At 63.2% G+C, this 114142-nt stretch carries 112 protein-coding genes and 1 riboswitch (2 of these 113 running past the window's edge); of the genes, 37 read left to right on the top strand and 75 right to left on the bottom strand.

The features are described 5' to 3' along the window. A protein-coding gene (locus NP503_RS03960; protein WP_127272710.1) for an autotransporter assembly complex family protein crosses the window boundary here: on the bottom strand, positions 1–70 show its 5' portion. 1859 nt of this gene lie to the left of the window's left edge; 70 of the gene's 1929 nt are visible here — the first part of the coding sequence; it begins with the start codon at positions 68–70; its stop codon lies beyond the left edge, outside the window. Positions 71–342: 272 nt separating this feature from the next. On the opposite strand from NP503_RS03960, the gene NP503_RS03955 reads away from it, so the two are divergent. From NP503_RS03955 to NP503_RS03925, 7 genes are all read left to right on the top strand, one after another. Then, entirely contained in the window at positions 343–5841 is a 5499-nt protein-coding gene (locus tag NP503_RS03955) for an alpha-2-macroglobulin family protein (RefSeq protein ID WP_127273177.1), read from the top strand. A 212-nt stretch (positions 5842–6053) separates the two neighbouring features. Further along, entirely contained in the window at positions 6054–8144 is a 2091-nt protein-coding gene (gene pbpC, locus NP503_RS03950; RefSeq protein ID WP_127271861.1) for a penicillin-binding protein 1C, read from the top strand. A gap of 64 nt (positions 8145–8208) precedes the next feature. Beyond that, on the top strand, positions 8209–8961 hold the full coding sequence (locus NP503_RS03945; RefSeq protein WP_127271863.1) for a M15 family metallopeptidase: 753 nt from the start codon (positions 8209–8211) through the stop codon (positions 8959–8961). Between the two features lie 220 nt (positions 8962–9181). Further along, on the top strand, positions 9182–10207 hold the full coding sequence (locus tag NP503_RS03940) for a sulfate ABC transporter substrate-binding protein (protein WP_127271865.1): 1026 nt from the start codon (positions 9182–9184) through the stop codon (positions 10205–10207). Between the two features lie 21 nt (positions 10208–10228). After that, entirely contained in the window at positions 10229–11080 is an 852-nt protein-coding gene (gene cysT / locus NP503_RS03935) for a sulfate ABC transporter permease subunit CysT (RefSeq protein WP_013530875.1), read from the top strand. Continuing rightward, positions 11073–11957 carry a sulfate ABC transporter permease subunit CysW gene (gene cysW / locus NP503_RS03930; RefSeq protein ID WP_127270916.1) on the top strand — a complete coding sequence of 295 codons (885 nt, stop codon included), beginning with the start codon at positions 11073–11075 and terminating at the stop codon, positions 11955–11957. Before cysT ends, cysW begins: the two co-directional genes overlap by 8 nt. A 13-nt stretch (positions 11958–11970) precedes the next feature. Then, positions 11971–13011 carry a sulfate/molybdate ABC transporter ATP-binding protein gene (locus tag NP503_RS03925; protein ID WP_127271867.1) on the top strand — a complete coding sequence of 347 codons (1041 nt, stop codon included), beginning with the start codon at positions 11971–11973 and terminating at the stop codon, positions 13009–13011. 15 nt (positions 13012–13026) lie between these two features. Here NP503_RS03925 and NP503_RS03920 read toward each other — a convergent pair whose 3' ends face one another. Continuing rightward, a complete protein-coding gene (locus NP503_RS03920; RefSeq protein WP_127271404.1) occupies positions 13027–13425 on the bottom strand; it encodes a type II toxin-antitoxin system VapC family toxin in 399 nt (132 codons plus the stop codon). Beyond that, on the bottom strand, positions 13426–13698 hold the full coding sequence (locus NP503_RS03915) for an antitoxin (protein WP_127271402.1): 273 nt from the start codon (positions 13696–13698) through the stop codon (positions 13426–13428). It abuts the gene before it with no gap. Positions 13699–13926: 228 nt separating this feature from the next. On the opposite strand from NP503_RS03915, the gene NP503_RS03910 reads away from it, so the two are divergent. Further along, positions 13927–14913: a sulfate ABC transporter substrate-binding protein gene (locus NP503_RS03910; RefSeq protein WP_127271870.1), complete on the top strand. Its 987-nt coding sequence runs from the start codon at positions 13927–13929 to the stop codon at positions 14911–14913. Positions 14914–15170: 257 nt separating this feature from the next. Beyond that, positions 15171–15620: an Rrf2 family transcriptional regulator gene (locus NP503_RS03905; protein WP_013530871.1), complete on the top strand. Its 450-nt coding sequence runs from the start codon at positions 15171–15173 to the stop codon at positions 15618–15620. Positions 15621–15724: 104 nt separating this feature from the next. Here NP503_RS03905 and NP503_RS03900 read toward each other — a convergent pair whose 3' ends face one another. Both NP503_RS03900 and NP503_RS03895 read right to left on the bottom strand, forming a co-directional pair. Then, entirely contained in the window at positions 15725–16594 is an 870-nt protein-coding gene (locus tag NP503_RS03900) for an NmrA family NAD(P)-binding protein (RefSeq protein ID WP_127270223.1), read from the bottom strand. A 43-nt stretch (positions 16595–16637) separates the two neighbouring features. Further along, positions 16638–17060, bottom strand: coding sequence for a DoxX family protein (locus tag NP503_RS03895; RefSeq protein ID WP_127270225.1), 423 nt, complete (start codon positions 17058–17060; stop codon positions 16638–16640). 119 nt (positions 17061–17179) lie between these two features. On the opposite strand from NP503_RS03895, the gene NP503_RS03890 reads away from it, so the two are divergent. Together NP503_RS03890 and NP503_RS03885 are read left to right on the top strand one after the other, a co-directional pair. Beyond that, complete coding sequence (locus NP503_RS03890) at positions 17180–18085, top strand: LysR family transcriptional regulator (protein WP_127270227.1); 906 nt, start codon at positions 17180–17182, stop codon at positions 18083–18085. A gap of 172 nt (positions 18086–18257) precedes the next feature. Further along, the gene (locus NP503_RS03885) at positions 18258–19409 is read left to right on the top strand and encodes a hypothetical protein (protein WP_127271873.1); all 1152 of its coding nucleotides are present in this window, start codon (positions 18258–18260) and stop codon (positions 19407–19409) included. Here NP503_RS03885 and NP503_RS03880 read toward each other — a convergent pair. The 7 genes from NP503_RS03880 to NP503_RS03850 all read right to left on the bottom strand — a co-directional run bounded on the left by NP503_RS03880 (position 19404) and on the right by NP503_RS03850 (position 27406). Beyond that, complete coding sequence (locus tag NP503_RS03880; protein ID WP_127271875.1) at positions 19404–19952, bottom strand: gluconokinase; 549 nt, start codon at positions 19950–19952, stop codon at positions 19404–19406. The two genes, NP503_RS03885 and NP503_RS03880, sit on opposite strands and share 6 nt — an antisense overlap. Before the next feature lie 2 nt (positions 19953–19954). Beyond that, the gene (locus NP503_RS03875; protein WP_127271876.1) at positions 19955–20941 is read right to left on the bottom strand and encodes an ABC transporter permease; all 987 of its coding nucleotides are present in this window, start codon (positions 20939–20941) and stop codon (positions 19955–19957) included. Next, positions 20938–21918, bottom strand: a complete 981-nt coding sequence (locus NP503_RS03870; RefSeq protein WP_127270185.1) for an ABC transporter permease — start codon at positions 21916–21918, stop codon at positions 20938–20940. The genes NP503_RS03875 and NP503_RS03870 overlap by 4 nt, the downstream gene beginning before the upstream one ends. After that, complete coding sequence (locus NP503_RS03865; protein ID WP_127270183.1) at positions 21915–23462, bottom strand: sugar ABC transporter ATP-binding protein; 1548 nt, start codon at positions 23460–23462, stop codon at positions 21915–21917. The genes NP503_RS03870 and NP503_RS03865 overlap by 4 nt, the downstream gene beginning before the upstream one ends. Before the next feature lie 79 nt (positions 23463–23541). Beyond that, positions 23542–24669 carry a sugar ABC transporter substrate-binding protein gene (locus tag NP503_RS03860; protein ID WP_127273383.1) on the bottom strand — a complete coding sequence of 376 codons (1128 nt, stop codon included), beginning with the start codon at positions 24667–24669 and terminating at the stop codon, positions 23542–23544. A gap of 301 nt (positions 24670–24970) precedes the next feature. Next, positions 24971–25999 (bottom strand): LacI family DNA-binding transcriptional regulator, encoded by a 1029-nt coding sequence (locus NP503_RS03855; protein WP_127271475.1) that lies wholly within the window; start codon positions 25997–25999, stop codon positions 24971–24973. Between the two features lie 177 nt (positions 26000–26176). Next, entirely contained in the window at positions 26177–27406 is a 1230-nt protein-coding gene (locus tag NP503_RS03850; protein ID WP_127270871.1) for an MFS transporter, read from the bottom strand. Between the two features lie 171 nt (positions 27407–27577). Between NP503_RS03850 and NP503_RS03845 the strand changes: the two genes are divergently transcribed. Next, a complete protein-coding gene (locus NP503_RS03845; RefSeq protein WP_127270870.1) occupies positions 27578–27868 on the top strand; it encodes a DUF3175 domain-containing protein in 291 nt (96 codons plus the stop codon). 12 nt (positions 27869–27880) lie between these two features. On the opposite strand, the gene NP503_RS03840 is transcribed toward NP503_RS03845, so the two are convergent. Together NP503_RS03840 and NP503_RS03835 are read right to left on the bottom strand one after the other, a co-directional pair. After that, positions 27881–28657: a FadR/GntR family transcriptional regulator gene (locus NP503_RS03840; RefSeq protein ID WP_127271478.1), complete on the bottom strand. Its 777-nt coding sequence runs from the start codon at positions 28655–28657 to the stop codon at positions 27881–27883. A gap of 102 nt (positions 28658–28759) precedes the next feature. Next, positions 28760–29656: an NAD(P)-dependent oxidoreductase gene (locus tag NP503_RS03835; RefSeq protein ID WP_127266785.1), complete on the bottom strand. Its 897-nt coding sequence runs from the start codon at positions 29654–29656 to the stop codon at positions 28760–28762. A 119-nt stretch (positions 29657–29775) separates the two neighbouring features. Between NP503_RS03835 and NP503_RS03830 the strand changes: the two genes are divergently transcribed. Next, positions 29776–30714 carry an NAD(P)-dependent oxidoreductase gene (locus NP503_RS03830; RefSeq protein ID WP_127266786.1) on the top strand — a complete coding sequence of 313 codons (939 nt, stop codon included), beginning with the start codon at positions 29776–29778 and terminating at the stop codon, positions 30712–30714. Between the two features lie 24 nt (positions 30715–30738). On the opposite strand, the gene NP503_RS03825 is transcribed toward NP503_RS03830, so the two are convergent. Continuing rightward, positions 30739–31521 carry a FadR/GntR family transcriptional regulator gene (locus NP503_RS03825; protein WP_127266787.1) on the bottom strand — a complete coding sequence of 261 codons (783 nt, stop codon included), beginning with the start codon at positions 31519–31521 and terminating at the stop codon, positions 30739–30741. A gap of 198 nt (positions 31522–31719) precedes the next feature. Continuing rightward, positions 31720–32709 carry a sugar-binding protein gene (locus tag NP503_RS03820; protein ID WP_127266788.1) on the bottom strand — a complete coding sequence of 330 codons (990 nt, stop codon included), beginning with the start codon at positions 32707–32709 and terminating at the stop codon, positions 31720–31722. Positions 32710–33173: 464 nt separating this feature from the next. Between NP503_RS03820 and NP503_RS03815 the strand changes: the two genes are divergently transcribed. The 12 genes from NP503_RS03815 (at position 33174) to NP503_RS03760 (ending at position 44233) form a co-directional block, all read left to right on the top strand. Further along, positions 33174–33914, top strand: coding sequence for an ATP-binding cassette domain-containing protein (locus NP503_RS03815; protein ID WP_013530854.1), 741 nt, complete (start codon positions 33174–33176; stop codon positions 33912–33914). Between the two features lie 39 nt (positions 33915–33953). Then, entirely contained in the window at positions 33954–34952 is a 999-nt protein-coding gene (locus NP503_RS03810; protein ID WP_127266789.1) for an ABC transporter permease, read from the top strand. Between the two features lie 87 nt (positions 34953–35039). Beyond that, positions 35040–35807 carry an SDR family oxidoreductase gene (locus tag NP503_RS03805; RefSeq protein ID WP_127266790.1) on the top strand — a complete coding sequence of 256 codons (768 nt, stop codon included), beginning with the start codon at positions 35040–35042 and terminating at the stop codon, positions 35805–35807. Positions 35808–35982: 175 nt separating this feature from the next. Then, positions 35983–36810, top strand: a complete 828-nt coding sequence (locus tag NP503_RS03800; protein WP_127266791.1) for an AraC family transcriptional regulator — start codon at positions 35983–35985, stop codon at positions 36808–36810. A gap of 130 nt (positions 36811–36940) precedes the next feature. Further along, a complete protein-coding gene (locus tag NP503_RS03795) occupies positions 36941–37384 on the top strand; it encodes an SRPBCC family protein (protein ID WP_127266792.1) in 444 nt (147 codons plus the stop codon). Positions 37385–37397: 13 nt separating this feature from the next. Next, on the top strand, positions 37398–38192 hold the full coding sequence (locus NP503_RS03790) for a xanthine dehydrogenase family protein subunit M (protein ID WP_127266793.1): 795 nt from the start codon (positions 37398–37400) through the stop codon (positions 38190–38192). Between the two features lie 58 nt (positions 38193–38250). Continuing rightward, positions 38251–38733 carry a (2Fe-2S)-binding protein gene (locus tag NP503_RS03785; protein ID WP_127266794.1) on the top strand — a complete coding sequence of 161 codons (483 nt, stop codon included), beginning with the start codon at positions 38251–38253 and terminating at the stop codon, positions 38731–38733. A 13-nt stretch (positions 38734–38746) separates the two neighbouring features. Continuing rightward, entirely contained in the window at positions 38747–40114 is a 1368-nt protein-coding gene (locus NP503_RS03780; RefSeq protein WP_127266795.1) for a xanthine dehydrogenase family protein molybdopterin-binding subunit, read from the top strand. 1 nt (position 40115) lies between these two features. Beyond that, a complete protein-coding gene (locus NP503_RS03775) occupies positions 40116–41120 on the top strand; it encodes a xanthine dehydrogenase family protein molybdopterin-binding subunit (RefSeq protein WP_023756899.1) in 1005 nt (334 codons plus the stop codon). Between the two features lie 8 nt (positions 41121–41128). Beyond that, entirely contained in the window at positions 41129–42010 is an 882-nt protein-coding gene (locus tag NP503_RS03770) for a MoxR family ATPase (protein WP_127266796.1), read from the top strand. A 199-nt stretch (positions 42011–42209) separates the two neighbouring features. Further along, complete coding sequence (locus tag NP503_RS03765; RefSeq protein WP_127271480.1) at positions 42210–43346, top strand: VWA domain-containing protein; 1137 nt, start codon at positions 42210–42212, stop codon at positions 43344–43346. Beyond that, positions 43346–44233 (top strand): amidohydrolase, encoded by an 888-nt coding sequence (locus NP503_RS03760; protein ID WP_164749096.1) that lies wholly within the window; start codon positions 43346–43348, stop codon positions 44231–44233. The genes NP503_RS03765 and NP503_RS03760 overlap by 1 nt, the downstream gene beginning before the upstream one ends. A gap of 4 nt (positions 44234–44237) precedes the next feature. On the opposite strand, the gene NP503_RS03755 is transcribed toward NP503_RS03760, so the two are convergent. The 7 genes from NP503_RS03755 to NP503_RS03725 all read right to left on the bottom strand — a co-directional run bounded on the left by NP503_RS03755 (position 44238) and on the right by NP503_RS03725 (position 53492). After that, positions 44238–44645, bottom strand: coding sequence for a carboxymuconolactone decarboxylase family protein (locus NP503_RS03755; RefSeq protein ID WP_127271484.1), 408 nt, complete (start codon positions 44643–44645; stop codon positions 44238–44240). 317 nt (positions 44646–44962) lie between these two features. Then, complete coding sequence (locus NP503_RS03750) at positions 44963–46459, bottom strand: sugar ABC transporter ATP-binding protein (RefSeq protein ID WP_127271485.1); 1497 nt, start codon at positions 46457–46459, stop codon at positions 44963–44965. Further along, the gene (locus NP503_RS03745; RefSeq protein WP_127270711.1) at positions 46459–47508 is read right to left on the bottom strand and encodes a hypothetical protein; all 1050 of its coding nucleotides are present in this window, start codon (positions 47506–47508) and stop codon (positions 46459–46461) included. The genes NP503_RS03750 and NP503_RS03745 overlap by 1 nt, the downstream gene beginning before the upstream one ends. After that, positions 47505–49628 (bottom strand): SMP-30/gluconolactonase/LRE family protein, encoded by a 2124-nt coding sequence (locus tag NP503_RS03740; RefSeq protein WP_127271488.1) that lies wholly within the window; start codon positions 49626–49628, stop codon positions 47505–47507. Before NP503_RS03740 ends, NP503_RS03745 begins: the two co-directional genes overlap by 4 nt. An 82-nt stretch (positions 49629–49710) precedes the next feature. Beyond that, positions 49711–50736: a sugar ABC transporter substrate-binding protein gene (locus tag NP503_RS03735; protein WP_127271251.1), complete on the bottom strand. Its 1026-nt coding sequence runs from the start codon at positions 50734–50736 to the stop codon at positions 49711–49713. A 65-nt stretch (positions 50737–50801) separates the two neighbouring features. Beyond that, complete coding sequence (locus tag NP503_RS03730; RefSeq protein ID WP_236382988.1) at positions 50802–51788, bottom strand: ABC transporter permease; 987 nt, start codon at positions 51786–51788, stop codon at positions 50802–50804. A 270-nt stretch (positions 51789–52058) separates the two neighbouring features. Further along, positions 52059–53492, bottom strand: a complete 1434-nt coding sequence (locus NP503_RS03725) for a DHA2 family efflux MFS transporter permease subunit (protein ID WP_127273597.1) — start codon at positions 53490–53492, stop codon at positions 52059–52061. A gap of 121 nt (positions 53493–53613) precedes the next feature. On the opposite strand from NP503_RS03725, the gene NP503_RS03720 reads away from it, so the two are divergent. Then, the gene (locus tag NP503_RS03720) at positions 53614–54615 is read left to right on the top strand and encodes an ornithine cyclodeaminase family protein (RefSeq protein ID WP_127270888.1); all 1002 of its coding nucleotides are present in this window, start codon (positions 53614–53616) and stop codon (positions 54613–54615) included. Continuing rightward, the gene (hutH, locus tag NP503_RS03715) at positions 54612–56093 is read left to right on the top strand and encodes a histidine ammonia-lyase (protein WP_127270890.1); all 1482 of its coding nucleotides are present in this window, start codon (positions 54612–54614) and stop codon (positions 56091–56093) included. The genes NP503_RS03720 and hutH overlap by 4 nt, the downstream gene beginning before the upstream one ends. Before the next feature lie 9 nt (positions 56094–56102). Here hutH and purU read toward each other — a convergent pair whose 3' ends face one another. From purU to NP503_RS03640, 15 genes are all read right to left on the bottom strand, one after another. After that, a complete protein-coding gene (gene purU, locus NP503_RS03710) occupies positions 56103–56984 on the bottom strand; it encodes a formyltetrahydrofolate deformylase (RefSeq protein ID WP_127270892.1) in 882 nt (293 codons plus the stop codon). Continuing rightward, positions 56981–57781, bottom strand: coding sequence for a 3-methyl-2-oxobutanoate hydroxymethyltransferase (locus NP503_RS03705; protein ID WP_127270894.1), 801 nt, complete (start codon positions 57779–57781; stop codon positions 56981–56983). Before NP503_RS03705 ends, purU begins: the two co-directional genes overlap by 4 nt. A 34-nt stretch (positions 57782–57815) precedes the next feature. After that, on the bottom strand, positions 57816–58130 hold the full coding sequence (locus tag NP503_RS03700; RefSeq protein WP_013530832.1) for a MocE family 2Fe-2S type ferredoxin: 315 nt from the start codon (positions 58128–58130) through the stop codon (positions 57816–57818). A gap of 11 nt (positions 58131–58141) precedes the next feature. Beyond that, the gene (locus NP503_RS03695; protein WP_236383000.1) at positions 58142–59224 is read right to left on the bottom strand and encodes a fatty acid desaturase family protein; all 1083 of its coding nucleotides are present in this window, start codon (positions 59222–59224) and stop codon (positions 58142–58144) included. Positions 59225–59273: 49 nt separating this feature from the next. Then, positions 59274–60455: an aldose 1-epimerase family protein gene (locus NP503_RS03690; RefSeq protein WP_127267573.1), complete on the bottom strand. Its 1182-nt coding sequence runs from the start codon at positions 60453–60455 to the stop codon at positions 59274–59276. 16 nt (positions 60456–60471) lie between these two features. Continuing rightward, a complete protein-coding gene (locus NP503_RS03685; RefSeq protein WP_024501560.1) occupies positions 60472–61254 on the bottom strand; it encodes an ATP-binding cassette domain-containing protein in 783 nt (260 codons plus the stop codon). Next, positions 61251–62252, bottom strand: a complete 1002-nt coding sequence (locus tag NP503_RS03680; protein ID WP_127267579.1) for an ABC transporter permease — start codon at positions 62250–62252, stop codon at positions 61251–61253. The genes NP503_RS03685 and NP503_RS03680 overlap by 4 nt, the downstream gene beginning before the upstream one ends. Positions 62253–62313: 61 nt before the next feature. After that, entirely contained in the window at positions 62314–63258 is a 945-nt protein-coding gene (locus NP503_RS03675) for a substrate-binding domain-containing protein (RefSeq protein ID WP_127267574.1), read from the bottom strand. A 67-nt stretch (positions 63259–63325) separates the two neighbouring features. Further along, positions 63326–64240: a sugar phosphate isomerase/epimerase gene (locus NP503_RS03670; protein ID WP_127267575.1), complete on the bottom strand. Its 915-nt coding sequence runs from the start codon at positions 64238–64240 to the stop codon at positions 63326–63328. 55 nt (positions 64241–64295) lie between these two features. Beyond that, a complete protein-coding gene (locus tag NP503_RS03665; RefSeq protein WP_127267576.1) occupies positions 64296–65381 on the bottom strand; it encodes a Gfo/Idh/MocA family protein in 1086 nt (361 codons plus the stop codon). Positions 65382–65413: 32 nt separating this feature from the next. Continuing rightward, on the bottom strand, positions 65414–66475 hold the full coding sequence (locus NP503_RS03660) for an ABC transporter ATP-binding protein (RefSeq protein WP_127267577.1): 1062 nt from the start codon (positions 66473–66475) through the stop codon (positions 65414–65416). Between the two features lie 202 nt (positions 66476–66677). Beyond that, entirely contained in the window at positions 66678–67772 is a 1095-nt protein-coding gene (locus tag NP503_RS03655; protein WP_127267578.1) for an ABC transporter ATP-binding protein, read from the bottom strand. Beyond that, complete coding sequence (locus NP503_RS03650; protein WP_127270896.1) at positions 67769–68728, bottom strand: carbohydrate ABC transporter permease; 960 nt, start codon at positions 68726–68728, stop codon at positions 67769–67771. Before NP503_RS03650 ends, NP503_RS03655 begins: the two co-directional genes overlap by 4 nt. After that, on the bottom strand, positions 68725–69585 hold the full coding sequence (locus NP503_RS03645) for a carbohydrate ABC transporter permease (RefSeq protein ID WP_127269508.1): 861 nt from the start codon (positions 69583–69585) through the stop codon (positions 68725–68727). The genes NP503_RS03650 and NP503_RS03645 overlap by 4 nt, the downstream gene beginning before the upstream one ends. Positions 69586–69666: 81 nt before the next feature. Next, positions 69667–71280: an extracellular solute-binding protein gene (locus NP503_RS03640; protein ID WP_127269507.1), complete on the bottom strand. Its 1614-nt coding sequence runs from the start codon at positions 71278–71280 to the stop codon at positions 69667–69669. A gap of 337 nt (positions 71281–71617) precedes the next feature. Between NP503_RS03640 and NP503_RS03635 the strand changes: the two genes are divergently transcribed. Continuing rightward, positions 71618–72646: a LacI family DNA-binding transcriptional regulator gene (locus NP503_RS03635; RefSeq protein ID WP_127269506.1), complete on the top strand. Its 1029-nt coding sequence runs from the start codon at positions 71618–71620 to the stop codon at positions 72644–72646. A 49-nt stretch (positions 72647–72695) separates the two neighbouring features. Here the strand turns inward: NP503_RS03635 and NP503_RS03630 are convergent, their stop codons facing one another. The 7 genes from NP503_RS03630 to NP503_RS03600 form a co-directional block, all read right to left on the bottom strand. Further along, complete coding sequence (locus NP503_RS03630; protein ID WP_127270899.1) at positions 72696–73715, bottom strand: aliphatic sulfonate ABC transporter substrate-binding protein; 1020 nt, start codon at positions 73713–73715, stop codon at positions 72696–72698. Positions 73716–73751: 36 nt separating this feature from the next. Beyond that, positions 73752–74648: an ABC transporter permease gene (locus tag NP503_RS03625; RefSeq protein ID WP_127270901.1), complete on the bottom strand. Its 897-nt coding sequence runs from the start codon at positions 74646–74648 to the stop codon at positions 73752–73754. A gap of 12 nt (positions 74649–74660) precedes the next feature. Beyond that, positions 74661–75497, bottom strand: a complete 837-nt coding sequence (locus NP503_RS03620) for an ABC transporter ATP-binding protein (RefSeq protein ID WP_127270530.1) — start codon at positions 75495–75497, stop codon at positions 74661–74663. A 32-nt stretch (positions 75498–75529) separates the two neighbouring features. Continuing rightward, complete coding sequence (locus tag NP503_RS03615; RefSeq protein WP_127270526.1) at positions 75530–75856, bottom strand: ferredoxin family protein; 327 nt, start codon at positions 75854–75856, stop codon at positions 75530–75532. Then, on the bottom strand, positions 75853–77478 hold the full coding sequence (locus NP503_RS03610) for an FAD-binding protein (RefSeq protein WP_127270525.1): 1626 nt from the start codon (positions 77476–77478) through the stop codon (positions 75853–75855). Before NP503_RS03610 ends, NP503_RS03615 begins: the two co-directional genes overlap by 4 nt. 36 nt (positions 77479–77514) lie before the next feature. Further along, a complete protein-coding gene (locus NP503_RS03605) occupies positions 77515–78111 on the bottom strand; it encodes a thioredoxin family protein (RefSeq protein WP_127270903.1) in 597 nt (198 codons plus the stop codon). 283 nt (positions 78112–78394) lie between these two features. After that, positions 78395–79339, bottom strand: a complete 945-nt coding sequence (locus NP503_RS03600) for a hemin ABC transporter substrate-binding protein (RefSeq protein ID WP_127268612.1) — start codon at positions 79337–79339, stop codon at positions 78395–78397. 186 nt (positions 79340–79525) lie between these two features. On the opposite strand from NP503_RS03600, the gene NP503_RS03595 reads away from it, so the two are divergent. Continuing rightward, positions 79526–81652 (top strand): TonB-dependent hemoglobin/transferrin/lactoferrin family receptor, encoded by a 2127-nt coding sequence (locus NP503_RS03595; protein WP_127268611.1) that lies wholly within the window; start codon positions 79526–79528, stop codon positions 81650–81652. Between the two features lie 2 nt (positions 81653–81654). Beyond that, entirely contained in the window at positions 81655–82740 is a 1086-nt protein-coding gene (locus NP503_RS03590) for a siderophore-interacting protein (RefSeq protein ID WP_127268610.1), read from the top strand. Here NP503_RS03590 and NP503_RS03585 read toward each other — a convergent pair. From NP503_RS03585 to NP503_RS03540, 10 genes are all read right to left on the bottom strand, one after another. Continuing rightward, positions 82701–83159: an aconitase X swivel domain-containing protein gene (locus tag NP503_RS03585; protein WP_127268609.1), complete on the bottom strand. Its 459-nt coding sequence runs from the start codon at positions 83157–83159 to the stop codon at positions 82701–82703. The two genes, NP503_RS03590 and NP503_RS03585, sit on opposite strands and share 40 nt — an antisense overlap. Then, positions 83156–84406, bottom strand: coding sequence for an aconitase X (locus NP503_RS03580; RefSeq protein ID WP_127268608.1), 1251 nt, complete (start codon positions 84404–84406; stop codon positions 83156–83158). The genes NP503_RS03585 and NP503_RS03580 overlap by 4 nt, the downstream gene beginning before the upstream one ends. Positions 84407–84615: 209 nt before the next feature. Then, entirely contained in the window at positions 84616–85680 is a 1065-nt protein-coding gene (locus tag NP503_RS03575; RefSeq protein ID WP_127270905.1) for an ABC transporter ATP-binding protein, read from the bottom strand. Further along, the gene (locus NP503_RS03570) at positions 85680–86468 is read right to left on the bottom strand and encodes an ABC transporter permease (protein WP_127270907.1); all 789 of its coding nucleotides are present in this window, start codon (positions 86466–86468) and stop codon (positions 85680–85682) included. The genes NP503_RS03575 and NP503_RS03570 overlap by 1 nt, the downstream gene beginning before the upstream one ends. Further along, complete coding sequence (locus NP503_RS03565) at positions 86468–87331, bottom strand: ABC transporter permease (protein ID WP_127270909.1); 864 nt, start codon at positions 87329–87331, stop codon at positions 86468–86470. Before NP503_RS03565 ends, NP503_RS03570 begins: the two co-directional genes overlap by 1 nt. Before the next feature lie 65 nt (positions 87332–87396). Further along, positions 87397–88458, bottom strand: a complete 1062-nt coding sequence (locus NP503_RS03560; RefSeq protein WP_127273265.1) for an ABC transporter substrate-binding protein — start codon at positions 88456–88458, stop codon at positions 87397–87399. Between the two features lie 58 nt (positions 88459–88516). Continuing rightward, on the bottom strand, positions 88517–89488 hold the full coding sequence (locus NP503_RS03555) for a PfkB family carbohydrate kinase (RefSeq protein WP_127272387.1): 972 nt from the start codon (positions 89486–89488) through the stop codon (positions 88517–88519). Beyond that, positions 89485–90525 carry an ADP-ribosylglycohydrolase family protein gene (locus tag NP503_RS03550; protein ID WP_127272386.1) on the bottom strand — a complete coding sequence of 347 codons (1041 nt, stop codon included), beginning with the start codon at positions 90523–90525 and terminating at the stop codon, positions 89485–89487. The genes NP503_RS03555 and NP503_RS03550 overlap by 4 nt, the downstream gene beginning before the upstream one ends. A 3-nt stretch (positions 90526–90528) precedes the next feature. Then, positions 90529–91254, bottom strand: coding sequence for a GntR family transcriptional regulator (locus tag NP503_RS03545; protein WP_127268782.1), 726 nt, complete (start codon positions 91252–91254; stop codon positions 90529–90531). A 229-nt stretch (positions 91255–91483) separates the two neighbouring features. Next, positions 91484–91777, bottom strand: a complete 294-nt coding sequence (locus NP503_RS03540) for a DUF982 domain-containing protein (protein WP_236382758.1) — start codon at positions 91775–91777, stop codon at positions 91484–91486. A gap of 60 nt (positions 91778–91837) precedes the next feature. Here NP503_RS03540 and NP503_RS03535 point away from each other — a divergent pair, with 60 nt between their 5' ends. Then, positions 91838–92095, top strand: a complete 258-nt coding sequence (locus tag NP503_RS03535; protein ID WP_127268781.1) for a hypothetical protein — start codon at positions 91838–91840, stop codon at positions 92093–92095. A 333-nt stretch (positions 92096–92428) separates the two neighbouring features. Here NP503_RS03535 and NP503_RS03530 read toward each other — a convergent pair whose 3' ends face one another. The 7 genes from NP503_RS03530 to NP503_RS03500 all read right to left on the bottom strand — a co-directional run bounded on the left by NP503_RS03530 (position 92429) and on the right by NP503_RS03500 (position 97980). Next, a complete protein-coding gene (locus tag NP503_RS03530; protein WP_127268780.1) occupies positions 92429–92593 on the bottom strand; it encodes a DUF3309 family protein in 165 nt (54 codons plus the stop codon). A gap of 272 nt (positions 92594–92865) precedes the next feature. Next, positions 92866–93486 (bottom strand): hypothetical protein, encoded by a 621-nt coding sequence (locus NP503_RS03525; protein ID WP_127268779.1) that lies wholly within the window; start codon positions 93484–93486, stop codon positions 92866–92868. A 385-nt stretch (positions 93487–93871) separates the two neighbouring features. Beyond that, the gene (locus NP503_RS03520) at positions 93872–94567 is read right to left on the bottom strand and encodes an isoprenylcysteine carboxylmethyltransferase family protein (RefSeq protein ID WP_127268778.1); all 696 of its coding nucleotides are present in this window, start codon (positions 94565–94567) and stop codon (positions 93872–93874) included. Positions 94568–94739: 172 nt separating this feature from the next. After that, entirely contained in the window at positions 94740–95759 is a 1020-nt protein-coding gene (locus NP503_RS03515; protein WP_127268777.1) for an ABC transporter substrate-binding protein, read from the bottom strand. Next, positions 95752–96519: an ABC transporter ATP-binding protein gene (locus tag NP503_RS03510; protein ID WP_127268776.1), complete on the bottom strand. Its 768-nt coding sequence runs from the start codon at positions 96517–96519 to the stop codon at positions 95752–95754. The genes NP503_RS03515 and NP503_RS03510 overlap by 8 nt, the downstream gene beginning before the upstream one ends. Further along, positions 96516–97277, bottom strand: a complete 762-nt coding sequence (locus tag NP503_RS03505) for an ABC transporter permease (protein ID WP_206517101.1) — start codon at positions 97275–97277, stop codon at positions 96516–96518. Before NP503_RS03505 ends, NP503_RS03510 begins: the two co-directional genes overlap by 4 nt. 94 nt (positions 97278–97371) lie before the next feature. Further along, positions 97372–97980, bottom strand: a complete 609-nt coding sequence (locus NP503_RS03500; RefSeq protein WP_127271736.1) for a YkoF family thiamine/hydroxymethylpyrimidine-binding protein — start codon at positions 97978–97980, stop codon at positions 97372–97374. Then, a riboswitch (TPP riboswitch) is annotated at positions 97971–98084 on the bottom strand. (Overlaps the previous gene by 10 nt.) Positions 98085–98279: 195 nt before the next feature. Between NP503_RS03500 and NP503_RS03495 the strand changes: the two genes are divergently transcribed. After that, positions 98280–98600, top strand: a complete 321-nt coding sequence (locus tag NP503_RS03495) for a hypothetical protein (RefSeq protein ID WP_127272385.1) — start codon at positions 98280–98282, stop codon at positions 98598–98600. 39 nt (positions 98601–98639) lie between these two features. Here NP503_RS03495 and NP503_RS03490 read toward each other — a convergent pair whose 3' ends face one another. The 3 genes from NP503_RS03490 to NP503_RS03480 form a co-directional block, all read right to left on the bottom strand. Continuing rightward, positions 98640–99671 (bottom strand): formyltransferase family protein, encoded by a 1032-nt coding sequence (locus tag NP503_RS03490; RefSeq protein ID WP_127272384.1) that lies wholly within the window; start codon positions 99669–99671, stop codon positions 98640–98642. Between the two features lie 381 nt (positions 99672–100052). Further along, a complete protein-coding gene (gene msrA, locus NP503_RS03485; protein ID WP_127272383.1) occupies positions 100053–100571 on the bottom strand; it encodes a peptide-methionine (S)-S-oxide reductase MsrA in 519 nt (172 codons plus the stop codon). 132 nt (positions 100572–100703) lie between these two features. Continuing rightward, entirely contained in the window at positions 100704–102269 is a 1566-nt protein-coding gene (locus tag NP503_RS03480; RefSeq protein ID WP_236382756.1) for a glycosyltransferase family 39 protein, read from the bottom strand. A gap of 68 nt (positions 102270–102337) precedes the next feature. Between NP503_RS03480 and NP503_RS03475 the strand changes: the two genes are divergently transcribed. Further along, a complete protein-coding gene (locus NP503_RS03475) occupies positions 102338–102508 on the top strand; it encodes a hypothetical protein (protein ID WP_164748724.1) in 171 nt (56 codons plus the stop codon). Between the two features lie 38 nt (positions 102509–102546). Then, the gene (locus tag NP503_RS03470) at positions 102547–103254 is read left to right on the top strand and encodes a hypothetical protein (protein WP_127270889.1); all 708 of its coding nucleotides are present in this window, start codon (positions 102547–102549) and stop codon (positions 103252–103254) included. 126 nt (positions 103255–103380) lie between these two features. Here the strand turns inward: NP503_RS03470 and NP503_RS03465 are convergent, their stop codons facing one another. The 9 genes from NP503_RS03465 to NP503_RS03425 all read right to left on the bottom strand — a co-directional run bounded on the left by NP503_RS03465 (position 103381) and on the right by NP503_RS03425 (position 112451). Continuing rightward, on the bottom strand, positions 103381–103704 hold the full coding sequence (locus NP503_RS03465; RefSeq protein WP_127271121.1) for a hypothetical protein: 324 nt from the start codon (positions 103702–103704) through the stop codon (positions 103381–103383). Continuing rightward, positions 103704–103889 (bottom strand): hypothetical protein, encoded by a 186-nt coding sequence (locus tag NP503_RS03460; protein WP_127271123.1) that lies wholly within the window; start codon positions 103887–103889, stop codon positions 103704–103706. Before NP503_RS03460 ends, NP503_RS03465 begins: the two co-directional genes overlap by 1 nt. Further along, positions 103874–104107 carry a hypothetical protein gene (locus tag NP503_RS03455; protein ID WP_127271125.1) on the bottom strand — a complete coding sequence of 78 codons (234 nt, stop codon included), beginning with the start codon at positions 104105–104107 and terminating at the stop codon, positions 103874–103876. The genes NP503_RS03460 and NP503_RS03455 overlap by 16 nt, the downstream gene beginning before the upstream one ends. Before the next feature lies 1 nt (position 104108). After that, positions 104109–104327, bottom strand: a complete 219-nt coding sequence (locus NP503_RS03450) for a hypothetical protein (RefSeq protein ID WP_027035106.1) — start codon at positions 104325–104327, stop codon at positions 104109–104111. Then, positions 104324–105034, bottom strand: coding sequence for a glycoside hydrolase family 108 protein (locus tag NP503_RS03445; protein ID WP_127271129.1), 711 nt, complete (start codon positions 105032–105034; stop codon positions 104324–104326). Before NP503_RS03445 ends, NP503_RS03450 begins: the two co-directional genes overlap by 4 nt. A 391-nt stretch (positions 105035–105425) precedes the next feature. After that, complete coding sequence (locus NP503_RS03440; protein ID WP_127270497.1) at positions 105426–106217, bottom strand: bifunctional 2-polyprenyl-6-hydroxyphenol methylase/3-demethylubiquinol 3-O-methyltransferase UbiG; 792 nt, start codon at positions 106215–106217, stop codon at positions 105426–105428. Between the two features lie 72 nt (positions 106218–106289). Beyond that, entirely contained in the window at positions 106290–107585 is a 1296-nt protein-coding gene (locus NP503_RS03435) for a hypothetical protein (protein ID WP_127270495.1), read from the bottom strand. A gap of 67 nt (positions 107586–107652) precedes the next feature. After that, complete coding sequence (locus NP503_RS03430) at positions 107653–110316, bottom strand: hypothetical protein (protein WP_164748725.1); 2664 nt, start codon at positions 110314–110316, stop codon at positions 107653–107655. Between the two features lie 128 nt (positions 110317–110444). Continuing rightward, the gene (locus tag NP503_RS03425) at positions 110445–112451 is read right to left on the bottom strand and encodes a hypothetical protein (RefSeq protein ID WP_164748726.1); all 2007 of its coding nucleotides are present in this window, start codon (positions 112449–112451) and stop codon (positions 110445–110447) included. Between the two features lie 214 nt (positions 112452–112665). On the opposite strand from NP503_RS03425, the gene NP503_RS03420 reads away from it, so the two are divergent. Both NP503_RS03420 and NP503_RS03415 read left to right on the top strand, forming a co-directional pair. Beyond that, a complete protein-coding gene (locus tag NP503_RS03420; RefSeq protein WP_127270778.1) occupies positions 112666–112935 on the top strand; it encodes a hypothetical protein in 270 nt (89 codons plus the stop codon). Between the two features lie 73 nt (positions 112936–113008). Beyond that, on the top strand, positions 113009–113314 hold the full coding sequence (locus NP503_RS03415; protein ID WP_023813813.1) for a hypothetical protein: 306 nt from the start codon (positions 113009–113011) through the stop codon (positions 113312–113314). 39 nt (positions 113315–113353) lie between these two features. Here NP503_RS03415 and NP503_RS03410 read toward each other — a convergent pair whose 3' ends face one another. Next, a complete protein-coding gene (locus tag NP503_RS03410; protein WP_127270776.1) occupies positions 113354–113782 on the bottom strand; it encodes a DoxX family protein in 429 nt (142 codons plus the stop codon). A 187-nt stretch (positions 113783–113969) separates the two neighbouring features. On the opposite strand from NP503_RS03410, the gene NP503_RS03405 reads away from it, so the two are divergent. Then, on the top strand, positions 113970–114142 hold the 5' portion of the coding sequence (locus NP503_RS03405) for a hypothetical protein (protein ID WP_127270775.1). The gene runs 19 nt beyond the window's last position; 173 of the gene's 192 nt are visible here — the first part of the coding sequence; it begins with the start codon at positions 113970–113972; its stop codon lies off the right edge, out of view.

Below are 114142 nucleotides of genomic sequence, written 5' to 3'. Positions count from 1 at the left end.
GCAGCAGGGCGCGCGGAAGCGCACGCCCTGGCGCGCGACCTCCTGACATCTGCTCTTCATGCGCCGGCATTAAGACAACCTAGATTACAAAACTAAAATTGGAATGAAGTTCTGAAGCGCTCGTAAAGGGGCCACAATCCAATTGTCTGAAATAGGGCGGGCTTGGAATTCACACCTTTTGCGTCGCCGCAAGAAAGCGTGATCCCCTGTCCTATGGAGGTACTACCGGTCATCGGCCGGAAAGGAAACCGTTGGCAGGCGGAACCCTGCCGCGTCCTTGTGTTGACAAGCCTGACTGAAGCTTGATCATGCCCGGACGTCAGCTGTGTCTGGAGGGGTGTTATGGCAATGCGCGCGGCTCGTGGTCTGTCTATCCTGATTCTTCTGTTTTTAGGCTGGGCCAGTGTCCTGGCCTGGAGCAGCGCCGCGCAAGCGGCCGAGGCCCGGCGGATCGCGACAACGGACAATTCCGATTATTTCGGCTTTGATCTCAGGTCCGACCAGAATGTGACAATCGACCAGTGCAAGACGACATGCCTGGGAGACCCGGCCTGCCGTGCCTTCACCTACAACAAAAAAGCCAAATGGTGCTTCCTCAAATCCGACTACAACCAGCTGAAAACCTTCAACGGCGCGGTCGCGGGCAAGGTCGTCAACATCGATGGCGATCCTGATATCGGCGCGCCGCCGGAACTCGCTTTCTTCCCCAACTGGATGGCCGATCAGGCCCAGCAATACCGCAACAAGCTGCTCGGCCCGGCCTATGACAAGCCGACCGAAGGCATGGCTGCCTTGCTGAACGCCGCCGAACAGGCCGTGCTGACCGGGGATCACCGCTCCGCCATGCTGAAATACGAGGCCGCGGTCTCGGTGCTGCCCGATGATGGTCCGCTCTGGCTCAACCTGGCGCGTGAAACGCTGGCCGTTCAGCCCGCCGCTAGCACCTCCGAAGCCTCCACTTTGCCGGCGAACGGCACGTCGGCCGCTTTCAATGCCTATAAATTGCTGCGCACCACCAAGACGCGCGCCGAAGTGCTGGCGCTGCTCGGCAACGGGCTCGACAAGCGCGATCTCTACCGGCCGGCGCTGCAGGCCTATGAGGCCAGCCTTGCGCTGAACCCTTCGCCGGCGGTCCAGGCCGACTATGCCGATCTCAAGGCCCGCAAGGGTTTCCGCGTTGTCGATCACACCATCGACGCCGACACCAGCGCGCCGCGCATCTGCGCGCAATTCTCCGAGGATCTGGTCAAGACCGGCGTCGACTACGCGCCGTTCGTCACCGTCGACAACGCGCCACCCAAGGGCGTCGAGGCCAAGGACAAGCAAATCTGCGTCGAAGGGCTGGAGCATGGTCAGCATTACGACGTCACCTTCCGCGCCGGCCTGCCGGCGGCAATCGGCGAAGTGACCGCGGCCCCCGTGGTGCTGTCGATCTATGTCCAGGACCGCGCACCGTCCGCCCGCTTCACCGGTGACAGCTTCGTGCTGCCGGCCGGCGCGCGCCGCGGCATTCCGATCGTCACCGTCAACATGAATGCCGCCGAAATGAAGCTCTACCGCGTCGGCGATCGTTCGCTGGCCCAGCTTCTGTCGGGCTACCAGTTCCTGCACCAGCTCGACGGCTACGACATCTCCAACATTTCCGAGCAGATGGGCGCGCCGGTCTGGCAAGGCCAGCTCGACATCGCCAATGATCTCAACAAGGAGGTCACCACCTCCTTCCCGGTCGACGAGGCGGTGCCGCAGCGCAAGCCCGGCGTCTACGTGCTGACCGCGCAGGCCGTCAACGACAAGAGCGACAACTACAATTCGATGGCCACGCAATGGTTCGTCGTCTCCGACATCGGCCTGTCGACCTATACGGGGCAGGACGGGCTCAACGTCTTTGCGCGTTCACTGGGCAGCGCCAAGCCGATAGCCGGCGCCGAACTGACGCTGGTTGCCAGGAACAATGAGGTTCTCGGCACGGCGACATCGGATGCCGACGGCCATGCCGTCTTCAACCCCGGCCTGACGCGCGGCGACGGCGGCATGGTGCCGGCCGTGCTGATGGCCAAGCAGGGCGACAATGATTTCGTCTTTCTAGATATGGGCCGGGCCGGCTTCGACCTGTCCGACCGCGGCGTCACCGGGCGCGCGGCGCCAGGTGCGCTGGACGTCTATGCCTGGACCGAACGCGGCATCTACCGCGCCGGCGAAGATGTTCATGTCGCGGCGCTTGCCCGCGACGGCGCCGCCAAGGCGGTCGAGAACCTGCCGTTGACGTTCGTCTTCTCGCGCCCCGACGGCGTCGAGGACCGCCGCATCGTCAGTGACGGCGCTTCGGCCGGTGGCCATGCCGTCGACCTGCCGCTCGAACCCAACGCCATGCGAGGCACCTGGTCGGTGTCGATATACACCGATCCCAAGCAGCCGGCCGTGGCCAGCCACATGTTCCTGGTCGAGGATTTCGTGCCGGATCGCATCGAATTCGACATGAAGGCCGACAAGCAGGAAATCGCCCAGGGCGAAACCGCCAACATCGACATTGACGGCCGCTTCCTCTATGGCGCGCCGGCGGCGGGCCTGGCGCTGGAAGGCGAACTGACGCTGTCGACGTCGCGCGACTGGGACCGCTTCCAGGGCTTTTCCTTCGGTCTCGCCGACGAGCAGTCGGCCGAACCCACGGTCACTCCCCTCGCCGATCTGCCGGTGGTCGGCGATGACGGCAAGGTGACCTTCCCGGTCTCCGTCGACCAACTGCCCTCGACCACCAAGCTGGTCGACGCCAAGGTGACGGTGAGGATGCGCGAAACCGGCGGCCGCGCCATCGAGCGTTCGCTCAACATCGGCGTCCGCCCGCAAGGCCATATGATCGGCATCCGTCCGGATTTCGCCGACAATGAAGTGCCGCAGGGCGGCACCGCCAAGTTCAGCCTGATCGCCGTCGATCCCGACGGCAAGCGCGAGGCGCTGAAAGGCGCGCAGTGGACGCTGGTCAAGGTCGAACGCAATTACCAGTGGTACCGCTCCAACAATTCCTGGAACTACGAGCCGGTCACCTTCACCAAGTCGATCGCCAACGGCCAGGTCGACCTTAGCGCCGACGGCGGCGCGACGGTCTCCGTGCCGGTCGATTGGGGTCAGTACCGCCTCGAGGTCGAGACATCGGATCCCGAGGGACCGGCGACAAGCTACGAGTTCGATGCCGGCTGGTATGTCTCCTCGACCACCACCGAAACGCCTGACGGCCTCGAAATCGCCCTCGACAAGGACAATTATGCCGCCGGCGAAGTGGCCAGGCTGAAAGTCTCGCCGCACTTTGCCGGCGAACTTCTCATCAACATCGGTTCCGACAAACTGTTGAAGACCGTCACGGCATCCGTGCCGGCCGGCGGCAGCACGGTCGACATACCGGTCGGCGACGATTGGGGTGCCGGTGCCTATGTCACGGCAACCCTCTTCCGGCCGGGCGATGCGCAGGAAACGCGCATGCCGGCCCGCGCCATCGGCGTGAAATGGCTGAAGGTCGATCCGGGCTCGAAAAAGCTCGCCATCACCTTGACGCCGCCGGACAAGACCATGCCGCGCCAGCAGCTGTCGATCCCGGTTTCGGTCGCCGGCGTGCAGCCGGGAAGCAATGCCTACGTCATGGTTGCCGCCGTCGATGTCGGCATCCTCAACCTGACCAACTACAAGGCCCCGGATCCGGAGAACTGGTTCTTCGGCCAGCGCATGCTGGGCATGGAAATCCGCGACATATACGGCCGCCTGATCGACGGCTCGCTCGGCAACACCGGCAAGCTCAGGACCGGCGGCGACGGCGCCAACATGCAGGCGCAAGGCAACCCGCCGACCGAAAAACTGGTCGCCTTCTTCTCCGGCATCGTCGAACTCGATGCCGACGGCAAGGCGCGGGTCGACTTCGACATCCCGCAGTTCAACGGCACCGTGCGCGTCATGGCCGTCGCCTGGACCAAGGATGCGGTCGGCCACGCCCAGTCCGATGTCATCGTGCGCGATCCCATCGTGATCACCGCTGGCCTGCCACGCTTCCTGGCGCCTGGTGACGCCGCCGTCATGCGCCTAGACGTCGCCGACACCGATGGTCCGGCCGGCGACTATGCGTTCTCGATCGAAACAACGGGTGACCTGTCGACCGGCGACAAGCCCCTGCCCCAGAAGCTGACGCTCGCCCAGGGCAAGCGCCAGACGCTGACCGTGCCGCTGGTCGCTCAGACGGCCGGCAATGCCTCGCTCACCGTCAAGCTTGCCCATGCCGACGGCACCAAGGTCGAGCAGACGCTCTATGTGCCGGTGCGCCCGGCGCAATTGCCGGTGACCACCCGGCTGGTGGTCGACCTCAAGGGCAATGGCGGCGCGCTGCGCGTCGACAAGGAACTGCTGGCAGCCAGCCTGCTCAATGGCGCCTCCGTCAGTGTCGGCGTTTCGCAGGCCGCCGCCTTCGACGTGCCGTCGCTGCTGATGACGCTCGACCGCTACCCCTATGGTTGCGCCGAGCAGACCACCAGCCGCGCCATGCCGCTTCTCTACGTCAATGAGTTGGCTTCCGGCGTCGGCATGGCCAGCGACCCCGATATCCATGGCCGCATCCAGGACGCCATCTATAAGGTTCTGAGCTATCAGGCCTCGGGCGGCAGCTTCGGCCTGTGGGGTCCGGGCTCCGGCGATCTGTGGCTTGATTCCTATGTCACCGATTTCCTGACCAGGGCGCGCGAGCAGAAATACGACGTGCCGAGCCTGGCCATGAACCAGGCGCTGAGCAATTTGCAGAACTCGCTCGGCTATGACCAGAGCGTCCAGGACCGTGGCAGCGAGATCGCCTACGCCCTCTACGTTCTGGCCCGCAACAAGAAGGCCTCGATCGGCGACCTGCGCTACTATGCGGATACCCAACTCGAAGCTTTCTCAAGCCCGATGGCCGTTGCCCAGCTGGCGGCAAGCCTGGCGCTCTACGGCGATACACCGCGCGCCGAAGCCACCTTCAAGACCGCCTTGCAGTTGGCAAAGTCCACCACCGACTACGACTACTACCGCTCCGACTACGGTTCGCGGCTGCGTGATGGCGCGGCGATGCTGGCGCTGGCGGCGGAATCGAAGCCGGTGCCGACCATCGTGCCGGAACTGATCAAGCTGGTGACCAGGGAACGCGCGGAAGCCCGCTGGACCACCACCCAGGACGAATCCTGGATGCTGCTGGCGGCCCGCGCGCTGAAGGAGGGCAATGATACGATCATGCTGGCCGTCAATGGCGCGGCGCATTCCGGCGGCTACTCCAACCAGGTGGAAGGCTCTGACCTGGCCGACAGCCCGCTGACCATCGCCAACACCGGCAAGACCCCGCTGCAGGCCGTCGTCACCACCGTGGCGTCGCCGGTCCAGCCCTTGCCGGCCGGCGGCGACGGCTTCACCATCAACCGCACCTACTACAAGCTCGACGGCACCGAGGCCAATGTCACCGAGGCGACGCAGAACGAACGCTATGTCGTCGTGCTCAAGGTCAACGAGCAGAACAAATGGCCGTCGCGCCTGCTGGTCACCGACCTGTTGCCGGCCGGCTTCGAGATCGACAATCCCGGCCTGGTCTCCAGCGCCCAGTTGACGAACTTCTCGTGGCTGGCGCAGACCGATGCCGCGCATCTCGAATTCCGCGACGACCGTTTCGTCGCGGCGTTCAACCCGGCCGACGGCGATCATGACCACAATCTGACGCTCGCCTATGTCGTGCGCGCGGTGACGCCTGGTACCTATGCGCACCCGGCGGCAACGGTGGAGGACATGTACCGGCCGCAATATTCGGCCCGCACCGCCACCGGCATGATGGAGGTCAAGGCGCCGTAAGGCGCCTTGGCGAATATGAAAGTGAGGCTTGTGCTGCCCCCCATTGCCCTGCCGGGCATTTCTCCCCGTATAGTGACGGGGAGAAAGAGGCCTGCAACAAAGCTTTCGCCAACTTTGAACGTTGCTGGAAAAGCGCCAAGGGCCATGACAGCACCCTTCTCCCCGTCACTATACGGGGAGAAGGTGGCGGCAGCCGGATGAGGGGCGGCGCCATGCTTTCCAAGAAGTTCCTTCGTCGCACGGCCGTTGCAGGAGCCTCCCTCATTGGACTCACCGCAATTGCCGCCACCACCCTCTGGGCGCTCGACCGTGCCTTCCCACCCCCGCTTCCAGCCGAACTCACGGTCTCCACCGAAGTCCAGGACCGCGACGGCGAATTGTTGCGCGCCTTCGCCACGCCGGACGGCTACTGGCGGCTCGAAACCCGCCTCGACCAGGTCGACAAGCAGTTCGTCGACATGCTGGTCACCTACGAAGACAAGCGTTTCTGGGACCATGAAGGTGTCGACGTGCTGGCGCTGGCCCGCGCCGCCGGCCAGTTCGCCACCAGCGGCCGCATCGTCTCCGGCGGCTCGACGCTTTCGATGCAGCTTGCCCGGCTGATCGAGCCGCGCGAAAGCCGCAGCCTCGGCTCCAAGGTCAAGCAGATGCTGCGCGCCATCCAGATAGAGCGGCGGCTGTCGAAACGCGAGATCCTCGAACGCTACCTGACGCTGGCGCCTTATGGCGGCAATCTGGAAGGCGTGCGCGCCGCCTCGCTCGCCTATTTCGGCAAGGAGCCGAAACGGCTCACCGTTTCCGAGGCCGCCCTGCTCGTCGCTCTGCCGCAACTGCCGGAAAAGCGCCGGCCCGACCGCAATTTGAAGATCGCCCACGCCGCCCGCGACCGGGTGCTGACCCGAATGGTCTCCTCCCGCCTGCTCGGCGAGCGCGAGGCCGCACGGGCCTCCCTCGACGATGTCTCGGACCTGCGCCGCACGCTGCCGGCGCTCGCCGCGCACGCCGCCTATGCGATGTTGCCCAAGGCCGTCCCCGGTCAGCCCTTGCAGCTGACGATCCGCAAGAGCGTCCAGGAGGGGCTGGAACAGGTGGCGAGGGACGCGGCCACCAAGCTCGGCCCCCGCCTGTCGGTCGCTATGGTGCTGGCCGACTCCCGCACCGGCGACATCCTTGGCGAAGTCGGCTCGGCCAATTTCTTCGACGCAAGCCGCTCCGGCTGGATCGACATGACAAAGATCGTCCGCTCGCCAGGCTCGACGCTAAAGCCCTTCATCTACGGTTTGGCCTTCGAACAGGGCCTGGTGGCGCAGGAAACGCTGATCGACGACAGCCCCGTCGATTTCTCCGGCTACCGGCCGAAGAATTTCGACATGGGCTACCAGGGCGATGTCAGCATCCGGCAAGCGCTACAATTGTCGCTCAATGTGCCGGCGATCCGCGTGCTCGACGCGGTCGGGCCAACGCGGCTGATGGCGCGCTTCCGCCAGGCCGGCGTCAGCCCCATACTGCCGGTCAACGAAGCCCCGGGCCTGGCCATCGGTCTTGGCGGCGTCGGGGTGACATTGCGCGACCTCGTCCAGCTCTACACAGGGCTCGCCAATGGCGGCAAGACGCACACGCTGCATGACGGCACCGAGCCTGCCGATGCCGAGCGCACCAGCGCCACCATCCTCGACGGTCAGGCCAACTGGCAGATCATCGACATATTGTCAGGCGTCAAGCCGCCCGAGGGGGCCTTGCAGCGCGGCATCGCCTACAAGACCGGCACGTCCTACGGATACCGCGACGCCTGGTCGGTCGGCTTCGACGGCCGCTACGTGCTGGGCGTCTGGGTCGGCCGCCCCGATGCCGGCGCGGTGCCCGGCCTTTCCGGCTATGTCTCGGCCGCTCCCATCCTGTTCGAGGGTTTTGTCCGCTCGGGCCTCGCCACCGTCCCCTTGCCGGGCAAACCGCCCGGCATGTTCAGCCCCAGACGCGAGGACCTGCCGGTGACGCTCGCCCGCTTCGGCGCCGGGTCGGATGGCCTGGTGCAGGCGACGGTGAGCGAACCCGCACCGACCATCATCTTCCCGCCTGACGGCGCCCGCGTCGATCTCGGCACCAATTCGGCCGACGCCTCGCCACTGGTGCTGAAGCTGCAAGGCGGCCGTGCGCCGTTCCGCTGGCTCGCCAACGGCAAGCCGCTGGCAGGCATCGATCGTCGCCGCACCGCGACCTGGCAGCCCGACGGCGCCGGCTATTCGACGCTGACCGTCATCGACGCCGCAGGGCGTGCGGCGAGTGTGAAGGTGTTCGTCGAATAGATCGCGCCAAGAGATTCATGGAATTGGCTTTCCGGACGCTCGGCAGATAGCAGGATACTCACCCATGCCTGTTCCGAGGCACCCCTCGCGCAATCCGTTCTTGTCGGCAGCCTCGGCACTGGCAGCAACAATCCTTGTCGCGGCAACCACCCTCCCCGCTTTGGCCGATGCCCTGCCCGCCGGCTTCGTCCGGCTCGCCGATGTCGATCCCTCGATCCGCCAGGACATACGCTACGCCGGATCGGACAATTTTCTGCATCGCAAGGTGGACGGCTATGACGCCCCGGCCTGCATCCTCACCGAGCAGGCGGCAAAGGCACTGTCCGCCGTCCAGAAAGCGATCGCCGCCAAAGGCCTGACCCTGATGTTGTTCGATTGCTACCGCCCTGCCCGCGCCGTCGCCGACATGAATGAATGGACGCGCGATGGCGGGTCGCCCGATCCACAATGGTATCCGAAGGTCAGGCGCAGTGAGCTGATCGCCAAGGGTTATGTCGGAGAACTATCGACCCATTCACGTGGCTCGACCGTCGATGTCGCCGTCGCCCGGACGGACCGCAGGTCCAGCCCGAACCAGGCCTGCGGCGCGGGCGATGCCGACACGCTCGATTTCGGCACCGGCTTCGACTGCTTTGATCCGATGAGCGAAACCGCCCACCGAGGCCTTGCCAGTGAAGTGGCGGCAAACCGCAAGATGCTTGTCGACGCCATGCGCGCCGGCGGCTTCAAGAACTATGCAAGGGAATGGTGGCACTTCACGCTGAAAAGCGAACCGTTCGCCAGACAGCGTTTCGACTTTCCCATCACCGCCGATTGATGCACCGGACCAAATTCCGCACCTTGCCTCGGCACCGCCCCTTGCTAGATAGGCTGAGTGGCCGGGTCATGGATTCTTCCTTTGGCCTCAAGAGGAAAATATTTCTCCTAACGGCGAAATGGCGTCGAACATTTTCTCAAGAGGGGCAAAAAAGGCAACATTGAATGCATCTAATTTCTACCAATTCGGTAGATTTGGCGCGGGTTCAACGGAGGCAGAAATGACCAAACCTCATTTCAGGAAACTGCTCGGCGCACTGGTCGCCACATCTGTCCAGTTCGGCACGCTCGGTTTCGCGTTTGCCGATACCACCATTCTCAACGTGTCCTACGATCCGACACGCGAGCTCTACAAGGCCTATGACGAAGCTTTCGTCGCGCATTGGAAGGCCGAGACCGGAGAGACCGTCACCGTCCAGCAGTCGCATGGCGGATCGGGCGCCCAGGCCCGCGCCGTGATCGATGGCCTCGATGCCGATGTGGTGACGCTGGCACTTGAAGGCGACATCAACGCCATCGTCTCGAAGGCGAAGAAGATCAATCCGGACTGGCGCACCAAATTCGAAAACAATTCAGCGCCTTACACCTCGACCATCATCTTCCTCGTCCGCAAGGGCAATCCCAAGGGCATTCACGACTGGAGCGACCTCGTCAAGGACGGTGTCCAGGTGATTACGCCCAATCCCAAAACCTCCGGCGGCGCGCGCTGGAACTATCTCGCCGCCTGGGCCTACGCCAACGCCAATGACGGCGGCGACGAGGCCAAGACCAAGGAGTTCGTCGGCAAGCTCTACGCCAATGCTCCGGTGCTCGACACCGGCGCGCGCGGCTCGACCGTGACCTTCGCGCAAAAGGGTCTTGGCGATGTGCTTATCGCCTGGGAAAACGAGGCCTATCTGGCGCTCGACGAGTTCGGTGCCGACAATTTCGACATCGTCTACCCGCCGACCTCCATCCTGGCAGAACCGCCGGTGGCGGTAGTCGACGCCAATGTCGATGCCAAGGGCACGCGCAAGGTCGCCGAAGCCTATCTGAGCTGGCTCTATTCCAAAGAAGCGCAGACGATCATCGCCAAGAACCATTATCGTCCTGCCAAGCCCGATCTGGTGCCGGCCGAGGACCTCGCCAAGCTGCCGCCGATCAAGCTCGTAACCATCGACGATCCACAGTTTGGTGGCTGGAAAAAAGCACAGCCTTATCATTTCGGCGATGGTGGTATATTCGACCAGATCTACAAGCCCCAGTAAGCAGTCGATATTCAGGACGACATGACCACAGCACCCGCCCAGGCGGGGTGGCGATTCAGGCAGCCGAGCGTCATTCCGGGTTTCGGATTGACGCTCGGCTTCTCGCTTGCCTACCTCACCCTCATCATCCTCATCCCGCTATCCGGGCTGCTCTGGCGCTCGGCCGCCCTTGGCTGGCCTGAATTCTGGGCGATCGCCACCGATCGCCGCACCATCAATGCGCTGAGAATCAGCTTCGGCACCGCCTTCGTCGCGGCTGCGGTCAACGTCGTCTTCGGCACGCTGGTCGCATGGGTGCTGGTGCGATACCGTTTCCCCGGCCGCCGCATCGTCGATGCCATGGTCGACCTGCCCTTCGCCCTGCCGACGGCTGTGGCCGGCATCGCGCTGACCACGCTCTACGCGCCGAACGGCTGGATCGGCAAATTGCTGATGCCGCTCGGCATCAAGGTCGCCTATACGCCGCTCGGTATTGTCATCGCGCTGATCTTCATCGGCCTGCCCTTCGTCGTGCGCACCGTGCAGCCGATCATGGAGGAGATCGACAAGGAAGTGGAGGAAGCCGCCGCCACGCTTGGCGCCAATCGCTTCCAGATCATCACCCGCATCCTGTTTCCGGGCCTGGCGCCGGCCATCGTCACCGGCTTCGCCCTCGCCTTCGCGCGTGGCGTCGGTGAATACGGCTCGGTCATCTTCATCGCCGGCAACTTGCCCTACAAATCAGAAATCGCACCCCTGCTGATCGTCATTCGGTTGGAGGAATACAATTATCCGGCGGCGACAGCGATCGCGGCGATCATGCTCGCTCTGTCGTTCATCATGCTTTTGGTCGTCAATCTCGCACAGTCATGGAGCCGCAAGCGCTATGGCTGACCCGGAGATCAAATCCTACGAACCGCATCATGAAAGCCAGTCGGCGGCGGTCACTGAAAGCCGCCCTGCGCGCCTTGCTCTGATGGCCGTCGCCTTCGCCTTCCTCGGCATTTTCCTGCTCTTGCCGCTGATCATCGTCTTCAACGAAGCCTTCGCCAAGGGCATCGGTGCCTACACCGAAGCGCTCGGCAGTGCCGACACGCGCTCGGCGATCCGGCTGACGCTGCTGGTGGCGGCGATCTCGGTGCCGCTCAACATCGTCTTCGGCATCTCCGCCGCCTGGGCGATCGCCAAGTTCGAGTTCAAGGGCAAGGCCTTCCTGACCACGCTGATCGACCTCCCCTTCTCGGTCTCGCCGGTCATATCGGGCCTCGTCTATGTGCTTCTGTTCGGCGCCCAGGGGCTGCTCGGCACATGGCTGAAAGCGCATGGCATCGTCATCCTGTTTGCCGTGCCGGGCATCGTGCTGGCCACAATCTTCGTCACCTTCCCCTTCGTCGCCCGCGAGTTGATCCCGCTGATGCAGGAACAAGGCAATGGCGACGAGGAGGCAGCGCTTTCGCTCGGCGCCAATGGCTGGCAGACCTTCTGGTACGTGACCTTGCCCAACGTCAAATGGGGGCTGCTCTACGGCGTGCTCCTGTGCAATGCGCGTGCCATGGGCGAGTTCGGCGCGGTATCGGTGGTGTCGGGCCACATACGCGGCCTGACCAACACCATGCCGCTGCATGTCGAAATCCTCTACAACGAGTACAACGCCGTCGGTGCCTTCGCCGTCGCTTCATTGCTTGCGGGCCTGGCGCTCGTCACGCTGGTCTTGAAAACACTTCTCGAGATGCGCTACGGCGCCGAGATCGCCGCGACACGCGGGCACTGACAAAGGGACCACTATGGAAGTTCGCGTTGCCAACGTGCGCAAGGAGTTTGACCAGTTTCCGGCGCTTCACGACGTGTCGCTCGACATCAAGTCGGGCGAACTGATCGCGTTGCTGGGACCGTCCGGTTCCGGCAAGACGACGCTGCTCAGGCTGATCGCCGGGCTGGAGCGGCCGACACGGGGAAAGATATTCTTCGGCGACGAGGACGCCTCGCACAAGTCCATCCAGGAGCGCAATGTCGGCTTTGTCTTCCAGCACTATGCGCTGTTCCGGCACATGACGGTGGCGGACAATATCGGCTTCGGCCTGAAGGTCCGGCACGGACCGTCGCGCCCGCCGGCGCAGGAGATCCGCCGTCGCGCCTCCGAGCTTCTGGACCTCGTCCAGCTTTCAGGGCTCGAAAAGCGCTATCCGGCGCAGCTCTCCGGCGGCCAGAGGCAGCGCGTGGCGCTGGCGCGCGCCATGGCGATCGAGCCCAAGGTGCTGCTGCTCGACGAGCCGTTCGGCGCGCTTGACGCGCAAGTGCGCCGGGAATTGCGCCGCTGGCTGCGCGAAATCCATGACGCCACCGGCCACACCACCGTCTTCGTCACCCACGACCAGGAAGAGGCGCTGGAGCTTGCCGACCGCGTCGTGGTGATGAGCCAGGGCCGCATCGAGCAGGTCGGCACCGCCGACGATATCTACGACACGCCGAACTCGCCCTTCGTCTACGGCTTCATCGGTGAATCGAGCTCGCTTCCCGTCAAGGTCGAGAATGGCGAAATCTGGCTCGCCGACCGTCCGATCGGGCTTGCCGCGCCCAACGAGCCCTCGGGCGATGCGACGCTCTACTTCCGCCCGCACGATGTCGAATTGCTGGACGGCTGCAGCGGCTGCATCGCCGGCACGGTCGCCGCCAGCCGCCGCGTGGCCGGCACGCGCCGGGTCGAGCTTGAAATAGGCGGAGAGCGCCAGCGGGTCGAAATCGAACTGCCGGTCGATCACCCCGCGGCGCAGAAAAGCCGGGTGGCGTTCCGCCCCGGACGCTGGAAGCTTTTTCCGGCGGCTTGATCCTCTGGTCTATGGCTACGCCAGCCAGTTCTCGACCTTCAGGCCCCTGATCCGGTTGAACTCTCCCGTGTTGGCGGTCACCAGCGTGGTGCCCAATGCACAGGCATGAGCGGCGATAAAAAGATCGTTGTGGCCAATGGTCTGGCCCGCGGCTTCAAGCTCGGCGCGAAGTCCGCCATACTCGGCATCCACCGGCACATCGAGCGGCAAGACAGGAATCTCGGCCAGCAAGTCTTCAACCTTCTTGAGCAGCTTGGCCGATCCCTTCTTGGCGCAGCCATATCGCAATTCCGAGGCGACCACGATGCTGGTGCAAACGGCGTCATCTCCCTCGCGCGACATTGCCCTCGCGGCCTTGCCAGCCGGGTTTCGGATCATGTCGCTGATAATGTTCGTATCCAGCATGAACCGCATCTAGAAAATGTCCTCGGATTTGACTGGCGTGTCGTAGATCTCGGGGAAGTCGTCTTCAGGATCGAGCGGCGGCTCTTTCGCCCACTGGGCGAGCAACGCGGTGAGGCCAGGCTTGCGAACCGGCTCGATGACAAGACGATCGCCTTCCCGGCTGATCAGGACTTTTTCGCCGGGAAGCTCGAACTCGACAGGAATGCGCACCGCCTGGCTGCGGTTGTTGCGAAACAGCTTCGCCTCCTTGGGCGGCGTTGTTGAATGTCGGCTCTGGGGCATGTTGCAGCTCTTTTGTATATGCCTTTTGTATATGCCATGCAGCGCCGCAAAACAAGGCGCAGAAAAACTCCGACGAAGGTAGCATTCTCCTGGAACAGAATTCCAACATTCATCGACTTAGGCGACATATTTTCCTACGATGAGGCCACGAACCTACGGCGCATGCCTCGTCGCACACCACGCACCCCGGCTATGGTCCCACCATAAATTGCATCGGAGCCTGTTTTCATGAGACGATTTTTCCTCGGGCTTGCCACCGTCGCAGGCCTGTTCCTTGCATCCTCCCAAGCCTGGTCGGCCGACAAACTGCTCAATGCGTCCTATGACGTCGGCCGCGAACTGTTCGTGCAGGTGAACAAGGCCTTCATCGCGCAGCATCCGGGCGTCACGGTCGATCAGTCGCATGCCGGCACTTCGGCGCAGGCGCGTGCCATCGCCGAGGGCCTTGGCGCCGATGTCGTTACCTTCAACCAGGTCACCGACATCGACTTCCTGGTCAAGAAGGACCTCGTCTCGGCCGACTGGCAAAAGGATTTTCCCGACAACGCCTCGCCCTTCTATTCGCTGCCGTCCTTCCTTGTCCGCGCGGGCAATCCCAAGCATATCAAGGACTGGAACGATCTCGTGCGCGACGACGTGCAGGTGATTTTCCCAAATCCGAAAACCTCCGGCAATGCGCGCTACACCTATCTGGCGGCCACCGCCTACGCCAAGGAAGCCTTCAAGGGCGACGAGGCCAAGGTGAAGGAGTTCATCACCAAGCTTTTCAACAACGTGCCGATTTTCGACACCGGCGGCCGCGCCGCGACCACCACCTTCGTGCAGCGCGAGATCGGTGATGTGCTGATCACCTTCGAGTCGGAGACGCGCGGCATTCGCAAGGAGTATGGCGACGGCAAGTTCGAGCAGGTCACTCCGACGGTCAGCCTGCTGGCCGAATTCCCCGTCGCGATCGTCGACAAGGTTGCCGACGAGCACGGCACGCGCGATCTGGCCAAGACCTATCTCGACTTCCTCTACACGCCGGAGGGCCAGGACATCGCCGCCCGCAACGGCCTCAGAGCCCGCGACGCCGCTGTGGCGGCAAAATACAAGGCCGATTTCCCCGATATCCGGCTGCTGACGGTGGAAGACGTCTTCGGCGGCTGGGACAAAGTGCAGAAAGAGCATTTCGCCGCTGGCGGCCTGCTCGACCAGACCTACGGCAGCCGCTGAAGGCCGCGATATCTGCGCAGTTGACGGAAAAGCCGGCGCCCTGCCGGCTTTTTTCGTTTTGAACGCCGAAAACCTGGTTATCAGCGGAATATCCGCCTTCTCAGTGCAAAACGTTACAAAGAATCAACGCGTTTGTGCCTAACTGCAATCCGGCGGCTTGTTTTCGCGAAACATCATCGCGCGGCGAAAACGTCATTATTTGCACACAAACAGTCGCCAGATGCGAGTGGTTGGGGCTTCAATGGGTTGATCTGGGCATGCTGACGAAAAAAGGCAAATACGGCCTCAAGGCCCTCGTGCATCTGTCCGGCCTGCCGGCCGGCCAATTGGCCTTCGTCAATGACATCGCGGTGGCCAACAACATCCCGAAGAAATTCCTCGATGCCATTCTGGGCGAGTTGCGCAACGCCGGCTTCGTCCAGAGCCGCAAAGGCAAGGAAGGCGGCTATCGCCTCGCCCGGCCGGCCTCCGAAATCAAGATCGGCCATGTCGTGCGCGTGCTGGATGGGCCGCTGGCGCCGATCCCTTGCGCCAGCCGCACGCAGTATCAGCGCTGCGAGGATTGCGACGAGGCGACCTGCCAGGTCCGCCACATGATGCTGGAGGTGCGGCAGGCGATCGCCGAAGTGCTGGACAATCGCAGCCTTGCCGCCATGCGCGACGCCGACAATGACGATTTTCCGGTTGAGCTGACGTCGCAGATATAACCACCCACTGCAAGCTGACCGCGCTCAGACAGATGAAGGAGGGAGTTCTCCAAATCCCGGGTTGCAAACACCCGAAATCACAGGAGAACCCCATACAGTTTGGCCTACCCGTTCACATTTGACGCAGCCTCGAATACAGCGCGTGCGGACGTCGTACCCGCTACATGCTCCGTACCCGCCACACCGAGGTCCATCCATCCTGCATTCACGGCCTCGTACATTTCTTCGGCAGGTCCGCTGTGGCCCCTCGGGATGCCGAATTGTTCGAGCGCTTCCGCCCACCCTGCACGCGGGATTGCAAAGGCTTTCACGTCGAGGTTCAGGACTTCACCCAACTGCTCCGCGACTTCATCCGCGCTGACCATCGAACCAAGCTCGACGATGCGCTGCCCTGACCACGTTGGCCCGGTCAGAAGCGTTGCGAATTCCGCGCCAATGTCGTTCGTCGCGACCATGGTCGATTTCCGGTTTGTCGGATTGTAGAAAGCCGGCAGCGTTCCGCCCTGCGCGACCTGCAACCCGAAAAGAAAATTCTCGAAGAATCCGCCTGCGCGCACAAAAGCAACTGGCGATGTCAGGTCGCGAAAACCTTGCTCCAGAAGGGACAAGGCCGCGATCACCCCGTGCCCGCTGGTTCTGTTCGCGCCCATCGACGAAAGCGCAACCACTCGCGGCGGCGCTGCCTTGGTGAGCGCCTCGACATAGCTTGCAATCACGGCCTTTGCTTCCTTGTAATCGGGCGAAGGCGCCCAGACAGGAGGCAGCATGACGAACGCGCCTTCGACGCCTTCGAGCGCCCGCTCGATGGCTGCCGAATCATTCCAATCGCCGTCAACCAGCTCCACGCCCCGGTTCGCCCAGCTCAACGCTTTCTCGCGGTCGCGGACCAGCGCGCGCACCTTTTTGCCTTGCGCTAGCAAATGCCTTGCCGTCGCGCCGCCCACGTTTCCCGTGATTCCCATTACTAAGAACATGTGTTTTCTCCTGATGTTGAGGGACAGAACTGCCCCTGTTGGTTCAATGGATGAGCGGCAGAATGGCCCGGATACGGGGATCGCGCAGATAGAGGCCGCCCCAGGTCATCGCGCCCAGAAGCAGGGAAATGATTTCCGGCGGCGATCCCAACTCACCGATGCGGAGATGGGCGCAGATGGCACCTCCCAAAAAGCCCGTCACCAGGATCGCGCCGAGGACGGCGGTGACCGGGATGGCGTAGAGGATGGCGCAGGCGAGGATGATCGGACCCACGACGCGCGTCAGATCCATCGCGAACCCGGTTTCCTGCAACATGCTCGCGACCCGTGCCGGCGCGAAAAGCTGAACAGTGCCGTCTGTCATCAAAGCGATAACGACAAACGCGCTCATTATCCGGCCGGCCCACAGGGCGCGATGCAAGGTCATAGTTTCAGGTGTCTGATGCGGGTTCACAGTTTCGGACACTTGTCATTCTCCGATGGGGAGATCCCATATTCGAAGCTTACTGTGCCTCTCAGGTGTGATAAACACCGAGGAAATGAACCGACTGTTCTCTTTTTGGAAAACAATACCGGGAAACGAAAATGCAAAATCTCGAACCCATCCTCATTTTCATAACGGTAGCGGAAATGGGGAGCTTCACCCGCGCAGCCGACAGCCTGGGCATCCAAAAGGGGAGAGCCTCAACGGCGGTCCGGAAGCTGGAAGAAGATCTCGGTGTCAGGCTCCTGCACCGGACGACGCGCAGCGTGCGGTTGACGGAAGACGGACGCGCATTTCATGCCCGTGCCCGCGATCTGCTCGCTGAAGTCGATGATCTGCACTCGATGTTCGCAGGCGATCGCGTGGCACTTCGCGGGCGTTTGAGAGTCGACCTTCCGACCGAAGTGGCGCGCACAACGATCGTGCCGGCCTTGCCGGATTTCATGGCGGCGCACCCCCAATTGGAGCTGGAGGTGTCGAGTACGGATCGGCAAGTCGATCTGGTTCAAGAGGGGTTCGATTGTGTATTGCGGCTTGGACCCATTCGCGACGAGACGCTGATTGCCCGCCCGTTGGGCCTGTTGCGCATGGCCAACGCTGCCAGCCCCGCCTATCTGGCGCGCCATGGCGTCCCTCGGTCGCTGGAAGATCTCCAGCGTCAGGAACATAGGACAATTCACTTTTCGACGGTGCTAGGCGCGAGACCCTATGGATGGGAATATCCGGACGGCGACAGCTACGCGACGCTTCAGTTGCCAGGTGCGCTGCACGTCAACAGCGCGCAGACCTACGAAGCCGCCGCCCTCGCCGGCCTTGGTGTGATTCAGGCGCCACTTTTGGGCATTGGCCAATACTTGGAGAGTGGAGCGCTTATCGAGATCATACCCGATTTTCGTCGACGGGCGCTCGCCGTATCCCTCGTCGTCGCACATCGGAGCAATCTGTCGCGCCGAGTCCGCGCATTCATGAAATGGATCGAAGATGTGCTGACGCCGTATATGGAATAGCGACTGCCGGTCAGCGATCAGCGGTCCGGCGTCGCGGGCGCCAGCTCGCGTTGCACGCGCCTGTCCCCCAGGTAGAGGGCAAGCGAAATTTGCAGAAGTCTTGAGCGCGGACATGACCTTGCACGTCCCAAGCCGACGCAGTAAAGCGGGGGTCGAAGAACGGGCTGGACCGATGAGGCTGTGGTGGTTCGCAAAATCCCGCAAGGCCGCCCGCAAGCTGCCATCGGCAGCCAGTTTCCGCACTGAAATCATCGCCGACGTCTTCGTCCCGGAACGGGCGGAGGACGTCCGCTTCTTCAGCCGCAAGCTGGTTCACCCCGGCCGGCTTCGCCGCTTTTCCAACAAGGACCTTCGGGAAGGCCTGCTGTCCGTCTTCTATCTCGTGGTGGCAGCGGCGCTGCCGGTGCGCTGGTGGGCGCCGATCTGCGGCCGCATATCGAGGTTTCGCCTCAAGCGCCATATGCGCAAGGAATTCCCGGCCTACGCGGCCGCGACACGCGCGGTGCTTGGCGATGGCATCGATACACGCAAGCTGTTCGAGGGATTGCTGGCGGCGCGCCATCGGCGCCGCCTGCAGCTTGCCGCACATCTGGTGGCTGGCCGCTGGTCGCCGACGATCCGGCTGGAGGGGCTGGAGGGGCTGCGGTCGGCCTTGCAGCGCGGCCACGGCGCCATCCTCTGGTGCGATCAATTCACCGCCCAGACCATCATCGGCAAGCGCGCGCTATACGAGGCCGGTGTCGAGGCGCATCAGGTGAGCGTCAACACCCACGGTATTTCCGAAAGCGCGTTCGGCCTGCGTTTCCTCAACCCGCCGCTGGTCAATGTCGAAAACCGGTTCCTGAAAAGCCGGGTCGCCTTTGATCGCGACGATGCCTACCAAGTCACCATCCGCATCAAGAAGATCCTGAAGCAGAATGGCGTGGTGACGATGACCAACACCGTCCATGCCGGCACGACTTTCACCGAGGCAGCCATGGGCGAAAGCGGCTGGACGCACCTCGCCTCGGCGCCGGCGAATTTTGCCGCCAGGGGCAGAACCGCCCTGTTTGCCATGTCGACCTTCGAAGTGGTTCCCTTCATCGAGTACCGCGCCGTGCTCAGCCCCGAGTTGACGCCGGAGGCATCTGTAACCCCGGCGAAGGACACCGCCAGGGATGGCGCCAAGAACATGGCTGTGCAGGCGCACTACATCCTGCTCAAGCGCGACCGCCTGCTGGAAGCGCTGAGGCTCTACCCCGAGCAGATGCTGACGTGGTCCCGCCGGCAGCGGCTGACCGAGGCGCCGGACAGCACCGGCATCGGAATGGATGAAGGCTCATGACCGGCGTATCAGGCGGACCGCGCCGGCGACGAGCTCACCGACCGGACGTGTGGCATCGAGTGTCAAGGCGCGCTCTTCCGCAACCGGCGGCTCGAGGATGGCGAACTGGCTGTCGACCAGGCTTGCCGGCATGAAATGGCCTTTGCGGCTGCCGACACGCTGCCTGGCCGTGGCAGGGTCGATCTCCAGATAGAGGAAGACGATTTCCGGGCAGAAGCTGCTCAGCCGGTCGCGGTAGCTGCGCTTCAGTGCCGAGCAGGCGGCAATCACGCCCTGTCCGCTGCCCACCGACTCCGCGATGCGCTCGCCGATCGCGTTGAGCCAGCCTTCGCGCAGTTGATCGGTAAGCGGTTCGCCGCTTGCCATGCGTGCGACGTTTTCCGGCGGATGCAGCTTGTCGCCCTCGATAAAGGCAACGCCCAGAGCGGCCGCCAGCGCAATACCGACGGCCGACTTGCCGCAGCCGGCGACGCCCATCACCACGATGGCCGGAGGCACCGAGCCGGGAGCGCCCGCTGGCGCCTGTGTTGCCTTTTCGTCCACGGTCAGCGGCTTGCCGGCGCGCGGCCGTAGAGCAACAGCATGGCGACAATGACGACGCCGTAGATGATCTGCCGCCCCGCCTCCGGCATCTGCATGACCGACAGAATGGACTGCAGCAGCGTGATGAGGATGACACCGGCGACAGTGCCGAGATAAGAGCCGCGTCCGCCCAGGATCGAGGTGCCGCCAAGCACCACCGCGGCGATCGACGGCAGCAGATAAGCGTCGCCCATCGACTGCGCCGCCTTGGAGGCATAGCCAGCCAGAAGCGCGCCGCCGAAAGCCGAGAGCCCGCCGGAGACGGCGAAGGCGATCATCACCACGCGCCGCGTATCGATGCCGGAGAGATAGGCCGCGCGTTCGCGGTTGCCGATGCCGTAGACGGTGCGGCCGAAGCTGGTACGGGTCAGCACGAACACCATCGCGGCTCCGATCAGCGCCCAGATGATAACCGCGTTGGGCACGCCCGGAATGGCGAAGCCGGTCGCCAGGTAGCGCATCGCGCCCGTTGCCGAATCCTGCGGCGAGAAGCCGCCTGTGTAGACCACCATCAGCCCTTGCGCGACAGCGTTGGTGGCCAATGTGATGATCATCGAGGGGATGCGCAGATAGGCGACGCCGATGCCGTTGACGACGCCGATCAGCATGCCGCAGAAAATACCGAACGGAATGGCCAGCGCCACGCCGACCGGGCCGTACGCCGCCGCAGCGCAGGCCATCATGGCGCCCGCCGCCACCGCCCATGGCACCGACAGGTCGATCTGACCGAGCAGGATGACCAGCATCATGCCGGTTGCGATGACACCGAGGAACGAAGCCACCTTGAGCTGCTGCAGAAGATATTCAGGCGACAGGAAGCTTCTGGAATAGAGGCTGCCCAGGAACAGCAAGAGAACGATGCAGGCAAAGGCCGTCAGCACCGCCGGATCGGCGCGGCGGATGAATCTGGGCATGCGGCCGGCAATGCCGCCAAGTGTCGTTTCGCTCACAGGAACCACTCCAGCCGGTTGCGGACCCGAAACAGGGCGAAGGCGCCGAGGCTGACGGCGACCAGCAGGATAACGCCCTGGAACAGCGGCTGCCAGAGCGGATCGAAATCGAAGACGAACAACAGGTCGCCGATGGTGCGGAAGGCCAGCGCGCCGAAGATGGCGCCGATGGCGCTGCCCTTGCCGCCGAACAGCGAGACGCCGCCGAGCACCACGGCTGCGATCGAAAACAGCGTGTAGGAGTTGCCGCTGGCATAGGCCGCCTCGCCCGTATAGGTGAAGAAAGTCAGGAACAGTCCGCCGATCGCCGCCAGCAGGCCGGCCAGCGTGTAGGCAGCGAACTTGCCGCGCCGGATCGGCACGCCGGACATGTAGGCCGCCGTCTCCGACGAGCCGGCCGCGTAGGCCGCGCGGCCGAGCACCGAGCGGCTGAACGGCACCCAGATCACCAGCACGATGGCCAGCAGGACGACCAGGCTCGCCGGCACCACGCCGAACACACGGCCGGTCAGCGCATCGGCCAGATCCTCATTGACCGAGCCGCCAGGGAATGGCCGCAGCAAAAGGCCGATGCCGTAATAGACGGCGCCAGTGGCAATGGTGGCGACAATCGGCTGCAGCCGGCCATAGATGACGATGGCGCCGTTGATCGCGCCGCACAACAGCCCCACCGCCAGCACGGCGATGACACCGAGCGTCGTCTGCATCGGCGTGCCAACCACCAGCCAGGAGGCGAGGCAGTTGGTGAGCAGGAAGATCATACCGACGGACAAGTCGATGCCGGCGGTGATCACCACCAGCGTCTGCGCCATGGCGACAAAGGCGAGCAGCACGCCCTTGTTCGACGCCGTCTGCACGACATTGGCGGTGAAGCCCGCCGGATGGTTCGAGGTGTAGATGACGAACATGACGATGAAGATGCCGAGCGCCAGCAGAGTTCCGCGCTGCTCGGCCAGCCAGTAGCGCCAATCTTTCACGCGCTTGCTCCCAGGCCCACCGGGCTGTCCTCGCCATGGATATTGAGCGCGCTTGATATCAGCGCCCGCTCGGTGATCTCGGCACCGACCAGCTCGCGCTTGACCGCCCCGTCATAGAGCACCAGCACGCGATCGCAGCAGCCGATCAGTTCATCATAGTCGGTCGAGTAGAACAGGATCGCAGCACCCGCGTCGGCCAGTTTGCGCATCAGCTGGTACAGCTCCTGCTTGGTGCCGACGTCGATGCCGCGCGTCGGATCGTTGAGCAGGATGATGCGTGGCTGGCGCATCAGCCATTTGGCGATGACCACTTTCTGCTGGTTGCCGCCCGAAAGCGCGCCGACCGGAATGTCGAGGCCCGCCGTCTTGATCGCCAAGAGGCCTACCATGTCGTCGATCAGCCGCTGCTCGGCGGCACGGTCGATGATGCCGGCTTTCGACAGCCGGTCGAGCGCCGCGAAGGACAGGTTCTCGCGCACCGTCATCGGCAGCATCAGCCCTTCGGTCTTGCGGTCCTCGGGAATCAGCGCCATGCCGATGCCGTCGTCGCGCGCAACGGATGGGCTGGTGATCGAGACCGACTTGCCGTCGATCAGGATCTGGCCGCTGAGGCCCCGCAGCACGCCGAAGAAGGCGAGCAGCAATTCGCGCTGGCCCTGGCCGTCGAGGCCGCCAAGGCCGACCACCTCACCTGCCCTGACGGTCAGCGAGATGTCGTGCAGCCGGTCGGCCCATGAGAGCTTGCGGGCCTCGAGCCTGGGGGCCGCGGCGGCAGGCACGGCCGCCGGCTTGGGCGGAAAGATATGGCTGTATTCGCGGCCGATCATCAGTTCGACCACCTCATTGTCGCTCTTCGAGCCGGCTGGATAGCTGGCGACATTGCGGCCGTTGCGGAACACCGTGCACTGATCCGCCAGTTCGGCGATCTCGTTCATGCGGTGCGAGATGTAAAGCAGCGCCAGCCCTTCCGAGCGCAGCCGCTTGAGCACTGCGAAGATCTTCGAGACATCCGCTGCCGTCAGCGCCGAGGTCGCTTCGTCGAGGATGAGGATGCGCGGCTTGCGTGCCAATGCCTTGGCGATCTCGACCATCTGCCGGCGCGACAGCGGTAGGTCCTTGACCAGCGCCAGCGGGTGGATGTCGGCGGCGCCGGCACGAGCAAGTGCTTCTTCGGCGATGCGGCGCTGCGCCTTGCGGTCGATCATGCCGAAGCGTTTGGGCGGGTCGGAAATGACGATGTTGTCGGCAACGCTGAGCTCGGGGACCAGCGACAGTTCCTGGAAGATGCAGACGATGCCGGCCTTGTTGGCGGCCCCCGGAGAAGCGAAGGTCGCCTCGCGCCCGTCCAGCGTCATGCGGCCCTCATCGGGCGCCACGACACCTGCCATGACCTTGATCAGCGTCGACTTGCCGGCGCCGTTTTCACCGAGAATGGCGTGGATGCTGCCGGCTTCGACGACAAGCTCGGCCTTCTCCAGCGCGCGTACACCGCCATAGCGCTTGGATATGCCTTCCATACGAAAGAGCGGAGCCGCACCGTCCATCGGCCCTCCCAGGGCGATTGTGGAATTGAGACAAGCGCCGCGGCTCAAGCCGCGGCGCCGGGTGACAGCCAGCGATGATTTACTGGTTTTCCTTGGTCTGACCCATGATTTCCTGGGCGCTGAAATTGATGCCGCAGGTCGGGAAGGAATTGCCGACGAAGAAATTGTCGGATTCCTTGGGGAAGTAATCCGTGCCTTCCTTCAAGTTCGGGTCTTCGGCGATCGCCAGCGGCAGCTTCACCTCTTGTGGTACCACCTCGCCTTCGAGTGCGGCGATCGCGGTCTTGATGGCGACGGCGACCTGAGCCGGACCCGAGCCGGCGGACGAGCACTTCAGCCCGTCGGCCGAATGCGCGGCGCAGAACTTGCGGAAGCCGTTCTCGGTCTCGCCGCCAAACGGCACGAACGGATGCTTGGCGTCGATCATCGCCTGCACGATGCCGGTATCGCCGCCCTGGCCGGTGATGCCGTCGAACGGACCGTTGGTGGCGATCGCATCGGCGGTCACTTTCTGTGCCACGCCGTCATCCCACTTGCCGGCGACTTCGGTGACGTCCCACTTCTTGCCGGACGCAGCGAAGACCTCGTGGATGCCGTTGTGGCGGTCGGTGTCGACGGAGGTGCCGGCGACGCCGCGCACTTCCAGGATCTTGCCGCCATTCGGTATCTTGGCGACCAGCCACTTGGCCCACAATTCGCCAAGGCCTTTCTGATCGACATTGACGTTGATGGCATCCTTGGTGTCAAGGATGTTGTCGAAGGCGACCAGAACGATGCCGGCTTCCTTGGCGCGCTTGATGACCGGACCGAAGGCTGTCGGGTTCTGGGCGTCGGTGACGATGGCGTCATAGCCGGAATCGATGAAATTGTTGATCGCCGAGATCTGCGCCGGCACGTCCTCGCCCGTCGAGACGACCTTGAATTCCTTGATCTTGGCTTTGACTTCAGGTTGTGCGGCGTAGGCCTTGGCTGTCTGCACCATCTGGATACGCCAGGTGTTGGCGATATAGCCATTGGCGAAGGCGATGCGGAACGGCCCTTCCTTCTTGGGATATTTGAAAAATTTGGTCTCCGCGCTCCACGGCGCGAAACAGTCCGCCTGAGCGGCGGGACCCGACACGATTTCGGGTCCGGCGGCCATGGCGGCCGAATTGAGCATGACGAATGCAGTGGCGGCAACGACGCCACCAACAAGTGACTTGATCATCGATAATCCTCCCGATTGCAGTTCTGATTGTCGTTTCGCAATGCGAATTTTTCGCGCGATGGACCGGCACCTCCCGCCTCGTCATGCGCTTCCTTGGTCGCCGGTGGTGGCCGACCCGGTTCCTCCCTTGTCGCCGCCAGCGGGGCGAAAACTATCATATTATCCATAATAAACAAGTATTAGTTGTCACTTATGTATAATAAACAGGCGCAAACTATCGTTGATACACCTGCCCGGAGGAGATGGTAGCGCTACCAAATTGGCGTGTAAACCGGCATTCGCACAGTCGCTCCTGTGCGTTTCAACGCGCCGTGCTCTCGCGGCGCTTGAGTTCGAAACCGAGGTCGACGATCCGTTGCTCCGGTCTGTTGCCGGCGATCGCCGCCAGCGCCATGGCGACGGCACGCCGGCCGATCTCATAACGATGGGTGCGGATGCTAGTGACCGAAGGAAACGCCACCTGCATCATGTCGAGATCGTTGAAACCGACGATGCCGATCGTCTTCGGCACCGCGATCGAGGCGCGATGGCATTCGAACAAGACGCCGAGCGCGATATCGTCATTGTTGCAGAAGACACCGTCGAGTGTCGGCACCTTGGCCAGCGCGTCGCGGAACATCTCGCGGCCGAGCGACACGCTGGACAGCACCGGCGTGGTGGTTACGAGGCGCGAGTCGAACAGGCCCGCGGCCTCCATCGCCGCGCGATAGCCGGCAAGGCGCCGCTGCGAACGCGGATCCATGCGCGCGCCGATGAAGCCGATGCGGCGATAGCCCGCCTCGATCAGATGCTCGGTCGCCGCCCTGCCGCCATCGAGATGCGAGAAGCCGACCATCATGTCGACCGGATCTGGACCGGTTTCCATGACCTGCACCACAGGGCAGCCGGCACTTTCCAGCAGCTTTCGCGAAGCCGGTGTCTGATCGATGCCGGCGACGATCAGCGCGGCTGGCCGTTGCGAACCGAACACCTGCAGCAGCCGCTCTTCCTCGAGGCCGGAATAGTGGGTGTTGCCAAGCTGGATGCGGAACGGGCTGGCCGACAGGCTGTCATAGATGCCGCGCACCACCTCGGCGAAGACGTTGTTGGTCAGCGACGGCACCAGCACGCCGAACACCTCGGCGCGCGCCGAGGCGAGCGCCCGGGCATTCGGGTCCGGCACGTAGCCCAGTTCGTCGACGGCGGCCTGGATCTGGCGGCGCAGCTCTTCGGACACACGCTCCGGCTCGCGCAGGGCGCGCGACACGGTGATGGCGCCGACGCCGGCCTTGCGTGCGACATCCGCGATGGTCGGGCGACCGCCGCCCCGGCGCGAGCGCGGCTTGGTCAAGGACGCACTCCTGGCGACTGGCTTGTGCAGCCAAGCGCCTTTGGAACCATATTCGGGGTCTTTGCCACCGTCGTCATGCCAAACCGGCCTGTTGCCGCACCCATTCGCCTTCCGGCGTCGCGCAGCCTTGGGTGGTTGTCAAGCCGCGCAGCTCCCGGACCATTGGGCACGGTGAGCTCAGGCCGTCACGGCTGTGCTGCGCCGTGCCTTCCAGAACAGCAGCCCGATCGCCACCAGGTTCAGCAAATTCCACGCGATGCCGTTGAGGAATGCGGCGGCGTAGGAACCAGTCAAATCGTAGATCCAGCCCGACATCCAGCCGCCGATCGCCATGCCGAAGATGGTCGCCATCATGACGATGCCGATACGCTGGCCGGCCTCCCTGGCCGGCATGTAATCGCGCACTATGATCGCGTAGCAAGGCACGATGCCGCCCTGCGACAGGCCGAACACCAGCGACACCACATAGAGCGAGGCAAGCCCGTCGAACGGGATATAGAACAGCAGCGACAGGCACTGCAGCACCGAGCCGATCATCAATGTCCACACCGCGCCGATACGGTCGGCGAGGAAGCCGGACGCCAGCCGGCTGACGACGCCGCCGGCCATCATGATCGACAGCATGTCGGCGCCATGCGCCACGCCGTAGCCGAGGTCCATGCAATAGGCGACGATATGCACTTGCGGCATCGACATCGCCACGCAGCAGCCGAGCCCGGCGACGACCAGCAGCACCTGCAAGGCCGCCGGCGACAGCGAGATCGGCTGCACCGATCGGCTTCCGGGCGAACCCGCGACGGCCGCCGCCGGGGCACCGCGCCGCAGCATCAGCACCAGCGGCACCATTGTCACCAGGCAGAAGATGCCGATTGCCGCATAGGTGAAGCGCCAGCCTTCCGCCTTCATCAGCGTCGGCATGATGGTCGGCCACAACGCTCCGGCAAGGTAATTGCCGGCCGCCGCCGCCGTGACCGCGACACCGCGACGACGGTTGAACCAGTGCGAGATATCGGCGATCAGCGGCCCGAAGATCACCGACGTGCCGACACCGATCAGCACTCCTTGGGCAAGCGTGAATTGCAGGATCGAGGTCGACAGCGCCGCGAGCAGCAGGCCGGCGGAAAGCGCAATCGAAGAGAGCAGCGCCGGGATCCAGTAACCCATCCGGTCGATGGCGCGGCCGACCAGCACGTTGCCGGCGGCGAAACCGACCATGGTCGCGGTGTATGGCATGGACGCCGCGGCGCGGTCGACGCCGAACTCGGCCTGCACCGCAGGCAGCACGACGACGACAGCCCACATGCCCACGGCGCCGATCGTCGCCAGCAGCATCGAGATGGCAAGCCGCATCCAGGCATAGGAGCTGTCGATGCCGGGGCCGGGCTGGATGCTGTCGGTTCGGGTCAAGGCGTTTCCTGTCGGCGGTCTCGGAGATCGGCTGCCGTTTGCGCCACTATCGGCGCATTCTCAGGCCGCAGCAGCGCCACAGCGGGCAAATCCGTGGCTCCAGAGCCAGGCCGGAACCGATGCCGATGTGCAGAGTTTTCCCGGCAACCCACCCTGCAAAGGAGTCCAGCGATGACCGCCACCAGGAAAAAATGGTCGGCCGAGGTGACCGAGCACAGCAACGCAATGGATCTTGAGGATCACGTCTTCGAATCCGACGACGCCAGGAAGATCGCCGGCTCGCTGAAACGATCCGCCGAACACAGCCACAGGCGCAAGGCCGAGCCTTTCCAATCCGCCATGTCGATGCTGAATTTTTACATCAACCGCGCCGGCAAGAACTTGCCTGCCGCGCGCAAAAAAGTGCTTGAGGACGCCAAGGACGAACTGCGCAGCGCCTTCGGACGTGACAAGGATGATTAGCGGCGGCCGGCCCTACCGGGCGCGGATGACGCCGTCTGTGTTGGCGAGCAGTTTGCGCACTGCATTGCGCGCGGCGTCGGGGCGCTGCAAGCGGATGTTCTTCTCGATCGCCTCGTGCAGCTTCTGCGCGTGGTTGAGATCGTCGATCTCCCGCGTCGTATAGGCAAAGAGGTGATCGAACGCGGACTCGATCAGTACGCCGAGCGGCACCAGAAGGTCATTGCCCGAAGCCCGCAGGATGGCAAGATGGAAGCGCGTGTCGGCACGGGTCCGCTCCTGCAGGCTCGTCGCCTCTCCCATCTCCCGGCAGGCCAGGCTGATCTCGGCCATCTGCTCGTCGGTTCTTCGCATGGCGGCAAACGCGGTCGCTTCCGGCTCGATGATGTGGCGGAATTCCTGCACCGTCTTGAGGAACACTTCGCGATCCGGCGACGTCGCGTACCAGGCAAGCACATCGCGATCGAGCAGGTTCCAGCGTTCCTTCGGCTCGACCCAGCTGCCGATCTTGGGACGTGAGGCCAAAAGGCTCTTGGCCATCAGCATCTTGATGGCTTCGCGCACCGCCGAGCGGCTGACGCTGAAGGTCTCCGACCATTTCGCTTCATTGGGCAGGATGGTGCCGGGCGGATAGTCGCCGCGCACGATCCTGAGGCCGATTTCGCTGGCCAGCGAGGCGTGGACGCTGGAGCCTGGGATACGCGCGGCGTCGGCGCGGCGAACGCCGCCCGGACGGTCCCCGGAGACCGCCTTCCCCAACGATTTTTCCTTGTTCGGCTTCGCGTCCCGCATGGGTTCCAGAAAGTCCGTATTAAGCAGGCTGTCAAGCGCGGCAAGCGGCTTGCACCGCAAAGCCGCCCGCTGTGCACAGATCAGCCCCGATTGCTTCGCGGATCAGTCCTGCTTGACGTATTTGCGCCAGCTATGCTCCGGGCGGAAGCCCAGCACGTCGCGCGCCTTGCGGTTGGAGAGCAGCGTCTCGTATTCGCCGAGTTCGGCCTTGACCGTCACGCCGGGGTAGAACCGCTTCAGGAGTTCGGCAGTCGGCAGGTCGGACGAGGTGTCGTCATTGGCCGCGTTGAACACCTGATAGCCGAGCCCGTCCTTCTCGATGGCGCGCAGCGTGATCTGGCCAAGGTCGCGCGCGTCGACATAGCTCCAGGCGATGCGCTTGCGGAAACCCGGATCGGCGAACCATTTCGGAAACAGCGAATATTCGTGCGGCTCGATGACGTTGCCGATGCGCAGGGCGTAGATGTCGGTGCCGTTGCGTTGCGCAAAGGCCCGCGCCGTTTTCTCGTTGACGACCTTGGACAAAGCATAGCTGTCCATCGGATCGACATCATACTCCTCGTCGAGCGGGAAATATTTGGGATCGCGCGGCTCGTTGGCGAACACAAGCCCATAAGTCGTCTCGCTGGAGGCGATGATAATTTTGCGGATACCGAGCTTAACCGCCGCCTCGATGACATTGTAGGTGCCGAGCGCATTGATGCGGAACACCTCGTTGTCGGTGGTGATCATGATGCGCGGGATGGCGGCGAAATGCACCACCGCATCGACCGGCTGCGGGCGCAGCGAGGGGTCGAATTCATGCAGGCCCATATAGCTCGACAGTGCGTTGAACACCTGCCCGCTGTCGGTGATGTCGGTAATCAGCGTGCGCACCTTGGGATTGTCGAGCGGCTTGGTGTCGATGTTGAGCACCTGGCAGCCTTGCTCGACCAGATATTGGACGACATGGCGTCCGGCCTTGCCGCTGCCGCCGGTGAACATGATCCGCTTCGTCATTTTGCTCTCCACATCCTCAGGAATTTATGTGTATTGTCAGACAATATCGCCATCCGCAACCACCCTCGCCTGCAAAACGGCAGTGCCTGACATCAATCATTGCAACAGGACTTGAAGACATGAACACGACTGCCGCGAGCGAAAAGATCGGCTTCATCGGGCTTGGCCTGATGGGCCACGGGATCGCCAAGAACATCGTCGACAAGGGCTACAGCCTGACCTTCCTCGGCCGCAAGAACCGCAAACCGGCGGAAGACCTGCTTGGCCGCGGCGCCACGGAAGCATCGACCTCGCGCGATGTGGCGGCGGCATCTGATATCGTCTTCATCTGCGTCACCGGTTCGCGCGAGGTCGAAGCCATCATTCGCGGCCCCGGCGGCCTCAAGGAGGGCTTGAAAAAGGGCTCGGTCGTCGTCGACTGCTCGACCTCCGATCCGGTCTCGACGGTGGCGCTGGCAGAGGAACTCAAGGCGCTCGGCATCGATTTTGTCGACGCGCCGCTCAGCCGCACGCCGAAGGAAGCCTGGGAAGGCACGCTCGACGCGATGGTCGGCGCGCCGGACGCCCTCTTTGCCAGGGTGAAGCCGGTGATCGAAACCTGGGCCGGCCGCATCGTCCATATCGGCGACACCGGCGACGGCCATCGCATGAAGCTGCTCAACAATTTCATCTCGCTCGGCTACGCCGCGATCTATTCCGAGGCGCTGGCGCTGGCTGAGAAGGTCGGCATCTCGCCGCCGCGCTTCGACAGCGTTATTCGCAATGGCCGCATGGATTGCGGCTTCTACCAGACCTTCATGCGCTGGACGCTCGAAGGTGACCGCGACGCGCACAAATTCACCATCGCCAATGCCTTCAAGGACCTGACCTATCTGGAATCGATGGCGGGTGCGGCCGGTATTGCCAATCCGCTCGGCAACGCCACCAAGAACTCCTTCGCCGGTGCCCATGCAACCGGGCCGGCCGAGCAATTCGTGCCGATGCTGGCTACGCATATCGCTGGGGTGAACGGTGTCGACCTGATGCCGATGAAGGATGGGAAGAAGCAGACCATTTGACCGATTACCCAAGGCTGGCGCCGATCACCGCCTCCACCGCCCTATCCCATCGTCGGTATCTGCAAGCAGCTTGTGCACGGCGTTGCGCGCGGCGGCTGGGCGCTGCAGGCGGATGTTCCTTTCGATCGCCTCATGCAGCTTCTGCGCCTGGCGCTGATCGGCGACCTGCTGCGTCGTGAATGCGAAGAGATGGTCGAGCGCCGACTCGATCAGCACGCCGAGCGGCACCAGAAGGTCGTTGCCGGAAGCGCGCAGGATGGCCAGATGAAAGCGCGTGTCGGCGCGGATACGCTCCTGCAGGCTCAAGGCCTCGCCCATTTCGCGGCAGGCCTGGCTGATTTCCGCCATTTGCTCGTCGCTGCGCCGCATGGCGGCAAAGGCCGACGCTTCCGGCTCGATGATATGACGAAACTCCTGCACGGTTCGCAGGAACGCCTCGCGGTCGGGCGCCGTCGCGTACCAGGCCAGAACGTCGCGGTCGAGCAGGTTCCAGCGCTCCCTCGGCTCGACCCAGCTGCCGATCTTGGGGCGTGAGGCCAACAGGCTTTTCGCCATCAGCATCTTGATGGCTTCGCGCACCGCCGAACGGCTGACATTGAATATCTCGGCCCATCTGGACTCGTTGGGCAGGATGGTACCGGGCGGATAGTCGCCACGCACGATCCGCAGGCCAATCTCGCCGGCCAGCGAAACATGGACGCTCGCTCCCGCAAAATGCGCGGCACCGGCCTTGCGCATGACAGCCGGGCTGCGGCTGGCTTGTGGCTTGGCCGGGTCGGTTCGCTTGCTTGATTTCTCGTCCGGCATCCACGTTCCAATGCGTCGACCGTCTGTCGTCCGGACTGGTCCGAACCGCACGGGCGCCGATCTCGTTGCCGAAAAACCCAGATCACGGACGCGGCAAAGCCGGAGCCGGTTGCCCCAACCATTGCGTCCGTTCGGGAATTATCGCTTCCGTTCAGGAATGACGGGGCGCCCGCAACCGGGCGCCCCGTCATCGAGAACCTACTTCTGGATGCAGGTGTCGACCGTATCCTTGGTGCATTCGTCGAGGCCGGTGAACACCGGATCGGCGACGGGCTTGCCTTCGATCAGGTCGATCATCACCGACGGTGCCTTGTAGCCCATTTCGAATGGACGCTGACCGACAAGAGCAGTCACAAGGCCGTCACGCGCGATCGCCACTTCGTCGCCAATCGTGTCGGCGGCGCCGATGACGAAGTCGTTGCTGGCGATCCGGTCCTTGAGCGGTCCGAACAGATCGCGATAGGGCTGCGGCGCGCCGAACAGCGGCCAGCCGCCCATGATGCCGAAAGCGTCCAGCTTGGGGTTGGCGGCGAGGATGTCGGTCATCGCCTGCACGCCCTTGGCGCCATCGTCATTGGTGAACACCGGGCAGCCGGGAACTTCGGTCCAGCCACCTTCACCGGCAAGTGCCGCAAGGCCTTCCTTGCCCGACAGTGCGTCACGCATGCCTTGCGCACGGCGCAGGATGTTGTCGGCTGCCGGGTTGCCTTCGATGGTGCAGATCGTGCCGCCATTCGGCTTGCCCTTCTTGATGTACTCGCCGATCTTCTTGCCCATCAGGTAATTGTCGGTACCGAGATAGGTCTTGCGAAGACCTGCGTCTTCCTTGCTGAGATCGGCATCGACCGTCATGATCGGGATCGTCGGATTGGCGCTCTTGATCGTCTGCGCGATCAGCGGCGCGTTGGACGGCGAGATCGCCATCGCCACCGTGTCGGCCTTGCTCAGCATGTCCTGGACGATCTGCGCCTCGCCGGCCTCGTCCGAAGTCGACGCCGGACCGGTGTAGAAGCATTCATACTCCGAGCTGGCGTTTTCCTTGTTCCATTTCTCGCAGCCCTGGTGGATGGCCTCGAAGAACGGATTGTCGAGACCTTTCACGACAATGACGAGCTGTTTCTTGGCCAAAGCCGGCCCGGCACCCAACGCCATTGCGGCGACGGCGGCGAGCAAAAGTGTCTTCCTCATGTCAGTCCTCCCTTGAAACAAACGGACACGGCGTGCCCGCCATACAGATCGACCGGATGCGTGATGACCGAGGGTCGTTTCGAGCGCTCGTGTCGCCAGGACAGATCGATAAGCATTTCCAGATTCGGCTTCAGATCAGCTCACACACAGGTGTCGCCGGATGCTGGGCCGTCAAACCTCCGCCGATTCCGGCCGGCGAACCGCCAGCGGGGATCGGCATAATCTCCTCCGACGCTTAGCTAATATCGGCTTGGCGCCAACGTCAATGCTATTTGTCCTACAAAACGGATTTTTAAAATAGTCCTGGCCCAATTCGTCCGACAATTGATTGACGTGCGCCGGCTTTTGCGTAAAAGAACGCTAACGCCGTCTTCGGGAGGAGCCGGGGAGAGCGAGGCCTAAGCAGCGTCGGCATCCACGCCGGGAACAGCGGCAGGTCGCAAATCACGGGGAGGCAAAGGCTGGTGGCGGTTCTCGAACTCACCAACATCTCTAGGCATTTCGGCGCCATCCAGGCTGTCAACGACGTTTCGCTGTCGATCGAGCCCGGACAGGTGGTCGGCCTCATGGGTGACAACGGCGCCGGCAAGTCGACGCTGGTCAAGATGATCGCCGGCAATTTCCGCCCGAGCCATGGCACCATGCACATGGACGGCAAGGAATTGATCCTGCACAAGCCGGCGGAAGCCCGCCAGCACGGCATCGAGATCGTCCACCAGGACCTTGCGCTCTGCAACAATCTGACTGCCGCCGCCAACGTCTATCTCGGCCGCGAGCTGCGGCGCGGCGTCGGGCCGTTCCGCATCCTCGACTATGCCTCGATGTACAAGCGTGCCGGCCAGCTCTTTGCCGAATTGAAGTCCGAAACCCGTCCGCGCGACCTCGTCAAGCAGATGTCGGGTGGCCAGCGCCAGGCGGTGGCGATCGCCCGCACCATGCTGTCGCAGGCCAAGATCGTGCTGATGGACGAACCGACGGCGGCGATCTCGGTGCGCCAGGTCGCCGAAGTGCTGAACCTGATCCGCCATTTGCGCGATCAGGGCATCGCCGTCGTGCTGATCAGCCACCGAATGCCTGACGTCTTCACCGTCGCCGACCGCGTCATCGTCATGCGGCGCGGCCGCAAGGTCGCCGACAAGACGATTGCGTCGAGCTCGCCCGAGGAAGTCACCGGGCTGATCACCGGCGCCATCGAACAGGTTTGATTTCAGCGAATTTCACCACGCAGCAGATGAAGGTCGACGATGGCACTGACAATTGACCAGCCGATCGAACACAAGCAGCAATCCTTGGCCGCGAGAGTGTTTGCCAGCCAGACCTTCTGGGTGGTGATCGCGGTCATCCTTGCCTGCGTGTTCCTATCGTTTGCCACCGACGCCTTCGCCACCTCGAAGAACCTCTACAACATCACCCGCAACATCACCTTCGTCGCCATTATCGCGCTCGGCATGACTTTCGTCATCATCACCGGCGGCATCGACCTGTCGGTTGGCTCGGTACTATGCCTGTCGTCAATGGTGCTGGCCGTCACCATGCATGCCGGCTACTCGATCGAGGTCGGCATCCTGGCCTCCATTGCCACCGCGCTCGCCATTGGCGCCTTCAACGGCGTGCTGATCGCCTATCTCGGCTTTCCACCCTTTGTGGTGACGCTCGGCATGCTGTCGATCGCCCGCAGCCTCGCCATGGTCGCCTCCAACAACACCGTCGTCTTCCAGTTCGGGCCGGACCACGCCAAGCTTCTGTCATTGGGCGGCGGCGCCTGGGTGTTCGGCATCGCCAATCCGGTGCTTTACATGATCCTTCTGGCGCTGATCACCGGCTTTATCCTGCGCTGGACGAAGTTCGGCCGCCACATCTTTGCCATTGGCGGCAACGAGCACGCGGCAACGCTGACCGGCGTTCCGGTGCGCCAGATCAAGGTTGCCGTCTACATGATCTCGGCGCTGTCGGCCGGCATTGCCGGCATCATCCAGACCGGCTGGCTGGGCGCCGTCACCACCAATCTCGGCACCGGCATGGAGCTGCAGGTAATCGCCGCAACCGTCATCGGCGGCGCCAATCTGGCTGGCGGCGTCGGCACCGCCTTTGGCGCCATCGTCGGTGCGGCCCTGATCGAGGTGATCCGCAACAGTCTCGGCCTGCTCGGCATCAATGCCTTCTGGCAAGGCGTGTTCATCGGCGGCGCCATCCTGCTGGCGGTGCTGTTCGACCGCATCCGCAATTTCCGCCGCAGTGACTAGAACCATGATCCCGAAAAGTGGAAACCGGTTTTCTCGGACAAACGGAACCGTTTGTCCGGAGATCATGGTCAAACAAAAGACGGTTTGATGGCCAACTCCCTGTTCAGCCTCGAGGGGCGGCTGGCGCTGGTGACTGGCTCCGGCCAGGGCATCGGCTTCGCGCTGGCTCGGGGCATGGCTGAACATGGGGCAAGCGTGGTGCTGAACGGCCGCGACGCCGCCAGGATCGGCGGTGCCGTCGAAAAGCTGCGCAATGCCGGCTTCAAGGCGCACACCTCGACCTTCGACGTCACCGATTTTCAGGCGGTCAACGAGGACATTGCCCGCATCGAGGCCGAGATCGGCGCCATCGACATCCTCATCAACAATGCCGGCGTGCAGTTCCGCGCCCCGCTCGAGGACTTTCCCGAGGAGCAATGGGAGCGCCTGTTCAAGACCAATGTGTCGGGCGCCTTCCATGTCGGCAAGGCGGTCGCCCGCCACATGATCCCGCGCGGCAAGGGCAAGATCATCAACATCGGCTCGGTGCAGAGCGAACTGGCAAGGCCGAACATCGCACCATACACCGCGACCAAGGGCGCGATCCGCAACCTCACAAGGGGTATGTGCGCCGACTGGGCCAAACACGGCCTGCAGATCAATGCGATCGCGCCCGGCTATTTCCGCACCGAGATGAACCAGGCGCTGGTCGACAATCCGGAATTTTCCGCCTGGCTGGAAAAGCGCACGCCCGCCGGACGCTGGGGCGCTGTCGACGAGCTGATCGGCGCCGCCGTGTTCCTTGCGTCCGACGCATCGTCTTTCGTCAACGGCCATACACTGTATGTCGATGGCGGCATGACGGCTTCGGTTTGAGGGGCGTTCTTCCCTTGTGGGAGGAGAGGAAACCTATCGCTCAGTCTGAAAATCCGGCCGCATCGGCCGTCATTCGCCCTCGCCGCCCCCGCGCGTCTTGACGCGGCCCCGAACTCAGCCGCACAATCCCTGTTGCAGACGAAGGGAGGCCAGTCGTCTGCGGGAGGATATACCCATGACGGAAGCGATCAGGCTCTACTGGGGCCGGTTCGGACATGTATCTATCCTGAATGTCGCAAGCGACTTCGTCACCCATGCCCATGTCGAGGCCCATCTGATCATCTGGCTGGAAGGTACGGCCGGCGAAATGACCATCGGCCGCGAGACCGTCCGGCTTGGACCTGGAACGGCCGCCGGCATCAACTCCTTCCAGCCGCACAGCCATGTTCTGTCGCAAAACGGGACGCCCGGTCTGTTTCTAGCCTTCTACATCGATCCCGACTGGGCGCGGCGCCGCCGCGACCTGCCTTCGTCGGCACCGCTGTTTTCACAAGCCGCGATCACGCTGGAACCGTGGCTGCATCAGGCCGCCGCCAATCTGCTCGACCACCTCAGCGACAATGAGAGCGTCGACGATATCGCCAACTACGAGATCGAGCGTTTCATCGATAGCGTGCTCGACGCCGCCGACGCCTCGGCGCCGCAGGAGGCCCGTGTCCGCATCAACACCATGCAGGATTTTCGTGTCCGCAAGGCAATCCAGCTGATGAAGGCCAATGTCTGCGAGCGCATCTGCTTCGACGACGTGGCGCGCAGCGTCGGCCTGTCGCGACCGCATTTCTTCGCTTTGTTCAAGGAACAGACCAATCTGACGCCCAATGTCTACTGGAACACGCTGCGCATGGAGGAAGCGGTGCGGCAGCTGCAATGGTCGCGGGAGCCGCTGATCTCGGTCGCCTGCAATCTCGGCTTCACCACGCAGGGCAATTTCTCGCGTTTTTTCCGCGACCATGTCGGCGTGCCGCCGACGCTCTACCGCGAGGCCGCGCGGGCGATTGCCTGAGCCTGTCCTCGTTTAGTCAATGTCGACTGTTTTTCAGACTCCTTGATACACGCTCAAGACGCATTGATAAGCGCCGCTGAAATGGCCGCCCTACCCTTGCACCGGATCGCTTTTGCAAGGGAACATTTGAATGGCCAAAGTCACCATATCCAGCGTCATCGACGCGCCGGTCGAAAAGGTCTGGGCGCGCATACGCGACTTCAACGGGCTGCCGGGCTGGCATCCGCGCATGGTGGAGAGCCACATTGAAGACGGCAAGGATGCCACCATGATCGGCTGCGTGCGCAATTTCCAGCTCGCCAGCGGCGCCCGCCTGCGCGAAAAGTTGCTCGACTTCTCCGATCAGAATTTCCTGGTCAGCTACTCCATCCTCGAGACGCCGCAACCGCTGACCAATCACAAGGCGACCCTGCAGCTGCGGCGTGTGACCGATGGCGACCGCACCTACGCCGAATGGACCGCCAGCTTCGACGCCGCGCCCGAGGAGGCAGACAAGCTGGCCGAGGGCATGGGCGCGAATGTCTTTCAGGGCGGCTTCAACGCCCTGAAAAGCCATTTCGCCGGCCAGAGCTGACAGGAGCCAAACCATGGCGCTGGCACTGCAGACCTTTGCAACGGTGAAAGACGCGAACGCGGCACTGAAAGCCCAGGGCACACGCTATCTCGGCGGCGGCACGCTGGTCGTCCGCGCGGCCAATGAAGGCGATGTTTCGGTTTCCGGCCTTGTCAGGTCGACCGAGCCGTCTTTGTCCACCATCGCTGTTGCCGGCGGCAAAGTCCGCATCGGCGCTTCGGTGACGATGGCGGCGATCGCCAGTCATCCGGAGCTCGGCACGCTCGCCAAGGCCGCTCGCGCCGTCGGCGGCCCGGCCATCCGCAACATGGCGACCATCGGCGGCAATCTTTTTGCCCCGGCCCCCTATGGCGATTTCGCCGTTGCCCTGCTGGCGCTCGATGCGACGGTCGGCACCGATGACGGGCAAACGCCGATCGAGACTTTTCTGGCCAATCGGGACGGCAGCCGCGCCGTCGTCACTTCCGTGAGCTTCACGCTTCCGAAGGCCGACAGTTTCCGCTTCCTGAAAGTGTCGAGGGTCAAGCCCAAGGGCGTCTCTGTGCTCAGCATAGCCGCCGTTCTGGAACTGTCGTCGGATGGCACCGTGACCTCGGCGCGGATCGCGCTCGGCTGCATGGCGGATCGGCCAATGCGCGCCAGGGCGGCGGAAAAAGCGCTGATCGGCCGAACGCTGACCGCTGACGGCATCGCGCCGGCCTTGGCCGCGGCCGGCGATGGCATCTCGCCCATCACCGACCCGATCGCCAGCGCCTGGTATCGCGCCGAAGTCCTGCCGGTTCATCTCGGCCGGTTGCTGCTCGCTTAATATTCGTTCGGGGGCGCGCGTCTGTCCGCTGGTTGGGCAGGCGCGCTGGGAGGAAAACATGGCAAAGGTTCCGGTTCAATTCACGCTCAACGGCTCGGAAAAGGCCGAATTCATCGACAGCGGCACGACGCTGCTCCAGGCGCTGCGCGACAAGATCGGCGACACCTCGCCGAAAGGCGGCTGCCATCAAGGCACCTGCGGCGCCTGTTCGGTCATCATAGACGGCGAACTCAGGCTCTCCTGCCTGACGCTGGCCGAAACCTGCAATGGGGCGGCCATCAGCACGACTTCAGGGCTTTCGGAAAGCGGCGTGCTGCACCCGCTGCAGCGCGCCTTCCTCGACACCTTCGCCACGCAATGCGGCTTCTGCACGCCGGGCATGATCATGGCGGCCAAGGTGCTGCTCGATCATACGCCCAACCCCAGCCGCGACGAGGTGGTCGAGGCGCTATCGGGCAACATCTGCCGTTGCACCGGCTACGAACCGATCATCAAGGCGGTGCTGACTGCCGCCCGCGCCAATTCGCAGAACGCGGCCTGAGGGGTCCAAAAGAATGGAACTGCGCAAGAACTACTTCGCCGATGTCCGCAAAGATGATCTGCACGAGATCGGCCAACCTCGGCCGCGCTCCGATTCACCCGGCCATGTCACCGGCAAGACCGCCTTTTTCGCCGACCGCAATTTCCCCGGCATGCTGCACCTGAAGATGGTGCGCAGCCCGCATCACCATGCCCGCATCCGCTCGATCGACACGTCGGAAGCGGAAAAGCATCCGGGTGTGGTGAAAATTCTGACCGCCAAGGACGTGCCGCACAATGTCTACACCATCCTGATCCTGATCCAGGTCGGGCCGGAGGACGAGACCGTACTGGCCGACGGCAAGGTGCGCTGGAAGGGCGAGGCCGTAGTGGCGGTGCTGGCCGAAACCGAGCGTGCCGCGCAAGAGGCCGCAGCCAAGGTCAAGGTCGACTATGAGGTGCTGCCGGCCGTCTTCGATATGGAAGAGGCGCTGAAGCCCGGCGCACCGCTGGTCAACGAATATCACGGCCAGAATTATTATCTCTACGACAGCGGCGAGTGCCGCAAGGTGCGCTTCGGCGATGTCGAGGCGGGCTTCGCCGGCGCCGACCACATATTGGAGGAGAGCTACCAGTCCTCGCCGATCGAACATGCGCCGACCGAGACCACCGGCTGCGTGGTGGCACCCGAGGGCAATGACCGCTTCACCTGCTACACCAACACGCAGGCGATGTTCTTCACGCTCGACAACACCTCGATCATCCTGCAGATGCCCGGCAGCAAATTGCATTTCGTCGGCGGCACCGTCGGCGGCGGTTTTGGCGGCAAAGTCGACGTCATCGTCGAGCCGATCGCCATCCTCGGCGCAAAATTAACCGGACGACCAGTCTGTTTTATCTACAGCCGCGAGGAGGAGATGCAGATATCGTCGCCACGCGCGGCCGAAAAGGTCGTCATCAAGGACGGCGTCATGAAGGACGGCCGCATCGTCGCGCGCAAGGTCACTGGCTACACCGATGCCGGCGCCTATTCGCGCCACTCGCCCTATGGCGCGCAGAAGGGCGCGGGGCACTATCCCGGCCCCTACACTATCCCGAACGTCTGGATCGACACCTACTGCGTCTACACCAACCGCACGCCCTCCTCCGCCATGCGCGGCTTCGGCGTCACCATCGGCGATTTCGCGCTGGAGGTGCAGATGGACAAGCTGGCGCGGCTGATCGGCATGGACCCGCTCGAATTCCGCTTCATCAACGCCTATCGCGACGGCGATATGAAAGCGCACCGCCAGCCGACCGAGGGCGCGGCGCTGATCGAATGCATGCAGGAAGCCTCGCGCGCCGCCAACTGGCCGGTGGCGGAGAAATACATGGCGATGTCATCCTACGTGAAGGGAGCTTGAGATGGCGATCAGGCGTGGACGCGGCGTTGCCGCGATCAACTATCCCACCGGCATGAACCTCGGCGGCGACCCGACGCAGGCGCTGGTGCATTCGACGCCGACCGGCAATTTCATGGTGACGCTGTCATCGGTCGATCTCGGCCAGGGCATGAAGCAGATCATGGCGCAGATCTGCGCCGAGACGATCGGCGTGCCGACCGACCGTGTCGTCGTCGACACCGCCGACACCGACACCGGCCCGCACTGCATGGGCACCTTCGCCTCGCGCGGCACACACCGCGCCGGCAACGCCGTCATCCAGGCGGCAAGGGAAGCCCGCCAGGTGATGCTGGAAGTGGCGGCCGAGGAGTTGGAGGTGAATGCATCCGACCTCGAGACCGACGGCCAGGGCAACATACTGGTCAAGGGCGCGCCGCAAAAGTCGATCTCGATCTTCGATGTCGCGCTGTCGGCGCATTTCAAGCGCGGCCGCTCGATCTCGGGCCGCGGCATGTTCCTGATCCCGCGCTCTTATCCCGAGAAAGAAACCGGCGCGATGAAGCCGTCGACCTGCTACGCGCATGCCTGCACCGTGGCCGAGGTCGAGGTCGACGACGAAACCGGCGAGGTCACCGTACTGACGGTGAAGAACGTCTTCGAGATCGGCCGCGCGCTGAACCCGAAAATGGTCGAACAGCAGCTGGTCGGCGGTTCGTGGATGGGCATCAGCCATGCGCTCTACGAGACGACCGAGCCCTATTATCCCAACCGCGATCATGGCGGCACCGACTTCAACCAGTATCTGATGCCGGGTCCCGGCGACCTCGCCGAGACCGAGATCATCGTGCTGGAGCGGCCATCGGCGGACGGACCATACGGCGCCAAAGGGCCGGGCGAAATGTGCGCCAACCCACAGATCCCGGCGGTCGCCAATGCCGTCTTCGACGCCGTCGGCGTGCGCATCGACACGCTGCCGATCACGCCGGAGCGCATCCTGCGCGCGCTGAAGGCGCAAGCGGCGAACTGAGGGCCGAAATGACCGGGACAAGCGCCGAGACATCAGCGACCTCGCCGGAGGCGGTGGCGCAGCATCTGGCCGCCTCGCGCTATCTGGCCGATGAAAGCCTTTCGACCGCCATCTTCCTGGCAATCCGGCTGGGCAAGCCGCTGCTGCTCGAAGGCGCGCCGGGCGTCGGCAAGACGGAAGCGGCCAAAGCGATCGCCGAGCTGCTCGGCCGCGATCTGGTGCGGCTGCAATGTTATGAAGGCATCGACGCCGCGCACGCGCTCTACGAATGGAACTACCAGCGCCAATTGCTTGCCATCCGCCATGCCGGCGAGCATGAGATCGACATCTATGAAGACCGTTTCCTGATCGCCCGGCCGCTGCTGCAGGTGCTGAAGGCGCCGGAACAACGCGTGCTGCTGGTCGACGAGATCGATCGTTCCGACCACGAATTTGAAGCGCTGCTTTTGGAATTCCTGTCCGATTTCCAGATCAGCATTCCCGAGCGCGGCACCATCCGCGCCACGGCGCAGCCGATCGTCATCCTGACCTCGAACCGCACCCGCGAGCTCGCCGAAGCGCTGCGCCGCCGATGCGTCTATCATTGGATTGGCTATCCCGACGCCGAGCGCGAGGCCGCCATCATCATGCTGCGCGCCGGCAATGTGGCTGAAGCAACGGCGCGCGCCGTGGCGACAGCCGTGCAGACCATTCGCGCTCGGCCGCTGGCCAAGCCGCCCGGCATCGCCGAGGCCGTCGAATGGGCCAACGCGGCGACCATCCTGGAGAGAGGCGGCAGCCCGTGGCCGGAAGCCTTCCGCCGCGCCATCGGCGTGCTGATCAAGGACGAGGAAGACCTTTCCTACATCGCACCGGAGCTTGGCCGGATCGTCGAGGAGGCGCTGGCGTGACGCGGGAGGTCATTTTGCAATGCTGGCGGGAGAGCGCCCCCCTCTGCCCTGCCGGGCATCTCCCCCTCAAGGGGGGAGATCGGATGTCATCCCCGCTTTCGCTAATCGCTCACGTCGCCGAACAGAGCGAAGCGTCGAACCTGCCAATCTCCCCCCTTGAGGGGGAGATGTCCGGCAGGACAGAGGGGGGCGCCACGCAATGATGCGGGAAACAAGCTTGCCTCGCGCCGCTGCGCCCTTCCTCAGCTTCGGCCGCTTGCTGCGCCGCTATGGTTTCGCCATCGCCCCCGAGCAGGTCTCCGGCTTCATGCAGGCGGTGACGTTGCTCGGGCCGCGCTCGATGGCAGACATCCGCGAGGCCGCCCTTTCCACGCTGGCGCCGCCGCCCGACCGCCGCGACGAATTCGAGGCGCATTTCCAGAGCCATTTTTATGGCAATACGTCCGCCGTGGTCGAAGGCGACGCCGACGAGGAAACTCGCATCAAGGATGATGGCGGCGCCGACGACGAACGGCTCGAGGCCGAACAAAGCCAAGAGGGCGGCGACCTCTCTTCGGCCCTGGAGCAGTTGAGTGTCCGCGACTTCCAGCGCGACGATGACAGGCTGACCGCCTTTCGTCGCAAACTCTCGACCGCTTTACCAGCCCGGCGCTCCTTCCGTACGATACGCACCCACTCGCGCGGTAAGCTCGATCTGCGCCGATCGCTCAGGGAAATCGTCAGCGCCGATGGCGACGTGCCCTCGCCGCTGCTGCGCCGCCGCCAGACCGTACCGCGCAAGCTGCTGCTGCTGATCGACGTTTCCGGCTCGATGAAGCTGCACACAGCGGACTATCTCAAGCTGGCACATGCGGCCGTGCAAGGTGCCGACCGCGCCGAGATATTCACCTTCGGCACGCGGCTGACGCGCATCACCACGGCATTGCGCATCCGCGACCGCGACCAGGCGCTGGCGCGCGCCGCTGCCCAGGTCGACGACTGGGACGGCGGCACCCGCATGGGACCGACGCTGCTCGCCTTCCTCTCGGTGCCGCGCTTTTCGTCGTTTGCACGCGGTGCCACGGTCGTGATCCTGTCCGACGCGCTGGAGCGCGGCGATCATGGCGAGTTGGAGACAGCCATGCGACGGCTGAGCGCCCGCGCTTTCCGGCTGTCGCTGGCCACACCGCTAGCCGGCGACCCGCGCTTCCGGCCGGCAACGGCTGCACTTCGTGCCATCCTGCCTGACCTGGACGACCTCGTCGATGGCTCGTCGGTGAAAAGCCTCACCGATTTCATCCTGTCGCTCGCCCGCCCTGCTTCAGCGGCGGCGACAATCTGGAAGAGGGTTTCGTGATGCAGAAAGCCATCGACGCGCATTTCCACATCTGGCGCCAAAAGGACCAGCCCTGGCTGGTCGGGCCGATGGTGCCGCGCATCTTCGGTCCCTACGAGCCGATCCGGCGCGACTACCCGATCGAGGAATTTCTCGAGGACCAGAGGGATTCAGGCGTCGAAAAGGCCGTCTATGTCCAGACCAACTGGGCCAAGGAGGATTTCGAGAAGGAAGTCGCCTTCCTGCAGAAGACATCCGACGAAACCGGCTGGCCGCATGCCATTGTCGGCTACACCGACATGACAGTCGAGGATATCAGACCGCAGATCGATCGCTTGATGAAATACAAGCTGCTGCGCGGCGTGCGCATGCAACTGCATTGGCACGAGACCCCGGCCTTCCGCTTCGCCGCCTCCGCCGACCAGGTGATCGACCCCAAGGTGCGCGCCAATGTGGCGCGGCTCAAGGACTATGGCCTCTCCTTCGACCTGCAGCTCTTCCCCGCTCAGATGAAGGACGGCCTGACGCTGGTCGGCGAAAACCCGGAGACGAATTTCATCCTCACCCATGCCGGTATGCTGACCGGCATGGAGCCGGAAACCACCGAAGCCTGGAAGGCAGGCCTGCGCACGCTTGCAGCCGCCCCCAACTTCTACGCCAAGCTCTCCGGCCTCGGCACCTTCGTCCACCGCAACGACCCGGCTCTGATCGCCTATATCGTCGACAATGCGATCGACATATTGGGCGCCGACCATCTGATGTTCGGCTCGAACTTTCCGATCGAGAAGCTTTGGACCAGCCACGCCGAGCTGATCAAGACGCACCGCGATGCGGTGGCCAGGCATGGTGCGGCGGCGGAGGCGGATATTTTCTGGAACACGGCGGAGAAGGTTTACCGGCCGGTGTGAGGCCTCACTTCACCTCGAACTGCGGGTCAACCGGAATCTGCATCGCCGTCACCAGATGGTTGGTCTGGCCGGCCAGCCCGATGATCGACACCAGATCGCCATGCTGCGCATCGGTCATGCCTTTGGCGCGGGCCGCCGCCGTGTGCGAGTGGACGCAGTAGGAGCAGCCATTGGCGGTCGAGACAGCAATGTAGATCATCTCCTTGGTCAGCGGATCGATGGCGCTGTCGGCGACCATCACCACCTTCAACTGTTCCCAGATCCGCTTCAGCGCCGGAGGATCATTGGCCAGCCCGCGCCAGAAATTGTTGACGAAATCAGATTTGCGCGTCGCGCGGATGTCGTCGAACACGGCTTTCACGGCGGGGATCTTTTCGACCTCGGCATCGCTGAGGAGTTTCGTCGTGGCCATGGCGTTCCCTTTCGTTTGAATTGAATCAAGTGTTGAGCAATTACGGCCAACCACCTTGGATGAATCGGTTTTCAGCCCCTCACCTTCGTCATCCTAGGGCGAAGCAGGAGCGAAGCTCCGTCGCGGAGACCCTAGGATCCATTCCGTGACGTCTCTCGAAGTGTGCGGCGGAGCAGAATCTTGCGCCGCAGCGACGCATGGAAGTCGCGGCATGGATCCTCGGGTCTGCGCCGCGTCGCTACGCTCCTTGCTTCGCCCGTGGATGACGAAGGGATGGACGTCCCGGCCAATTATCGACGTACGCACCGCCCGGAAACCTAATGCACAGCCGCGTACATGATCTTCTCCTCCGTCGCCTCGGCCGGCGAAAACTCCTCGACGATGCGGCCCTGGCGGCAGACCAGGATGCGGTCGGACAGGTTCATGATCTCCGGCAGGTAGGACGAGATGACGACAACGGCCAGGCCCTCGTCGGCCAGCCGGTTGATGATCTGATGGATCTCGGCGATCGCGCCGACATCGACGCCGCGCGTCGGCTCGTCGAAGATGACGATGCGCGGCTGCTGCACCAGCCCCTTGCCGATCACCACCTTCTGCTGGTTGCCGCCGGACAGTTCGACGACGCGCGCATTGTCGTTGATCGCCTTGATGTTCAACGTCTTCGTCCATTCGGCTGACAGCGCGCGCATTTCCTGCGCGTTGATCACCCAGGCCTTTTCGCGCCCCGCCGCCAGCAGCCCGCCGAACAGGTTCTCGGCAATGCCCATCGTCTCGAAGATGCCTTCGCTCTTGCGGTCCTCGGTGACATAGACGATGCCGTCAGCCACCGCCTCGCTCGGCACGAGATAGCGCACCGGCCTGTCATCGAGCTCGATGGCGCCGCCGCGCAGAAAGTCGCGCTTGTAGATGCCGGAGACGATCTTGAAGGTTTCGGTGCGGCCGGAGCCAATCAGCCCGAACACACCGGTGATCTGGCCCTCGAAGATCGAGAAGGACGTGTTGCGCACGACATTGCTCATCGAGATGTCCTGCACCGACAGCACCTTCTTGCCCGCCTTGCGAAGCTTCGCTTCGTCGCGCTGCCGGTAGATCTGTCCCGACAGCGTGCGCCCGACCATGGCGGAAACGATCCTGTCGCGGTCGAAAGCAGAGGTGTCGTCGGTGATGACCAGCTCGCCGTCGCGCAGGATGGTGATGCGGTCGGCGATATCGAGCGCCTCTTCCAGCGCGTGGCTGATGAAGACGATCGACACGCCGCTCGCCTTCAGCCGCCGGATCAGCGCGAAGAAGTGCCGCTTTTCTTCCGGCGTCAGCGTCGCCGTCGGCTCGTCGAAGATGATGATCTCGGCATTGTGGTGCACCGCGCGCGCGATCTCGACCATCTGCCGCTTGGCAGCACCCAGCGTCGCCACCATGGCGTTCGGGTCGACGGGAAAGTTCAGCGATTGCAGGAATTGCTGCGCCGAAATGTAGGTGCCGCGCAGCCGGTTGAGGAACTTTTCGGTGCCGAGATAAAGGTTCTGCGCCACCGTCATCGACGGCACCAAGCTGGTTTCCTGGAACACCATGGCGATACCGGCCTGAAGCGCCGCGTGCGGCGAGGCGTAGGCGATCTCCTGCCCCTTGTGGAACATCTTGCCCGAGGTGGCGTCGACCACACCGGCGATGATCTTGGTCAGCGTCGATTTTCCCGCGCCGTTCTCGCCAAGCAGCGCGTGGATCTCGCCCTTGCGCAGGTCGAAGCTGACATTCTTCACAGCGGGCACGCCGCGGTAGTTCTTGGTGACATTCTCCAGACGGACAATCGGTTCCATCAGAAACCTCCCGTGGCGACGGAAAGGATGCAGTCGCCGCCCCTGGAGGCGATGAACAGAAGACCGTCCTTTTCCGCAACGCTGCAGATGCCATGGCGCGTGCCATTGGCGCGGCTGTGCAGGCTGAATTGCGGCTGCATCTTCTGGTCAAGCCTGACCACCAGCCCGTAGGAGCGGCTCGGCGACCACGGCTTGTGGATGCCCATGGTGCGGATGCCGCCGCATTGCAGCGGCTCGAGGAAGCTGCGGCTGGAGGCCAGCGCTGGCGCGATCCAGTAGGCAGGCGGCACCTGGCTCAGCATGTCCTGACGGTAATGCGTTTCCTGTAGCACGAATTCGATCAGCCGGTTGCGCGGCGCAAACAGGGTCAGCCACGCCCCACCATCGGCGGAAGGTGACAGCCGCGCGGGATAGCCGGGCAGATGCGTCAGAACCGTCGAGCGGCTGCCCGTCGCGCCATCGAAACGCACCAACTGATGACGCCAGCTTTCGCTGACTAGCACATCGCTGCCGACTGGATGCAGGCCATAGGGAAAGGCAATCTCGCCGGCGACTTTGCGGAAATCACCGCCCGCGGCGTCTCGCTTCCACAGCGAACCGGAGGCACCCTTCTTCATCAGATCGGCGGCCCATTGCGACGGCGCGTGCTCGGCCGAGCCATTGGCCAGCCACAACGTGCCGTCATCCGCATAGGCAAGTGCGGTGATGCAGCTGAGGTCAGCCGGCAGCGAAACGTCGCTGCCGCCAATCAGCAGCTTTCCGCTTTCCAGCCCGACCGTCAGTTCACCGGATGGCGACAGCGCCAGCGCGGTGACGGCAGACGGAAAAGTCTCGACCACGACAGGTTCCGCTCCAGCCGCAATCGAATGGATGGCGTTGCCGCTGGAGGCCAGCAGCCTGTCACCGGCGACGAGCAGATTGTCTGGTTCCGTCATCTCGGCGAAAGCCGGCGCATCATCCAGCCGCGTATTGGGGCGAAAAGCGCCGTCGAGCGGCGGGATGGTGACCGCCTTGCCGCGAAACAGGCCAAGCACCGGATCGAGGATCATGGCTTTGCTCCCCAATAGGAAGCGGGACTGGTCCAGTTCGGGTCGGCGCCTGCGATCTTGTAGCGGCCGATGCGGTTGTTGAGGATGCCGCCGACGAACAGATATCCCTTGTGCTCGCGCATCGAGGTGACCATCGGGTGCGCGCCACCGGTGAGGTCGCCCATCGCCTCGACAATGCCGCCCTTCTCGTTGAACTTGACCACGCCGCCGGTGTTGATGTTGGGGAACAGCCATTCATCCTGCGGCAGGCGGCGCGTCATGCGCTTGCGCATGTCGGGATGGCGCAGCGACAGGTCGAAGCTCGGCGTGCGCATGCCGAGCCACGCCATCCAGTAATTGCCATCGGAGGCGCGGTTGATGTTGTCGGGATAGCCCGGCATGTCGCGGATGACGCATTCGGCGGTGCCGGCCTTCGGCCCTTCCAGCCAGTAGCGATGCACGCGGCAGGCCCAGCTTTCGGCGAAGAACAGCGACTTGCCGTCATGCGCCATGCACACACCGTTGGTGTAGCGGTAACCGTCGAGCAGCGTCTTTGTCGAACCATCCTTCGGATCGTAGACCAGCAGCCGGCCGGTGGCGCGGTTCTCGATCGAATCCAGCGCCCAGTCATGTGCGTCGTAACGCTTGGTCGAGTCGGTGAAATAGATGCGCCCGTCGGGTGCGATGTCGCAGTCATTGGGGTCACGCAAACGCGCATCGTCGACGATCGAGGTCCACGAACGCGATGTCTCCGCCGACAGGCGTTTGACCTCCCGATCCGGCGAGACCGAATAGAGCCCCATGGCGCCGACGCAGCTGATCAGATTGCCCGATTTGTCGAAGGCGAGACCGAGCGGGAAGCCGCCTATATGGGCAAACACTTCCGATTTGACATAGTCTGGCGCGAAGAAACGGACGATCTCGCCATGACGCGTGCCGCAATAGAGATTGTCGTCGCGGTCGAGGATGACGTCTTCTGGCCCCTCCAGCTCGCCAAGCCCGATATGGTCGGCGGCGGACAACCGGTTGTCGAGCTCGTAGGGTGTGCCCGAACCAGGTGCGGCCGACTGTGTCTCGCCCATCTTGAGATAGACCGGCGCGACATAAACCTCGTTCAGCACCTTGTGGCGGTTCTTCAGCCAGCGGATGTCGATGGTCACCGCGACCGCCAGCATGATGCCCAGCACCATCTGGTTGGTGCCGGTGCCATAGCCCAGCCGGATCAGCCCGTTGGTCATGGTCAGCACAATGATGGCGCCCATCAGCCCCTTGATCACCGAGCCGCGGCCGCCGCCAAGGCTGACGCCGCCGACCACCGCCGCCGTCAGCGCCATGATCTCGAGGTTGAGGCCCGTGCCCGGCCCTGCCCCGCTCAGCCGGCAAGCGATGAGGAAGCCGCCGATCGAGGCGCAGAAGCCGGAGAAGACATAGGTCATGAACACCGTGCGGCGCACGCGGATGCCGGCATTGTGGGCCGAGCGCCTGGAGCCGCCGACCGCCAGCACGTGCCAGCCCGGCCGTGAACGGGTCAGCGCGATATGGGTGACGATGGCCAGGATGATCGCCAGCCACACCGAGACCGACAGCCCCCAGAAGGTGCCGTCGCCGATGAAATCCAGCACGTCCGAGGTGGCGCCGGAAAGTTGCACATCGGCGGCATAAGTGGTGACCAGGATGTCGAACAGCGCGCGGCCGAAGATGAAGGTGACCAGCGTGGTGAGAAAGGCGCGCAGCCTGAAATAGCCGACCAGATAGCCGTTGATCGCACCGAACAGCAATCCTGTGGCGATCGATGCGGCAAGCGCCAGCCACACGGACTGATCGAGGATGAAGAAGACATAGACCGCGGAAAAACAGGAGAGCGCGAAGATCGAACCGACCGACAGGTCGATGCCGCCGCCCAGCATGACCACCGTCATGCCGGTGACGATCAGCGAGAATTCGCCGAGCTGACGGGTCGAATCCTGCAGCGCCGTCAGCTTGAAGAAGCCCGGGATGAGCGAGCCGAAGGTTGCCAGCGTCGCCACCAGCGCCAGGAACGGAATGGCGTTGTCGGTCCAGCGCTTGGTCAGGATCTCACCGACGACATGGTCGGGCACGAGATTGTAGCGCCAGGACTGGAGGCGTTCGCGAAAGGACATCAGGTCACTGCTGCAAGAGAAAAGACAAAGAGGTGGCCAGGCAATCCGACCACCTCATCGATATGGATTGAAGAGGCTTGGCTTACTTCGCCGCCGCTTCTGCCTGCAGTGCCTTCAGGTCCCAGCAGCTATCGGGCTTCAGGTCAGCCTTGGTCGTCGCCTTCTCCAGCGTGTAGATGTAGGTGTGCGAGGTGCCGGCCGGCTGGCCGCTCTGCAGCAGGAACTTGATGATGGCGTTCATGTCGCCCGACTGACGGGCAAGATCGGTCATCACCACAGCGCCATAGGTGCCGTCCTGCAGCTTGTCGCAATCGGCCGCCTTCTCGCCACCGCCCGTGGTGACCAGGAACACCTTGCCGTCGAGCTTGGCGTCGCGGATCGCGGCAGCCGCGCCGGTGGCATCGCCGTCCCAGAAATCGATGATGGCGCAGATGTCGGGATTCTGCTGCAGCATCGTCGTCGTCACGTTGCGCGAGGTGGTCGCGTCCCAGTTGGAATCCGGCTTGGCCACCACCTTGAAGTCGGGGTTCTTGTCCAGCACCTTCATGATGCCGGCATATTGGTAGAGGCTCGACGAATTGGCCTGGTCGCCTTGCACCAAACCGAGCTTCTTGGAGGAGTTCGGTCCGCAGCCCTTGATCGCCGCTTCGGCCTCGAGCTGGCCGAGCCGGTCCCAGTCGCTGCCGACAAAGGCGTCGGCGGGGAAATTGGCCGGATTGTCGACCAAAATCACATAGGTGCCGGCGGCTTGCGCCTTCTTCATCAGCTTGGCATAGGAATTGAGGTCCGGCGAATGGATGATCAGCACATCCGGCCTGGTGTCCGACGAGATCGCGTCGGTGATCGCTTGCGCGCCGGCGTCGACGACCCAGTTCGGATCGCGTGTCTCGAAGGTGCCGCCCCAGGCTTCGACTTCCTTCTTCAGGAAATGCGTCCAGCCCTGTGCCAGGTCGAAACCCATCGCCATCGGCACCAGCATGACGCGCTTGCCCTTGAGCGCCTGTGCGTAAGCCGCCGGGCCAGGATCGTCGGCGGCAAAGGTTGGCGCCACGAAGGCGGTAACGGCAAGCGCCGTGGCCGCTGCCATGAGTGTTCTGATCAGTTTCATGTCACATCCTCTGGTTTGGTTTTGTTATCAGCGGCCGGCCCCAACCGTCCGCCGCAGTTCAGGTACTAAATGTCACCCTGCTGGGCGGTCTGTTCGTCACGTGGGTTGATGATGCCGTCGACGATGATGGCGCCGAGCAGGATCGCGGCCTTGATCAGGTTCTGGTAGAGCAGCGGGATGTCGATGATGGTCATGGCGTTGAGCAGGATGCCGATCAGCGCCGCCCCCACCAATACGTTGCGCACCCCGCCCCGCCCGCCCGAAAGGCCGATGCCGCCGATCACCGCCACCAGCACGATGTCGTAGAGCAGCGTCGAATTGACGACGCGGGTGTTGATCGAATGCAGGCTCGCCGCCGTCAGCAGGCCGGCGACCAGTGCGACGAAAGCGGAAAGCACATAGCGCAGCACCAGCATCGGCCGCACCGGAATGCCGATGTTGCGGGCTGCAACCGGATTGTCGCCGGCGAAGTAGATGTAGCGGCCCCATTTGGTGTAGCGCAGGAACAGGAAGAAGAGGAAGGCGAGGCCGGCAAAGACGAACACCTCGACCGGAATATCGAGGAAGCGCAGGCCGCCGAGCAGCTCGACCCAGTGGCCCTGCGGCACCGGCACCGCATCCTGCGTGATCAGCTGCGAGCGCACATAGCCGAAGACGAAGGAGCCTGTCGCCAGCGTCACGAAGATCGCGGGCACATCGGCATAGGCGACGAGAAAGCCGTTGAGCAGGCCGATGGCCAGCACACCGGCCAGCACATAGGCGAAGGCCAGCCCGTCCGGCGTTCCCGAATTCAGAAGTTGCAGATACCAGGCGACAGACATCGCCATGATCGCCACGGCGGAGAGGTCGATGCCGCGTCCGATGATGACGACGGCCATGCCGAGCGCAAGGATGCCCAGCACCGACACGGAGCGGACGATGGCGACGAGATTGTTGGGATCGATGAAACCTGGCAGGCCTATGGCCGCTGCAACGAACAGCACCACCGCTATGGCAAAGACAATGCCTTCCTGATTCAGGCTCCTGAAATTCGGCCAGCCGATCGTGTTCATGTCTGCGTTTGCCCCGATGGCATCGCTGCCATCCCTGGGAAAGAACGCTAATCGGCCCAACGCCGGTTCGTCAAATGAATCCGCGCTCGGAACCCCGGCCGGCAGCGATATTTACCAAATGGACGCGTCGATTGCCGAAGCTGGCGCAATGCTCGGAAAACTCTGCACTTTTGGCAATTGCTTGCGCCATTGCCGCCACTCGCGAAAAGGCTGCACCAAGGCGAAAGGACAAGACGGAATTTATCTCCGCATCAGGCGGAAAAATCGATCTCAATTTCCCGGCGAGTGGCCGGAAACCTCCGCGCCCGCACCTGGCGGCAGCACGAGAAAACGCAACGCCGCCACCAGCCCGATGGCGCCGATCGCCAGGAAGGCCACTCGAAAATCCACAAGATCGAGGGCCGGCCGGTCCCTGGCGATCTGCGACAAATTGAGGATCGCCGCCGCCACCGCGACGCCGAACAGCATCGCCACCTGCTGCAGCATCGAGGACAGCGTCGCCGCCGAGCTTCGTTGCGCCGCATCGATGTCGGCGAAGGCCAGTGTGTTGAGCGCGGTGAACTGCATCGAGCGCGACAGGCCGGCGATCAGCATCAACGCCACCACCAGCGCTTGCGGCGTCTGCGGTGAGATCGCAGCACATGCCATGATCGCCGCCGAAGCGATCAGGCCGTTGACGACCAGCACCGACCGGAAGCCGAAACGGCGCAGCGTTGGTGTCGTCACCGTCTTCATGCCGAGATTGCCGAGGAAATAGGCCAGGATCATCAAGCCGGCATCGACGGACGAGAGGCCAAAGCCGACCTGGAACAGCAGCGGCAACAGGAACGGCGTGGCGTTGATCGCCACCCGGAAAATGGTGCCGGCGGCAAGCGTCGAGATGGCGAAGGTCAGCACCTTGAACGAGGAGAGATCGAGCAGCGGATGCGGCGCGCGCCTGAGATGCCGCACCGCCAGCCAGCCGATGACGATGCCGGCTACGACCAGCAGCACCGTCGGTAAAACGCCATCCTCCGGGTGCGCGATGCGTTCAAGGCCATAGAGAAGCAAGGCAAGCCCCGCCGATGTCAGGAAAAAACCCGGCCAGTCGAGCGGCTTGGGGTCGGCTTCGCGATCGCCCGGAATGAAGCGGGCGACCAGCACCAACCCGACCACGCCAAGCGGGATGTTGATGAAGAAATTCCAGTGCCAGGACAGATAGGTGGTGATGAAGCCACCAAGCACCGGCCCGATCACCGGCGCAAACAGCGCCGGCCAGGTGATCAGTGCCGTGGCGTTCAGCAGCTCCGACTTCGACGCATTACGCAGTACCAGGATGCGCCCGACCGGCGTCATCAGCGCGCTGCCGAGCCCTTGCACGACACGTGCGGCGACGAACTGGGTCAGGTTTTGCGAGACGCCGCAGGCAAGCGAGGCCAGGGTGAACAGGACGATCGCCAGCAGGAAGATGTTGCGTGCGCCGAACCGGTCGGCGAGCCAGCCCGACAGCGGCACGAATACGGCCATGGTCAGCATGTAGACGGTGATGCCGATGCTGATCGCCACTGCCGACACGCCGAAGGAAGCCCCCATCTGCGGCAGCGAGGTCGAGATGATCGTCGAATCCAGAAACTGCATGAAGAACGCGATGGCGACGATCAGCGCCACGCGCCGCGCATTGGTGGCCGTTTCGGGTAAGGTTGCGGTCTCGGGAACGGCTGTCATGACGGAACCGGTTTGAACAGCATCTCACCGGCGGCGTCCAGAGACCTCGCAACAAACTTTCGTGTCCCGCCTTGGCCTGCTATGGGATGAACGGGGTGGCCGAGAAAAGTGTCCGCGTAACATGAAGCCCATCTACATCGACTACCTCAATGCCCTCGACATCGATGCCCTTGCCATGACCGATGGCGAAATCATCGCTGCCGTCGAGGCTGGCCTGGTGGCGCAGGGCCGGGGCCAGACGGTGATCGAACCGCGCGTCCATCTCGAGCCGGACCCGTCCTTCCACGGCCATTTCGACGTGTTGCGCGGCTACGTCGCGCCGCTCGACACGGCCGGCGTCAAGATCGTCGGCGACTATGTCGACAATTACCTGCATGGCCTGCCTTCCGAATTCGGCATCCTCAACCTGTTCGACCCGCGCACCGGCGCGCCGCGCGCCATCCTCGACGCCACCGTCATCACCGACATGCGCACAGGCGCCGTCACCGCCATCGGCGCCAGGCATCTGGCGCGAAAGAATTCCAAAGTGCTGGCCCATATCGGCGCGCGCGGCACCGCCTACTGGAATGTCCGCCTGCTCGACCATCTCTTCGATTTCGACGAGATCCGCGTCCATTCGCGCCGCCCGGAAAGCCGCGACGGTTTTGCCGCCAGACTATCCGCCGATCTCGGCAAGACGGTGACGGCGGTCGCCGACTGGAAAAGCTGCATCGAGGGCGCCGACATTGTCGTCGAGGCCTCGCGGTTGCCGGAGCCGCAGCCATTGCTCAAGACCGAATGGATCAAGCCCGGCGCGTTGGTCGTGCCCTACGGCACGATGAGCGCGGTGGAACTGTCGTTGACCGATATCATGCAGAAAATGGTCGTCGACGATTGGGGCCAGTGCAAGGGCGGCAAGTTCGGCTCGCTGCGCGCCCATGTCGAGACCGGGCGGCTGAGCGAGAAGACGCTGCATGCCGAGCTTGGCCAGATCGCCGCCGGTCTGAAAGCCGGGCGCGAAAGCGACGCCGAAACGATCCTGTTCTGGCATCGCGGCCTGTCGCTGTCCGACATTGCGCTGGGCAAGGCGATGCTGGCCAAGGCCCAAGTGCAAGGCATCGGCCAGCGGCTGCGCTTCGCATGAGCGCGCTCGTCCTCACCGGAACCGGCGTCGGTATTGACGATGTCGCCGCGGTCGCCCGCGATGGGCGCAAGGTGGAGATTGGACCCGATGTCATCGGCAGGCTGGAAAAGGCACGAAAAGTGCTCGACCAGGCCGCCGCGTCCGGCCAGCAGATCTATGGCCTGAACACCGGGCTCGGCGCCAATCTCGGCACCGCGGTCGACGGCGACGCCGGCGCCTTCCAGCGCCAGCTCCTGGAAGGACGCAGTGGCGCCGTCGGCGAGGTGCTGCCGGTTGAAGCCGTGCGGGCAACCATGCTTGCCCGTGCGTCGATGCTGTCGGTCGGCGGCTCCGGCCTGTCGCCTTCCGTCTTCGTCGCTTTGGTCGACGCGCTCAATGCCGGCGTCCATCCCGTCATGCCGTCGCTCGGCTCGATCGGCGCCGGTGACCTGGTGTTGATGACAGCACTCGCCCGCATGCTCACCGCCGATGGCGAAGCCGACTATCAGGGCCGTCTCATGCCGGCGGCCAAGGCGCTGATGATGGCGCGCCTCGCCCCCATCAGCCTGGCGCCCAAGGACGGCCTGTCGCTGATCAACGCCTCGGCGGTGTCCGCCGGCAGCGGCGCACTTGCGGTGACGGATGCATTGCGCGCCCTTGCCCAGCAACAGCAGGCCGGTGCGCTGACAATGGAAGGCATCGGTGCCAACCGCACCATCCTCGATCCGCGCCTGCATATGGCGCGTCCGGCGGCAGGCCAGCAGCAAGCAGCCAAGGTGCTGCACGATCTGCTCGCCCGAGACGAGGCGCCGGCGCCGACCACCTTGCAGGACCCGCTGTCGATCCGCTGCATGCCGTCGATCCATGGCGCGCTGATCGAGGCGATCGGTCAGGCGAGACAGGCTGTCGAGATCGAACTCAACGCCGCCGCCGACAACCCGCTGGTGCTGGGCGATGATGGACTGGTGCTGTCGACCGGCAATTTCCACACAGCCTCGCTGGCGCTCGCCTTCGAGACGCTCGGCCTGGCGATCGCCCAATGTGCCGCGGCCAGTGCCGCGCGCTTCATCCAGCTCACCGGTTCCGGCCGCAATGGCCTGCCGAAATATCTGTCGCCGGTCGGCGGCGCCTCGGCCGGCCTCGTACCGCTGCAGAAGACGGTGACGTCGATCCTGGCCGCCATCCGCCACAAGGCCAATCCGGTGATGCTCGACTTCCTGGCCGTGTCGGAAGGCGTCGAGGATCACGCCACGCAGACGCCTCTGGCGGTGGCAAAATGCGCCGGGATGATCGCGCTGTGGCGCCGCCTGATCGCCTTCGAATTGATGGCCGCCGCACAGGCCATCGACCTGCGCGACGGCTTCACATTGGCGCCACGCACCGCCGCAATTCACACGGCGATACGCTCGCTCGTCCCCATGCTGAAAGAGGACCGGCCGCTCGGTATCGACGCCGAGACGCTTTACGCCGCGCTCGCCGGCGGCAGTTGGCCGGCCTGACGTGGCTTCTCAGAAGACGATGGTCTTGTGGCCGTTGAGCATGACGCGGGCTTCGAGATGCAACTTGACGGCGCGCGCCAGCACCCGGCTTTCGATGTCGCGCCCGACAGCGACGAAGTCCTCGGCGCTCATCGCATGGGTGACGCGTTCGGTCTCCTGATCGATGATCGGACCCTCGTCGAGGTCGGAGGTGACGTAATGCGCCGTCGCACCGATCAGCTTGACGCCGCGGTCGAAGGCCTGGTGATACGGCTTGGCGCCCTTGAAGCTCGGCAGGAAGGAATGGTGGATGTTGATCGCCCGTCCGAACAGCCGGTCCGACAGGCCTTTTGAAAAGACCTGCATGTAGCGCGCCAGGATGACCAGTTCAGCCCCTGTTTGCTGCACCAGGTCCAGCAGCTTCTGTTCCTGTTCGGCCTTGTTCTCCCTGGTGGTCGGCCAATGGTGGTAGGGGATGCCCTCCAGCTCGGCGAAGCGGCGGGCATCCTCGTGGTTGGAGACGACGGCGGCAACCTCCGCGTTCAGCCAGCCGACCCTGATCTGGTACAGCAGATGGAGAAGCGCGTGGTCGAACTTGGAGACCATGACGATGATCTTCGGGCGGCGCCCCTGATCGACGAGCGCGGTCTTCATGCCGAACCGGTCGACACTTGATTTCAAGGCCCGCTCCAGGCTGTCCCTGGTCGAGCCTGGCGGGCTGATGAAGGCGATCCGCATGAAAAAGCGATTGGTCTGCCGGTCCCAGAACTGGCTGCTTTCGGCGATGTTGGCGCCGTTCGCGGCAAGCTCCGCCGTGACGGCGGCGACGATCCCCGGCCGGTCCTCGCAGGAAAGCGTAAGAATATGAACCGGCGCGGCCTCGTCCGTCGCATCATTGCCTTGAGATTTCACGCCCTGTCGACCCTTTTCATGAACAGGCTGAGCTCAGCCGGATCCATATGCACCACATGCTTGTCTTCGGGATAGGCGAGACTGTTGACATCGGCAACATACTCCGAGAACGCGGCGATGCGCTCGGCCTGCAAACGATCATATTCGGCGGCGAAGTTGCGGTAGACCTTGGAATGGCGAGGCATGTGGCCCCGGTTCTGGCCGAGGATGTCGTCGGCGAACAGATATTGCGCATCGCAACCGGTGCCCGCTCCCATCGACAGCATGATCAGCGATGTGCGTTCCGAGATCGCCTTGGCCACCTCGACCGGGACGACCTCGATCTCGGCGCCGATGGCGCCTGCGGCCTCCAGTTGTTTCACCGCCGCGAAGACCTCCATGGCGGTGTCGGCGGTCTTGCCTACCGCCTTGAAGCCGCCGGTCCAGGTGGCCCGTGACGGGATCAGCCCGACATGGCCGATCACCGGGATATTGTCATCGGCCATCCGCTTGATCGTGGCGTAGCCGGCGCTGCAATAGACCGCGTCGGCGCCGGCCTTGTAGAGCCGGAAAGCCCAGCGCACGAAATCGTCCGCCGTTCCGATCTCGTAGAAATTGTCGCCCGGCATGGTGAACAGGCTGGGTGCGGCGTCCCGGTATTGCGGGTTGAGCACCAGTTCGGGCGGCACCGAGACGATGTCGACCCCTGCGCGCTCCGCGGCCTCGGCCTCGTCCATCGTCAGCACGCGCAGCATGGTCAGCTGTCGCTTGCCCTTCATGGCGCGCAAATCCGCCACCGTCGGTCTTTTTCGGCTCATCAAATGGGTTCCCTCAGTTGCATTCGGCGGCAGGTCAGCCGATCTGGATCATCACTTTGCCAGCCTCGACCTTCACTGGATAGGTGGCGAGATTGACGCATACCGGTGCGCCTCGGGCCACACCCGTCTTGTAGTTGAAGCGGCCATTGTGCTTGGGGCATTCGATGATGTCGTCCATCACCAGCCCATCGGCCAGATGCGCCTTCTCATGCGTGCAGTACCCGTCGGTTGCGAAATACTCGTCATCGGGACTGCGATAGATGGCGAAGGTACGCCCGCCATGATCGAAGCGGATGACATCCTCTTCCTCGACATCGTCGACGCCACACGCTTCAACCCAGTCGGCCATCTGCCTCTCCCCTATTCCGCCGCTGCCGGAACGGTCAGCGCATGGAACTCGTCCCGATACGGCCGCGCCGTCGGCGGCAGCTCGCGCTTGAGGAAATAGTCCTCGTACTGAAGCTGCTTCAGCAGCACCGGCCAGACCTCGCGATAGGCATGCCACATCGAAGGGTTCGGCTCGGGCAGATCGTGCTTGATCAATTCATGCAGCCTCGGCAGCGCGTGATACGGCACCATCGGGAACATGTGATGTTCGACATGGTAGTTCATGTTCCAGTAGATGAAGCGGCTGATCGGGTTCATGTAGACGGTGCGCGTGTTCAGCCGGTGGTCGGTGACATTATCGGCCAGGCCGATATGCTGCAGCAGGCCGGTCAGCACCATGTGCCAGCTGCCGTAGAGGCGCGGCAGGCCGATAAGCACCAGCGGCAGGAACGACCACAGATAGAACGCCAGCGCGATCGCCGCGACATAGATGGCGACATGCCAGCGCGCGGCTGTGACCACCTTGTGAAGCTCCATCTCGGGAATAAAGCTTTTCTCGTCGGGCGAGATGCTGCCGAACGCATTGCGCACCAGCGTCGGCAGCGAATAGCGGAAATCGAGAATGCCGGTGAAGGCGAGTGCGGCACGCAGCAGGTCCGGCGGACGCATCACCGCGATCTCGGCGTCGCGGCCGACGATGATCGTGTCGGTGTGATGGCGGGCATGGCTCCAGCGCCAGGTCACCGGGTTGCGCATCAGCATGAAACTGGCGATCTGGTAGACGGCATCGTTCATCCAGCGCGTGCGGAAGGCGGTGCCGTGGCCGCACTCGTGCCAGCGCGAGTCGCTGGACGAGCCATAGAGCACGCCATAGACGAGCAGGAACGGCACCATCCACCACGTGCCCCAGAACCAGGCGATGCCGGCGGCGGAACCCAATATGGCAACGATCCAGATGATCGTGTCGCGGATCGCCGGCCCGTCCGAGCGTTGCATCAGCTCTTTCATCGCCTTGCGCGGCACATCGGTGTGATACCACTCGGCCGAGGCCAGCCCGGTCTCGATCGCGATGCGCGTGCTTTCCCCGACCAGGCTGTAGTCGCGCTTTTTCTCCATCACATCGACCTCCGATTTCCGGCCCGCCAGCCGGAGCATTCGTTTCGCATCATGCCCTGTCCGCCAATCCCGGAAAATTGCCCGACGGCACAGGATAATCCTGTTGCGGCTGCCTGGCGATCGACGCGATCTTTGCTTCGGCCGCGGCGATCGCGCCGGCGCCGTCGAGCACCCGGAACACCGCGTCATAAGAACGGCCTTCGCCATGCTCCAGCCAGATCATCTCGCCTCGCTCGCGCGCCGCGAGATTGCCCAAGACATGGTGTGTCGAGGGTTCTATGCCCAGCGCATACTGCCCTGCCTGGAAATTCTGCCATTGGTAGGCGCAAGGCAGCTGATCCTTGCGCGTGATCACTTCCAGGCCAAGCCCTATGCCGTCGTTGACCACCGCCACCGGCACCTCGCCATTGGCGTCGGCCGCCATCTCATGCTGCCAGACCTGCTCGCTGAAGCCCAGTCGCGGCGCCGGCACGGTGCGGTAGCCGACCTTCTGCGCCTCGTAGCGTTCGCCTGCATGGCCAGCCCAGACGACGTCGCGGATCGGCGCCAGATAGCGCGAACCCTCGTCGAGCAAGGGGTGGCTGACATTGACGTGGTAAAAATACATGTGCGGCGTGCGATTGAAGCCATGGTTGACGACGCGGTCCGACAGCCGGATCTCGTTGCCGCCGACATCGGCCTCGATACGCCGGATCAGATGCAAATCCTCGCCGAACACCGCCGATTGCTGAACGATGCCTTCGGCCCAAAGCACGCAGCGGTCGCCATCCCAGGCCTCGCCATAACCGGTCAACCGTGCCGGAATGGTGCCGACACGGCCGTGCAGCGAATGGATCACGGTCTTCTTGCCCGGGTAGTTGTAGCTATCGGCAGGCACCGCTTCGCGGCCCAATATGTGGTCGAGGCCGCAGGTGACAAGCAGGCCTGAAAACGAGCGCGCCCAGGCGAGGCCCCCTTCCCCCTCATAATCGTGTAGGCCGGGGTTGCGAAAGCCGCTCGGCGAATGCCAGCCGATCGCCTGGCCCTTGAAGTCGCAATCGGCGATGTCGAGCGCCCGGTCGACCAGCGCCGTGAAACGCAGGCCCGAGCCGGTGCGGAACTCGAGCATGCGGATGCCGCGTTCCACGCCGTCGCCAAGCGTCATCAGCCGCACGCCGGCAAATTGCGACAGCATGCCCGAACGTTCCGATACCTGCCGGCGCGAAAGCGTCTTGCCGTAGAGTTCTACCATGTGACGGCCAACTTCTTCACTTCGCTCTCGTCTCTTTCAGCAGGGCCGACATGTCGGCGCCGGTGATGATGCTTTCCACGGTCAGAAGATCGGTATCGGCAACCGTCTGCTCGGCGACGATCTCGCCGCGGCGCATGACGATGATGCGGTCGGCGACCTGGAACACGTGATGGATGTTGTGGGTGATCAAGAGCACCGAATGGCCGGCGTCACGCACCTCCTTGACGAAGCGCAGCACGCCATGGGTTTCCTCGACGCCGAGATTGTTGGTTGGTTCGTCGAGGATGATGACCTTGGCGGCGAACTGCATGGCGCGAGAAATCGCAATCGACTGCCGCTCGCCACCCGACAGCGTCGAGACCAGCGCATCGGCGTCGAGTTTTTTCGAGATGCCGACGCGCTTCAACAGCGCCGACGCCGCATCGCGCAATTTGGCGAAATCGAGCGGCGCGAACACGCCCAGCCATTTCAGCTTGACCGGTTCGCGCCCAAGGAAAAGATTGCGCGCAATGCTGAGATCCGGCGCCAGAGACGTATCCTGGTGGATGGTCTCGATGCCGAGGTCCATGGCATCGCGCGTCGAGCGGATCGAGACCTTCTCGCCGCGCACATAGATGTCGCCACGGTCGATCGGAAACACACCGGAAATCGCCTTGATCAGCGTCGATTTGCCGGCGCCATTGTCTCCGAGCAAGGCCACCACCTCACCCTCCTTGAGAGCAAAGGACGCATTCTTCAGCGCCCGAACGCTGCCGAAGGATTTTTGCAGATTCTGCAGCCGGAGAACTTCCATCGTCAGCCCCTTGCGGCGTTCTTCTGCAGCAAAGCGTGCAGGATGAGCATGGCGAGGATGATGAGGCCGACGAAGATGTTGTAGGCGAGGCCCGGCACGCCGATCAGCACGATGCCGTTGCGGATCGCGCGCAGCATCAGCGCGCCGACGATGGTGCCGAGGATCGTGCCGCGTCCGCCGGTCAGCGCCGTGCCGCCGACCACCACCATGGCGATCACTTCGAGCTCATAGCCGGTGCCGGCCACCGGTGAGGCGGCCGAGATGCGGAAGGCGCTGATCATGCCGGCCAGTCCCGCAAGGACCGAAGTCAGGATGAACAGCCACACCTTGACGGCGTCCGCCGGCACGCCGCGCGCCACCGCCGCGTTCCGGTTGGAGCCGATGGCGCTGATCCAGTTGCCGAGCTTGGCATAGCGCAGCACGTAGATCGCCAGCAGCGAGAGACCGATGAACCACCACAGCGAGGTGTAGAACCGGAACGACCCGACATTGAAGCTGCCGGCCAGCAGCGTGACGAAAAAGCCTGGCTGGTCCCAGGATTTCAGCGGAAAGCCCTGCGTGATGTAGAGCGCCGCCCCGCGCACCACGAGCAGCATGGACAGCGTGACCAGGAAGGACGAAATGCCGATCTTGGTGACGATCAGCCCGTTGATGGCGCCGATGGCGATGCACAGCAGAAGCCCGGCCAGAAGCGCGATGCCGATATCGACGCCTCCGTTCTGCACCAGAAGCATGACGACGACCGGCGCCAGCCCGAACACGGCACCAACCGACAGGTCGAATTCGCCCGCCGTCAGAAGCAGCGTCATGCCGAGCGCGATAATGCCGAGCTCGGGGAGGAACGCCATCATGTTGGAGATGTTGAGCGGCGACAGGAAATTGGCATCGGCGATGGCGAACACCGCGAGCAGGACAATGAGGATGACGAGCGAGGAGAATTGCGGCGAGCGCATAAGGCTCGATCTACGTTTCCCGACAGGCATTTCGTCTTCTGCGGCGATCATCATGACTGCTTGAACCATGCTTTGAAATGGTGCCCGCGGCCTGCGCCGCGGGCACCGGTTTTCACTTCGTGTCGTAGAGTTTCAGGATCGGTTCGACGCTCGAGGCGTCGTAGAGGCTGAAAGTATGGATGTCGTAGCCGATCGGTTCGCCCGACGCGGCGAGCCCGAGCAGCGCCACCGGCATGAAGCCTTGCGCAGACGGAAACTGCCAGGCGGCCGCGTTGACGAAGCCGGACTTCACGGCTTCCGCGGTTTCCTTCGAATTGCCCCAGCCGACGACCGGGATCTTGCCGGCCGGCACACCGGCGCCGTCGAACACCCGCTTGACGCTGGCCGCGACGGAATCGCCGAGCGCGATGATCGCCGGCGGATTGTTGGCCACCATATAGTCGGTCATCTTGGCAATGATGCCGGCCGGGTCGGTGCCGCAATCGACCACATCATATTTGATCCCCAACGGATCGAAGACGCTGGCGATGCCTTCGGTCTCCAGCTGCTGATAGCTGGCGCCAGGCACTTCCACCGGCAGGAACACCTTGTCGCCCTGCTTCACCATCTTGTGGTCGACAAGATACTTGGCCCAGATGACCCCCGCCTCCTTGAGATCGGCGCCGACATAGGCCTGCCGTCCGGTCGCCGGATCGTCTGTGTTGAAGAACACGATCGGGATCCCGGCCGCCTTGGCAGCCTTCACTTCCTCGGTCCACAGGCCCGGCTGGGCCGAGGTGGTGGCGATGCCGTCGGGCTTGGCCGCAAGCGCGGAATTGAAGGCCTCCTTCTGCGCCGCCATGTCGCCGCCGCTGAAGGAGATCTTGCAGGTCACCTTGAGCTGGTCGCAGGCTTTGGTCGCGCCGGCATTCCAGTCCAGCCAGAACGCATCCGACGGACCGCCATGCGACAGCAGATAGAACGTCTTCTGGCCATCCTGCGCCATTGCCGGCGAGGCAAATGCGATGCCCGCGAACACAGTCGCGGCCGCTGCCAGTTTCAATCCGAATTTCAACACTGCAATTCCTCCCTTGTTGTTGCTTCCAAGCCGGATGCACCGCCGGCAAAGGGCGACGCACAGCTGGTCAGAGACCGTTGGCGCGGAACTTGTCGTCGAGAAATTTCTTGGCCCTCGGCACGTCGTCTTCCGAAAGGTGTTCGATGATCACCGGGATGTTCGGGTTCTTCTGCGACAGGCGCTGCAGATAGAGGTCGTAGTTCAGCGAGCCGGTGCCCGGCGCGTTGAGGACCATCTCGCCAACGCCGCGGAAGGTGTGCGAGGCCAGCGCGTCGTCATCGCCGATGTCCGCATGCTTCTCGCTCTTGTCGTCGCCGGCTCGTGCGACATCCTTGGCATGCGCGATCTTGACCTTGTCGGCCAACGTGTCGAACACCTGGTTCAGCACCTTGTCCATCTGGTCGATGTTGTGGCTTTCGAAGTAGTTGGTCGGATCCATCAGCAGGCCGAGGCCCGGATGGTCGACCTGCGCGAACATCCTCACCGTTTCCTCGACCGAGCCGACGACATTGTTGACGTAGGTTTCGAGCAGGAACATTGAGCCGTGGTCATAGGCTTCCTGCGCCAGTTCGGAGATCGCCTTGCGGCACATCTCAAAACCCTCTTCGGACTTGTTCTTGGGATCGCTCATCCACTCGCTCTCGGTGTTGTAGGTACCGGTCTCCGAGATCACGTAAGGACTGCCGAGCTGGCGGGCGTTGCGGATGATTTCCTTCAGCCGATCGACATTCGCCTTGCGGTGCGCGAGGTCGGGATGAATGACATTGGTGTAGCCCGAGATGCAGCAGATCGGCAGGTCGTGGGCACGGAACGTGTCGCGAACCTTCTTGGCCTTATCCTTGGTGATCTGGCCGGCCGACAGGTCGATATCCTTGAAATGAAGGTCGAGCTGCACGGTGTTGAAACCGTGGCCACGGATCTTCTTCGCCGACTCTTCGAGGCCGTACGGGAAATAGCCCGTGAAAATACCTGCCTGCATCATAGTGTGAATTCCTCCCTGTAAGCGATTCAGTTGTCTGGTGTTTCAGTTGCGGTGATCAGGTAGCGATTTCGGAAAGCTTGACCGTGCGGCCCTCGTCGATCGAGCGATAACCCGCCTCGACCAGCGCCATGGTCTTGACGTTGTCGGCGACCGACAGCGCCGGCGGTGTGCCGGTCTTCACCGCGTGCTGGAGCTGCTCCATCACCCCGATAAAGGCATGCGGGAACCACATCGTGTCCCAGCTCGGACTGACCCACTCGCCTCCGGTCGTCTCGGTCGAGGCATAGGTCAGCGTCGAGGCAGCGCCCGTCGGCCAGCCAATGGTGCCCTTCGCGACCCCCTTGCTGCCGTCGACGCGCCAGTTGATGTGCTGGTCGTCCTTGTAGCCATCCTGACGCGGACCGGACCAGACATCCTCCAGCGACACGGCAAGCACACCGGACGGGAAGCGCAGCGTCGACACGGTGATGCCGTCGGAATGGTCGAATGTCGTGCGCGGATCCTTGCGTGTCAGCGTGGTGATCTCGTCGGGATCGCCGAACAGAAAGCGCAGCACGTCGAGATGATGCACGCTCATATTGGCGAGCGTCAGCCGGTCATAATCCTCGAGGAAGCTCTGCCAGTGCGGGATGGCGTGCATGTCGATCTGCGCGAAGACGATGTCGCCCAGCGCGCCGCTGTCGATGATCTGCTTCAAGACGCGCATCGACTGGTCGTAGCGCATGTTCTGGTTGACCGAGAGGATCTTGCCGGCCTTGGCCGCCTCGTCACGCAGCTTGACCGCTTCCTCGACCGACAAGGCCAACGGCTTCTGCGCCAGGATCGCCTTGATGTGCTTCTGCTTCAGCGCGTGACGGATCAGCGCCGGCTGCAGGTCGGGCGGGAAAGCAAGGTCGATGATCTCGACATTTTCGTCCTCGATCAGTTTTTCCGGTGTGTCGTGGACGGTCGGAATGCCCCAGCGCGTCGCCACCTTCTCGGCGCTGGTCCTGGTGCGCGAGGCGATTGCCACCACCGGGAACCCAGCTTCCTTGTAGGCGGCCAGATGGCACTCGGCCATGATCATGCCTGCGCCGACGCAGCCGATCTTGTATTCCTTCGTGCGGACCTTCACGTCCGGCTCGAAGCCCTTGTTTGCCATCTCTTCCTCCCGAAACTCATTCCTTGCGGCTGTCATCGTGCCAACGCTCCGCCGCTCTGTTCGAAATAATGCACTCTGGCCGGCTCGCAGGATATCGCCACCATGGCATCCGGCCGGATGTCGGGCTGACCGCGCAGCAATGCCTTCAGCCGCGCCTGCCCGGCAGCGAGCGTCACCACGGTGTAGCCGCCAAGCGGCTCGACCTCGAACACTCGCGCCGGGCGGCCCGGGCCCCCGTCCGCCCACGGTCTAACCTTGATGTCTTCCGGCCTCAGCCCGATCTCCACGGCGTCGGCGGGCGCTGTCTTGTCGTCGATGCGAATCGTGCCTTCAGCCGCTTCGACACCGCCCTCGCCGCGCGCCGATCTGAGGATGTTCATCATCGGCGAACCAAGCAGCCTTGCCACATAGGTGCTGGCCGGGCGGTCGTAGATCTCTGCCGGCGTACCGATCTGCCTGATCTTGCCGTCCTCCAGGATGGCGATGCGATCGGCGACCGACATCGCCTCTTCCTGGTCATGCGTGACGTAGATCAGCGTCTTGCCGAGTTCGCGCTGGATGCGCTTCAGCTCGACGCGCGTTTCCTCGCGCAGCCTGGCGTCGAGCGCCGAGATCGGATCGTCCATCAGATAGGCATTGGGATCGCGCACCAGAGCCCGCGCGATCGCCACGCGCTGCCGCTCCCCGCCCGAAAGCTGTCCCGGCGGCTTGTGCAGGATATGGCCGATATGCAGCTTCGCCGCGACGTCGGTGACCCGCCGCTTGATCTCGGTCTCGGCGACCCGGCGTTCGACAAGGGGAAAGCGGACATTTTCGAGCGCGCTCATATGCGGAAACAGCGCCAGGTTCTGGAACACCATCGCCACGTTGCGCTCGGCCGGCGACATCGCGTTGACCGGCCTGCCTCCGATCAGGATTTCGCCGGTGTCAGGTGTCTCCAGCCCGAGCACCAGGCGCAGGATCGTCGACTTGCCCGACAGCGGCGGTCCGAAGAAGCAGAAGAACTCATTGTCGTTGACGGTGAACGAGGCGTCGTCGACGGCAAGTGTGTTGCCGTAGCGTTTGGTCACGTTGCGAAAGACGATATCGGCCATGGCTCAGGTCGCTCCACGGATCAGTGACAGGTAGCGAACGCCGGCGCCGCCCCTCATCCGCCTGCCGGCACCTTCTCCCCGTATAGGGACGGGGAGAAGGGAGAAGCTCCAACGATGACGCCCCCCTCTCCCCGTCTCTACACGGGGAGAGGGTAAGGGTGAGGGGCGGCGCCAACTTGCGAAAATTTGCCGGACCAACATCTCAGCCTCCCACCCTCATGGCGCGGCCGGTGGCAGCGTCGAAGACGCGCACCGACGACGTAGTGGGGGCGATGACAGCGGTGTCGCCGATAGTCAGTCCGACATCATTGTCGAACACCGTTTTCACAGCCGCCTCGCCCTGGCCGAGATGAACGATGGTGCGCGCACCGATCCGTTCGACAAAGGTCACCGGCATTGCGAGGCCCTGCCCATTCTGCACCAACGTCGCCTGTTCAGGCCGGAATCCGTAAAGCACCTCGCCGCGCGCACCACGCATGGCCGCTGCGAGTTCGCCCGGCAGCGGCGGCGTGACGCCCAGCGGTCCGAGATCGACGACCAGTCCGCGGTCGCTCTCCGCTGGCCTGCCTTTGAGCAGGTTCATGCCCGGCGCACCGATAAAGCGGGCGACGAAGACATTGGCCGGATCGTTGTAGACCTCGAGCGGCGTGCCGACCTGCTGCAGCACGCCATGATCCATGACCGCGATGCGGTCGGCCATGGTCATCGCCTCAAGCTGATCGTGGGTGACATAGACCATGGTCTGGCGGAACTGCCGCTGCAGCTGCTTCAGTTCGGTGCGCATGACGGCCCGGAAAGCGGCGTCGACATTGGACAGCGGCTCGTCGAGCAGGAAGATCGCCGGCTCCATGATCGCCGAGCGGCCGATCGCCACCCGCTGCAAGATGTTGACCGACAGCCTGTCGGCCTTGCGGTCGAGCAGCGGCGTCAGCTGCAGCATCTCAGCGATAGCGCCGACACGGCGGTCGATCTCGGCTTTGGCAGCCCCTCGCATTTTTGGTCCATAGGCAAGGTTCTGGCGCACCGTCATATGCGTGAAGATGGCGTAGTTCTGGAAGACGAAGCCGACGCCGCGCCGGCCCATCGGCACGCCGGCCATGTCGCGCTCGCCAAACAGGATCTTGCCGCCGGTCGGCTCTTCCATGCCGGCGATCATGTTCATCGTCGTCGACTTGCCGCAGCCCGACGGGCCGAGCAGCGCCATGAACTCGCCGTCTGATATTGCCAGGTCCATGGTCTTGAGCGCGGTAAAGTCGCCGAATTTCTTGACCAGGTTCTGCAAGTGGATCGCGCTCATGCCGTTACCTCGCGTGCCCGCGCCATGCGCTTCATGGCAAACACCGCGACGATCGACAGCACGACCAGAATGGCCAGCGCGATCGCCGCCACATAGCCCCAGATCAAATCCTGAGTGGTGAGCTTGTAGATGTAGACCGAGATGGTTTCGGTGGCGACGCCTGGACCGCCGCCGGTCATGATGTAGAGCGTGTCGAAGATCTTGAAGTTCTCGATCACCCGGATCGCCAGCGCGATGATGATGATCGTCTTCATCTTCGGCAGCACGATGGTGACGAAGCGCTGCCAGGGATTGGCGCCGAGCAGCGTCGCCGCCTTGATCTGATCCTCCGGCACGCCGACCAGACCGGCAAGCAGGATGAGGAACATCAGCGGCGTCCACTGCCAGATGTCGGCGACCATCACCGCGATCAGCGCCAGAGTCGGATCCGACAGCCAGGCGATGGTGACGGGAGATCCGGTGAGCGCCGACAAGATGTCGTTCACCGGCCCTCTCGACTGGAACAGCATGAAGAACATGTAGCCGGCCACCGCCGGCACCACCATCATCGGCATCAGCAGGATCGAATAGAAGGCGCGCTTGCCCGGGAAATCGTCGGCAAACAGCGTCGCCAGCGCCAGCCCAAGCAGGAATTCCGCCGGCACGCAGACGATCATGACGATGGCCGTACGCTTCAGCGCGCTCCAGAAGCGCGCGTCGGCGGCGAGATCGGTGTAGTTGGCAAAGCTGTTCCACATCGACCAGGCGTTCCACCAGCCGGTGCCCGACAGCGGCGACCAGTCAGTGACGCTGATGTAGAGCTGCATCAACAGCGGGAAGGCCGAGATGAACAGCACCAGGATCTGCGCAGGCAATGTCAGGCGAAAACCCAGCCTTGCGCCCTCATCGCGCGAAACCGGCTTTGCTCCGACGGCTGTCATCTCATCCTTGGACGTCATGGCAGTCACCGCGCTCATTGCTTGAGCGCCCCGAACGTCAACCCGCGCACCAGATGGCGTTGGATGGCGATGCCCATGATGACCGGCGGCACGGCCGCGATCAGGCCAAGCGCCGCCTTGGCGCCATAGAGCTGCCCGGTCATCGAGGAGGATAGCGAGGCCATGTAGACCGGGATGGTCACCCATTCGCGCGTCGTCAGAAGCAGCGCGATCAGATAGTCTGACCAGTTGAGGATGAAGACGAAGAGCGCGGCACTGGCGAGCGGCGCGCGCATCATCGGCAGCGTGATGCGGGTGAAGACGCGCAGCCGCGAACAGCCTTCGACAAGCGCTGCCTCCTCGATCTCGCGCGGCATGTCGTCGAAGAAGGTCTTCATCAGCCAGAAGGCGAACGGCAAGGTGACGATGCCGTAGATCAGCGCCAGGCCCCACCAGCTGTCGGTGAAGTTGAGGAAAGCCCACATGATCATCACCGGGATCATGACCGCCATCGGCGGAAAGATCCTGAGCTGGATCAGCGCCAGCGGCAGGTTCTGGCCGGAGCCGAAACGCGACAGCCCATAAGCCGCGGCAGTGCCCGCCGACATGGCGATCACCGTGCCGAAAACCGCCGACAGCAGCGATGCGAGGATCGGCTTCAGCGCGTTACGGTCGAGCGCGACGATCAAATTGTTGGTCGACTCGCCGAACACGAAACGGAAATTGCTGAGCGTCGGGTTCTTCGGCCACCAGGTCAGTTCGGCGCCGGTCGCCGACCATTCGGCGATCGGCTTGAACGCCATCGATACCATCCACAGGATCGGCACCAGCGTCACCGCCATGGCCGCGAAGATCGCGGCATAGCGGAATATCAGGAAAGGAACGGAACGCTTCATCTGGCGGCTTTGCTGGTGGCGTTGTGGGCGGAGGGGAGAAGTAGGCTCCTCCCCTCCTTCGATATGATCCAGGGAGAAGGATCAGACGATTGGATCGAGAACTGTCGGCCAGGCCTCCTTGTTGGTCTTGATGGCTTCGAGCAGTTTGTCCTCGCCGGTGCGCCGGGCGATCTTCTTCCACTCTGCCTCGGTGTCGGCCATCGCCTGCTCCGATGTCTTGGCCTTGGTCAGCGCCGCCATCAGGTTCTCGTCGAGCGCATTGTGGAAGGCTGTCGCGCCGGGATAGTTGATGGTCGGCACGGTGCGGGCGACCGTCTCGCGCACGACGTCCATGTGGTAGGCATGATAGGTCTGGCGCACCAGCGGATCGGAGAAGTCCGAAAGCCGGAACGGGTCCAGATAACCGCCGGGGTTGGCACTCATCCAGGCATAGATGCGGGCCGAGCCCAGCCATTGCAGCAGGAGGTAGGCGACCTCCTGGTTCTTCGACTGTGACGAGATCATGCCGGTCAGCGAAAACCACAGCACGGAACGGCTGATCAGCTTGCCGCCGATCTCGCGGCCGGGCGGCAGCATCGAGCCGATCTTGCCGGTGACGGCTGAATCCTTGTTGCCGGCATTGTCGAGGAATTTCGGCAGGTTGGAGAAGGCGCAGGTCATCGCCGCACCACCCTTGGCGAAGTTGCCGTATTGCTCCGGCCAACCCCAGGAGATCGCATCCGGCGAATGATGCGCGAGCGAAGCAACATATTCGTTGGTGGCGGCGATGCCTTGCTCGGAATTGATCATCGGCTTGCCGTCATCGCCAAACAGGAACTGGTTGGGCGAAGCCATCGAGACATAGCGCTGGTACCAGTTCGTGTAGCCCCAGCCCTGGTTGCGCAGGTCGGTCGAGCCGAACAGGCCCTTGTCCGGTCGCTGGAAGAAGGCGGCGATGTCGCCATGCTGCTTCCAGGTCTTCGGCGGCGCCAGATCGTAGCCGTATTTGTCCTTGAAGGCCTTCTTCTCGGCTTCGTCGCCGAACAGGTCGGTGCGGTAGACCCAAGTCTGGAAGTCGCCGTCCAGCGACACGCCATAGTTCGAGCCGCGGTATTTGTTGAGCAGCGACACGCCCTTGGCGCCGTTGACATAGCCGCTGACGGGATCGTCCCATTCAGGCTTATGCTGCGCGACAAAGTCGTCGAGCTTGGCGATGCCGCCGGTTTCGGCGAGGTCGCCGAGGCGGTTCCATTCGGTCGAGTAGATGTCGTAGGCCCCACCCTTGGTGGAGATGTCCTGCATCGTCTTGGTGAATTCCTGGCCGTTCGGCAGACCGACGATTTCGATCGCGATGCCGGTTTCCTTTTCCCACAGCTCCTTGATCGACGGCGCACCGGCCGGGAACGGCTGCGTGAGCTGGCCGATCGAGCCGTCGGACAGGCCGAGCACGATCTTGGTCGGCGCCTTGCCGGCGCCCTTCAGCGCCTTCGCCGCCTCGATGGCGCGGCCTTCCGGCGTATCGGCGCCATACTGGTAGCGCTCGGCCCCTTCGAAGCCCGTCGGGCCGCCGATCATGCCTGGCGCCAGCGCGTCGGCCGCATAGGCACGGCCGGGACGAATGAATTGGGGTGCGATACCAGCAGCGGCCATCATGACGGCCGCCTTTCCTCCAGATGCCAGCAGCCGGCGCCGCGAGATGCGGATCAAGTCAGACATTGAAACTCCTCCCTCAGGGCCACGTTTCCTCCACGACCCTTATGAGGGATATTGACGACAGCATGGCAAGGCTGTCAACATCATAAATAATCAAAACACATCATAACATCGCAATAGGGCAAGGAAAATGCACAAAAACGGGATCCATCCGTCAAGCCGGATGCCTCAATTTGAGGGCACCCGACCCTTCCCGGCCCTGCGCAGCCCTGCCGGACCATTTGATTTAGCCCGGCGGCTTGCACATCGGCCAAGGGCGGATACATCATTTCCCATCAGAATCGCCGATGACGCGGAAGCCGTCACCAGCCGATCCGACGCATGCAGGAGATGAAAGACGGTGCGTTCCACCCTGACTGACATAGCCCGGGAGGCCGGCGTCTCGGCCGCCACCGTCGACCGCGTGCTCAACAACCGGCCCGGCGTACGGGCGCGCACGCGGGAAATCGTGCTCGAAATGGCGCAGCGCCTCGGCTACATCGCCGAAGGCCCGAACGGCACGCCGCCACGGCCCTCGCCCGGCGAGGTCATCCGGCTCGACTTCGCCCTGCCGGCCGGCACCAATTCCTTCATCAAGATGCTGCACCGCCACATCGAGGCACAGGCTCTGGCGCGGCCCGACCTCGATGTTCGTATCGCCACCATAGAGGGCTTCAATCCTGACCGGCTCGCTCGCCTGCTGCAGGATCTGCGCGGACAGACGCAAGGCGTCGGCGTCATCGCACTCGACCATCCGACGGTGCGCGAAGCGATCCGCTCCCTGTCGGCCAACGACATCAAGGTGGTGACCATCGCTTCCGACATCCTGCATGTGCCCAGGGTCGCGTATATCGGCATCGACAACCGCGCCGCCGGGCGGCTGGCCGGCTATCTGCTCAACCGCTTCATGGGATCGGGGCGTCCGGGCAAGGTGGCGCTGTTCGCAGGTTCGCTGTCCTATCGCGGCCACGAAGAACGCGAGATGGGGTTCCGCCACGTGCTGACCGAGGAATCACCCAATCTGCAGATCGTCGAAATGCGCGAAATGCTCGACGATCGCGAGAAGGCCTATTCGGAGGCATCGGCCCTGCTGGAGCGGCACCCCGACCTTGCCGCGATCTACAATGTCGGCGCCGGCAACACCGGCATCGCCCGCGCGCTCAAGGAGCGCGACCGCGCCCAGTCCATGGTCTTCCTCGGCCACGAAGTGACGGACGGGACCAAGGACCTTCTGCTCGACGGCACGCTCGACGCTGTCATCGACCAGAACCCGCGCGTCGAGGCCCGCGAAGCGCTCAACACCCTGATCCATGCGGTCCGGGGACTGCCCTATGAACTGCACCAACCAAGGCTGCAGGTGATCTTCAAGGAGAACATCCCGGAGATTTGACCTGTACGAGGCGGCGCCGCAAAGCGCCCGCCCGCTCGATGCTTCTAGTCTATTGGACGGCAGCGACTTCAGCCGCGGCGCCATCGACAAAGCTCTTGTCGACCCATTTGCCATAGTCGATCGAGCCCTTCAGCAGCCCGGCGCTGGCCATGAATTTCTCCTCGCCTTGCAAGGCGGCGATCGCGCCGTCCGTGAGTTTCGGATCCTGATGGAACACCCCGTCGGCATAGGTCTTGCGGACGGATTTTTCCGACGACTTGGTGGCCTCGACAAAGGTCTTGATCGTCTGGTCCGGATGGGCATCGGCCCAACGCGAAATCTCGATATCGACCTTCAGCAGCCGCTTGACCAGATCGGGATATTTCGCCGCGAAGGCGCCGTTGACCGAGATGACGTTGGGCACGTTCCATTCCGGATGAGTGCTGGTGTCGAACAGGACGCGCGCCTCGCCGGTGTCGACCAGCTTGGCCGCCGTCGAATCGGTCTCGACAATGGCGTCGATATCGCCGCGCAGCAACGCCGGGCCGGATGCCTCGAACGGCAGGTTCAGACCTTCGACGTCATTGGTGGTCAGGCCGACGCTGTTCAGCGCCTTGCTGAAGTTCGAATGCCGCACCGTGCCGGTGAGATAGGCGACCTTCTTGCCCCTGAGATCCTGCAGCGTCTTCAGCGGCGAGCCGGTCTTGACGACGATGTAGGAACCGCCGGCCTTCACATAGCTCGACAGGCCGATCAGCTTGACGTCGGCGCCGGACGCAGCAACCCGCAGCGCCGGATTGTTGCCGGTATAGGTGAATTCGATCGCACCGGTGGCCAGCGCGGTCGTCGCCTCCGAACCGCCATTGAAAGTCACCAGTTCGACCTTGATGCCGTCCTTGGCGAACTCCTTCTCCCACCAGCCGTCCTTCTGGGCGAGGATGAATTTGAGATGCCCCGGCGCGGTACTGCCGATGCGGATAATTTCAGGCTTGTCCTGCGCGAAGGCAGGCATGCCACCAAGGCCGATGACGACGCCAATAGCGCCCTTCAGCAGCAGCCGGCGAAGTGCGTCGAATGGAATGTTGGGCATGGGAAAAATCCTTCCTGGTTGGAATGAATGGACCGCTTAAATGAGCGAGGTCTCGGACTGGCCTTTCCAGGCTGTTGCCCAGCGCTCGAACCAGACGAGCAGGTAGTTGACGGTCAGGCCGATGACGGTCAGCGTCAGGATGCCGGCGTACATGTCGGCCGTTTCCATCATCAGCTGCGAGTTCTGGATGAGGAAACCGAGGCCGGATTTGGCCGCCAGCATCTCGGCGCCGATGACCGCGAACAGCGAGGATTTCACCGCCAGCCGGGCGCCGGCGACGATCGAGGGAATGCTGGCCGGCAGGATGACTTTGCGGAACAGATCGAAGTCGGACGTACCCATCGAGCGCGCCGCCTTGATCAGCAGCGGATCCACCGACTTGACGCCGCTGATCGTGTTGACGAGGAGAAAGAAAACCGAGGAGTAGAAGGTGATCGCGACCTTCGATTCCTCACCGATGCCGAGCAACAGGATGAACACCGGCAGCAGTGCGAATTGCGATGTGTTTCGCAGCGTCTGCACCAGGAGGTCGGAAACCTTCTCGAACAACGAATAGCGCCCCATCAACAGACCGAGGGGGATGGCCACCACCACGCCGAGTGCGAAGCCGATCGCGGCGCGCTGCAGGCTGATGCCGATATGCTCGATCAGCACGCCCGAAGCGAGCAGCGCCCACCAGGCGACCAGCACCTCGCTCAGCGGCGGAAAGAAGATGCGGTTCAGCCAGCCGAGTCGGGGCGCGATCTCCCACAGCAGGAAGAACAGGCCGAGCAGCGGCACGCCATAGAGGAACGTGCCGTGGCTTGCTTTCTTGCTCCGGATCTTGGCGCTGGCCTTGATGGCCGGGACCCTGGCGGCGGCTACCGTTTCGCCAGCGCCGGCAAACAGGTGGAGCGCTCCCGCGGAGCCAAACTTCTCGGTCAGATAGGCCATTGGTCCAGCTCCTCAGTGACTGAAGGCTGGCGACAGGGTCCAGTCCTTCTGCGCCTTGTTGACCTCGTCGCGCAGCACGTCCCAGACGCGGGCGCGATATAGATTGAATTCGGCGCTGGCGCGGATGTCGCCGTCGCGCGGTCGTGGCAGGTCGATGTCGATGATCTCTTTCACCGCGCCCGGCCGTGCCGTCATCACCACGACGCGGTCGGCGAGGAAGATCGCCTCGTCGATCGAGTGGGTGACAAAAATCACCGTGGTGTTGATCTTGCCCCAGATCCGCAGCAGCTCGCCTTGCAGAAGCTCGCGCGTCTGCTGGTCGAGCGCCGCGAACGGCTCGTCCATCAGCAGCACTTCCGGGTTGCTGGCCAGCGCACGCGCGATCGCCACACGCTGCTGCATGCCGCCGGACAGCTGGTTGGGAAAACGGTCCTCGAAACCGGCAAGGCCGAACAGCGCCAACAGATGGCGGGCTGTGGCGGTACGCTCGGCCTTGGCCACGCCGCGCACTTCCAGCGCATATTCGATGTTGGCGAGCGCCGTGCGCCAGGGAAACAGCGCATATTGCTGGAAGACATAGCCGGTCTTTGGATCGGGCCTGGTGATGCGCCTGCCGTCGAGCTGGACGTTGCCGCCGGTCGCCTGCGTCAGCCCGCCAATGATATCGAGCAGCACCGACTTGCCCGAGCCGCTCGGGCCGACCAGCGTGATGAACTCGCCCTTGCGGATGGAAAGATCGACGCCGTCGAGCACGGTGACGCGGTCGGTCGCCTCGCCATCCACGGTGACGAACTGCCCCGGCTTGAGCTGGAAGGTCTTGCTGATGTCGCTGACGACGATCCGGTCCATGTTCGGGCGATCCATATCTGTCTCCGATCGGTTCACTGCGCCACGCGGATGCGGTGCGTCGGGTCGAATTCCGAGCCGCCCGCCTTGCCGCGCTTCCAGCCAAGCGCGCGGGCATAGGAGCCGAACATCTGGCGGGCGTCGGCCTGAGCTTCCGTGATGCCGGTCGGCCCTTCGGCGAACTCGGCCACATAAAGCGCGTCGGTCGGGCAATAGATCTCGCAAAGAAAGCAGGTCTGGCAGTCCTCCTGGCGAGCGATCACCGGCACGCCATTGTCGGTCGCGTCGAAGACGTTGGCCGGGCACACCTTGACGCAGATGTCGCATTCGACGCAGCGCGTGGCCGAGACGATCTCGATCATGACGCCAGCTCCGCCAGCCGCTCAGGCGCACCTGCGATGCGGAACGCATCCACACCGGTGATGACCAGCCGGTGCGCGAAGGCCGGGCTCTTGCCCGGCAGATCGGTGCGGCGGTGCATGCCGCGGCTCTCGGTGCGGTGCAGCGCGGCGGCCACGGACCAACGCCCAGCAGCGGCGATCGAAGCTGCCTCTCGGGTACGGACCCGGTCCAGCCCCTCGCCTTGCAGATGGCTGCGCACGTCGCGCCAGACACTCTCCAGCCGCTCGCCGCTTTTCTCCAGGGCCTCGCCAGTGCGGAAGAAATTCTTGTCGAGCGGCGTGACTTCGCTACGCACCGCCTCGATAACTTCGCCCGCCGAGATGTCGGCCCTCGCCGATGATGCAGGACGCAAGCCGGCCTGGCCGAGCGATTGCACCGCGCTGCGGAACGCCTTGCCGGTCCGGCGCTTGGCATGGGTCGAGGCACCTTTGCCGGCCCACCAGCCGCTGGCCAGCGCCCAGGATGAATTGACGGCGCCGCCGCCTGATAGCGCACCGGTCATCATCTCGCGGCTGGCGGCATCGCCGGCAACATAGAGGCCGGGCACGCCGGTGGCGCAATCGTCGGAGACGATGTCGATGCCGCCGGTGCCGCGCACCGTGCCTTCGGCGCGCAAGGTGATACGGAACAGTTCGCTGAACGGATCGATGCCGGCGCGGTCATAGGGCACGAAGCAGTTCGGCTGGCCCTGGCGCAGCCAGCCTTGCAGCGCCGGCTCGGCCTGATCGAGCCGCGCGTAGACCGGGCCGTCGATCAGCGCGCGCGCCACTTCCTCCTCGCGGTCGCCGATGCCGTTACGCAACGGCTCGCCGGTCGGCCCGAGGATCGGCGAGCCGTCCTCGCGATGGAACGAGGCCCAGCGGAACGGCAGGCCCTTGTTCAGCGATGAGCCATAGGGCGCCAGCGTATATTTGCCGGTGAACTCCATGCCCGACAGGCTGGCGCCGGCCTCCGCCGCCATCAGATAGCCGTCGCCGGTCAGCCCGGTCGCGCCGAGGATGCGCTCGCGGAAAGCGCAGCCGCCCGTCGCCAGCACCACCGCGTTGGCGTCGACGCGCCAGTCCTGGCCGATCTGCCGGGCGACACCGGCGGCGCCGACGATGGCATCGCCGTCGGACAGAAGTTCGAGCGCTGGGTGATGGTCGAGCACGGTGACGCCGGCCAACAGCACCCGGCGGCGCATGAAGCGCATGTAGTCCGGCCCGCGCAGATTGGCGATGTAGAGGCGGCCGTCATCCTCGCTCGGAAAGGGATAGCCCCATTCGGACAGCCTGAGCAGATTGCGGTAGGCAGTATCGACGCAGCGCAGCATCCAGCGCGGGTCGGCGAGTTCGCCGGTGCGCTGCCAGCGCCGCTCGACGACGGCATGCCTGTTGTCGCCCGGCGGCACGCACCAGGTGCCGGTGTTGGAGGGCGCGGTGGCGCCGCTGGTACCGAGATAGCCCTTATCGGCCAGCACCACCTTGGCGCCGCTCTCGGCCGCAGCGACAGCCGCCCAGGCCGCTGACGGACCTCCGCCCAGCACCAGCACGTCGGCCTGGAGCAGCAAGCTGTCGGAAGCGGATTTTTGCGGCTTGTGCATGGATACCTGGCGAATGCGTTCGAAGCGGCGCCTGCGCTAAGCGGCGCGGGCGGCGCTGGAGGACCAGACCGGCTCGTTGCCGGCACTCCACTTGATGTTGCAGCCGATCGACGGCACCTGGCTGGCAGCGGGCCTGCCGCCCTCCAGCACCGTGTCGACCGCTGCGCGCAGATCGGCACCGGTCACCGGCTTGCCATTGCCCGGCCGCGCATCGTCGAACTGGCCGTGATAGGCGAGCCGCCGGTCGGCATCGAACAGGAAGAAGTCGGGTGTGCAGGCGGCGCCGTAGGCTTTCGCCGTCTGCTGCGACGCATCCTTGAGATAGGGGAAGGAATAGCCGAATTTTTCGGCCTCTTCGCCGATGCGGGCCAGCGTCTCCTCCGGATGCGCCTCATGGTCATTGGCGTTGATCGCCACCACTTGCAGCCCCTTGCCGGCATAATCCCTGGCGAAAACGGCAAACTGCTCACGGATCAGCACGACGAACGGGCAGCGGTTGGAAATAAAGGCGACGAGCAAGGCCGGCTTGGCGTCGAAATCGACGAGGCGGTGCAGCACGCCTTGCGCGTCGGGCAGCAGGAAATCGGCCGCCCTGGTGCCGAGGTCGATCGGATTGGACTCTGTCTTCGGCATTGATGCGCGCTCCCTTTGTGCAGCCGGTTTTCACAGGCCAAGGTGCGAGCGCCTCGAACGTTCGCAGTTAGTCTATGAATTTAGTATAATTATAGGCTGGAGAGCACATTCACGGTCAACCGCGCGGCTTAGAATATCGTGTCAATGTTTCAGGCCGAGCCGCCAAGTTTGTTCGGGCGGAAGCCGATCCGGAGAAATCCGGACGGACAGGATTTATCAAGCGCAACGGGTTCGACGACGAATTGGTACTGCCCAGCCGAAACGCCTTGCGATTTTCGCGACGTCATTCCCCTTCCGGATAGAGCGCCTTCGCCAGGTCGCGGATCGCATCTGATGTGCGCGGGCCGAAGCCGATCATGTAGGCGCCGTCAAGCACGACCAGCGCCTTGTTGGCCGCCGCCGGCGTTGCCGCCAGCGCGCGGTTGCCGAACACCTGCTCGGGCGTCGGGCCACCCTTGCCGTCGCTCATCATCAGGATGACATCAGGCGCCATCTCGATCAGCTTTTCCTCTGATGCCGCCTTGTAGCCCTGCACGACATCCATCGGGTTGCGGCCGCCGGCGTAGCGGATGATGGCGTCGGCCGAGGTGCCGGCACCGGCTGCGCTCAGCTTCACAAGGCCATGGAAGAACACCACCTTCTTGCGCCGCTCCGGCGGAATATTTGCTGCCAGGTCGGCTGCCGTCTGAAAGGCGGTGAGCACCTCGGTGGAAACCACCTTGCCCTTGTCCTCGAGCCCAAGGCTGGCGGCGATCAGTGTGATCTTGCGCTCGATGCCTTGCGGGGTGTTGTCCTGCGGGACGAAGACGATCGGGATCGCCAGCGACTTCAGCACCTCGACCGCCTCCGGCGGCCCGCTGTCCTCGGCCGCCAGGATCAGATCGGGACGCAAGCTGGCCAGCCCCTCGACCGAAAGCTGGCGGCGGTAGCCGACATTGGGCTTCCCGGTTACGGATGGCGGATATTTGCTGCCGCGATCGACGGCGATGATCCGCTCGCCGGCGCCGAGCGCGTGCACGATCTCGGTGACGTCGGAGCCGAGCGTCACGATTCGGGTCGCCGCGCCCGGCACGACGCTTCGCCCCAGCGCATCGACAACCGTCTCGGCGGCCAGCGCCTTGAAGCCGCAGGAAGGCGCCAGCACCGACAGCGCCAGAAGCAGCACCGCCGCGATCCTGCCCGGTTGCAACCAGCCGATCCTCTTGCCATCGCCCACACTTCCGACCATGCCGCTGCTCCCGTGCCAAATGCTTCTCGATGACGGTCGGCTATAAATTTAAAGTTGACTTATGTCATCATGTTTTAATATGTGACCCCTGCCCCGACCCGCCTGGTCGAGGGATTCTCGATCATGCCAGCCAAGGCCCTTCAGCCACCGCCAGCAGTTTTGCTTTTGCTTGGGGGCTGCATGACTATGACAACGACAACAAACACGACCTTGATGGCGAGCACCGCGCTCGCCTTCGTGCTCGGCCTCTGCGCCGTGCCTTTTGCCAACGCGCAGGAACAGGACCAGGAGAAAAAGGCCGCCGCCAAGGCCGGCCGCCTGGCGCCGGCCAATCCCGCGCAGAACCAGCCGGCGACCATGCTCGACGTGATCACCATCTCGGCGACGATGATCAAGACGGCGGTGATCGAATCGATGGCCGCCATCAGCGCCATCGATCAGGACGAACTCGACCGCATCCAGCCCGACACCGCCGCCGACATCTTTCGCACCACGCCGGGCGTCGCCGCATCGATGAATGGCGACGACCCGGCGACCGCCATCAACATTCGCGGCCTGGAGCAGTATGGCCGCGTCGTCGTAACGCTCGACGGCGCCCGGCAGGATTACTGGCGCGTCGGCCACGGCTCTGGCTCGTTCTACGTCGAACCCGACCTGATCAAGGAAGCCACGGTCATTCGTGGCCCGGTGTCTAATGCCTATGGTTCAGGCGGCATCGGCGGCGTTGTTTCCTTCGAGACCAAGGACGCCGGCGATTTCCTTAAAAAGGACGAGCGCTGGGCGCTGAGCGAAAAGCTCGGCTATGAGGACAATGGCGACGGCTTCACCACCAGCACTACCGGTGCCTATCGTTTCAGCGACGATGCCGACATCATCGGCAACCTCATCTACCGCAACCGCGACAGCTATACCGACGGCAATGGCGAAACCGTGCCATGGACCGGTGAGCGGGTGACCAGCGGTTATCTGAAGACGACTCTGCGGCCGGCCGATGGCCACGAGCTGAAGCTCGGCGCCATCCTGCAGCGCTACAACGACCAGATCACCGGATCGAGCGGCTCGACCTCGCCGACGCTGAGCCGCTACGACACCAACACCACCAACCAGACCTACACCGCCGCCTATACCTGGAAGCCCGACGACAACGCGCTGATCGACTTCAGCGCCAATGCCTATCACAACCGCACCCGCGCCGAGCAGACGCAGGTCGCGCCCGCCTCAGGGATCGGCAATTTCCGTTTCTATGATGTCGCCACCTCGGGCTTCAACGTGAAGAACTCCTCGCGCTTCGACGCCTGGGGGCTGGCCCACACGCTGACCTACGGACTCGATTACTACTATCTCGAAGCCTCCTCGGAAGCGGCGCATTTCGGCGCTGGCCAACAGCAGGGCTATGGCGGCTTCCTGCAGTGGCAGGGCGATTACGAGGACTGGCTGCAGGCCATAGCTGCGATGCGCTATGACGGCTACCAACTCGATGGCGAGACGCGCATCCCGTCGCCACAGGAAGCCTCGATCTCCGGCGATCGCTGGTCGCCGCGCCTCACCGTCGGCGTCACGCCGTTTGACGGCTTTCAGCTCTATGGCACCTACTCCGAAGGCTACCGGGCGCCTGGCCTGCAGGATGTCTTCCGTGGCGGCGGCGCGCATGGCGGCGGCGACACCTATCGGCCCAATCTCCTGCTGCAGCCCGAAACGGCGAAGAGCTGGGAAGCCGGCATCAATGTCAAATACGATGATTTGCTGACGCCGGGCGACCGGTTGCGCGCCAAGCTCAACGTCTTCCACACCGACGTCGAGGACTATATCGACGTCGACCTCACCGTCCTGCCGCGCACGGCAATCAACATCGGCGACGCCCGCCTGAAGGGCGTCGAGGCCGAGATGGTCTATGACTACAACTGGGGTTTCGTAAACCTCGCCGGTGCGCTGATCAACGCCAAGGTCGTCAGCGGCGTCTATTCCGGCCAGGCGCTGAACAACACGCCGCTCGACCGCTTCTCGGCCACAATCGGCTTTCGCATGCTGGAGGACCAGCTCACGGTCGGCGCGCAATATCTCAGCGTCGGCAAGATCACCCGCACCAGCCGCACCAATCCCAACGCCGTGCCGATTGTCGACGACGCCTTCGATCTGGTCAATGTCTTCGCCAACTGGCGCGTCAACGACAACCTCAAGCTCGATTTCGGCGTCGATAACATCTTCAACACCGCCTACACCGACCCGCAAAGCGCATGGTCGACCTCGGCAGCAACCGAACAGGGCAAGGGCCGCACCTTCAAGGTGGCCCTCACCGGCAGGATCGGAGGCTGACAATGAACGAAGCATCGGTGCGTGAACTGGCCTGCGAGGCGCGGCTCAACCTGAGGCGTCTGCCGGACTACATGGACAGCATTTCAGACAGGCTGCGGAGCTTCGAGGCCGATGCCTCGCATGAGGGAAAGCGCATCGATTTCCGCTTTGCCTTCGGCGGGGCCTCTTTCGACATGGAACGGCTGGTGATGCGGGCCAATGCTGCCGACCGCGACGGGCTCGCCCGTATCAAGGACCTGCTGGCCACAGCCGTACAGGTCTACGCCAAGGAGGAAAACCCCGAGATCGTCTGGACCGGCGATCTCTCAGGCGAAACCAGCCTCGCCCAGTTCCGCGAGATGGTGGTGACGGATATTCGCGACCTCACCCCGCACATGCGCCGCATCCGGCTGGCCGGCGAGGATCTCAGCCGTTTCGCCAAATTCGGCGGCATGCATATCCGCATGCTGTTTCCGACCAGGGAGGTGCCCGATCCGCTGTGGCCGGTGCTCGGCGGCAATGGCTTGCCGGTCTGGCCCGCCGACGACCGGCGTCCGGTGGCGCGCGTCTACACTATCCGGGCGCTGGACGTGGCCAGGGGCATCATCGATGTCGACTTCCTCGTCCATCCCGGCGAGAGCGTTGGCTCCGCCTGGGCCATGCGGGCAGCTCCCGGCACGAAAGTCGGCATCATGGGACCGGTCGGCCGCCCGGTGCGGCAGGCGGAGTGGTACGTCATGGGCGCCGACGAAACCGGCCTGCCGGCGCTGGCGCGGCTGCTGGAGACGCTGCCGGCCGAGACAAAGGGCGTCGCCTTCGTCGAGATCGCCAATGATGGCGAAAGGCAAGCGATCAACAATGCCACGGGCATCGAGTTGCATTGGCTGACAAGGAACGGCGTGCCGGCGGGCGAGGACAGACTGCTGGCCGAGGCTGTCCGCTCGGTGGCGTGGCCGCAAGGCGGCTCGGCCTTCGGCTGGTTCGCCGCGGAAGCGACCGCCGCCAAGGTCGTTCGCGAATATTGGCGCGGCACGCTGGGGCTCGGCCGCGATGAGACGTTGGCGGCTGCCTATTGGCGGCGTGGCTCTGCCGGATTGATGGCGGGGTGAACTCTGATGATCGGCCCGCCGTCTTTGCCGATGCCGATAACAATTTGATCACCGGAGACAAGGTTCGAAATATCGCACACCACCAGCGGCATGCGGATCTCGTAAAGAAATTCGGCAACGATGGCGCCCACCGCCAGGATCGGGTCCGGCCGCTCCAGAAGAATCCCGGCTGGCGCCGTGCCTCTGCGGATCGCCTCGGCCAGCACCGAGGATGAAGACGACGAGCCGCGCCCGCTCGGCATGACCAAAATCCTGCCGGCGACATTCTGGCCGAGACCGGGATGCGAATGGTCTGTTATGTCGCCCGTCTCGGCATCGATGCCGCCCCAGAAGCTCAGCGGTTGCGAATACACCAGCGCCTGGCCCCTGGCTTCGCCGGCCAACTGGAAGATGCCGGTTCGTTCCACCGGTCGCGTCATGAGGCGCTCCGCACGACATGCCCGGCAGCAGCAGAGCGGATGCAATCCTCCATCTCGGCGAAGGCGACGGACACGCCGATATTGCCCGGCGCGTAATGCGCCCATTTGCCGGAATTGGTCATGACCACGCCGTCGAGGCGTTCCAGGATCGATGTGACATAGGTGCAGGTGTCGGCGACCGGAATCAGGCCGAACGCCTCCATGCCATCAAGCGCGCCCTCCTCCTGCAGCCGCGTCAACGTCGCACGCCCAGTGTTGACGTAGATCGGGATGCGCCTTCCGGGTGCTGCCTCGCGCAGCAACGGCAACAGCCGCATCCATTCCGCATGCGAAAAATGCGGAGTGCCGAGCGACACGGCCGCCAGCGGCGCGCCATCGGACACGCCAGACAGCTTGGCCAGCGCATGGTCGATATCGGCGCGGGTGATACGGATCGTCTCGTCAGGCGCATGGCTCTGGAACGCCTCATCGAGGATCCTGGCTTCGGGCGTGATGCCGACCGCATGGAACAGCGCCACAGCACCCGTCGTTGCAGCCGCCGCACCCAGCGCCTTCAGCTGGTCCTCGTCACGCGGCCGCGGCAGACCGGCAATCACCGGAACGCGGTCGCCACTCGCTTGCCCTATGATTAGCCCGACGCCGACGAAAAGGCTGTCACTCAGCTCGCCGTCTGGAACATCCAGTTCGAACAGGATCCGGCCGCGCCGGTTCTCGCTCAGATGCAGGCCCCAGGCCGGCGCGCGGCCGGTCATGGCGCAGCACAGATCGATGAAATCGCCATAGCGGTTGGTGCGCGCGCCGATCACCGAATTGGCAAAGACGATGGCGTTGGACTCACCCCAGGCGATCTGCTGGCCAAAGCTTGGCCGAAAGCGCGTCTGGTAGGGCGCGCAGGTGAAGGTCGCCTGGCAGCCGAGTTCCAGATGCGCCTTCATCAGCCGCCGCGCCGGCACCTCTTCCGCTAGGGGCATCTTGACCATGCCGGGATGGATGAGATCGAACGAACCGACATTCAGCGTCGTCGGCACCTGAACGCGGCCACCGCCTTCGACCAGCCGCTCGACGAAATCGAGACCGGCCTTGCCGTGGTAGAGACAGCCATCGATATGGGCGCCGGCAATGTCGAGCAGGCAGCCCGCCCCGACCGCATTGGAAAACGCGGCCAGGATTTTCATGGCAGCGGCGGCGGACGGACCCTGCTCGCCGTCGAGCATGGATCGGTCCTGTGCGGTCAATTTAAGCGTCATCGCAGCTCCGGGCTCGTTGTCGGAAAGGACGGAGGGACAGCGCCCCCCTCTGCCCTGCCGGGCATCTCCCCCTCAAGGGGGGAGATTAGCTGTCATTGCCGCTTTCGCAAATTTCCAGTGTTGAAGAAAGAGTGGCGGCGTTGAGGCTGCCTATCTCCCCCCTTGAGGGGGAGATGTCCGGCAGGACAGAGGGGGGCGAACCGCTCTACCTACCCCGCCGCGATCAACACCGTACTCTCCGGCGACCAGCGCAGAACGACGTCCTGACCTTCCGCCAGCCTGTCGACACCCGTGTTCTGTACAATCACCTTCAACGTCTGGCCGCCACGCTCGACGAAATAGGTGCTGTTGTTGCCGGCGAAGATGCGCTTGGAAACCTGCCCCTTGAGCATGTTGGCAGTGCCATCCGGTGCTCCGGCATCCGTGGCGATGCGGATGCGTTCGGGGCGCACGGCACAGCTCGCCTTGGCGCCGGCGGCAAGCTTGGCACCCGCGCCGGCGGCAATCGCCGTGCCGTCCGGCAGCCGGATGCCATCGCCCGTCGTATCGCCGCGAAAAATGTTGGCGTCGCCGAGGAAGGTGGCAGCGAACTCGCTCTTCGGCCTGTTATAGATCTCCTCCGGCGGCCCCTCCTGCACCAGCCTTCCGTCGCGCAATATGCCGATGCGGTCGCTCATCGTCAGCGCTTCTTCCTGGTCGTGCGTGACGAAGATCGTGGTGATGCCGATCTCGCGCTGGATGCGCTTGAGCTCAATCTGCATGTCGACGCGCAACGCCTTGTCGAGCGCACCCAATGGCTCGTCGAGCAGCAGCACGCGCGGCTTGGTGACGATGGCGCGGGCGAGAGCCACACGCTGCCGCTGCCCGCCGGAGAGCTGGTGCGGCCGGCGGCCACCAAGCTTGCCAAGCTGCACCAGATCGAGCGCGCGTTGCACCTCGGTAGCGATGATCGCCCTGGCCTCGCCGCGCACCGACAGGCCGAAGGCGACATTGTCGGCGACGCTCATATTGGGAAACAGGGCATAGTTCTGGAACACCATGCCGATACGGCGCTTCTCGACGGGCACCCGCTCGACGCTCTCGCCGCCTATGGTGATGCGACCCGAGTCAGGAAAATCGAAACCGGCGATCTGCCGCAGCAGCGTGGTCTTGCCGCTGCCCGACGGCCCGAGCAGAGCGTAGAAGCCGCCATCGGCGAAGTCGATGGAGACGTTGTCCAACGCCTTGTGTGCGCCAAAGCTGCGCGAGACATCGGATACCTGCACGCCGGCCATTATTTCTCTCCGCCGAATTTGAAAAACCGCGCCGTCAGCAGCATCAGCGCCATCGACACGACAATGATGATGGTCGAGACCGCGTTGATCTCGGGCGTGAAACCCTTGCGGATCGCGGCGTAGATTTCGACCGGCAGCGTCGTCTGGCCCGGCGTCGCCAGGAAATAGGACACCACGAACTGGTCGAACGAAACGGCAAACGCGAACAGCCCGCCGGCGATGACGCCGGGCATGATCCAGGGCAGCGTGACGCGGCGCGTCACCTGCCACTGGTTGGCGCCTAGTGAGCGCGCCGCCTCTTCCAGCTCCGGCGCGAAGGTCTGCAGCCGGGCCGAGACGACGACGATGACATAGGGCAGCGCCAATGCGACATGGCCGAGCAGGATCGCATGCAGGCCACGGCCGATACCGACGCCGAAGAAGAAAATCAGCATTGCCGTGCCGGTGATCAGCCACGGTATGGCGATCGGCGGAAACAAAAGCGCCTGCAGGAACTTCTTGCCACGAAATTCGTAGCGATAGAGCGCCAGCGACGCCGCCGAGCCGAGCACGACGCAGATGATCGTGGTGATGACCGCGATCTCGACGCTGTTCCAGGTCGCTGCGATCAGTTGGTCGTTCTGCCACAGCGAAGCATACCATTCAGTCGTCCATTCGAACGGCAATTGGTAGAAGGGAGAAACGTTGAACGACATCAGCGCCATGATGATGATCGGCAGATAAAGAAAGGCAAGCAGCAGCCAGATGTAGAGGCGGCCGAGTCCTTCGAGGATGCGGGTCGTCGTCATCACGCGGCCCTCCGCAGCACTGGCGACGCCACCGCCAGGATGACCAGCACCACCGCCAGCAGGATGAAGGAGAGTGCGGCACCGAGCGGCCAGTTGAACACGGCGACGAACTGGTCCTCGATGACCGTTCCGTAGAAGGTGCCGGTGCGGCCGCCCAGGATGCGCGGTTCCATGAACGAGCCGACGACCGGCACGAAGATCAGCGCCGCACCCGCGACCAATCCGGGCATCGACAGCGGGATGATCACCCGCTTCAGCACCTGCAACCGCGATGCGCCAAGCGAGCGCCCGGCCTCGATCAGCGAGTCGTCGATGGCCTGTAGCGTGAGATAACAGGTCAGCACCATGTAAGGCACATAGGAATGCACCAGCCCGATGATGACGGCCGGATAGGAATACATGAGGTCGATGTTGATCTTGAACGGCAGCACGGCATTAAGCGCGGTGTCGAGGATGCCGCCTTCGCGCAAAACCATCGCCCAGGAAAAGATGCGCACCAACCCATTCGACCAGAACGGCAGGATGACGAGCAGGAAGATCGCCTCGCGGCTGCGCCCCTTCAGCACCTTGGCGAGCACATAGGCGGCGGGATAGCCGATGACGATGCACCATAGCGTCACTTCGAGGCCAAGGCGCAGCGAGGCCAGCAGCAGCGTCAGATAGAGGCTCTGCGAGAAGAAGGCGGCATAGTTGCCAAGCGTGAACGCCCACGGCTTTCCCGACAGCGGCAGCTCGGTCATGAACGAGAAGAAGACCATGGCGGATAGCGGCAGGAAGATCGCCACCGTCAGCCAGAGATAGGCCGGTGCCAGCAGCGGCAATGCCGATCTCAGCCCGCTTCGCGACGCTGTCGCAGCTGCCATGGTACCCTCCTCCCAGGATTGGAAGAACCAGCCGACGCGAACCGCCGGCTGGCCTGGCTGTGATCTTACTTCACGTCGACCTTAAGCTGCTGCCAGAGCGCCAGATAGGCTTCGCGCTGGGCGTCGGTGATCGGCGCCTGGAACTGGATGCGCTTGGCCACTTCGGGATCACCCATGACCTTGCGGTTGAAGGCATCCTCGGGCAGCGCTTCCACCGCCTTGGTGTTGGCGGAGACGGGAGCACCGACCTTGGTGACCCATTCGACGTAGAATTTCGGGTCGATCATGTAGTTGATGAAGGCCTCGGCGCCGGCGACGTTCTTGGCGCCGACCGGAATGGAAAACGCGTCGAGCCAGGCAACGGCACCTTCCTGCGGCACCACCAGCGAGACCGGCAGCTTGAAATGCGTCTTGGCGCGGTCGGCCGAGCCGCTCCAATAGGTGCCGATGTCGATCTGGTTGGAGGCGACCATCTGGTTCCAGTCGTTTTCCGAGCTCCAGAAGGTCTTGATCTGCGGCATCAGCGAGGTCAGCTTCGTCTTGACCGCATCCATATCCTTGATGTCGTTGATGTTCTGGCCAGTGGCGATGGCGCCGAACTGCACCGCTTCAACGGCATCATCGCGAATGACGACGCGGCCCTTGTGGGCGGCATCCCACATTTCGGCGATGCTCGTCGGTGGCTTGTCGAAGGACTTTTCGTTGATGGCGAGTGCGGTGAGGCCCCATACCCACGGCACGCCATAGACCTTGCCGTCATGGACGAGCATCGGCGATCCCGCCTTGTCCTTGCTGATGTCGGCATAGTTCGGCAGCTTGGAAACGTCGATCGGCTGGATCAGTTTCCCGGCCATCGCCTGGTCGTTGAAGGCCGCGTTGATCATGACCACGTCATAGAGGCCGGGATTGGTCCGGATCTTGGTCAGCATTTCCTGTTCGGAATTGAAGAAGTCGTTGACGACTTTGTTGCCGGTCGCCTTTTCGAAAGCCTCGACGGCCCACGGTTCATCGGCGCCGTAACCCTTCCAGTTGAGCACATGCACTTCGTCGGCCTTGGCGGCGAACGCAAGTGCGGAGGTAAAGACGGCGGTCGCCGTCAGCAGAGCAGTCAAATCAGGCATGCGCATGGTTGGTTCCTCTCTGTGGGTTTGCCCGGTTCCCGGGCTTGTCAGGCTTTTCCAGCTGTTATGCATTGGCCTTCTGTGTCCGGCCTGCTCCCGATGGATCGGCGGCATGGCTCAGGAATGTCTGGATTTCGCGGTTCGTCGGCGCCGAGGAGCCACCATGGCGGGTAACCGAAATGGCCGCCGCAGCATTGGCATAGCGCGCTGCCTCGAAGGGCGGGGTGCCGCGCGCCAACGCGCTGACAAAAGCGCCGATATGGGTGTCGCCGGCGCCATTGGTGTCGACGGCGTTGACCTTGAAGCCGGCAATGGTCTGCGCTGACCCGTGGGCCAACCGTACGTGGCAACCCTTTGCTCCGGAGCGGATGATCACGCCAGCAGCCTGCGGGCAATGGTCGCCCAGAAGTCGCGCCGCGAGACCCTCGACATCGCCCGGGCCGGCAATCTCGGCCGCCTCCCTCGTGTTGCAGCTCAGCCATGTGGTGCGGGCAAGCACCCGCGACAGGATGGAGCGTGGAATGTCCGAGATGACCGGCGTCGGATCGAAGACGAAGGGAATATTCGCCGGCAGCGCCTCGATCCAGTCGGTGAGCGCATCGCGGCTCTTGGGGTAGCTCAGCGTATAGCCGGAGGTGAACACCCAGTCTCCCGGCGCCACCGCGACGGGCGCCATCATATCGAGGCTGAGTACGCTCTCCGCACCTGGCCATGACACGAAGGTGCGTTCGGCGTCGCTGGAGATCATGGCGACGCAATTGCCACTGTCCATCAAGGGCGATGGCGGCGTCAGTGTCGCGATGTTCTCGGCCATGAAGGCGGCGCGCAGGAAGTCGCCATTCGGCCCACTGCCGAGCTGGCCGCCGAACACCACCTGCATGCCGGTGCGGCTGGCCGCCACCATCATGTTGAAGCCGCCGCCGGCGACCTGGGCGAAGCTCGATGCCGTCTTTTCCATGCCGGGCGCCGGCAAAGCGTCGATGCGGTAGACATAATCGACCACGGCACTGCCGATATGGACGAGACGGCCGCTCACGCCGCCGCGTCCTTGCTGGAACCGGCTTTCGCCGCCCTTGCCGCGACAAGGTCGGCGGCGAGCGCGCCAACCTCTGACAAGTCGATGCCGACAAGCCGGAGGATGTACTCTTGCGGCAATCGGGAAAAGCCGGTGCAGGCGCCGGCCATGCCGGCAGCGATGGCGCCGATCGTATCGGTGTCGCCGCCGAGATTGGCGCTGATGATGGCTGCTTGCCAGGGGTCGCCACGGGCGACTTCCAGCACGGCGAAGGCAGCCGGAACGGATTCCTGGCTGGCGACGCCGGTGCCGACCAGATCGGTGATCAGCCGGATCGCATCCCTGATCGCCTTGCCACGCACGATGTCCTGCGCCCAGACGATACGCGCGGCGATGTCGCCGCCGGTGACCCAATGTCCGAGCGTCGCCCCTCGCCTCGCCGCCGCGACCGCGCTGGCCGAAGCATCGCGCCAACCGCCGCCGGCGACGCCGCGGCTGACGGCGGCTGCGACGGCTGCGGCCGAGGCTATGGCGATCGAGGTGTTGTGCGTCGCCCGGCAAGTCTCCGCCACCTTGCCGACGAACGTCTCCAACGGTTCAAGCGGCATCATGATGCCGACAGGCGCGATGCGCATGGCCGCGCCATTGGTGTCGCCGCTGCGTCCCGCTTCCTCGGCCGGTACGCCATTGTTGATGGCATCGATGGCACGCTTGGTCGACGGCCCCAAAAGATCATAGCTGCCGCGCGCCTTGACCTCGCGCTCCCAGTCGAGCAGCGCATTGACCCAGCGCGCGTGGTCGAAACGGTCGCCGGATTCGACCAGGATGCGGCCGAGCAGCAGCGCCTGTTCGGTATCGTCGGTGATGGTTCCAGCGGCCAGGCCCTTCGACACCGGATGATCGGCGAAAGGCTCGATGAAATCCTCTACATGGCCGTAGAGTTCGGCAATGCGAGCCGGCGACAAAAGCTGCGTCGGCATGCCGAGCGCGTCTCCCAGCGCTCCGCCGACAAGCGCGCCCATGGCGCGATCGATGGTATTGCTGGTTGCATCCGACATCGCTTAGAACCTCATATGCAGCGCAAAATGTGCCGGATTGAGCAGGCTGGTGACATACTCGATCGGCCGATCGTCAGCCGCACGCGTCAACCGGCGCCCGCGCAGGAAGGGCGTGCCTTGTGGGCAACCGAGGATGGCCGCATCCTCGGCATTGAGCATCTCGATCTCGACCCATTCCTCGCCATGGTCGGGAATGAGGCCGGCGGCGCGCAGCGTCTGGTGCAGCGAGCCCTCGCGCAGTCCGCGCAACGGTACGTCCTCAAGCTCGGAGGACAATGGCAGCCGGCTGCGCTCGATGGAGATCGCATGGCCGTCGCTGGCGTTGGTGCGCACCCGGTCAACGGCAATGAAGAACGGGCTTTCGATAGCAAGCAGCGCAGCCAGATCGGGGTCTTCGATGACCTCCAGCCGCAGCGTCCGCGTCTCGGCATTGGCGCCGGCATCGGCCAGCGCGCGCGACCAGCCGATGGAGTCATCGACCGGCTTGCCGTCGAAGGTGACGAACGAGCCGATACCAACCCTGGTCGTGATCAGCCCCCGGCTGGACAATTCCTCAAGGCCCTTGCGGACCGTATTGCGACTGACGGAGAAGCGCTGGACAAGTTCATTCTCGCTTTGCAGGCGGTCGCCGAAGCCGAGAACACCGGAGCGGATTTCATGTTCGAGAACGGTGGCGATCTGCTCGGGTTTGCCCGTACCGGGAGACAGTTGAACCGCGCGCCGCTTCATATAGTACCTGTTCAGTGAACCTGTATAATCCTGTTCAATATAGAGACCGGGATGCTATGTCAACGGGTACTGAAGACTGCCCAAAAGGCAGCGAATATGCGGAATACCGTGCAAGGCGCGCCGAGAGGCAGGTCAATATGGCCCCCGAAAAGCCGGTCGGCGATCGCCAAAAAAGAGGCATACATCAAGGGGATGGAGCCAGACCCTGATTCAATTTCACCGGAGCAGGCTACGGGATCGACACCTCACGCGGTTCGACGAGGATGTCCGCCTCGATCGCGGCGTTAATGAACGCCGCCCTTGCCGCCGAGACTTCTTTCTTTCCCTCGAGCACGGCCAGACAGACCTTGCGGGCAACCATATGCTTTTGCCCGGTCGCAACCGGCCAGCGGTTCAGCAGGACGTCTGCAGCCTGAGCGACCCGCTCCACGTTGAAGATCGAGTTTCGCGATCGGCCGAGCGCAATCCTGACCGGCTCATCGAAACGCTGATCTTGCACGATGCCACTCCCCAAAGTCGGCATTCATCGATTCGCGGCCTTCAACCCCGAGCAATGTGATAGGTTCCGCGCTAAAGGTGCAAGATGTCCGATTCCAGTGGCCAGAAAAATCCCAGGCTGATCGTCGTGGTCGCCTTCGATCGCGGTGAGGATGGCGAGCTGTTCCCAGCCTTTGGACCCGCCGACCAGCAAAGCGAAGACCGCGCTATACGCACCGCCAAGGCTCTGGCGGCAAAGCATGCCGGCGTCATCGCCTGGAGCCGTGAGGCCGATCCGACGCTAGGCGAATACGGCCCGCCGAACACGCTCTTCGTCAGCGGCGACGTACCTGACATGGAGTAATCTGGCGTCAGGATCCGGCCTGCGCTCAATGCCGCAGCCAGAACGGAGACTTCTCAGAAAACACCCGCCTTTCCTTGAAGCTTGATGCAAGCCGGTTCCCTCGCCCATCAAGCAAAAGCCCGCCACGGTGAACCGGAGCGGGCCTTGGAGGAGGATAAGGGGTGGGACCCTCTCCTCTTGTTTCCACGGGGGGGTGTGGACCGCAATGACCATACGAAAGTTTTGCAGAGTGCAAGATCACAAGCCGGCTTGCCTGCATCACAATCCGGTGCGCGCCGACATTGGGGGCGCTCACGAGATTGCGATCTGTCGGCGACAACCGGGCGGGCCTGGCTAGATGCGCCCGAGCACGACAAGCACGATGACGATGAGCAGCACGAGCCCGAGGCCGCCGCCGCCATAGTAGCCGGCGCCATAAAAAGGACCTCCGCCGAGGCCGCTGAAGCCGCCAAGCAGGGCAAGGATAAGAATGATGATCAGTATGGTTCCAAGGCTCATGGCTTTCAGCTCCCGTTAGCGCTGACGCATTGGGTCGAACATCGCGGCCGCGATGTTCGAGGACGAGAACGTTCCCAAGGCTCTACCGTTCCGTGCGATCGTGGCAACGGAAACGGCCATCCAACGTGATGGAAGCCAGAACTTTGATACCGGCACGCCAATGAACGCGGAAAGCCCGCCAGTGTGGCGGGCCTTCCGACCAGCCGGAGGCCAGGAACATGCGGCCGGGCCTCAGGGCCGGTTCGGCACCTCCAGTCCCGGCACCTCCAGCATCAGCGGCGCGCGATCAGGAGGCAGAGTTGCCGGAGGTCGCGGTCGTAAGCGCCTTCGCTGCCGAGCACGTCGACGCAGCGCTTCTTCATTCGCGCCACGTTGCTATCCGACATCTGGGCCACGACACCCGGCAGGCTCGGCCTGCTGGGGTTTGACGGATTGGACGGATTGCTCGGGTTCGACGGATTGGACGGATTGATGCCGCCCCCAATACCCACGCCGACACCGACACCGACGCCGACGCCGCTCGTTCCGCCCACATTGGCGCCGAGTCCGGCAGCAATGCCGCCAGATCCTCCAACATTGGCGCCCGCGCCGGCATTGATGCCATTGCTGCCGCCGACCGAAGCGCCGAGACCGGCATTGACACCGCTCGAGCCGCCGACATTGGCACCGGCCCCGGCCTTTACACCACCGCTGCCGCCCACCGAGGCGCCCACTCCGGCGCTGATGCCGCCACTGCCGCCAACGGAAGCCCCGACGCCATTGACGCCGCCGCTACCACCCACCGAGGCACCAACGCCAAGGCCGATTCCCGCAGCATTGGCGGGCAGGGAAAGGGCTAAGATTACCGCACTACCCGCCAACATGTTGGCGACTGTCTTGATGGTGTGAGCCATAACACTCTCCTGTTGTCGTTGCGCTAAAGCAATTGGCGAGAGGCCGATTGCAAGATCAACTACGCGAGGTGGTGAATTTCAGTTTCAGAGAGAGAATACTCAACCTGAAGCGTGGTATACATCAACAAAATTTCTGAAATAAAATTATAATAAAGTTGGAATAATTTCTCTTTACACTAACAGTGCGTAAGGCCATTGATGATCGGACGTTACTCTGCTCGTCTTTACTGCGAGGCCGTACACCGCACCGGACAGGGCATGAGCCTCTCGCAAGATCAGCAAGACCGCCACGATGATTGCAAGTGGCCAGAGTCTGTCGGCGGATGCGGGAGCGAGAGAGTGCAAGCGTGATTGCAGGCCGAACGATTCTGCGCTGGCCGGCTTGTCAGACGATCCCATAGAACAGCCTGTAGTGGACGCGCTTCATATAGTCCCGGTATTCCGGCGTCGCGGCTAACAGCGCCTCTTCGCGCAGGATGCGATGAACCTGGAAGAAGGTGATCGCGGCGTAGACAGCAAGATTGTAGAAGGAAAAGGCCGACAGCAGGAACAGGACATGACCGGCAAGGTATCCGGCATAGATCGGGTGCCGCACCAGGCGGTAGGCACCGTCGGTCATCACGCCGCGATTGCCCGGCAGAATGGCGAAAGAACGCCCTAGCGATATCTTCCCCCAGATCACGAACCCCAACGCCAGGACTTGCAGCGGCGCGGCGGCATAGATCGGGATGATGGCCACGCCCGGTTCCAGGTCGATGAAGCCGACACCGAAGCTGGCGACCACCGAAACAACCACCGTCAGCGGGTTCCAGTCGCGTACCTGTGGTCGCCGCGACAGAAGCAGCCAGGTAAAGGTCAGGATCTCGGAAATTGCCATCAGCGCCACATTGATGCGGGTCGGGTCGAGCATCAGGTGAGATACGCCGCGGTAGACGAACATGCCCGCGAAGGCCAGCGCGCAGATCCGAAAGAAACCTTCGCGCAAATCCACCAGGATTTCGCGCGTTCGGGCTGCGGACAAAATCCTGCCGTCACTGATGTGCGAAAGCGCCTCGCTTTTTGATATGAGCAATGCAAACACCCCAATGATCCCTCAGGGCGACCTTTGCACGCAACCATTGCCGGGCAGTTAATCAACAAGATCAGATCGGCATTAAACTGGCTGTCGGGGAGCCAGGGCGCCACTCCCAGACGACCTGCTCCACGCGGTCGCCCAGAAAGACTGGCGACCCATCTCATTTGGTTTTGCCAGACTAGCTCAGATAGTCGTTGCGGAAATAGCTCCCGAAATCCGGGCGTTGAGCAACCAGCTTGCCGTCGGCATCACGCAAAATGCCGGACGCGAAGAGATAGCCGCCGATCGCTCCCATCTTGGCCGGATCCATCGTCCCGATGGCACCGCTTTGGCTGCGCAGATAATGGCCGTCGATCAGCGCCTTCAGTGAGGCGTGGATCAGCGCCGGATTGGTCAACGCATCCTTGTTGGCCGCGATCAGCAGGGCTGCCGCATCTTCGGGGTGATCGACCGCGAACTGGTAGCCGCGCCGCGTCGCCTGGACAAAGGCGGCCGCAGGCTTGGGGTTTGCCTGGAGATAGGCTTCGCTCGAAGAGATCAGTGTCGTGTGCTCGTCAGGCACGCCGTAATCGGCATAGACGAAGCTGCGTTGTTTGACGCCCTTGAGCTCGGCGTCGACACCCTCCCAGGTCGAGACTTCGAGCGTGAAATCGACCGAACCATTGGCCAGCGCCTCATAGGCTGAGGTGCCGAGCGTCACCGTCTCGAAATTGCCCTTGCCGCCATCATGGCGGATGATGGTCGATATCAGGGCGTTTTCCCAGGCGCTGCCGAAGCCGCCATAGGTCAGGCCGTCGAGGTTTCTCGGGCTTACGATCTCGCTGCGGGCCGCATTGAAGACCACGCGGCCGGTTTCCGATTGCACCACCGCATAGACGCCCTTCAGGTCCGCTCCGGCGGTTCTCTGGGTGAACAGGCTGATGGTGCCGTTGATGCCGAAATCGGCGACGCGATTTGCAACCAGCGTGCCCGCACCGGTATCGCTGTAAGGCAGGATGTCGACCTCGAGCCCGGCCTCGCGATAGAAGCCCTTGTCGCGGGCGACGAACAGTCCGATGTGGTTGGTGTTGACAGTCCAGTCGAGGGCAACGGTGACCTTTTGTGCCGATTGTGCTTGGGCTCGCCCCGATCCGGCAACGAGCGGAAGGCCTGTGGCAAGGGTCAGCAACAAGGCCTGCCGGCGCGTCAAGTCAGTCATGATCGTGTCCTTTGGATGGGGTGGCGTTGAGGATGATGTCGAGAATCTCGGCCTCGAGCGTACTTGCCTGGCGCGCGGCATCGCCGCCAAGGCTGCGCGGGCGCGGCAGCGGCACCTTGATTTCACGCACGATGCGGGCCGGGCGCGCCGACAGCAGATAGATGCGGTCGGACAGGAACACGGCTTCGCGCACGTCATGGGTGATCAGGAGCGCCGTCCAGCGATGATGCCGCCACATCTGTTCCAGCCAGCGCTGCATGGCCGTGCGGGTCAGCGCGTCGAGCGCGCCGAACGGCTCGTCGAGCAAAAGCATGTCGCGTTGCTGCACCACCGTGCGCAGCAAGGCCGCGCGCTGGCGCATACCGCCGGACAGTTGCGCTGGAAAATGCCGCTCGAAGCCGGCAAGCCCGAATTCGGCAAACAACGGCGCAACGCGCGCCCGCGCCGCCTGTCTCCTCATGCCTTGCACTTCGAGCCCGAGCGTTGCGTTGTCGAGGATGCGCCGCCACGGCATCAGCGCGTCACGCTGCGGCATGAAAGCGAAATGCCTGCCGTGGTCGTCGAGCGGCGCGCCGTCAAACAACATCTCGCCCTCGCCATGCTCGGCGCCGGTCAGAAGCTGGAAGAGTGTCGATTTGCCGGCGCCCGAGGGTCCAAGGATCGAGACGAATTCACCAGCGCCGACGCTAAGCGAAATATCGGCCAGCACGTCGAGCCCACCGAACGCCTTGCGCACATACCGCAGTTCGAGCCGGCTCATCGCCAGGGCCCCTTCCCGACGGTTTCCTTGCCGGCCCGCTCCCAGGGCATCGCAAGGCGCTGCAGCAGTACAGTCAACCCGAACAGGACAAGGGTCAGGGCAGCGCTCACTCCGACGGCGGCAAGAACCAGGTCAGGACGGAAATTGTTCTTGGCGTTGAGCATGTAGATGCCCAGCCCCTTCGCGGCCCCCGCATATTCGGCGAAGATCGCGCCGACCACGGCGTAGGTGATGGAGATCCTCAAACCAGCGAAGAAATAGGGCAGCGCCGAAGGCAGCCGTGCCAGCACGAAGATGCGCCAGCGCCCTGCCCCCATGGCGCGCAGCATTTGCCCGATCTCGGCCTCGGTCGACTCATAACCCTCGACCAATGCAACCAGCATCGGAAAGAAGGTAACCAGCGCCACCAGCATGATCTTGGGCGCCAGCCCGAAGCCGAACCAGAGCACCACCAGCGGCGCGATCGCCACCAGCGGCAAGGTCTGGCTGACGATTAAGACAGGAAACAGCGCACGCCGCAGCGGCTGGAAGAAGTCGACCAGCATCGACAGCACGAAGGCAGCGCTGAGCGAACAGGCAAAGCCGAGCAGCGTGGCGCCGATGGTCGGAATGGCGTTGTCGGCCAGCGCCTGGCGATTGAGCAGCGCTTGCTCGAAAACGCGCGACGGCGCCGGCAGTGTCGTCGGCCTGATGCCGGAATAGGTGGCATAAAGCTCCCACGCCAGCAGGAGCAAACCGACCGAGATCATGGCCGGCATTGCCTTGACAAGAAGGCTCGCGATCGGGCGCGAAGCGACTGATGATGTGGCCACGGGAGACAACCTTTGACGGCAGCGCGAAAGCGCGGCTGGTTCAGACAGCCGACGGGCTGTTGGCCGAGACCGTGACGTCGAGGGTTACGTGGCCGGCGCCTGGTCCGAAGCGGCAGAAGGCCTCGTCCAGCGCCGAAAAGATCGCACCGGCATCACCGCGCAGTTTCGTGCAGAAATGCTTGGAACGCTCATAGACGCCGGACTGCTTGAGAAAATCGATGCAGCCGTAGATCTCGTCCATGTGGTCGTCGGTGCCCATCACATAGAGCGAGAACTGCGCCGCCGCCGGCTGGCCGGTGGCAGCAGCATTGCGCACCGCCGCAATGGCCGCATCCTTGCGCGGGCCGAGTGGCCCGACAGGCCCGCCAAGTGCATCGGAGCGGCAGATCGGGTCATCCGGCTCGCCAGGGCACCCGCGCGAGATGGCGGCCGACAACACGCAATGTTTGCCGCTGCGTGCCGCCGCCACGAAGAGGTCGCGCATGGCGGGAAACAGCACTTCGGGCGGCCCGACCAGCAAGGTCGAGATGTCGTCGGTCTCGATCCTGAGCTTGTCGCGCCAGGGATCGAGCGCACCGAGCGCGCCAAGAATGACACCGACGAATTCGTCGGTCATGGGGTATAGGGAAATCTGTGCGCCTGAAAACATCGCCCGCCTCGCTCCGCTGGTATTACCCAGATCAGCTTCTAGGGTCTGTGGGCTTGCCGCCCCCGTCTCAGCCCCGACCGTACGGAGCACCCCTGTGGATGTGCGCCTTAAAGCATCATTCGAGTTCAAGGGAAAGCCGTTTTTTCAGAGCACTGCGCCAAAAGCATTGCGCCAGTCACGGTGCGCCTGAGCGGAATTTTGTCGGGAACCTTCGCCGCCGCGACCGGTTGTCCCCACAGTCGCAACGCGATCACTTTCGTAGAAAACAAGCGACGACTTCACAGAAATGGAGACAAACCATGTTCATGAAAATCCTCGCAGCTTCGGTTCTCACCATTGGTCTGGCCACGTCAGCCATGGCGCAAAGCGCCGGCAGCAACAACGCAAATGGAAGCGGCAGCGGCAAATCGGTGACGGTTGAGCCGAACACGCCGGCTTCACCGAATACGGTCGAGCCGGACACTGTCGACCCGGGCACGACCAACAGCACGACTGGCACGGTAGGGGACATGAATTCGAACGCGGATCAGAATTGCCCGACCAACCCGCAAGGCGCGCAGACGGACGCCGATGGTAACGCGACGGCGCCAACGGTAAACGATAATAATTGTGGCAAGTAACCGCACACGGATGAAGCCGCTGGGCATCGCCCAGCGGCTTCATCCGTTTCTCTGGTCCGCAGCACTCGTTTTGCCGAACAGCCGGATTTGTGGAGCGGGTTTTCCGGCGGGCGGGCGCAAAAACAGGTGTTTTGAATTGAGCAGCCGTTTGAGCACTCTACCGTAGGTAAAATACAGGACCCGACCGTTGGCGAGATCGAATTCCACTGTTCCCCACCGCCTGACCGGAGCCTTTCCTGTGCAAGGCCCCAGCCTTCTGATCTGGAATCCCAGTCTGATTTTGCGCGTTCCGATTTCAAGATAGATGCCTGGCAGAAGGCCGAGCACATGCCATAGCCGTACAACATGCTCGACCGACATGGCCGGCGAGATTATCAGGTGGCTGGGCTGAAGCCGTGCCCAGACGAAGTCGCCTTTCGGCTGCGGCATTCCTGACAACAGCCCCCGGCAGTAGGCCGGCACCGCCTCGCTCACCAGAATCCGCATAGCGGTTGCCGTGCTGTCGACCAAGGCTTCTCTCGAGGTCCAGTCAGCTTCGGAAAACGGCACCTGCCCGAGAATGTCACCCTCGTCAAAACCGGCGGACATCTTGTGGAGCGTGACGCCGCCATGAGCCGCACACCGGCCGTCCACGGCCAAGCGCTGGGTCGGATGTGGCCCTCGATAGTCGGGGAGCAGCGCCGGGTGGAGGTTGACCCCGCCTTTGGAAAAATGGCCAAGAACCTCTTGAGGGATCAAGACAGGCAAAGTGTAGCAGACCAGCACATCGGCGCGGAGGTCAGACAATTGGCGACCAAGCGCATTCCAATCGTAAGGGCGGCCAAATTCGATCAACTTGACAGTCGTGTTACCGACAAACCGCCTGAGCAGCAGCTTGCGTTGAAGCCTTCGTCGGAAATTGCCGATGCTGAAACCGGTGGGACGACGCCGGAACCCGGGCACGATGATCGCGCCAATTGCATTTCCAGCCTCTAGCCAGCCGGCGAGCAGAGGCCCCGTATGGTTAGAGATATCGAGGACAAAAACGGCTGTGATCGGCTCCGAGTGATCGGTCGATTCGATCGGCCTCATCTTCGGCGGCTCAAACGGGCCGACAGATCAGGGCGAGCTTGTCAGGTCGGCTGAGTGGAAGGCGATGCCAAGGCAGTGACAACCGAAAGACGCTCGCGTTTTACAAACACTGGCTTTTCGCAGATTTTCTTCACGGCCCGTCTCCCGAAATCAGCTCTTCCTGCGCAATTGGACTGCGATACGGCAGGCTGTCAACCACCTGACCGTGTTTGCCTACCGCATCCGCATTCGCCGTTGACGAAGGCGTTCGAAGAGCGCTCGGATATTGTGAAAGCTCAATGGCCGACGCGACACGGTGCGCTGACTGAAAGGGGTTTGGATGCGATGACCTGCTCGACGACACCGTCGAGCAGCAATGCAGGGCAAATCGCAGTTGCGAATCTACGAAACCGCCGTCTCGCGAACCGGCAGCTTCCAGCCTGGCCTGACGAAGTGGCAGGTGTATCCGTTGGGATACTTCTCCAGATAGTCCTGATGCTCGGGCTCGGCTTCCCAGAACGGACCAACGGGTGCGACTTCGGTGATGACCTTGCCCGGCCACAGGCCCGAGGCATCGACATCGGCGATGGTGTCCTCGGCGACGCGCTTCTGTTCGTCGCTGGTGTAATAGATCGCCGAGCGATAACTCGTCCCGACATCGTTGCCCTGGCGGTTGCGGGTCGTCGGATCGTGGATCTGGAAAAAGCGTTCCAGCAGCGTGCGATAGCTTATGATGGCCGGATCGAAATTGATCTCGATGGCTTCGGCGTGGGTGCCGTGGTTGCGGTAGGTGGCGTTGGGCACGTCGCCGCCGCTGTAGCCGACACGGGTGGAGATGACGCCGGGATAGCGCCGTATCAAATCCTGCATGCCCCAGAAACAGCCGCCGGCAAGGACTGCACGTTCGGTCGAAGTCGCCATGTCACGTCTCCTCAAAAGCAATTCCAGGAAAAGTGTGTAGCGGTTTTCCGTCTGGAATTGCGTGAAAGCAAGTGGTCTCGCCATAAATGGGCATTGTCACCTGCTTCGTCCAGCGGACGCGGTGGATCTACCTCAATTGCTCGGTTGGGCGAGGCTGTCGATCAAACCCGGTAGCTTCATGCCAGGCGGAATGGCGGCAAAGCTGATCGCCACCGGTGGTGCCCTGAGCGACCAGGCGAAAAGAACGGTCTTGACCGGGATGTTTCCCAGCCACGCCAGCAGCCGAGGTGGCACGCCGCTCCCGGGCCAGACCAGGAGCATACCGTGATCGCGCAGCCGCTGGCTGGTGATCCAGGGGGCGAGCCGCATGTCGAGGTCGGTGAAGATCGACGGCTTGTCATAGGCGTTGAGGCCCGCCAGCAACGCGATGCGGGTATCGCCGCCGACGATGTCGAGCCGACCGGGCACCGCCGCGTGCCAGACCGCCTCGGCTTCGTCCGAAATCTGCCGCGCTGGCCAGCAGACGGCATCCATGCGCCCGCGCAAATTGCAACTCGTCCAGCGGATGCCCGCATAGGCACCGGACATGCCGAGGATGCAGGCGAACGCGCAGATCGCCAGCCGTCGCAGTTCGACGGCGCCAAGCCGATGACCCAGCAAGGCGATCGCCACAACGCCGACCAGATTGTACATCGGCGCGCCCCACGCCTCGCCGGCGCCGGTAAACAGCGAGGCCACCATGACAAGCACCGCCGGACCAAGCCCCATCCACACGAGATAGGCCAGCGCGCCGCGCTCAATGGGCTGTTCCGGCGCGGGCGAACGCCGCAACAGCCCCGATATCGACAGCACCAGCAATAAGCCGCAGAGCCCCGCCATTTGGACACCGATATAGTAAAGGCGGGCGCGGTGGACCAACACCCATTCATCGCGGCCGGCGACATAGGTCAGCGGCAGGAAATCGATGCGGTAGAGCTGGATGGCCAGTGGCGCGGCGACGGCGAGGAAAACCGCGAGCCCAAGCCAGGGCCAGGGCGTGGCGAGCCGATTGCGTGCCCGCGTGTCCGACAACAGCCAGATCGCCCCGAAGAGCAACAGCAGCCCGGTGGAAAACTTGGCATAGAGCCCGACGCCCGACACCAGTCCGAGCGCCAGCCACCAGCCCGGCCCACCGCCACGGCCCGCACGCCACAGCAGCCAGCAGATTGCGGCCCAGAAGGGCATCTGCGCGTAATCATGATTGAACTGCGGTGTCGGCCAGCCGAAGAAATACAATGACGGCATCAAAAGCACGGCGGCCAGCGCGCGGGTTCTCCCGAGCATGTCGCGGGCCAGCAGGTAGACGAAGACGAAGGTCGCCGAGACGACAAGCTGGGCGAGCAGATATTGCGGCCAGCGGAACGATCCGGTCAGAAGATGGCTGATCTCGAGCAGCCAGCCGGGGAGCTGCGGATGCTTGTAGGTCAAAAGCACCCATTCGCGGCCCCACATAAAGCTCTCGACGACATCGCCGGGCGGGGCGGCATCGACAAGCGCCGGCATCACGGTCCAGCACAGGATCTGCGTCAGGCATAAAAGCGCTAGGCCGGCTTCTGGATAGCGCGTCAGCCCCGGCCAGATCGACGACTGCCACCAGTCGCCTGGAACAGAACTGCCGACCGGCAGCCAACCGTTCATGGTTTCGTCGATTCGCGTCATGCGGTGGATAAATCACACCGGACGGTTTTACGAACAGCCCAGAACTTGAAGCTTACGAAAATGTATACTTGGCCGACCATGGCAAAACCAAGATTGAGGCAGAGTTTCGCGCCACCATGCCGCCTCTCCCGTCATCACATGCCAGCAAGACAACAATGGAACACGCCATCGCGCAGCACCCTGAACATGCCGGGCATGGCGCCTTGGGCGTGATCGCGGCAGGCGTCGCCTACGCCTGACCGGTTGCCGTCCCCAAAAAGCATCCAGGATTTGAAAAATGCGCCACCACCATGCCGTCATTCACTACCGTGCGCTCGATTTCTGGATGGCCCGTGCGGCCGTTCTCGTCATCATCTGCCTGCAGCTTCTGGTCATCAACAATCTCTCATTCGGGCCGCGCTGGGTGGCGCCCGCGCTGGAGGCGGCCCTGCTGCTGCCCTTGTCGGTGGCCACCGCCTGGACGCAGGCCGCCACCCGAAAGGCGGTCGAGGACCACGAGTGGCATGCGATCGGCCAGTTTCGGGTCATGATCCGCAGAACAGCCCTGACCATGACCGCCATCATCAGCATCATCAATTGCGGTTCGCTGGTCCTGCTGGTGCGTGCCTTGCTGGAGGGCCATGCCGGCAGTAGCGGTACGACGCTGCTGATCGACGCGCTCAACATCTGGGTCACCAACGTCATCGTTTTTGCCTTGTGGTTCTGGAGCACCGACCGCGGCGGTCCGCCGACCTGCGGCCTCGTCAAGCTCGCACAGGCCGATTTCCTGTTCGCGCAGATGACGTTGAACGACCGTGAGCTTCGAGATTGGCTGCCCGGCTTCGTCGATTATTTCTTCCTCGCCTTCACCAATGCGACCGCATTTTCGCCGACCGATACCTTGCCACTCTCCCAGCGCGCCAAGCTGCTGATGATGGCCGAGGCCATGATCTCGCTGCTGACCATCGCGCTGGTCGCGGCACGCGCGGTCAACATCCTCGCTTGATCGGCCCGACACGCGAAAATAGCCCGCCCGGCGAACCGGAACGGGCTATTTTGGGTTGTCTTCGATGGTTCGATGCCGCGGGAAACGTGCCTCGGCAATTCCGCCAAGCAATCGCCGCCGCACCAGCTATTCGTCCCGCGCGCGGCTGACTCTCCGCACCACGAACTCGAACAGGACGTCCGAAATCCACATGGCGCAGACGCCGATCAGGAAGGCGGCCGCCAGCGTGGTGGTGTCGTCGGCGGGATCGGGCATCGGCAGGCCGGCGATCCTGGCGTAGGACACCGCCGGCAGCGTCAGGTAGGCCGCCGCAAGTGCGCCGCAGATCGGCGAGGCCACCATTTCGCGCAGCTTGTAGCGATGCCGCGACAGCGCGCGCAGAACGCCGCCGGCGAGGCCCGCCGCCACGACCGGTCCCTTGATGCCGAGCAGGTCGAAAAGATCGTTCATCATGGCCTCCAGCCGCAAAGCTTCTGGCCCTTTTCGTTGTGAGCCAGGATCGCCGCCACCGACGCGTCGGAAAGGGTCGCCGCCTCCGCCCTTGTCGGCCGGAGGGGATGCCCGGCCGCGCAGAACGACCCGCCTGATGTGGTGCAGCCGGCCAGCAGCAGCGAGAGCGCTATGATTTTGACCATCTGGCCAGCCTCCCTCTGTTGTCGTCCGGCGTCCGGCCGGCGACGGCATCGTCGATCTTCTGGGCTTCGGTGCGCGCCGCGGCGTCGGCGGCATCCTGCCTGGCCTTCTGGCTGGCCTTGCCCTTGGCATAGGCTGTCCAGGCACCGGCAAGCGCGGCGCCCATTGCCAGAAGATACGGCCAGGCCTGGCCAAGCAGCGCGAGGGTGAGTGTTCCCATCTCATGTCTCCTTGGCCGGCGGCGCGACCATGCCGCGCGGCCCGTCACGCACCGCGTTGATGATGATCTTGGCAAGGGCAATGGCGCCGCTGATCTGAAGCGCGGTGCGGTCGCTCACGCCGAGCAGCGTCCAGTCGAAGCCGGCGAGCGCGCCGCCGCAGATGATGGCGATCAGCGTGTTGAGGAGATTGTGCAGCGCATTGGTGTTGAACCATCTCATCGAAACAGGCTCCCGAAAAAATCGGCGACGTGATGCCGGAAAGCCGCGAGCGCTCCGGCCATGAGAACGAGGATGCCGGCCGCGGCAGCCGCCTTGCCGCCGGGCGCCGGCGGCACGGGCTGGGCCGCCGGCATCACATCAGCCGATGTCTCGGCCCTGGGCGGCGCCGGCGCGGCCACCGGCGCCGCGGGGCGCTGCGCCGACATCAGCAGGGCCTGAACCCGCACCGACCTGACCCGATCGGACCAGCCGCGCCCGAATGTTGCCCATGTCGGCAACCGCTTGAGGAACGCCAGCCGCGCATCGCAAAGCGCATCGATGGTCACACCGGCCGGCTTTGCCTTGGCCGCCGCGACGGTGACCGGTCCGATCCGCCCGTCCTGCGCAACGCCGACGGCCGCCTGCAAATATATGGCCGCCCGGCCAGGCCCGCTGTTGACGGCGAAATCGAACACAGCGTGGTCGACGCCATCGGGCAATTCGGCGCCGAGCACAGCGTCCCAGTAGAAGCGGCGATAGACGGTGGCGACCTGCGCGTCGCTGATCGCACGCAGATCCGCCTTCGTCGCGTCGGCCTTCACATAGCGACGGAAGCTGGCAAGCGTCACGCCCTTCATGGTGGCGCCGCCGGGGTCAGCCGGATTGTCCGACCAGCCGCCTTCCGATTTGAGAACAAGCGCAAGCGCCCGCGCGAAGTTGCGGTCCATGGTGGTTCCTTTCCGCCCTTCCGGGCAGTTGTTCAGTTTTTGATTTTTGGTATGTTCGCCGGGTGGAGGTTAGGTTTGACGCGGGCGATTATGATTCTGGATATCATTCGCCAAGTTGGCAGATACAGACTTTAAAATTCTGAGTATCAGCAAGAGACCCGTGCGCTCGGTAAGTCATTGACGCACCTAGGGCGCGTAAAAGCACATATGCCTGACATAAAACATTTAGTTTTAGGAGTCCTCATCGGCGCCTTCTCCATCGCGTGGGTAGTTATTGCCACGATAGGGGTGCGGCGAGAGACGCGCGCGTACAACAAAAGCCTGAGAGACATCGATGAGAAGCTCCGTCAGGATAAAGATCAATAGGAGTTCGAAATTCAGCGAGTTTCAGCTAGTGCTTTTTGAAGACGAACAGCTTTGTGTGAAAGGATACTGGGCTGATCACTAAGTCGATCGCGCGTCGTAAGGTCACCATCGGTCGCGACCGGCTCTCATACAATGGTTCAAGCAGGCGCTTTAACAAGCTGCTCTCCCGCATCAACCCCAGATATCCGCCCCTGGACCGACTTTCCAAAAGCCGGAACCCCATCCCGCTGATCGTTCTAATTGTGTCGTTCGGGGTGAAGGCAAATTGGTAAAATCGGGCCATGTCCGCGGCACTCACATCTTCGTATCGACCGAGCCGCATCTTTAGACGCCTCAATGGCGACACGCTGGGGACAGTTAGGAAAAGGAGTCCGCCAGGTTTCAGCACTCGGCGTGCCTCCTCGATGATCGATGCGTAACCATCCTTGAAGTGTTCGATCACCCCCAAGGACCACACCCCTTCGAAAAAGGCATCCTCGAATGGCATTTCTCGCACGTCACCGAGAACGATATTAAGTTCTGGGGCGTGCTTTTTGATCCTAGCGATGGTTACGGGGGCAAAGTCTAATCCGTAAGCCTCGAACCCTGCGTGATGGAGCCCAAAGACTGTATTGGCCACACCGCAGCCTGCATCAATCACTCGATCAGGCGGGCTTAAATACTTTCGGGTAACATGCTGGACAAAGACGCTCTTTTTCCGAATGTCCGCTGCTGTTAGGGATTGCGCCCAACGATCGTCCCAGAATCCTTCGTCGGCTGGTCGGTCGATGAATACAAGACGATCATGCTGCTGATCGAGATATACCTGCTCCACCATTCATTTGCCTCCCCCAAGGCGCTGCTCAACATCAGTTCATTTGCCTCCCCCAAGGCGCTGCTCAACATCAGTTCATTTGCCGTAGTCTCGACCCACAATCGGAACAGCCGGAACGCTGGTATGGAAGCGCCCGAAGAGCAGTACCCACACCAAGACCTGAATCGTCACGAAACCGACGAATGGCTGCCGTGCCTGCGCAAGAACGTTCTCCAAGGCATTCCGGTGCGCATAGACCCCTATCACGCTGCCGAGGATGATCCAGAAGAAGAACCACATACCCTTACTTTTGAGCGAAGCATGGTGCAACGCCACCAACGCTCCGCCATAGATCAACCCAAATACGATCACAACGGGAATACCACCAATCGCCCACGCCTGCCCCCAGAATGTACCAGCCAAGCCGTACAACGCCTGCGAAAATATCTGGGTCTGGAGCACCGTGTTGAACCCAGTGCTGTCAAAGCCGAAGGCCGACGGCTGAATTAGCAGTTGCGCCAAGGTATCGCGAACCGTGTTCCACCATGGATAGGTCGTGCTACTCCTAATCAGCCCTTCGATGTTTTCATGAGTGCCGAAGGCTTCCCAGGAGGCCACCATAGCCATCGGATCAGAACCGCCTGCCAGCATCCTGCCAAACGGCAGGTCGCGTTTGTAGGCCAGATAGAAGGGCTTCATAAAGAAGATGATCGCAAGCGTCGCCAGCCCGATCGCCCATGCCTTCCAATGCAGGGCCGCCTTCGTTATCGGCCACTCCCACAACAACACGATGGCGAACGCCATTGCCAAGATCACCGGGACAGTCCGATCACCCGCGATCGCATTAAGTGCGACCATTAACGCAAAGATGGCTTGATAAATACGAGCGCCGCGACCCCACAACCTATCGAAATAGATCGATGCCAGAAGGCCGATGCCGCTGACCCAACGCCACACGATCGAAATGAGCCCACCAACGGCGTCATAGATGTCGGCACGCTCCATCGCGTACCACTCAAGTCCAGCCCTGTTTGCCATCCATGCATAGCAGGCTAAAGAAATGATCAGCGCGCACCGAATGAACCAGGTGACCCGCATCGGGTGCAGCTGGTAACAAGGGGGACGCCCCCCGTCCACAGACGAAGGCATCAGCAGCAGCGCCAACCCGAACCCTAGCCAAGCAGCGACCATCACCAGAATTGCTTCCGACGACGCCGGCTCGAGATATGGCACCAATCCTTTCGCGCTCACAGGTCGCGTGAAGCCAATCAGCGCGGGCACCGAATAAGCAAGAAGGCCGACATAGCCAATCGCTACAACAGAAACCCGATTGTGGCGGGCCACAAGTATAAAGGTGGTCACGGCCACCATTGACCACAGAGCGAGCACCATATCTTTCGTTCGTCCATTTGGATCAAAAAAGCAACCTAGGCGATTCGGTCATTCACAACGACAAAGTCTACAACTCGAAATCGCCCGCCCAGCCGACTGTCGCGCTGACCACCCATGAGCCCGTTGCGTATGCCTCCAGGGTTACACGCTCGCCGGGATCGAGAATGAGATATTTTCCTGCACCGCCGCCCTTGATCGTGTCCGTCCCGTTGGGCTCGATGTTCATGACATGGGTTGCGTGTACTCCGGCAAAGCCGATCCGAAGGCCAGGCACGGCAGGCGGCAGCGTATGTGTCCGCGTCCCGCCGGCCCCGTTGTTGTGGCAGAGTGCCCGGTTGTGAAGCCCGGACAGCGTTGTGTTGACGGTCAGATTGGTCGGCACACTCGACGTCCCCTGCAGGCCGGGATTGTTGCCGCCAATAAACCTGGTCGCGATGCCGGCCGTGATGGAACTGCCGGTGCCATCACCAACCCATTCCGTCATGTCAAAGCCATCGACCAGCATTTCGTCTATCACGCCGCCGGTGCTTACCCGAAAAGCAACGCCAATGGAGGTCGAGTTTTTCAGGGCGATGTCCCTGAGACTGGCTTTGCGCAGCCGTTGGCCCACGGAAAGGTTGAACCGGATGCCATGCGACTGGGTGTTTCCCCTGATGCCAGAAAGGCTAAGGCTCGCCGGTGTCACTACGTTCGCAACGACGACGGCGTCGGTCGAGCAGTTCATCAACGTGCCCGGACCGATCGCAAGAGGCGTCTGGTAGGGCGCGGCGATTACGGCTGTGGCACCCGACATTCCACCCGTGATCGTCTCGCCAGCCGGAAAGATGCCGGCCGAGCCGCGCACATAGATGCGCCGGGTCGCGCTGTTTGCTGTTTTGGCAATCGCAGAGTTGCCTCCAGTGATTGTCTCACCGGCCTGAAACGTCCCACTTATCGGCAAGACCCTTAGCACGTTGGCAAAGAAGTCGACCAAGATGCCCGTCGCGCCGGATGAACCGCCTGTCACCGTCTCACCGAGTTCATAGTCGACGGTTGAACCGGTGATGACGATTTCAAAATGTTGGAACCGCAGGGTTCCGGCGGAGCCAGAGGTGCCGCCGCTGACCGTTTCGCCAGTCGCAAACGATCCAACTTGCGAGCTGAGGGCGAACTGATATTCGCCGTTTGGCTCCAATTGCAGGGCGGTGTTGTAGCGATCGATGTACCAGTTATCGAGCCGGCCCGACTGAATCTGAACGCCAAAGACGTTACCGGCAGAACTACCGGAGAGCCGGTTGCCGATTGCCCTGACATTCGAAATGACGATCTCGCTGTTGGCATCAGTCGCAGCTACGCCAACCAGACAGTCATTCGCCACTACGTTAGTTATGATCCCTCGCGGATCTCGCGCACCGGTCATCTCCACCCAGACACCGGCGGAGGGGCTGTCGAGATGTGCATCCGCGAAAACCCCGTCGACTAACACGTCGGTGGTGTTTAGATTCCCCGTATAGGTCAACACGACGCCGTCGCGTTTGCACTTCGCCGACCGGATGTTGCGCACGATCGGCTTGCGGACGCCGGCCACGTAAACCGTGTCGCCAAACTCGCCGCCGGTTGGCGTGACGATGTTATAGCCGTCAATGTCCTCAATCGTCGGGCTGTCGACACAGAGCGCCATCACGCCGGCAAGGCCAAGATTGCGGACTTTCACGCCGCGAATTGTCGGCCGCTTCCGGCGTGCACCAGTGGAGAGGCCGACGCGAATACCGATAGAAGCCTGGTAGCCGGCATGTGATCCACCATCAATCGTGAGGTCCCCGTCTATCAGGACGTCATCGGCAGCAATATCGATGACGGGATGGTGGCCGGTAACGGTGCCGACTGGCGCGCGCAGGATTAGGGCAGAGCCGCCCAGGCATTCGACGCGCTTCTTCGCTGTCGAGATCGTGTGGTTGCCGTCGGTCTGGTAGGAGCCGTCAATCAGCACATGCGGATAGCTGCCCGCGAGCAGTGCACTGATAGCAGCCGTGGCATTCGCACCGCCACCACGCGCGCCGAGCATTGATGCCGTCACCGGAATTGAGGCGAGCGTATAGCCTGTCTTCGTCATGCCATCGCTCAGCGTGATCACCAAATCCCCGACATTCGTTCCATTCTTGCGGTACACAGCGCCGCTGCCTGCCACCTGAGAGCTGTCGCAGAAGGCGGTGCGGATGTATGTGGGTGCTATCGGCGGGTAAAATGCCTCGGCCGTCGCCTTGGTCGCGAATTGCGGATCGATCACCGTCGTCATGGCGCCCGTCGCTACGTCCGCAGCGGCCTGGGCCTGGTCGATGATGCCTTGCGCGGCTGCCTGGATATCGCCGACGGTGTCGTCGGACTGGTAGAACGAGAGCACAATGTCATCGGTGCCGATCACAGGGTTAAGCGTCTGGAAGGCAAAGACAAAATCGGCCGAGGCGTTGCCCTGCTGGACATGCACCGTCGTTCCCTTCTGCATGGTGCGCCCGGTGCGGGCATCGGCAGCGCGGAACCATCGGCCTTCGCTGACCGTATAGATACCGTTCTGCGTCTGGTCGGCCTGGTCCTTGACCAGCACGCGGTCGCCCACCTCCGTCGCTACCCCGTCGATGGTCTGAAGGCCGGAAAGCGCAATGCTGGCGGTCGTCGCCAGGCGAACAGGTTCGCGCTCGCCGGTCAGAAGGCGAACGGCGGCGGCTGAAGATCGGGCCATGCTGGCGTGCTCCATGAAAAAAGCCCCGCGAAGCGAGGCTGAAAAGAGATTTTGGTCTTGAGATAGAGGCAGGCCTTTGGATCAGCCGGCAGATATCAACTGCGATTGTGATGGCATTGGCAGCGTCCAGCTTCCATGCAGCATCAAACCTCCTGAAGCCGCACAACGGCGTTCCAGCCATAGGTCTTTGCCGCGACGCCGACAACGGTCACCTCAATTCCGGAAGCCCCCACGGCGACGGAGGCGTCGAGTGAAGCGGCGTCGGTCGCATATTCGCCGATCACCGTTTTGGTGATCGCACCTTCGACCGCCAGGGTTCCGCCCGTGTTGCGGATCACGCCGGCGAACACATAGCCGGCGCTGGTCGACGACGAACCATCCGTGCGGCGGGCAGCGACATCGGCGGTGAACTTCACGCCTTGCCCTGGCCTGATCGGAACAAAGCTGTTTCCGGCTTCGAAGATCATAAGAACGGGCGTTGCGTCCGGCGTCGACTTATAGCCCTTGAAAAGATCGCCGCCCCGGTTTCCTTCAATTAGCGCCATGTGCGATCCGTCATCGGTTGGCTTGCCCGTCGCCGTACCGGAGTAGATGTTGCCCCGCACCTCGACGTTTGGCGAGGATCCGCTGATTTTCACATCGTTGACGACGCTGCCGGTCGTCGCCTTGAAAAGGCCACCCGTCGCCCTCTGCCGTTCGCCCGATATTGTCGACAGGGCGACATAGGACGATCGCGCATCCGCGATGCCTGCATGGGTTTGCGACATGTCGCCGTTCAATCGAACGCCAATGGACGCCGCCGCGCCGCCCATGTCGACAAGCGTGTCGGCCGACACAATGGTTTCATCCGCCGCGCTGAAGACGCCGTAGGCATTGGCCTGGGTAAACCCAAAGATGCGGCCGGCACCAATCCTGGCGCCGCGCGAGATCTGTTGCCCGGCCGGGGTTTCGATATAGATCCCCTGATGCGTCGCCTGGATGTCGAACGACAGCAGGCGAAGATCTTCGATATGATGGCCGGTGCCGGCGCGAATGCCTTGCTGCACGCCTTCCGTCACCAGGCTGCGCACCTCGATATCCTTGGCCCCTCGCAGCACCAGGCCATAAAGGCCATCCCTGGACTTGGCACTGATGCGAAGGCGTTTGTACTTCAACACCGATCCGGCGGGCGCAGCGCTGCGGGTGAACGCGACGGCCGCGCCAAGTTGAACGCCGCCAAGCTGCGTCCAGTCGATATCCACCTCGATATCGCTCACCGGCCAGTCGTCGTCACTCTCTGCATCAAAACCGTTCAAATAGGCGCTCACGCGAGCGCGGCGGACAAACACGTGACTTGTGCCGGAAACCTCGTCGTTGATGGTGACGATGTTGCGCGCCGTATCGCCCCTGGCGTCGTCGATGTAGACCCAGCTGGAATCGGCAATGCGGTAGTGGTCGCCTTGCGTACCGGTGAGCGTGCCATGCTCGATCGTGACGCCGGAGATGCCGCTGATGTTGAAGACGCCAAAGCCGTTCGCAGCCGCGACATGATTCCAGGCGCCGTTAACCTTCGGCGCGATGATACGGTTGTCGCCCTTCAGGTTGAAAAGGTGCATGGCGTCCTCGGTACGCTGCAAAAGCGCCCTGTCATCAAACTCGACCGTCAACCCCTGCGGAATGTCGATATTGCCGGCCAGCGAGAATGTGCCAGCCGGGATGATCAGCCTGCCCTGCCCGGCGGCAGCAATGGCGTTGACGATCGCGGTCCTGTTGTTGCCGGCTGCCGTGTCGGCGCCCGCCGCGCGAATGTTGATCTCCTTCGACCTCGGTGCGTTGATGATGTCGAAGCCGGCTTTCGCTCCACCTTGCAGCGTGATCGCCAGACCGCCCCCGCCAGCCAAAATGGTGCCATTCTTCCTGTAGAGGGCTTGGCCGTCGCCGACCTGCGAATAGCCGGCAGTCCTGATATAATCCGGCGCAACCGCCGGCGAATAGGCTTCCGCCGTCGCCTTGGTCGCAAATTGCGGATCGAGCACGGTCGTCATGGCGCCCGTCGCCACATCCGCCGCCGCCTGGGCCTGGTCGATGATGCCTTGCGCGGCTGCCTGGATATCGCCGACGGTGTCGTCGGACTGGTAAAACGACAGCACAATGTCATCGGTGCCGATCACAGGGTTCAGCGTCTGGAAGGCAAAGCTGCACTCACCCCGTCAACCGTTTTTTGAGAAAAAATTCCTAGACCGGTCGGAACTCCCACTCGGAGCGACGCTGGCAAGCGCGTGAAACCCTGCTTTTGCCGGCGGCTGGTCATAAGCCGGCAGGTGTGAAATCATTCGTCGAAGCTCATGGAATGATTCCCGTCGCACGGCCTTGTGGGAGAGGACGATGGACAGACCAGCCATGGCATCCGTGTTCAGGATGCGGCATGCACAAGCCACGGTTTCCGGCGTGCGCAGCACCGGCCAGGGTCAGGCCGATCCAGTCATCCGCGTGCGTTCGCTGGGCGAAGCCATCCGTTTCGTCGCCAACGCTTACCCCCAATACGACATCAGCGCCGTCGCCATCAGCTGTGGGGATGTTTCGATCGGCAGCCTCGGCAACCTGGAGGTCAAGGCGCTGTGGCGCGAATATGGCGAACGGCTGACGCAGGAATAGGCATTCGCCCGCAGCCTTTCTGGAGCGGAAATGCCGCTCGCGCGTTTCAACCCCAGCCACGGGAGCAATCGCCATGAATGTCGCCAACCTGCAACTCGAAGGCCTGTTGATGGCCGTCGCCTCGATCAACCGCCTCCTGGTTCAAAAGGGGGTGCTGACGGCGGAGGAGATCGACCTGGCCTTGCGCAAGACCGAGGCCGGCGAAACCAACCAGGAGCGATCCGAAGGCATGTCCGCGTCCAGCCGCGACGCCGTCAACTTTCCGATCCGGCTGCTGGAACTCGCCAACCAGTGCCAGCCGGAGGCGGAGATGCCGTCTTTTTCGAAGCTGGCCCGCATGGTCGGCAAGATAAAGGAACCCTACAACGACCAGCTGTGAGCGGCCGGCGTGCGTCCGCGGTGGCCCGCTGCCCTCGCCTCAAGCCCTGCCCGGCCATCCCGAATTGAGCGAAAGCACCTTGCCCGGTCCATGTACGGCCGCAAACAGCAGTCCGGCCAGGAACGAAAAATGGTCGACGAAGAAGCCGAACTCGGCCTGGTTGCCTGCCCAGTGGCTGGGTCCGTGAAAGGCGAAGCCGAGGAACAGCACATAGGCGGCGGCGACCAGGGCTGCCTGCGAGAAGAAGGCGCCGGTCAGGAAGCACAGCACCAGCGCGACTTCCAGGATCGCCGCGCACCAGGCCAGGAACAGCGGAAACGGAAAGCCGGCGGCGGCGATATAGCCGGCGGTGGCGTCCATGCCCATGAACTTGAAGGTCACGGCCATCAGGAAGACGCCGGCGAAGATCAGCCGGGCGACGACAAGGGCCGCGGTCTGCCACGGTGATTGAGTGATTTGCGACGACATGCTCGTTCTCCAGCTTTGCAGGTTGATCGCTCCTAGGACGCGCGACCGGCGCCAGGTCCGACACATCAGGCCAATTTTTCTCGACAGGATCGCAGAGGGCTTTCGAAGCGTCACACCGTACAGCAAGAGAGATTTTCGGTTTGCCGGCTGACGGCATATTATTGCTCGCTCCAAGGGGGAATCGGACATGGCCAAGGCATTGACCATCGGCGCACCGCGGCATCCGGCGACGAGCACCGTCTACGAACAGGAATGCAGGGATATGCTGGTTCCGCATCTTGACGCCCTGCTCCGCAAGGTCGAGGCCGCCGGCTGGGACCGCGGGCAGGCCGCCTCGGCGCTCATGTATCTCGCCGCGAT

Origin of the sequence: Mesorhizobium sp. SEMIA396 (assembly GCF_024518615.1) — a bacterium.
In the GTDB taxonomy this organism is placed as follows: Bacteria; Pseudomonadota; Alphaproteobacteria; order Rhizobiales; family Rhizobiaceae; genus Mesorhizobium.
This window is presented reverse-complemented; position numbering and strand designations above follow the sequence as displayed.

Excerpts from the sequence above, each read along its gene's own strand:
- NP503_RS03955 (WP_127273177.1), top strand. The coding sequence starts at position 343 with ATGGCAATGCGCGCGGCTCGTGGTCTGTCTATCCTGATTCTTCTGTTT.
- pbpC (WP_127271861.1), top strand. The coding sequence starts at position 6,054 with ATGCTTTCCAAGAAGTTCCTTCGTCGCACGGCCGTTGCAGGAGCCTCC.
- NP503_RS03945 (WP_127271863.1), top strand. The coding sequence starts at position 8,209 with ATGCCTGTTCCGAGGCACCCCTCGCGCAATCCGTTCTTGTCGGCAGCC.
- NP503_RS03940 (WP_127271865.1), top strand. The coding sequence starts at position 9,182 with ATGACCAAACCTCATTTCAGGAAACTGCTCGGCGCACTGGTCGCCACA.
- cysT (WP_013530875.1), top strand. The coding sequence starts at position 10,229 with ATGACCACAGCACCCGCCCAGGCGGGGTGGCGATTCAGGCAGCCGAGC.
- cysW (WP_127270916.1), top strand. The coding sequence starts at position 11,073 with ATGGCTGACCCGGAGATCAAATCCTACGAACCGCATCATGAAAGCCAG.
- NP503_RS03925 (WP_127271867.1), top strand. The coding sequence starts at position 11,971 with ATGGAAGTTCGCGTTGCCAACGTGCGCAAGGAGTTTGACCAGTTTCCG.
- NP503_RS03920 (WP_127271404.1), bottom strand. The coding sequence starts at position 13,425 with ATGCGGTTCATGCTGGATACGAACATTATCAGCGACATGATCCGAAAC.
- NP503_RS03915 (WP_127271402.1), bottom strand. The coding sequence starts at position 13,698 with ATGCCCCAGAGCCGACATTCAACAACGCCGCCCAAGGAGGCGAAGCTG.
- NP503_RS03910 (WP_127271870.1), top strand. The coding sequence starts at position 13,927 with ATGAGACGATTTTTCCTCGGGCTTGCCACCGTCGCAGGCCTGTTCCTT.
- NP503_RS03905 (WP_013530871.1), top strand. The coding sequence starts at position 15,171 with ATGCTGACGAAAAAAGGCAAATACGGCCTCAAGGCCCTCGTGCATCTG.
- NP503_RS03900 (WP_127270223.1), bottom strand. The coding sequence starts at position 16,594 with ATGTTCTTAGTAATGGGAATCACGGGAAACGTGGGCGGCGCGACGGCA.
- NP503_RS03890 (WP_127270227.1), top strand. The coding sequence starts at position 17,180 with ATGCAAAATCTCGAACCCATCCTCATTTTCATAACGGTAGCGGAAATG.
- NP503_RS03885 (WP_127271873.1), top strand. The coding sequence starts at position 18,258 with ATGAGGCTGTGGTGGTTCGCAAAATCCCGCAAGGCCGCCCGCAAGCTG.
- NP503_RS03865 (WP_127270183.1), bottom strand. The coding sequence starts at position 23,462 with ATGGACGGTGCGGCTCCGCTCTTTCGTATGGAAGGCATATCCAAGCGC.
- NP503_RS03860 (WP_127273383.1), bottom strand. The coding sequence starts at position 24,669 with ATGATCAAGTCACTTGTTGGTGGCGTCGTTGCCGCCACTGCATTCGTC.
- NP503_RS03845 (WP_127270870.1), top strand. The coding sequence starts at position 27,578 with ATGACCGCCACCAGGAAAAAATGGTCGGCCGAGGTGACCGAGCACAGC.
- NP503_RS03840 (WP_127271478.1), bottom strand. The coding sequence starts at position 28,657 with ATGCGGGACGCGAAGCCGAACAAGGAAAAATCGTTGGGGAAGGCGGTC.
- NP503_RS03835 (WP_127266785.1), bottom strand. The coding sequence starts at position 29,656 with ATGACGAAGCGGATCATGTTCACCGGCGGCAGCGGCAAGGCCGGACGC.
- NP503_RS03830 (WP_127266786.1), top strand. The coding sequence starts at position 29,776 with ATGAACACGACTGCCGCGAGCGAAAAGATCGGCTTCATCGGGCTTGGC.
- NP503_RS03825 (WP_127266787.1), bottom strand. The coding sequence starts at position 31,521 with ATGCCGGACGAGAAATCAAGCAAGCGAACCGACCCGGCCAAGCCACAA.
- NP503_RS03820 (WP_127266788.1), bottom strand. The coding sequence starts at position 32,709 with ATGAGGAAGACACTTTTGCTCGCCGCCGTCGCCGCAATGGCGTTGGGT.
- NP503_RS03810 (WP_127266789.1), top strand. The coding sequence starts at position 33,954 with ATGGCACTGACAATTGACCAGCCGATCGAACACAAGCAGCAATCCTTG.
- NP503_RS03805 (WP_127266790.1), top strand. The coding sequence starts at position 35,040 with ATGGCCAACTCCCTGTTCAGCCTCGAGGGGCGGCTGGCGCTGGTGACT.
- NP503_RS03800 (WP_127266791.1), top strand. The coding sequence starts at position 35,983 with ATGACGGAAGCGATCAGGCTCTACTGGGGCCGGTTCGGACATGTATCT.
- NP503_RS03795 (WP_127266792.1), top strand. The coding sequence starts at position 36,941 with ATGGCCAAAGTCACCATATCCAGCGTCATCGACGCGCCGGTCGAAAAG.
- NP503_RS03790 (WP_127266793.1), top strand. The coding sequence starts at position 37,398 with ATGGCGCTGGCACTGCAGACCTTTGCAACGGTGAAAGACGCGAACGCG.
- NP503_RS03785 (WP_127266794.1), top strand. The coding sequence starts at position 38,251 with ATGGCAAAGGTTCCGGTTCAATTCACGCTCAACGGCTCGGAAAAGGCC.
- NP503_RS03780 (WP_127266795.1), top strand. The coding sequence starts at position 38,747 with ATGGAACTGCGCAAGAACTACTTCGCCGATGTCCGCAAAGATGATCTG.
- NP503_RS03775 (WP_023756899.1), top strand. The coding sequence starts at position 40,116 with ATGGCGATCAGGCGTGGACGCGGCGTTGCCGCGATCAACTATCCCACC.
- NP503_RS03770 (WP_127266796.1), top strand. The coding sequence starts at position 41,129 with ATGACCGGGACAAGCGCCGAGACATCAGCGACCTCGCCGGAGGCGGTG.
- NP503_RS03765 (WP_127271480.1), top strand. The coding sequence starts at position 42,210 with ATGATGCGGGAAACAAGCTTGCCTCGCGCCGCTGCGCCCTTCCTCAGC.
- NP503_RS03760 (WP_164749096.1), top strand. The coding sequence starts at position 43,346 with ATGCAGAAAGCCATCGACGCGCATTTCCACATCTGGCGCCAAAAGGAC.
- NP503_RS03755 (WP_127271484.1), bottom strand. The coding sequence starts at position 44,645 with ATGGCCACGACGAAACTCCTCAGCGATGCCGAGGTCGAAAAGATCCCC.
- NP503_RS03750 (WP_127271485.1), bottom strand. The coding sequence starts at position 46,459 with ATGGAACCGATTGTCCGTCTGGAGAATGTCACCAAGAACTACCGCGGC.
- NP503_RS03745 (WP_127270711.1), bottom strand. The coding sequence starts at position 47,508 with ATGATCCTCGATCCGGTGCTTGGCCTGTTTCGCGGCAAGGCGGTCACC.
- NP503_RS03740 (WP_127271488.1), bottom strand. The coding sequence starts at position 49,628 with ATGTCCTTTCGCGAACGCCTCCAGTCCTGGCGCTACAATCTCGTGCCC.
- NP503_RS03735 (WP_127271251.1), bottom strand. The coding sequence starts at position 50,736 with ATGAAACTGATCAGAACACTCATGGCAGCGGCCACGGCGCTTGCCGTT.
- NP503_RS03730 (WP_236382988.1), bottom strand. The coding sequence starts at position 51,788 with ATGAACACGATCGGCTGGCCGAATTTCAGGAGCCTGAATCAGGAAGGC.
- NP503_RS03725 (WP_127273597.1), bottom strand. The coding sequence starts at position 53,492 with ATGACAGCCGTTCCCGAGACCGCAACCTTACCCGAAACGGCCACCAAT.
- NP503_RS03720 (WP_127270888.1), top strand. The coding sequence starts at position 53,614 with ATGAAGCCCATCTACATCGACTACCTCAATGCCCTCGACATCGATGCC.
- hutH (WP_127270890.1), top strand. The coding sequence starts at position 54,612 with ATGAGCGCGCTCGTCCTCACCGGAACCGGCGTCGGTATTGACGATGTC.
- NP503_RS03705 (WP_127270894.1), bottom strand. The coding sequence starts at position 57,781 with ATGAGCCGAAAAAGACCGACGGTGGCGGATTTGCGCGCCATGAAGGGC.
- NP503_RS03700 (WP_013530832.1), bottom strand. The coding sequence starts at position 58,130 with ATGGCCGACTGGGTTGAAGCGTGTGGCGTCGACGATGTCGAGGAAGAG.
- NP503_RS03695 (WP_236383000.1), bottom strand. The coding sequence starts at position 59,224 with ATGGAGAAAAAGCGCGACTACAGCCTGGTCGGGGAAAGCACGCGCATC.
- NP503_RS03690 (WP_127267573.1), bottom strand. The coding sequence starts at position 60,455 with ATGGTAGAACTCTACGGCAAGACGCTTTCGCGCCGGCAGGTATCGGAA.
- NP503_RS03680 (WP_127267579.1), bottom strand. The coding sequence starts at position 62,252 with ATGATCGCCGCAGAAGACGAAATGCCTGTCGGGAAACGTAGATCGAGC.
- NP503_RS03670 (WP_127267575.1), bottom strand. The coding sequence starts at position 64,240 with ATGATGCAGGCAGGTATTTTCACGGGCTATTTCCCGTACGGCCTCGAA.
- NP503_RS03665 (WP_127267576.1), bottom strand. The coding sequence starts at position 65,381 with ATGGCAAACAAGGGCTTCGAGCCGGACGTGAAGGTCCGCACGAAGGAA.
- NP503_RS03660 (WP_127267577.1), bottom strand. The coding sequence starts at position 66,475 with ATGGCCGATATCGTCTTTCGCAACGTGACCAAACGCTACGGCAACACA.
- NP503_RS03655 (WP_127267578.1), bottom strand. The coding sequence starts at position 67,772 with ATGAGCGCGATCCACTTGCAGAACCTGGTCAAGAAATTCGGCGACTTT.
- NP503_RS03650 (WP_127270896.1), bottom strand. The coding sequence starts at position 68,728 with ATGAGCGCGGTGACTGCCATGACGTCCAAGGATGAGATGACAGCCGTC.
- NP503_RS03645 (WP_127269508.1), bottom strand. The coding sequence starts at position 69,585 with ATGAAGCGTTCCGTTCCTTTCCTGATATTCCGCTATGCCGCGATCTTC.
- NP503_RS03640 (WP_127269507.1), bottom strand. The coding sequence starts at position 71,280 with ATGTCTGACTTGATCCGCATCTCGCGGCGCCGGCTGCTGGCATCTGGA.
- NP503_RS03630 (WP_127270899.1), bottom strand. The coding sequence starts at position 73,715 with ATGCCCAACATTCCATTCGACGCACTTCGCCGGCTGCTGCTGAAGGGC.
- NP503_RS03625 (WP_127270901.1), bottom strand. The coding sequence starts at position 74,648 with ATGGCCTATCTGACCGAGAAGTTTGGCTCCGCGGGAGCGCTCCACCTG.
- NP503_RS03620 (WP_127270530.1), bottom strand. The coding sequence starts at position 75,497 with ATGGACCGGATCGTCGTCAGCGACATCAGCAAGACCTTCCAGCTCAAG.
- NP503_RS03615 (WP_127270526.1), bottom strand. The coding sequence starts at position 75,856 with ATGATCGAGATCGTCTCGGCCACGCGCTGCGTCGAATGCGACATCTGC.
- NP503_RS03610 (WP_127270525.1), bottom strand. The coding sequence starts at position 77,478 with ATGCACAAGCCGCAAAAATCCGCTTCCGACAGCTTGCTGCTCCAGGCC.
- NP503_RS03605 (WP_127270903.1), bottom strand. The coding sequence starts at position 78,111 with ATGCCGAAGACAGAGTCCAATCCGATCGACCTCGGCACCAGGGCGGCC.
- NP503_RS03600 (WP_127268612.1), bottom strand. The coding sequence starts at position 79,339 with ATGGTCGGAAGTGTGGGCGATGGCAAGAGGATCGGCTGGTTGCAACCG.
- NP503_RS03595 (WP_127268611.1), top strand. The coding sequence starts at position 79,526 with ATGACAACGACAACAAACACGACCTTGATGGCGAGCACCGCGCTCGCC.
- NP503_RS03590 (WP_127268610.1), top strand. The coding sequence starts at position 81,655 with ATGAACGAAGCATCGGTGCGTGAACTGGCCTGCGAGGCGCGGCTCAAC.
- NP503_RS03585 (WP_127268609.1), bottom strand. The coding sequence starts at position 83,159 with ATGACGCGACCGGTGGAACGAACCGGCATCTTCCAGTTGGCCGGCGAA.
- NP503_RS03580 (WP_127268608.1), bottom strand. The coding sequence starts at position 84,406 with ATGACGCTTAAATTGACCGCACAGGACCGATCCATGCTCGACGGCGAG.
- NP503_RS03575 (WP_127270905.1), bottom strand. The coding sequence starts at position 85,680 with ATGGCCGGCGTGCAGGTATCCGATGTCTCGCGCAGCTTTGGCGCACAC.
- NP503_RS03570 (WP_127270907.1), bottom strand. The coding sequence starts at position 86,468 with ATGACGACGACCCGCATCCTCGAAGGACTCGGCCGCCTCTACATCTGG.
- NP503_RS03565 (WP_127270909.1), bottom strand. The coding sequence starts at position 87,331 with ATGGCAGCTGCGACAGCGTCGCGAAGCGGGCTGAGATCGGCATTGCCG.
- NP503_RS03560 (WP_127273265.1), bottom strand. The coding sequence starts at position 88,458 with ATGCGCATGCCTGATTTGACTGCTCTGCTGACGGCGACCGCCGTCTTT.
- NP503_RS03550 (WP_127272386.1), bottom strand. The coding sequence starts at position 90,525 with ATGTCGGATGCAACCAGCAATACCATCGATCGCGCCATGGGCGCGCTT.
- NP503_RS03545 (WP_127268782.1), bottom strand. The coding sequence starts at position 91,254 with ATGAAGCGGCGCGCGGTTCAACTGTCTCCCGGTACGGGCAAACCCGAG.
- NP503_RS03540 (WP_236382758.1), bottom strand. The coding sequence starts at position 91,777 with ATGCCGACTTTGGGGAGTGGCATCGTGCAAGATCAGCGTTTCGATGAG.
- NP503_RS03535 (WP_127268781.1), top strand. The coding sequence starts at position 91,838 with ATGTCCGATTCCAGTGGCCAGAAAAATCCCAGGCTGATCGTCGTGGTC.
- NP503_RS03530 (WP_127268780.1), bottom strand. The coding sequence starts at position 92,593 with ATGAGCCTTGGAACCATACTGATCATCATTCTTATCCTTGCCCTGCTT.
- NP503_RS03525 (WP_127268779.1), bottom strand. The coding sequence starts at position 93,486 with ATGGCTCACACCATCAAGACAGTCGCCAACATGTTGGCGGGTAGTGCG.
- NP503_RS03515 (WP_127268777.1), bottom strand. The coding sequence starts at position 95,759 with ATGACTGACTTGACGCGCCGGCAGGCCTTGTTGCTGACCCTTGCCACA.
- NP503_RS03510 (WP_127268776.1), bottom strand. The coding sequence starts at position 96,519 with ATGAGCCGGCTCGAACTGCGGTATGTGCGCAAGGCGTTCGGTGGGCTC.
- NP503_RS03505 (WP_206517101.1), bottom strand. The coding sequence starts at position 97,277 with ATGCCGGCCATGATCTCGGTCGGTTTGCTCCTGCTGGCGTGGGAGCTT.
- NP503_RS03500 (WP_127271736.1), bottom strand. The coding sequence starts at position 97,980 with ATGTTTTCAGGCGCACAGATTTCCCTATACCCCATGACCGACGAATTC.
- NP503_RS03495 (WP_127272385.1), top strand. The coding sequence starts at position 98,280 with ATGTTCATGAAAATCCTCGCAGCTTCGGTTCTCACCATTGGTCTGGCC.
- NP503_RS03490 (WP_127272384.1), bottom strand. The coding sequence starts at position 99,671 with ATGAGGCCGATCGAATCGACCGATCACTCGGAGCCGATCACAGCCGTT.
- msrA (WP_127272383.1), bottom strand. The coding sequence starts at position 100,571 with ATGGCGACTTCGACCGAACGTGCAGTCCTTGCCGGCGGCTGTTTCTGG.
- NP503_RS03480 (WP_236382756.1), bottom strand. The coding sequence starts at position 102,269 with ATGACGCGAATCGACGAAACCATGAACGGTTGGCTGCCGGTCGGCAGT.
- NP503_RS03470 (WP_127270889.1), top strand. The coding sequence starts at position 102,547 with ATGCGCCACCACCATGCCGTCATTCACTACCGTGCGCTCGATTTCTGG.
- NP503_RS03465 (WP_127271121.1), bottom strand. The coding sequence starts at position 103,704 with ATGAACGATCTTTTCGACCTGCTCGGCATCAAGGGACCGGTCGTGGCG.
- NP503_RS03460 (WP_127271123.1), bottom strand. The coding sequence starts at position 103,889 with ATGGTCAAAATCATAGCGCTCTCGCTGCTGCTGGCCGGCTGCACCACA.
- NP503_RS03455 (WP_127271125.1), bottom strand. The coding sequence starts at position 104,107 with ATGGGAACACTCACCCTCGCGCTGCTTGGCCAGGCCTGGCCGTATCTT.
- NP503_RS03450 (WP_027035106.1), bottom strand. The coding sequence starts at position 104,327 with ATGAGATGGTTCAACACCAATGCGCTGCACAATCTCCTCAACACGCTG.
- NP503_RS03445 (WP_127271129.1), bottom strand. The coding sequence starts at position 105,034 with ATGGACCGCAACTTCGCGCGGGCGCTTGCGCTTGTTCTCAAATCGGAA.
- NP503_RS03440 (WP_127270497.1), bottom strand. The coding sequence starts at position 106,217 with ATGGTGGAGCAGGTATATCTCGATCAGCAGCATGATCGTCTTGTATTC.
- NP503_RS03435 (WP_127270495.1), bottom strand. The coding sequence starts at position 107,585 with ATGGTGCTCGCTCTGTGGTCAATGGTGGCCGTGACCACCTTTATACTT.
- NP503_RS03430 (WP_164748725.1), bottom strand. The coding sequence starts at position 110,316 with ATGGAGCACGCCAGCATGGCCCGATCTTCAGCCGCCGCCGTTCGCCTT.
- NP503_RS03420 (WP_127270778.1), top strand. The coding sequence starts at position 112,666 with ATGGACAGACCAGCCATGGCATCCGTGTTCAGGATGCGGCATGCACAA.
- NP503_RS03415 (WP_023813813.1), top strand. The coding sequence starts at position 113,009 with ATGAATGTCGCCAACCTGCAACTCGAAGGCCTGTTGATGGCCGTCGCC.
- NP503_RS03410 (WP_127270776.1), bottom strand. The coding sequence starts at position 113,782 with ATGTCGTCGCAAATCACTCAATCACCGTGGCAGACCGCGGCCCTTGTC.